The organism is Nicoliella sp. ESL1106 (assembly GCF_058509965.1).
Window position 1 is genome coordinate 1,038,086 of record NZ_CP196340.1, and the last position, 115,343, is coordinate 1,153,428.

Consider the following 115,343-nt stretch of genomic DNA (forward strand, 5'->3'; position numbering starts at 1 on the left):
GCAACGTTTGTGGGTCTTCATTTAAGATCATTGTATTTTGCGCCCCAAAACGCTCTAAATTTTCCACTAAAATCTTAGCTCGTTTATAATTAATTTCGTTGGAAACCAATAAACCAGTGTTGTCCAAAAAACTAGCTAAATGCGTTGATTTCCCACCAGGAGCAGCACAAAGATCCAATACCTTCATCCCATGCTTTGGGGCGGCCACTTCCCCTACATACATTGCACTGGGTTCTTGACTATAAACAGCTCCACTTTGATGATCAACCGATTTTCCATTGACCTTCCCATAATAGCCCCATTTACAATACGGAACTGGATCAACTAATTCCTCTTCTTTAGGCCGATGTTGTTTAAGCGGATTGATTCGAAATGCGTGGTGGACAGGTTGTTCAAAGCTTTGAAAAAAAGCCTTGGCCTGATTCCCTAATAATTGTTCATATTTTAATTTAAATTGTTCAGGCAATTGCAAAACAATAACGCCTCCTTGCTTAATAATTGACAAACTAATGAATAATAAGTGATAATTTGTTTAAAAAATAATTGTATAGGATGAAAAAGATGAACCGAAAACTAATTGCCCTTGATTTAGATGGCACCACATTAAATAATAATTCAGAAGTTACTGATTCCACCGTTCAGGCCGTTCAAAAAGTAATTAAAATGGGCCACATTGTAAGTATTGTCACTGGCCGCTCAACAAGATTAGCCTTGCCCGCATATCGCAAATTAAACCTTAAGACCCCTATGATTAACTTTAACGGGAGTTTAGGCATCGTTCCTGATTATGCCTGGAGTGGTGAATACGAATTCTCCGTTGATCGTCATATCGTTTTAGATCTATTAGCCCATAAAGAAGAACTTGGCATCAATATTATCGTTGCAGAAGATCAAAATTCGATGTTAGCTAGTCGTCCCGCAAGCGATGAACTCTTTAAGGTCTCATGTGGATTCTTTCCAAATCATGTTGAGGCTGATCAGATCTTGAATAAAAATAATCTCACTGTTAATCCCGTTGACATGGCAATTGATTATGATGTTACAAAGTTACCTCAATTAGAAGCATTCATTGCCGATCACTACGGCAACCAAGTTGAAATCGCTCACTGGGGCGGACCACTTTCCATCTTTGAAATCAAACGCAGTGGCGTTGATAAGGGATATGGCATCAACCACCTTGCTAAATGCTTTAACATTGATAGCCGTGATATTATCGCAATTGGCGATCAAGTAAACGACTTACCACTACTCAGGGCTGCTGGTACTAAGGTCGCCATGAAAAACGCGGTGGATTCCGTCAAGTCGATTTCTGACGTTATCACAGAATACAGTAACGAACAAAATGGTGTCGCTAGATACCTTTCCTCAACATTTAATTAGTCCTTGGTGTGTCCCCGAATAACTGGGCAGCTTGAACAGCACGTTGCCAGCCTTGATAGCATTTATCACGAGTTATCTGATCCATTTTCGGCTGAAAAGCAGTGAACTTTCCAACAGTCATCTTAATTTCATCAATATCATGCCAGTAATTAACGCATAATCCAGCTAAATATGCCACCCCGAGTGCTGTGGTTTCAGAAATTGAGGACCGTTGAATCGGAATATCTAAAATGTCAGCTTGAAATTGCATGAGGTAATCATTATTGGCAGCCCCACCATCGACCCGCAACGCCTTTAGCTTCAGCTGGGTATCAGCAGCCATCGTATTAATGACATCCTTAGTTTGATATGCTAATGAATCAAGCGTGGCCCGTACAAACTGCTCACGACTTGTCCCCCGCGTTAGTCCAAACACTGCGCCACGGGTATTTTGGTTCCAGTATGGAGCACCTAGCCCCGTAAAGGCTGGGACCACGTACACTCCATTATCCGCTGCTGATTCAGCCATTTGCTCGGTTTCAGAAGCATGCTGAATGATGCGCATCCCATCTCGCAACCACTGAATCGCAGAACCTGCCACAAAAATACTTCCCTCCAGGGCGTAATTGACCTTACCGTCAACTCCATAGGCGATCGTGGTTAGCAACCCCTTATCAGAAATGGTGGGCTTAAGCCCCGTATTCATAACAATGAACGCTCCCGTCCCGTATGTATTCTTAACCATTCCTGGTTCTAACGCTAATTGGCCAAATAATGCGGCTTGCTGGTCACCAGCAATTCCAGTAATCGGTACTTGAACCCCCGAAAAAGTGAAATTAGAGGTGTATCCAAAATTGTGTGAAGATGGTTGCACCGTTGGAAGCAATGACGATGGGATGTCAAGTAACCGTAAAATTTCGGAATCCCATTTTAAATCATGGATATTGAATAGCATCGTCCGACTGGCATTGGAGTAATCAGTTGCATGAACATGCCCACTGGTCAATTTCCAAAGCAACCAAGTATCAATGGTTCCAAAGTATAAATCCCCATTTTCAGCCCGTTTTCGAACTCCTGCAACGTTATCCAAGATCCACTTAATTTTCGTAGCTGAGAAGTAGGAATCGATCACTAATCCCGTTTTCTGGTGAATTAAGTCCGTATAACCCGCCTTTTTTAATTCATCCGCAATTTGACTGGTTTGTTTTGATTGCCAAACGATTGCATTATAAACTGGTTTGCCAGTCCGCCGATCCCAAATCACAGTTGTTTCGCGTTGGTTCGTAATGCCAATCCCTTGAATTTTATAGGGCGGAATTTCCGCTGAAATCAAGGCCTCTGAGATAACGGTCTGAACAGCACTCCAGATTTCATTGGCATTGTGTTCGACCCATCCCGGCTTTGGAAAATACTGTTTAAATTCTCGCTGGGCCTTTTGTAAAATATGACCATGGTGATCAAAAATGATTGCCCGTACGCTAGTGGTCCCAGCATCAATCGACATGATATATTGTTGATTCTTCAATCCAATTACTCCATTCGTAAAATCTTTAATATGTCATATTATACCATGATTTCATTACGGTTCTTTGATATTGAGCAATCATTAAAATTTATAAAAAATGAGAATCAATTTAAATGTGCTATAATTATTAACCAAATGAAATTGACAAATAGAAAGGATCTTGTAGCATGAATTCAATTCCATATTATTCAGCATGTACCAGTATTTTAATCGGTAAAAAAGCTAGTATTGATGGTTCGATCATGATTGGTCGCAATGAAGATGCCAAATCATCTTGGCCTAAACATTTAAAAATTTTTGAACGGAAGCATTTCTCTACCCCTCAACAATTTGAATCCGGTGATAATGGTTTTAAGATGCCACTCCCAACCACCCGTTACCAATATGAATCCACTCCCGAATGGACGGATAAGTACGGACTGTTTGAAGAAGACGGTTTCAATGAATATGGCGTTGCGATGAGTGCGACCGAAAGTACCTACGCCAACGCTACCGTCCTTGGCTATGACCCGCTTGAAAAAGATGGTATCAGTGAAGAGGCAATGATTACCGTGGTTTTACCATATGTGAAGACTGCACGCCAAGGGGTTAATCGATTAGGAACGATCGTTGAAAAGTATGGGACTAGTGAAAGCAATGGAATCTTATTTGCAGATAGTGATGAAGCATGGTATATGGAAACAGGCTCTGGGCATCACTGGGTCGCAATTAAAATTCCAGATGATTGTTACGCAGTGATCTCAAATCAAATGGCTATTCAGACGATTAACTTTGCTGATTCTGAAAACTTCATGTGGTCAAAGGGCATTCAACAATTTGTTGATAATAACCACCTCAATCCAGATATAAATGGCCAATTCAATTTTAGAAACATCTTCGGTACCCATAGTCAATCCGATGCCCACTACAATACCCCACGTGTTTGGTATGGCCAAAAGATGTTTAATCCAGAAATTGAACAATCTCCAGAAAGCCAAACAATGCCATTGTTACGCAAACCTGCCAAAAAGTTATCGGTTGACGATGCTAAAGCCTATTTAAGTTCGCATTTCCAAGAAACCCCATTCGATCCAATTGGGAGTGGCTCTAAAGAGGATAAAACCCGTTACCGCCCAATCAGTTTAGCTAAGACGCAAGAGTCTCACATCCTTCAATTACGACCTAACCTCCCAAAGGCGATTGGTAACATTCACTGGTTAGCAATGGGGGTTGCTGCCCAAAGTACGTACGTCCCATTTATGAGTGGGATTACGAAGGTCCCCGATGAATACCTAGTGGGGGCGCAAGATTATGATGCTAAATCAGCATACTGGATATTTAAATTGGCGGGCGTATTAGTCGATCCACATTACCTAGAATTAAACGATCTATTACAAGCCACCCAAGAATCGCTCTCAATTAAATATCGCCAATTAATTAATCAAGCGGATAGCCAAGCTGTGAACCTTTCTGATTTAGAAGCGAGAACAGTGGCTACCGATATTAGTAACCAGGCTGCTAACCTCGCTTTAGATGCTTATCGCGAATTGAACAACCGCTTAATCTCAGCATCTACTGATTTTTCACCGTTAAATTATAAACAAGATTTAAATCTATAATACAAAAATAACCACCAACTAAAATGAGTTGGTGGTTATCTTGTTTAATTTTTAAATTAACGTTTGCGACGAGTTGCTGGGATTCTAGCAGACTTACCACTAAGTTCACGTAAGTAGTAAAGCTTAGCACGACGAACCCGACCTAATCTAAGCACTTCGATCTTTTCAACTCGTGGTGAGTGAAGTGGGAAAATTCTTTCCACACCCACACCACTTGAAGTCTTACGAACGGTGTAAGTAGCTTGGATACCTGCTCCACGGCGTTTGATTACAACACCAGTGAATAATTGGATTCTTTCACGGTCTCCTTCAACAACCTTAACGTGAACACGAACAGTGTCCCCTGCACGAAAATCTGGTACATCAGATTTTAATTGATCAGCATTGATCTTTTCGATTAAACTATTTTGACGCATAAATATATCTTCCTTTCAACTAGCATTCATGTCAAAGATTCTAACAGCGGAATACCGTTTTAATTGGTGTTAAATACAACAAAAATAATATTATCACAGACCGTAATGATTGTAAAGGCGATTAATCATAATCTGGGTCTGGATGTTCTTCTATTTTGACCTCAGCTAATAACCTTTTTTGTTCAGCGGTTAACTTGGCATAATCAATTAAATCTGGCCGTCTTAATAACGTCTTTCTTAACGCCTCTTTTTGCTTCCATTCAGCAATCTTTTGATGATTTCCACTAATCAATACGTCTGGAACTTTCATCCCCCTAAAATCAGCTGGTCTGGTGTATTGGGGATATTCCAATAACCCCGTTGAGAAAGAATCGCCAGGAGCAGACTCTTGATTCCCTAAAACATCTGGCAATAAGCGGGATGTGGCATCGATAATCGTCATTGCTGGCAGCTCGCCACCAGTCAGGATAAAATCACCCATTGAATATTCATCAGTAACTACGGTCTTAATGCGTTCATCGTATCCTTCATAATGGCCACAAATGAAAGTAAGATGGTCTTCTTTGGAGAGGTCTTCAGCCACTGCTTGATCAAATTGTTTGCCAGCAGGATCCATTAAAATCACTCGCCCAGTAGAATGAGCATCTTTTTTAGCAGCTGCTTGGGTCGCCGCAAATGCATCTAATACAGGTTGGGCCTGTAATAACATTCCAGCACCACCACCAAATGGATAGTCATCAACATTATGGTGTTTATTGGTGGAATAATCACGAAAATCAGTCACATGCACGTCTAAAATACCCTTTTCAATGGCTTTACCCACGATCGATTCCTTCATTGGACCATCGAACATGTGTGGAAAAATGCTAAGCACGTCAATTCTCATTATTCTAAGCCCTCCAATAAATCAATGGTTACTCGTTGTTGGTCTAAATCAACTTTTTTAATTACGTCGTTTATTTTTGGTAAAAGTAACTCTTTACCATTTTCGCGGGTAACGATCCAAACATCATTTGCTGCGGTATCCATAATATCAGTGATTTTGCCCAAATAATTATCAGCTAAGTCATACACGGCTAACCCTAAAATCTGGTGATAATAATACTCACCCTCTGCTAGGTCATCTGCTGATAATTGAGCATCAGTAATTTTAAGTGTGGATGGTTTTAAAAATTCGATATCATTGATCGAATCCAACCCCTTAAAATGCAGGATGACAAAGTTCTTTTGTGTCCGAACCTTATCGATCGTTAATTCCACTTGCTTCCCGTTTGCCAAAAATGCGGTCACTTGATTGCCGACAACAAAGCGATTTTCTGGAAAGTCGGTCGTTGAAATGACCCGTACTTCGCCACGAATTCCTTGGGTATTTACGATTTTACCAATGTTATAGTATGAAATGATAATTACCTGCCTTCTATAATTGAACTAAAAAAACTCTTAAATAAAACCAGTGGTTTTATTTAAGAGCCTTATTTTTGACCATCTTCAATAATCAATCTAACCCGTTTATTACCATTAACACGGACACTGTAGACAATGGTCCGAATCGTCTGGGCAATGTGGCCCTTTTTACCGATGATTCTTCCCACGTCCTTAGGGTTGGTTTGTAAATGATATTCATAAAACCGGTCAGTCTCATTATGCTGAATAGTAATATCATCTGGATGTTCCACCAGAGGTTTAACGATTGTTTTAATTAACTTGTCAAAATTAGTCGTCATTACTAATCACTTATTTCTTAGTGGATTTTGATTCGTGGTATTTCTTCATGATACCTGCGTTTGATAATAAGTTCCGAACAGTATCTGAAGGTTGTGCTCCTTTACCTAACCAACTCAAGATATCGTCTTCTTCAAGCTTAACTTGTGATGGTTGAGTAAGTGGGTTATAAGTACCAACGATTTGGATGAAACGACCATCACGAGGACTTCTTGAGTCTGCGACAACGACACGGTAGAAAGGACGCTTCTTTGAACCCATTCTTCTTAAACGGATTTTAACTGACATTCAAACACCTCCTATATTTCTTTTAACAAATAATAATATATCAGTAATTCAACAAGATGTAAAGGCTTTTTTCTTTACACCACTGATTTTTTTCAACTCATCATTCGAAACGACCCAAAAGGCTTGCCTTAGCCGCTGAATCGATATAGCTATTATTACGCATAATAAAGGCTTGGACCGATTGATAATCGTTAAAGTCAACCTTAGCATCGATCAACTCTGTCGATAACAACTGCTTGGCAAGCCCAACGATCTCTGGTGTGATCTGATTAGGCATAAACGGGTTATCATCATCAACTAATTGCCATTGGTCGGTTAGCAAATAAAATGCACGTTTAATCTTTTGATCACCATTAAATAATGATTTTAATGTTGTTGGATCTAATAATTGCATTGAAACCCCTCCTCAACTATCGTTTTGAATCAATTGAAATCATTCGTCCTGGAAATGAATTTCGGAGCGAAAACTCATTTACTGGCGTGGTTAAAATCCACACGATATTGTTAAAGTCATGGACGTTGATCGACTTCTCCCCATTACCGTCTGTCATGATGATGGTTAAAGTATCATTAAACTTATTACGTTGTGAATTCATAAAATCAAATATCGCTTGAAAGCTCGTTCCACCGCCGCCATTTCGTTGATATTTAATCTGATGACCATTATTAGCATGGTAACTGGCTTTAAAATGAACTACCGAATCAAAACTATAAATGGTCACTAGGGCCGCTGTTTGGTTCAAAAATCGGCTAATTTCATTTAACAACCGACTAATTTCTTGGTCGCCCATCGAACCAGAATTATCGACAAAGATATTAATCCTTCTGATCGTATTGCTAATTTGACCAGCTAGTTCCATTCGGTATCCCTGGCGCCGATTAAAGCGGGCCCTTGAATCCTGCTTTTCAAATGGTAGCATCCCTAACCCCACTTGTAATAAATGGCGCCAATCTTTTATCTTAGGGGCCTTAGCGTCATGATCGATCGCTGCAACTACGTTTCCAGGCATGGTGCCACGTTGCTTAGTCGGTGTCTGTCGCCAAGCACGGTTGACCATTTGTTGCAACTGGCCTCGTTGTAAAGCCCGTTCTTGCTCATTGAATGCTTGCCAACCAGAATGGGCATCATATTTTTGGCGACGCTTTTGCATTAGCGCAGCTACTTGCCTTTGCGATGACTGCTGATTGCTAGGTTTAATTCGTGCTAATTGGGTCAAATAGTAATGCGAACCCATTTGATCGGGTAGATTCAATCCGAATTGAAAATTTACCTGTGCTAACAATCGATCATTAAGGTATTGATCAACGACGAGGTCGCACGCTAATTGATTCAACTGGTTCACCCGTGGATACATCAGGGGGTGGGCAAAGGTTAGGTGCAAAGCAATTTGCTTTAATACCAAGTCTAATTGATCAGCCGTGAAGTTGGCCTTGCAAAACCGATTGGGGTTGATCATAATAACAATTCGATCGACGGACCAAGTAATGCCGATGGCCCCCTGAAAAGCACCATCGAACCTCCTGGGGAGCTGTAATAATAATTCACCATAGTACCGCGTGGTTTTAAGGATTTGAATCAACTGCCCACTAATAATGAGATCGATCTGATTTTCTGCATCGTCTGCATTGTTTTGTAAGGCAGCTAAGCGATTGGCTACTTGCATTGCACTCACCCCCACTAAAGGTTATCAAAACCGACTTGCTCAATTTGTCGATACAATGCTTGATAACCGATTCGATCGGCCTTAGCCCCCTGATACAACTGCTCAATTTGCTCTGAATTATCGACCAATGCTAAGCAACAAGCATATTGACCATCTGGATTAACGTCTTCCATTAATCTAAGGAGCCGCTTCACAAAATCACTAGTTAGCTCTAAATGCCTTTGAATTGCTACCTTAAGGACATTCACCCGCGCTACTTGATCTAAATTAATAAACTGCTGAAGCGCGGCTGGCAATTCAATTTCAAACAACTGATCAGCGATAACGCTTCGATCGCTTTGGCTTAAAAATTCATGAAGTGCTACGGCAGCCTGATTACCAATATCACCAGCAAAAATATCTAGTTGAATTAACTGCCTTTGTTCAACGGGCAGTTTCAATAGCTCAAAGTAATTATTAGACAGACGCTCCCATGCTCTGGGCGTTGGAAAAAGATCATCCCCACTGATTTTAGTACTGAGCATCGTCGGATGTTGTTTTAAATAACTAATAATCAGTGGGTGGATGTGCGCATCTGATTGCGCCCAATTTAGCCAATCGTTAATATCGGTTTTCATTACCAGGCGAACGGTCCGATCCTTGATGGCATCGTCACCACCGAATACTTGATATTCACTATCTGAAAAACCACTCATGGTTGCATCTGGATTTTCAGCAATGATAATGTGGACTTGATCAGGCAGGCGTAAACTATTGATCGAGCGTTGCAACACCAAGTTCATCAATTCACTTTGAACGCCTTGGCTACCCCGATTGAATTCATCTAAGAACCAATAGATGGGCTGTGTGGGGTGCTTTTCCGCAAATTGGATGATCTCGATCAACTGGTGAGCATAACCGAATTGAACGTCAGCTAATTTTCCGTAAGCTTGCGTCTCAATAAATGAATCACTGGTCAGCGGTGGGACTGGGATCGCTAGGTCACCCTTTTCAGATAAACTGACAACGGTCGTAAATAATCGAGCACCATTTTGGCTTGCTAAATCAGCCACCAATGCTGATTTACCAATTCCAGCTTCACCGACAATGTTCGGGACGTTCCCCGCCTTGATCACTACATTAGCAGCCATTAATACTTGTTGGTAGTTTAAAGCCATTTTAAGTCCCTCCCAAATTAAAAAGCCATTCCACAGGTAAGCGGTAATGACTTTTTAAATTACTTTTTCCGCTTCTTATTGCGGCGTTTCTTGTTCTTTTTAATTTTACGTGCCATTCGTTTCATAGCAAGGTTAGACAGTTTGCCACCGATGCCGCCACCCATCCCGGGCGTATTGCCACCAAGGCCTTGCATCATGTTTTCCATCCCGGACATGTTGCCGTTCGACATCTTATTCATCATTTTCTTCATCGAATTGAACTGCTTGATCATGCGGTTAACCTCTTGAATCGGTCTCCCTGACCCCCTTGCAATTCTTCTACGTCTGGATGGATTCAACAAATCTGGATCTTCACGTTCCTTAGCAGTCATTGAATAAATCACCGCTTCAATGTGTGCAATATCCTTTGGATCCATATTAACGTTCTTTAAAGCTGGGTTATTCGCCATCCCTGGAATCATCTTCATGATGTCTTCTAGGGGCCCCATCTTTTGAATCTGCTTCATCTGATCCAAGAAGTCGTTAAAGTCAAAGGTGTTCTCACGCATCTTTTCAGCCATCTCTTCGGCTTGCTTTTGATCATAATCCTTTTGGGTCTTTTCGATCAACGAAAGGATATCACCCATCCCAAGAATCCGTGAAGCCATTCGATCAGGGTGGAAAACATCTAGATCGGTTAGCTTTTCACCCTGTCCAACGAATTTAATCGGTTTGTCGGTCACGGCCCGAATGGACAATGCAGCTCCACCACGGGTATCACCATCTAACTTCGTCAATACGACCCCGGTCACGTCTAATGCATCATTAAAACCTTCGGCAGTTTCAACAGCGTTTTGACCAGTCATCGCATCTACCACTAATAGAATTTCATCGGGATGCACCATTTCCTTGATGTCCTTTAACTCATCCATTAGTTTTTCATCGATCTGCAAGCGACCAGCGGTATCAATAATCACATAGTCATTATGATTTTCCTTGGCCTGTGCCATTCCCTTTTCAACAATTTCACGCGGATCAACATCGGTCCCCATTGCAAAGACTGGCACGTCAACTTGTTGACCGACCTGTTGTAATTGATCAATGGCAGCTGGTCGATATATATCAGCTGCAATCATTAACGGACGGGCTTTTTGTTCATCCTTTAATTTAAGGGCCAACTTACCGGCTGTCGTCGTTTTCCCGGCCCCTTGCAAACCAGCCATCATGATCACGGTCGGTATTTTATCAGATTTATTAAGGGGAACTGCCGTCTCACCCATCATCTTCGTTAATTCTTCATCAACGATTTTAACGATCTGTTGAGCGGGGTTCAATCCCTTTAAAACATCCGCACCCTTAGCACGTGCTTGGACTTTTTTAACGAATGACCGAACCACGCCAAAATTAACATCGGCTTCTAATAGCGCCAATCTAATTTCACGCATGGTTGCTCTTAAGTCAGATTCGCTAACTTTACCCTTGCCCCGTAAATTTCGCATGGCTTTTTGGAGTCGTTCAGTTAAACCTTCAAATGCCATTATTTCACCACTTTCATTCTTCTTCTATTTTTTCTAAATCAGCTACTAATCCCACTAACTTTGCATCGGCAGCATAATTAACCTTAACGTAATCCCTAATGCGATCAGTCTTCTGGTTGCGCGACACAAAATCACGATAAAGGTGGAGTTGAGATTCATACTTTTCAAGAATCAATTCAGTCCGCCTGATGTTATCGTAAACTGCTTGGCGGCTAATTGAAAACTCTTCTGAAATCTCTCCCAATGAATAGTCATCAACATAGTAGCGTTGCATATAGCTATTCTGCTTATTCGTCAGTAATGGTTCATAAAACGATAATAACGAATTAATTCGGTAATTCTTCGATAATTCCAAAGCGATGCCCCCAGTTAAGATTCCTTTAGCTTATAGAATACATAATCTAACGACGTTCCGTCAATTATTTTAATAACCCCTTGAACAATCCATAAACAAAGTCACTAGCGTTGAATGGTTGCAAGTCACCAACTTGTTCACCTAATCCGACGTACTTGACTGGAATATGCAACTCGTTTCTAATTGCTAACACAATTCCACCCTTAGCGGTTCCATCTAGTTTCGTCAACGTGATTCCGGTTACATCGGTCACCTGCTTAAACAACTTGGCCTGATTCAATGCATTTTGACCGGTCGTAGAATCCAATACTAACATTACTTCATGGGGCGCCATTGGGATTTCACGGGTCAAGATCTTCTTCATCTTGGAAAGCTCATTCATCAAATTAACTTTATTTTGTAACCGTCCAGCTGTATCAACGAATAAAACATCGTATTGCCCCTTCTTGGCTTTTTGGACCGCATCGAAGACGACTGAGGCGGGATCACTTTTTTCAGGTTTCTTAACAATGTCAACTTCATCACGCTTGGCCCAAACGTCTAGTTGCTGAATCGCACCGGCTCTAAATGTATCAGCAGCAGCCAACAAGACCTTCTTGCCTTGGTCATGATACAGCTTTGCCATCTTACCAATGGTGGTGGTTTTACCCACTCCGTTGACCCCCACGAATAAAATCACGGTCGGTCCCTCTTTAGCAAAGTTGATCTGATTGGTCTCACCATTGCCATTTTGGTCGTATAGTTCGATCAACTTTTGAATTACGACGTTTTGAACTTCATTTCTGGACTTAACGTTTTTTAACTTCACTTCATCCCTAAGTTCATCAGTCAAATTGACCGCCATATCAAAACCAACATCGGATTCAATCAAAGTATCTTCCAGGTCTTCAAAAAATTCTTCATCCACGGACCTAAAGTTAGCGAAGAGCTTATTCAAGCGTTGCCCAAATGATGAACGCGACTTGGCAAGCCCATGTTCATACTTAGTGGCTTCTTCTTGCGGTTCAGTTTCTGGTTCTTGTGATTCTTCTGGTTCTTCTGGTTCTTCTGGTTCTTCTGGTTCTTCTGGTTCAACATGTTCTTCATCAGCCGCAGTTGCTGATTGCGCCGAATCTTCACTTGATTGTGAAGAAGATTCAAGGTCTTGAAGTGAAGAATTTGATTCAACAGATTCATTTTCAGAACTAGTTGAACTTGCTTTAGCACTTGGCTCAATTGATTGCGTTGATTCGACAGATTTAACTTCTCCGCTAGCAGAAGAATCTACCGCTTCTTCACTGCTAGTAACGGGTTCGGTACTTGTTGAAGACTCAGATTCACTAACTGCATCTGAACTGGTTGCGATTGCTTGTGAGGAGTCACTACTCTGCTCACTACTGGTCTGACTGGCTGAACTAGCGCTACTAGATTCAACACTAACCGAAGATTGAGCATTTTTGAATTCCCCTTGATCTGCTTCAGATTGTTGATCTTTCTTTTTATTGCGACGTTTAAAAATATCAAATAATCCCATTTATATCATCCCTTCGTTGCTTGCGCGTTTTTTAAATCGACCGTCAAGACCTTAGAAATGCCAGAGTCTTGCATCGTGACCCCATATAAATTATCAGCATAAACCATCGTTTCCTTCCGATGCGTAATCACGATAAATTGAGTCTGATCCCTTAGCCTTTGGATGTAGCGTGCAAACCGATCCACGTTAGCAGGATCTAGTGCTGATTCAGCTTCGTCCAAAATTACAAATGGCACTGGTTGCAGCTTTAAAATCGAAAACAACAGTGCGATTGCGGTTAATGAACGTTCACCACCCGAAAGCAATAACATGCTTCTAAAGCGCTTTCCAGGTGGTTGGACCATAATCTCAATCCCAGTAGTTAAAAGATGGTGCGGATCAGTCAGTTTCAGCTTAGCATCCCCGCCACCAAAAATTTCCTTAAAGGTGGTGCGAAATGCTGATTGTAATTGATCAAAAGTCGTTTTGAACCGTTGCTTAACGGTGGCATCCATCTGGTTCATCGTCGATTCTAATTGGCGTTTCGATTGAATCAAATCATCAGCCTGTTGTTTTAAAAATTGATAGCGTTCATTCACCTCATCAAATTGCGTGATTGAATTTATATTGACTGGCCCTAAGGCTTCGATTTGTGTTTGAAGCTTCGTCATGCGTTGGTTAATTGCTTTTAAATCCTCATTAACGGTGCAATCAACTAACTGTTGCAAAGTCAGTCCATATTTTTGGCTGGCGAGCGTCCGCACTGATTTTAACTGAGCGGTCGTTGTCTGGATCCGTTGTTTTAAATGCTCAACGGTAGATTGGGTCTGCAACAATGCATCTTGTTTTTGAGTAATTTGCTCATCAATCGGTGCAAGTACTTGCTTTAGTTTGGTTATTGACTGCTTTGTATCTGCAATCTGCTGTTTTAAATCAGCTTGATTTTGCTTAACAACGCCAATCTTATTATTTAAAGCAGCACTAGTCAATTGACCATTAATTTGTTCATTTAAATGCTCGATCGTTTGGTTCAACTTAATCTGTTGGCTTTGGTTAGTTGCTAATTGGGCATTCAAATCGGTGATCTTTTGTTCAACGTGCCGTGCCTCTGACTGAGCCAATAGTAGTTGTTCTCTTTTGGTTTGCTCATCTTTTAGCGCTGATTGGTGTTGTTGTTCTAAGTCCTGCTTTGCTTGATTTGCCCGTTTTACAGCGGATTGGTTTTCTGAAATGCGTTTGTTAACCGCTGCTAGTTCATCTTTAAAATCCACATCGGCAGCTTGCGCAAAATTAGCGCTTAACGTTTGTAAATTAACGCGTTGACTAGCAGCCTCGCGTTGCTTATTTTCAATTGTCGTTTGCAGCTGTTGCACCTGTCCGCTCAACATTTGAACATCCTGTTTAAGCGCTAGTTGATTTTGTTGATCTAAATCATTTTGCTGTTGAGCTTGTTTTAAATCAGCTTGACTGGTTTTAACTGATTGCTCTAAAGAAGTTAGCTTTTGTTTCGATTCCTGAACAGCTTGATTTAATTGATGCAACTTTTCCTTTTGAACTAACATCCCAGTGAACCGTTTTTGGTTCGCCCCACCGGTGATTGATCCTCCTGCATTAACAACCTGGCCATCTAAGCTAACCACCCGAAACCGATGATTGACCGCAGTCCCGATTTTTATCGCTGCCGCTAGGTCTACTGCCACCAAAACATTTCCTAACAAATAATCACGCACTAATTGATACTGATTAGGCATTTGGACCAACTGATTTCCAACGGCAACAAAGCCTTCGATCCGTTTCGCTTGCTTTAAAATGGCTGGCGGGACGGAATGATTAGTCAAGCTGTTAATTGGCAATAACGTGATGCGCCCCAGTTTATGAACCGTCATGAACTGAATCGCTTCTCGACCACTTTGATTATCCGTTACCATTATTTGTTGCAGCCGACTGCCCAATGCAGTTTCAATTGCATTCACGTAGTCACTTTCAACATCTAAAAAGTCAGCAACGGAGCCAATAATGCCGTCCAACTCATCGCGATGGTTCAACAAATTACGGCTGCCCTGAAGATAGCCGCCATGTTGATTTTGAAACTCAACCAATCCATCCCGATTAGCCTTGAGTTCTTGACTTTTTTGCAACGCTCGATACCAATCACTTTGGTTATGATCAGCCGATTGACGCAACCTTTGCACTTGTGAGTTATTACTAGCAATTCGATCATTAATCTTATGCAAGGCAGATTGTTTGGTGTCCAAGGCATCTTTTAGCTGTTGGAGCTGTCCTTTGAGCTTCTCGACTGCAGCTTGATTATCAGTAATCCTTGCGTTGATCGCTGTTTGCTGGCGATGAAATTGTTCGCTATCCTTGCTGGCATAGTTCAAACGGTTCTTAAGATCACTTGACCGTTGCAATAATTCTAAATATTGATCTCTAAACGATGTCAATTGCTCGTTAACGGTCGTTAGCTTGGCGGCTAGTTGTTTTACCCGTGAAGCCTTTAATTGAGCTTGATGTTGTTCAATGATGTTTTGTTGGGTCGTTTGAGTCTCGTTCGCTGTGATGACTTGATTTTCAATTTCTGAATACTGTGATACGAGGTGTTCTAAGTCAGCCTTAGCATTGGTTAACTGCTCCGTTTTAAAGGTTGATTGCTGGGAAGCTAACTTAATTTGACTGTTATATTGCTCCATTTGACTAGTCGCTTTGAGCAGCTTTGATTGTGATTTTTCTTGAGCAATCGTCAGTTCGTCTAGTTGGTCTTGGGTGCCTTGCTTTTGTTGTCTCAAACTGTCAATTGCTTGATTTAAAGCCTTTACCCGCTCGTCTGCTTCTTGGTACGCTTTTTCATTTGCCGTGTAATCAGCCACGAATCGTTGTGCATTGCCAGCTAATTGCTTTTGGTGCCACTGACCAAGCGATGCTTGTAATCGTTGGTACTCACTTGCCGCTTTACTCTGGGTCCGTAACGTTTGGACCTGTGATTCTAACTCTAAAATAATATCATTGACCCGACTCAAATTATCATTGGTCTCGCCCAATCGATGATCGGCTAACTGTTTGCGCTGGCGATACTTATAAATCCCAGCGGTCGTTTCAATGAGATTACGCCGCTCTTCTGGCTTACTATTGAAGATGGCCTCGACGTTTCCCTGTGAAATGATCGAAAAAGAACCAATCCCGACCCCAGTGTCCATCAATAAATTATTAATGTCCCTTAGCCGACACTCCTTTTGATTTAAATAATAAATGCTATCACCATTACGAAATAATTTTCTAGTTACTGTTACTTCAGTATAATTCGTATTTAAATAGTGATCGGAGTTATCAAAAGTTAGGGTTACTTCAGCACGGTTCAACGCCCGATGACTCTTAGAACCAGAAAAGATCACGTCTGTCATTTTAGTACTACGTAAATGTTTAGCAGATTGTTCACCTAAGACCCACCGAATTGCTTCGATCACGTTACTTTTACCGCTCCCGTTCGGTCCAACGATTGCTGTTAAACCGCTTTGAAAGTCAATCGTTGTCTTTTCAGCAAATGATTTAAAACCAACTAATTGCATTGATTTTAGTTTCAAAATAATACCCCATTCTATAAAGATTAATTAAAGTGCTTGAGCGCCTGCTTAGCAGCTCCTTGTTCCGCATTCTTTTTGGAATGGCCACTACCGATTCCATATTCCTTCCCATCAATGGTAACGGAAACCTTAAAACGACGGTGATTTTCGGGACCATTTTCATCTAATAAGTGGTATTCGATCGCCACTGGCCCGTTGACCTGTGCTTTTTCTTGTAGTTCGGTCTTATGATCAAAAAATTCATCAAACCAACCTGCGTCCAGTTTTGGGAAAATGACCTTATGACAGAACCGAACTACCGGTTCCATCCCCTGATCTAAGTACACTGCCCCAATAAATGATTCAAAAATATCACAAAGTAATGAGTCGCGGTTCCGCGCGTTCGCCTTTTCTTCACCGTGCCCCAATCGAATGTACTTATCAAAATGACATTCACGAGCAAAGCTACTAAAACTTTGTTCATTTACCATCGCTGCTCTTAAACGGGTTAATTGGCCTTGAGGTAAATTGGGATACCGTTTAAAAATATATTCAGAAACCACTAGTTCATAAACAGCATCCCCAAGAAACTCAATTCGTTCGTAAAATTTTAAATGATGGCCAGGGTGTTCATTTACATATGAAGCTTGTGTAAATGCTTCATCCAGCAGCGTTTCGTTATTAAATTTAATTCCATAGTTATCCGCTAATTCTTTATCAAAGACTGCATCCATTTTTAATTTCACTCCTAATATTAATTCAAGAAAAAGCGATTACCAAAAGTAATCGCCCCCTTTAAATGTATTCTAATGTTTTAAGAATGACTAACGATATAATCAACGGCTTCATCGACCGTATTTAATTTTTCAGCATCGTCATCATCGATACTAGCGCCAAATTCACTCTCTAAGTTCAAAACAAATTCAACAAAATCAATCGAATCAGCATCCAAATCATTTTTAAAGTTCAAAGAACCAGTAACCTTACTGCGATCAAATTCAAATTGATCAGCAATCATATCAGCTACTTTATTAAAAACTTCATCTTTTGTCATTGTTATCCCTCACCAATTTAGTTATTCTTTGCTTCTTGCTTAATTGCCTTCATTGCATCAGCATGGGCGCTAAAGTAATCAACAATCTGACCGACCGTATTGGATTCGACCATGGTATGAATTTGTCCTAAAGTATTCCGTACGGTAGTCGCCTTACTACTGCCGTGCATTTTTACGACTGGCGCCTTGACCCCGATCAAAACCGCACCGCCATACTTAGAATAATCCAACTTCGTATTGATTTGCTTAAAAGTATCCTTAAGGAAATAAGCACCCAGCTTATCCTTTAAACCACCATTCATTATACTACTTTTGATCAAATTTAGCATCGTCAATGCAGTTCCTTCGGTACTCTTCAAAGCAGCGTTCCCAGTAAAACCATCCGTGACAACAACGTCAGCAGCCCCGTTCAATAATTCACGGGATTCAACGTTACCAATAAAATTAAGATCGTGGTTGGCAGCCAGGAGTTCGTGGACGGCCTTGTGCAACTTGTCACCCTTATCGGCTTCGGTCCCGTTGTTCAAAAGCCCCACCCGTGGGTTTTTAATTCCTAAGACGGCATCAGCATAGTAACTTCCCATAAATGCGTATTGGTATAGATGGAATGCCCGTGAATCAGCATTCGCCCCCACGTCCAGCATTACAAACTTATCATTTGGCCCCTCGACCATCGGTAACGTTGTAGTCAATGCGGGCCGTTCGATTCCCTTGATTCGACCAACGATGAACAAACCAGCAGCTAGTAATGCACCAGTGTTACCACCCGACAAAAATGCATCAGCTTGCCCATTATGAACGGCTTGTGCGGCTTGGACCATACTCGAATCCTTTTTATTCTTGATCGCTTTAACGGGTTCTTCACCCATTTCAATCACCTGGTCAGTATGGATTAGTGTAATCCGTTCATTATTTGCTACTAATGGCTCGACCTGGTCTTTAGGACCGTATAATTGGAATTCCATATCTGGATAAAGGTCACGAGCCATTTCAACCCCCTTTACAACTTCAGTAGGTGCATAATCGCCACCCATTGCATCAACAGCAATTTTCATCATATCTCTCCTAATCTAACGAATCATTCAGCGATTCATCATTTAAATATTTAACTAACGGTAAATTATCAGTCTGAACGGTCCATTCGGGATCGCTGACGATATTTTTAGCTTCCATTTGTGCATATGAAAGCATTACTAAGTCGGCTACTGGATCTCCGACCTTAAATTGCACCTGTCCCGATTGCTGGCGACCCATGACATCTCCTGAACCACGCAACTCTAAGTCCTTTTGAGCAACGATAAAACCATTCGTGGTGTCGACCATGACTGCCATTCGTTTTTTACCAACTTCATTTTTAGGATCGGCAACCAAAATACAATAGGATTGTTTGTCGCCACGACCGACACGCCCCCTTAATTGATGCAATTGGGCTAACCCAAAGTGATCGGCATTAAAAATAAGCATCAATGAAGCATTTGGAACGTCAACCCCGACTTCGATCACGGTCGTTGAAACCAGGATTTGTAATGCTTGTTTTTTAAAGGCATCCATAATGGCGTTTTTCTCTTCATCCTTCATCCGACCGTGCAACAAGCCGATCTTAAATCCTGGTAAGTAATTTTCCAGCATTTCAAAAATCGACTCAGTACTTTGCATGTCAGACTTTTCAGATTCTTCAATTAACGGTGCGATTACGTACATTTGCGCATGTTGATTTAAGCGTTCCAAGATGAAAGGCAGTGCATTGGTGAACTGGTTACTAGTGATCCAATAGGTAATAATCGGCTTTCTGCCAGCCGGCAGCTCGTCGATTACTGAAACATCCATTTCTCCATAAGCAGTCAGGGTCATCGTTCGGGGAATCGGGGTCGCAGTCATTGTCAAAACGTTAGGCGCATCCCCCTTTTTCCGAAGTGCTCCTCTTTGATTAACCCCAAAGCGGTGCTGCTCATCAATGATCGCTAACCCCAGGTTTTTAAATTCAACGTCAGATTGAATTAAAGCGTGCGTCCCGATCACAAGATCCACTTCCCCACTCTTTATGCGGGGAAGGATTTCCCTTCTAACCGCTGGTTTAGTATCACCTGTCAACAATACAATCGAAAGGGGGAAATCAGCAAAAATGCGGGATAGACCATTAGCATGTTGTTCCGCTAAGATTTCAGTTGGGACCATCAAAGCACTTTGGTACCCTGCAGTAGCCGCAGCATAGATCGCAATCGCTGCAACGATCGTTTTACCACTACCCACATCCCCCTGTAGCAATCGATTCATTTGGGAATGATTGTTCAAGTTCGCAAGAATTTCATTAACCACCCTTGACTGCGCTCCCGTTAATTCAAATGGCAGGTGCTCAATGAACGCATCAACGGCTTTCCGATCGTAATTAATGTTAACCCCTGTAAAATCATTATCACGCAATCGTAATAACTGCATCCGCATTTGAAAAATAAAAAATTCTTCAAACTTAGCGGTGCGCAACGCTAGCTTAGAGTCTTCTAGCGTCGCTGGAAAATGCATATCATGGATTACCTGGCGATGTGATTCTAGTTGGTAGCGTTCACGCAAAGATGATGGCAGTATTTCTTCTATTTGATCTTGATATTGATCGTAGGTCTCTTGAATTAAACTTTTTAGGGTCGATTGCTTGATCGTTTTATTTACAGAGTAAATTGGCTCCATCTTATTGGTCGTGGTACTAATAATTCGCATTCCCACCATCGATAATTTTTGCAGGTCTAAACGCCCGAAAATAACAATCGGCTGATTGGTGGTGATTTGCTTTTTCAACCATGGTTGATTGAAAAAATGGACCCGAATCGCATTATTTTCAACTTGCATTAAAAAGGTCAACCGCGTCCGCCTATAACCATATCTGAATATCTGCGGTTGATCTAAGACCAGCCCCCGCAGTGTAACTTGTGATTGTGGCGGAATTTCAGATAATGATTGAACATTGAAATTATCATAACGAAACGGAAAATAATTCAAAACATCATTGATCGTTTTAATGCCTAAACTATTCAATACCTGTTGTTTTTTAGGACCAACTCCGTCCAAATTGATAACTGCGTCATTCAAATTAGTAATTTCAACCACCTCCGAATAAAAAAATCGGAAATAATTCCGATTAATTACCTTTATTCAACAGAAACTAAAAATGGATAGATCGGTTGATCACCCTCATGGATTTCAACTTCTAGGTCTTCATCCATTTTCATAATCTTATCCTTTAACTTTTGAGCTTCACGTTCATTCGCACCATTTCCGTAAATAATGGTGATTGCTTCACTATCTTCATCTAACATTGCTTTTACCATTTGGGTCGCAGCATCGATCATATTCGAACTAGTAACGGTAATTTTACCGTCTACAATGCCCATGTATTGATTCTTTTTAATATGGACCTGATCCAATTCGGTGTCTCGAACTGCTTGGGTAACTTCACCACTTTTGACAAACTCTAAATTAGCTTCCATGGCTGATTTTACCTTTTCTAAATCGGCTGATGGATCATATTCCAACATCGCAGTCATCCCCTGCGGAACCGTCTTCGTATGAACGATAACGGTCGGCACGTTAGCAACCTTAGCTGCCTGTTCGGCTGCCAAAAAGATATTGCTGTTATTAGGTAGAATCACCGCACGCTGTGCATGTGAATTATTGATCGCATCAACGATATCTTGAGTACTAGGGTTCATTGTTTGCCCCCCGTTGATCAAGTCGGTAACGCCCAAACTATTAAAGAGCGTGCCAATCCCCTGCCCACTGGAAACGGCAATGACCGCCGTATCATTTGGACGGTCGATTTCATCCTTAGTGGGTTCATCGTCAGCATCATTATTGATGATATCTTCTTGTTGAAGGCGCATGTTATCAACCTTCACCGTTGCTAAATCACCAAATTGTTGCCCCCAAGCTAGGACTTTTCCAGGGTGTTCGGTATGAACATGGACCTTAACGATCTCATCATCGTTAATTACTAATAAGGAATCGCCCAGCTTAGCCAGGTAATCATGGAATGGTTGGTATTCAAATTTTTGATCAACTTGCTTACCATGCCCAATTCTGACCATTATCTGGGTACAATAACCATATTTAATATCAGCAGGATCGATTTCACCCTGCACACTCTTGTGATGCTTAGCATCAATCATTTCAGCCACATCTGCATCAGTAGGATCGTTTTTGGCAACGGATACTTCCCGACCGTTCAATGAATCAGCGAACGCCCTAAGTACAAATGCTAGTCCCTGGCCACCAGAATCGACCACGCCGACCTGCTTTAGGACTGGTAATAAATCGGTAGTCGTCTTCAATGCAGCATCGGCTGCATCACTAACCACATCCATGAGTTCAGCAACATCCATGGAGGAATAGACTTCCCGACTTTTTTCGGCTGCCCCATGAATGACCGTTAAAATGGTCCCCTCGGTTGGTTTCATTACAGAACGATACGCAGTTTTAGTAGCTTCGACTAGCGCATCGTTCAAATCCTTAGCATCCAAGGTTGGCTTTTTGTTAACCGATTTAGCAAATCCGCGGAAAATTTGTGATAAGATCACTCCAGAATTCCCCCGTGCACCCATTAAGAGTCCCTTTGCTAATGATTCGGCTAGCTCACCAACGGAATTACTATTCGAATTGGCAACGTATTGCGCACCACTAGCTAATGATAAATTCATATTCGTTCCAGTATCGCCATCTGGCACTGGAAACACATTTAAAGAGTTAATAAAATCAGCATTGTTTTTAAGCGTTGCTGCGGCCGCTTGAATCATCTTTCTGAATTGATGACTGTCAATTTCCGTTACTATCAATTGATATCCCCCTAGACAAGAGGTAAGTTTAGATTTAATCGTTTAAAACTTGAACCCCTTGGACTATCACATTAACTGCGTTGGCAGTAATGCCAAGCATGGTTTCCAAATTATATTTTACTTTTGATTGAACATTACGACATACTTCAGAGATCTTAGTCCCATAGCTAACAATGATGTTTACTTCAATCGCAATCCCATTCACTTCTTGTTTAACGACTACTCCCTTTGAGTAGTTTTCATTTCTTAAAATACTATTGACATTATCACGGAGTTGCTTTTTGCTAGCCATTCCTACGACTCCATAATTATCAGTAGTTGCACTACCAACCACTGAAGCAATTACTTCACTGCTGATATCAACAATTCCATACTTTGTCTTAATTTTAACGGCCAATCCAATAGCCTCCTTAAAAGATTCGAAATACACTATAAACAATTACTAATATTACCACAAGAACTGCACAATCAAAAGAGTTGAACCCGAATTTGACTTATGAAGCTGTCAAGTAAAAATACTTGAAAGAAAAGTATTGCAAAAAGACTGATAATATGCTAAATTATTGTAGTGTATTAAAACAAAGAATAAAAAATAAATGTAAGGAGGCATTATCATGGCTAAAGACTTTATCAGCGGTAAGAGAACCCATTTCGGTAACAAGCGTTCTCACGCCTTAAATTCTTCACGTCGTAGCTGGAAGCCAAATTTGCAAAAAGTTCGGATTTTAGTTGATGGCAAACCTAAAAAAGTTTGGGTTAGTGCCCGTACCTTAAAATCAGGTAAGGTTACTCGTGTCTAATGACTTTAAATAAAAAAGTATTATTCTAACCCTAATAGGTTGGAATAATACTTTTTACTAGGATATCAATCCCAAATATTAATTTGGTGATTGGTATCCTAGTTTTTTTAATAATATATTATTATTGTAATCCTTAATCCATGTTTTCATCGCATTGATTAAGGATTTTTGGTATCATAATGCGTGTTCATCATTTCAATTTTCATGATATGAAAAAATGATTCCATTTGAGTATCAATTAAATATGTTCCCTTAAGGGACATGGAATGAATAGCTTCCAACTATCATTCCGATATTGAATTCCTTGATCAATATGCACAATTGAATGCTTAACAATGTTCTGGATGCTTTTTAATGCCTGGTTCAACGGATTGATAATTTACAAATGCTTTGGCGTAAATGTAATCGAGAAAAATCAAATAAATAAAGTAACGATACAAAAAGTTACAAATGTATCGTTACTTTACATAAGATTTATTATCTGAAGCATGGAAAAGAAAAAACTTAATCCAATATTTGGTTTTCGTAGCATTCTTCCATATAATCACCAACGGCAAAACCTAAGTCATGTAATTTACTCGTTATTTCAATAGGACTTCCGACTGGAATTAAAATATCTTTTTTATTTCCAAACTCAATAGATGTAGATTCGCTGTATTCGTGTATTCCATCTACTATACGGCCAGCATAAAAATCAAAGTCCATACCAGAAACAGATGAATCATTTAGTGCTTCAAAAATATAACCACCATCTGTTAAAATTGGTGCAAGTAAGCCCTTTGAATTTAAATTTTCTGTGTCAATTGGTATCAATGATATTTCGGGATTTAAACCAAGTCCTTTAAATTCAGTTGACACATTTATTTTAAATGAGTATTCATGTTCGTTGACTTGGTTATATTCTATTAAATCTGAATAATTTATATCAGTGCTTATTTGATCGTTTTCGTGATTTGTTTCGTTATATATCGTTAAATCTTCTATGGCTAATTTCTTTAAAAATTCTGGATCAAAATAATTTAAATTGAAACCTTTCATTATAGAGACATTGTGTCTCTTGATAATATTTTTAACGGTTGAAGCATCGAAATTTAATAACATTTTATTTTACAACCCCTCTTTATTAATTTAGCACCACACTAACGAACTTAATAATATCATGTTTTCATTAGTGCATAAACGATTAAGTGTTTCACATTAAAAGAACAGGAGGAGAATAATGGCAAAGAAATCAAACCTTAACGTCAGAATTGATGAGAACTTAAAAAATCAAGCTAAAGAAGTTCTGGAAAGTATTGGATTAACACAAAGCAAAGCTATTGATTTATTTTTTAGGCAACTCGTAATAGATAGAGAACTCCCCTTTAATGTTAAGCGGAGATCTAAAACTCAAAGAAGTAGTCAATGCTAAAGTGTCAAGAACAACAAATAGTTGTTATTATATATTGAAAATGTCAGATGATCGTATCTATCAAATGGCTTTTAGCGATCATATGTCAGTAGAATATTACTTTTTAGATGAAGCATTACAGGCTGAATATCATATTAATTTAGCTCAAGTAATCAAAGAATTTTGATATGATCCCAATAGGTTGGACTAATACTTTTTACTAGGATATCAATCCCAAATATTGATTTTGTGATTAATATCCTAGTTTTTAATCTATTATTATTGTAATCCTTAATCCATGTTTTCATCGCATTGATTAAAGATTTTTTGGTATTATAATCCTTGTTCATCATTTCAATTTTCATAATATGGAAAATTGATTTCATTGAGCATTATCTAAACATTTCCCCTTATAGTTGTCACTGTAAATTGTATTTTTACATGATTCTTTGGGCTCTTTTATGGTTAACATGACATCCATTATTATTGAATAGTGCTGTTTTACCAAACTTTTTATCCGTCTTTAACCATGAGTAGATTGTTGCAACACCCTCAATGCTATATTTATGGTTAAACGTAGTTGATCCAACTCCAAAAAGATATTCTAAAACAACTTTTAATCTAAATTCATAACTATATTTTGCCAAAATAAAGACCCCCATATGCTGAACATTTTCTGTCCAACATATAGAGGGCTCTTCACAGTTTATAACTGGTCTTTTTTTATTTGTCACGGCTTTGAATTACTGCCATGACCCCTTGATCAAATTCAAAGTGGCCAGTCTCGCCAATAAATTCATTACTGGCCAAAGAAACTGGATTTTGAATTGGATATTGATCTAGTTGATATCTTTCATCATTAAGCGTTAAAGTCATTTTGTTCAACGGCACGAACGCCAGGTACTTTTTATCGGGTTCTTTTGTAATGGTGTGCTTGCCCGGTAAAAAATAACTAATCGTATTCTGCTTATCGATCAAGCGAATCTTGGGCGCGTATGCTCTAAACCGTAATTCTAAAACCATCAAAAAGTTCGCCAAAAAGTGATCGATTCGTCCGCCAGTTGCACCATAAATGTCAATTGCATCGGCATGAAAGCGTTCAATTGCAACCTTTAAGCCTAACTGAGTATCGGTATCGTCTTTTTCTGGATTAGATTGATGATTGCCATGAACGTGGGCTTGGACTAACTTCAATTCAGCTGAGCTCATTGAGTCAAAATCACCAATTGCATAAATGGGATCGTAGCCTAATTTAATCAACCGTAGTGTCCCTCGATCAACGCCAATCCAATCACCATCAACTTGGCGTTCTTCAATCGCTGCAGGCCAGTTTTCGACCGGACCGCCACTTAACAAGTTAATCCGCTTTACCATTACTTAGTCGCATCCTTAATTGCTTGAACCTTACTTGCAGGATCATCAGCACCAAATACATATGAACCAGCAACGGCTACCGTTGCACCAGCATCATAGGCTTCTTTGACGGTTTGGTCATTAATCCCTCCGTCAATTTCAATATCAAAGTCATAGCCATTTTCCTTCTTAATGGCGTTTAGTTCAGCGATCTTCTTAACGGTTTCTGGAATAAACTTTTGGCCCCCAAAACCAGGGTTAACGGTCATTACTAACACTTGATCGACCAAATATAAAACGGGCTTGATTGCTTCCACAGGAGTCCCTGGGTTAATCACTACTTCAGCCTTCACGTTTTGATTCTTGATCATTTGAAGGGCCCGATGAATATGGGGAGTCGATTCAACGTGGACTCCGATCAAGTCAGCACCAGCATCGGCAAAGGTATCGATGTAGCGTTCTGGGTTTTGTACCATCATGTGAACATCTAAGATCATCTTTGAGATCGGTCTGATGGCTTTGACCCAGTTAGGTCCATATGAAATGGCTGGAACGAACATCCCATCCATGATATCAATATGGAGGTATTCAGCACCACCCTTTTCAACCTTTTCAATATCCCTTTGTAAATTAACGTAATCTGCACTTAAAATTGATGGAGCTACTTTAATCATTTTCATTTTCCTCATTTCTTTTTATTATAAATGGGCTTACGGTTCTTGAGCATATTAAATAGCTGCAAATAATCATCATAACGACTCTTTAATATTTCACCATCAGCAACCATTGCTTTAATTTTACAACCAGGTTCATTCACATGTAAACACCCTCTGAACTTACAATCAGGAGCGTTGCGAACAAATTCTGGAAAGTAATCCCTTAGTTCTCGATAATCAATGTCAAAAGTATCATAAGATGAAAAACCAGGAGTATCAGCAACTAATCCACCTGCAATCGGAATCAAGGTGACTTTACGTGTCGTATGCCGTCCTCGGTTCAATGCTTGAGAAATTTCACCCGTTGCCAGGTGTAAAGAAGGGAGAATCTTATTCAATAACGTTGATTTACCAGCCCCCGTTTGCCCCATAAAAACAGTTAAACAGTTCGCAAAATGTGCTTTTAGATTTTGTAATGAATCATCATCAGATTGCTGATGCGCACAAATTGTCGTGTACCCAATTTTTTGGTAATCATCAGCTAACGATTGAATGGTAGAAAAGCGTTTCGGCGTTAATAAATCTAACTTAGTAAAATAAATGATCGGCTTGATATGGCTGATACCAAGCGCAATCAACTGCCGATTTAATAAATTAATACTAAACTCAGCCTCAGTCGTAGCGGTGACCACCACCGCTTGATCAATATTTGCTAACGGCGGGCGCACTAGCGCATTTTTGCGTTCAGCAACGCTTAAAATATAGTCATTTTCAAACTCTACGATATCACCTACGACCGGCTTAATCCCGTGTTTTCGAAAGTTACCACGCGCCCGTGTACGGTAGGTCTTGCCATCAGAATGAACGTCAAAAAAACCGCTCAATGATTGATAAATTCTTCCCTTTGCCAATTAAACACCCCTTTTGTCTTATTATACTAAATTTTATCTAGATAAAAAATCCTAATTAATATTTTTCACATAGCTGATGGTTTTACCATCTCTAATAATTTTATATTCACCGGGGGTCTTTCCGTCCAACTTAAATGGAATGATGAACTTAGTATCTTGATAAATCGTAATTCGGCGATAAAGATGATCGATCGAATTATCCTCATCTTTAACGTAAATATCAATATTGTTTGAATTATTGTTATTACTCTTATATGGTAAATTAACATTAACGTTTAAAGTATGGGAACCATTTTCCTTTCCATTGGCCTTTTCACCCTTGGAAACTGAAATAATAATGTTATCACCATTATAAACGGTCAATCCATCCCCTGGATTTTGATTGAACACGATTCCAGCTGGATATTCATCATTATATTGATAATCGAAGGTTGGATTTAACCCCATCATCTGAACATAACTAGCAGCTTCATCCCTACTTAGCCCGATCAATCGTTTCATCATGAACTGCTTAATCCCGTCAGACACCTCAAATTTAATCGTTTTATTCCGAGGACTATATGAATTGCCCGGAATAAAATTCTGTTTTAAAATTTTACCACTGCCGAACGTATCAGAACTAGAGTACGTTTTTTCAACCGTAAAGCCCTGATTTTCCAACTCCTTAGCGGTAACATCGAAATCCTGGCCAATATAATTACTCAAATCAATTTTACTGACCCCATTGCTAAGTACTAACGTGACCTTATCATTGCGAAATAGCCAGCGCTTGGCTGCTGGATCAGTATTGAACGCTTGATTGATCGGCACGTTATCAGCATATTGATACTTAATACGGTCGACCTGTAGGCCAGTTGATTGTAATCGTTTAATCGCTTGCTCCTTGGAGAGCCCATTTAAAGATGGGACCTGGACAAAAAAGAAGTGGACCGTCAATCCGAAGACGACCAAAATGCCAACGACGACTCCGACCCAAGTCCCCCAAAAAACCTTTCCAGGATTTTTAACCGATTTATTGGGATTCGATGAACCATCTGCCGTATTATCCAATAAATTTAAATCATCAAAATTCATGACTTTAGTTTCATCTTCAACATCAAATGAATTTTGCGGGGTAAACCGTAGCACCCGTTTTAAATGGGGGGCGATGTTTAAGGCCTTTTGCATTTCAGAAATCGATTCAAACCGATCCTTAGGATTTTTAGCAGTCGCTTGTAAGACGACATTTTCGACTGCGAGCGGAATCTTATTTTTGCCGTTGTTAATCGGTGGCAATGGAGCCTTAGAATGCTTTAAAGCAATCGATACTGGATTATCACCATCGAATGGTACCTGTCCTGTAAGGAGTTCATACATAATGATTCCGAGTGAATAAATGTCAGAGCGCTTCGTTGCGACCTCACCTCGGACCTGCTCAGGAGATAGATAGTGAATCGAACCTACGATTGAATTAGTTTGCGTCAACGTATTTTCAGTTGCAAAAATTGCGATTCCAAAATCGGTGATTTTCACATTTTCTGAACCATCGATCAAAACGTTCTCAGGCTTTAAATCACGATGAACGATATTATTTTGATGGGCAACACTGACTGCATCTAAGATCTGATTCATAATCTTAATCACGTTCGGGACCGAAATGGGAGCATGTTCCTTAATATAATTTTTGAGGTTCGTCCCCTTAACGTACTCCATGATTGAATATTGAATCCCATCATCTTCTTCGAATCCATATATTTTGACGATGTGTTCGCTATTCAAATGGCTAATTGCCAGTGCTTCTCTTTTAAATTGCGCCTTAGTATGCGGATTATCGCGAAAGTCGACCCGTAAGAACTTTACAGCCACAAATCGATTGGTTTGAACATCCTTTGCAATGTATACATCAGACATCCCCCCCTGACCAATTTGATCAATAACTCGGTAACGACCGTTTAATAAACGTCCCTTAATCATGATCATCAACTCCTTGATCAGATTGAGTTTCAATAATTAAAACCGTGATGTTATCAGTGCCACCGTTCTGATTCGCCACTTCCACTAATTTGCGGCATTTATCGTCAGTGGAACGACTAGATGCCAATATTAACTTAATTACGGACTCTGAAACTAAGTCGGTCAACCCATCACTACAAAGTAAAAATTGATCTCCTAATTGAACAGCTCCATCTGAAATCGTCGGTTCAGCATGATTAGAAATTCCGAGACTCCTTACGATTACGTTCTTGTAAGGATAGGAAAGCGCATCTTTTTTACTAATTTTACCAGCCTTGATCAATTCATTTACATAGGAATGATCTTCCGTCAACTGGGTTAACTTAGCGTTTCGAAATACGTACCCACGGCTGTCACCAATATTACAAATAATGTATTTTTGATCTAAGCCAATCACCCCTACAAAAGTGGTTCCCATTCCCCTTAGTTGTTGATCATGCATCGAAATTGCCAAAATTTCTTGGTTCTCAAAATTAATTTGTTGATCGAACCAATCGGCAGCATGCTCGATCGATTGTAAGCGTTCCTTTTCAAAGCGTTTACCAATGCCATCGACTGCCATCTTGGAAGCAACTTCGCCAGCACGATTACCGCCAATGCCGTCAGCAACAATTGCTAGCAAATTATGATTTTGATCATAAAAAAATGAGGCATCGTCTTCATTTTTGGGGCGCACCATTCCGATATCAGTCTGATAAGCAATTTTTAATCTCATTAATCTAATCACCTGTTTTTACTAAATTTGCAACAAAGAATCCATCTGAATCAAAGTCATCCGGATAAATTCTTAACTCACCACTCTTAGATTGAATACTATCTAGCTCAATGGGCAGCATTTTAAATTCAGGATGTTGGTCCAAGAACTGCACCAATACATCATGATTTTCCTGATCGATAATGGTACAAGTACTATACGTTAATTGACCACCTACTTTAATTTTGGGGGCAATCGCATTTAAAATCGCTAATTGAATCTTAGCAAGGTGTTCTATATCTTGAATCGTTTTTTCATACCTAATTTCAGGTTTACGTCTCATCAAGCCCAACCCTGAACAAGGGGCATCCACGAGCACTTGGTCAAAGGTTTGATCATCATAAACTGAATCCAATTGTCGTGCATCAAGCGCCTTGGTCTTAATATATTCATTTAAGTGCATCCGTTGGGCATTTTTGACCACCTGTTTCAAGCGACTGGCGTGTAAGTCGAGTGCAATTACCTGGCCACTTTTTTGTAGCGCCAGTTGTTCTGCAATCTGCGTCGTTTTCCCACCGGGCGCAGCACAGGCATCTAATATCAGCTGATCTGGCTTGATCATCATGGTCTCGACGGGTAGCATTGCACTTTCGTCTTGAATCGTTAATTCCCCGTTCTTAAATTCAACTGCAGAGTTCGCAGAACGCTCCTTTAATATCAGACCCTCATCAGCAAGACGACTTTTGGTAACCACAAAGCCAGCTGACGATAACTGATGCGTTAATCGTTCTTGATCGATCACAGCGGTATTCGTCCGAACTGATTGCTTAGCGGGATGATTCAGCGAATCTAAAATGTGCGTCGTTTTAGTTGCCCCCACTTGATTGATCAATTGTTGAATGATCCAACTGGGGACACTGAATTGCACCTGCATGCGTTCAATTGGATCTTTGATCGAATCAGGTTTGCGCACGCCATTGCGGTCCATTTGATGCAAGATGCCAGTGACCATCTTGCGAATGCCATCGTGCCCCATCGTTTTAGCAATGTTAATCGATTCATTGAAGATGGCCCGATTGGGAATGCGGTCTAAGTATTCCATTTGGTACAACGCTGTTTTTAAAAGAACTAATACCCATGGTTGGACCTTTTTAGGATTCTTGATGAAGGGGGCAATTTGATATTCTAACGTTAATTTATGTTGAAGGACCCCGTACACAATATTTGTTAAAAGGTTTACATCCCGTTCTTCAATATTGCTATTTTGAATAATTTGATTCAATTGGAGGCTTGAATACGCCCCCTGTTCAATTTTAGTCAATGTAATCACTGCTAATTGACGTGGATTATCTTGTTTAGTCATTGGTAATAATTTGCTCCCCAACTTGGATGGCTTGCCCCGCACCATTCAAGTAATCACTGATCTTTTGTTTTGGCTTACCAGCTGGTTGAATTACATCCAATTGTAACGTTGTTGAATCCCCCGCTGCGATCACCAATTGTTTTTTAGTCTTTGCTACTACCACCCCTGGTCTTTCGGTAGTCGAATCCGTGAGCGGCGTTGTCTGCCATACCTTAGTCCGCTTGCCATTTAAAGTCGTAAAGGCAGTTGGATCAGGTCGTAGCGCGCGTACCTTCGCATCCACCAATCGAGCAGGTTGATTAAAATCGAGCCGTTCTTCACTCCGTTTAATAGTTGGTGAAAACACCACTTCAGCATCTGCTTGTGGCGTCCGATCAGCCGTTCCATTTAATAACTGCGGAATCACATCCAATAACATCGTGCGGCCTAAATCACTCAACTTAATGAACATTGAAGCAGTATCATCATTTGATTCAATCGGAATTGCCCGTTGAGCAATTACATCCCCAGCATCCATGGCCTTAACCATGTACATAATTGAAATGCCAGTTTCAGAATCACCATTCATAATGGCATATTGAACTGGCGCACCACCACGATACTTGGGTAGTAATGAACCATGAACATTAATCGCAGCCACTTTAGCTGCCGATAATAACTTATCTGGCAAAAATTGGCCAAAAGCAGCTGTAACGATAATGTCGGGCTGTAATGAAATTATTTTATCCATTTCAGGACTACCACTGATCTTTGCTGGTTGCAATACTGGTAAATTAAATTCAATGGCGGCTTGTTTGACTGGTGAAGCGGTCAAAACCCGTTTTCTGCCGACTGGTCGATCGGGTTGGGTGACGACTGCTTGAACATCGTAGCCGTTTTCAACTAGTCCCTTTAAGATGGGAACGCTAAAGGACGGGGTCCCCATAAATACAATTGATGTCATTTGCAAATTCTCCTTACATAAAGCTAACGGGTTCAGAATCGATTGAAATATAGATTCCGTGCCGCGTCGCTGTTTGATAATGATTTAAAATATATTCCAATAGCTGCGGGAGCTTTGGTTCGTGTTTATATTTAACCAGTACTTGATAATAATACTTTTTATTAATCCGTGAAATCGCAGATGGTGTTGGTCCCAAAATAATGTTGCGATTCCCTAAATGCTGTCTTAAAAAGCGGTTAACTTCATAAATGGTCTTGGCAGCTTGATTTTCATAGTTTGCACTGGCGGTCACTCGAATCGTAAAGAAATATGGCGGATAGTTAGCCATAAAGCGCAACCGCATTTCCCAACGATAAAAAGCTTCATAGTCTTGATCCTTAGCGAATTGGATCGCCTCATTATCAGGATTAAAAGTCTGAATGTAAACCTCCCCCTTCTTTTCAGCCCGACCAGCTCTTCCGCTGACTTGCGTCAATAGTTGAAAGGTTTTTTCATTCGCCCGAAAATCAGGGAGCTCTAGTGAAGTATCGGCATTTAAGACCCCGACTAAGGTCACGTTTGGAAAATCAAGCCCCTTTGCGATCATTTGGGTCCCCAATAAAATATCAGCTTGCCCACTACCAAATTGAGCCAGTAGTTTTTCATGGGCGCCCTTCCGCTTCGTAGTATCGACATCCATTCTAATTACCCTGGCGTTCGGGAATAGCCGATTCAGCTCTTGTTCCACTTTTTCGGTCCCGGTTCCAAATGAACGGAGCTGATGCCCATGACAAATCGGACACACATTGGGGATCGGTTGCTCAAATCCACAATAATGACACTGCATCCGATGCCCATTTAAATGCAAAGTTAATGAAATATCACAATTAGGACATTTCAAAACAAAGCCGCAATCCCGACACATTAGAAACGAAGAATAGCCCCGTCGATTAAGCATTAAAACGGATTGCTCGTGTTTGTCCAACCGATCTTGAATCGCTGCTAAAAGGGGCCTGGAAAAATCAGTTTCACCGTCATCCTTCACCACATTACGCATATCGACAACGTTGACGACTGGTAAAGATTGATGGTTGATCCGATGGGGTAACATTAATAACTGATAGACCCCCTTCCCAGCACGAGCGCGTGATTCTAAGGAAGGTGTCGCACTACCCAACACAACTGGACAATGGTTATATTGACCACGCCATTTGGCAACGTCACGGGTATTATAGCGGGGTGGATCTTCTTGCTTATAGCTACTATCGTGTTCTTCATCCATGATGATGACCCCGATATTGGTTAGTGGAGCAAACACAGCTGATCTAGCCCCCACCACTATTTTAGCATCGCCTGAATTCACCCGCCGCCATTCATCGTATTTTTCACCCATTGAAAGGCCACTATGCAACATGGCAACTAAATTGCCGAACCGCCCCTTGACCCGATTGACCATCTGGGGCGTTAATGCAATTTCTGGAACTAACATTAGGGCTGTTTTACCAGCTACCAATGCCTTTTGAATCGCTTGAAGGTACACCTCGGTTTTACCAGAACCAGTCACCCCTTCTAAAAGGTAGACATCGTCTGATTCGCTTTTAATCGAAGCTGCGATCTTTTCAACCGCCACTCGTTGATCATCATTCAAGGCCAGTGGATAGTTCTTGTCAATATGATGATTAGCGGGATCACGTAAAACGGTCACCATTTCTTTTCGCGCCCAGCCATTTTTAACAGCGGTATTAATCGTTGAAACATTAATCCCCAGTTCATTTGATAAGGATGATTGAACAATTTGACGGTCAGGATTATCAATTAACCACTTTAGGATCTTTTGCTGAGCCGTAGCTCGTTTACTAACGTTTGCAAGGGCTGCTTGTAATTCATTAACATCTTGATTAGCGCTAATCTTTACGACTTGCTTAGGGCGCGCTTGGTTTTTGACCACATAATCGACTGATAATTGATCTGATTGCACCGCATCAATTATCGCCTTCATTTGGGCTGGCGTAAAATCTGCTTCATTGTATTTAAGCTCGCTACGATCACCAAATAAAGCCATTAATTCTTTACTTAATGGCTTTTCGGTTGTTCTTAATACCTTGGTCGATTTGGCACGCATAACACTTGGTAACATCGTTAACACACAGCTAATTCGAAACGCAAATGTCGTTTTCGCCAACCAGGCAGAAAGTTGCAACATCTCAGAATTAACAGCAGGGGTTAAATCCATGATCGAATCAATGGGCTTGATTTCCCCGTCATAATCAACATGGTCAGTAAAACCAACAATGAAGCCCTGGACTTTTCGCTTTCCACGACCGAATGAAACGATCACTCGAATCCCTAACTTTAAGTCATCCGCTAGTGCATCTGGAATTTTGTAAGTGTATGGTTTGTCAGTTTGCATTGTCGGAACGTCTACTAACACTTGTGCAAATTTCACCGCAAATCGAATCCTTTCTTATTTTAAATCAGTGGCAATCAGCCGAACTAATTGATCTGCAATCTGTTGTTTAGGTAATACTGCAGTTTGAATTGGTTCGTGATCGTCCAAAAAGAACGTCACTTGGTTATCATCACTACTAAAGCCAATTTTTTGATTAGCAACATCATTTGCTACTAACATGTTCAACCCCTTGTCACGAAGCTTCTTTAACGCGTTTTGCTTTAGGTTATTAGTTTCAGCCGCAAAACCAACCGTATACTGATCAGGCCGTTTCACCTTGGCAACCGCCTTTAAAATATCGGCAGCTTCCCTAAATTGGAGGGTGAACGTTTCCGATTGGGCATTCTTTTTAATTTTTTGGTTTTGAACGTGCAGCGATTCAAAATCAGCAACAGCAGCAGTCATTACTAATACATCGTTTTCATTCATTAATTGTAGCACAGCGGTCTTCAATTCCGCACTAGTTACCACCCGAACTATTTTCATCCCGTCTGGAATCGCCACTCTAACGTCAGCACAGATTAAAGTAACATCAGCCCCTAGCTTAGCAGCTGCTTTGGCAACGGAAATCCCCATTTTACCTGAAGAAGCATTCGTAATAAATCTGACTGGATCGATTGGCTGGCGAGTGGCTCCCGCTGTTACTAGCACCCGTTTATGCTTTAAGGGCAATTCAGTCGGAGCATTCAATGCCATTAGTTGCTCAAGGACAAATTCAGGTTCAGCCATTCGGCCTTTAGCTTCATAGCCCTCTGCTAAAAAGCCAACCGTGGGGTCAATTATTATGCCCCCGTCAGCACGAACGGTCGCTAAATTACGCTGGGTCGCAGGATTTGCCAACATCTGATCGTTCATGGCAGGGACGAGTACCTTCTTTGCACTAGTAGCTAGTAAAGTCGTCAGCACCTCGTTATCAGCAATCCCGTTGGCCATCTTCGCAATCGTGTTCGCATCAGCAGGCATTACCAATGCTAAATCAGTCCACTGGGCTAATTCAATATGGGTAATTTGGTCATCATGCATCCCAGCAGATTGATTGGTTACGACTGGAAAATGAGAAAGGGCTTGAAAACTCAATGGCTGAATAAATTTACATGCACCATCGGTCATTAAGACCCGTACATGGGCCCCCGCTTTTACTAATAATCTAGTCATCAATAAACTCTTATAAGCAGCAATACTACCAGTGACATAAAGGGCAACGTTTAAATTTTGAATCATTTTAACCTCCGAATATTAAAAAAGCCCTTGTGAATTTCACAAAGGTTTCTAGAGTAAAACAATCAGTCTAACGGTCAATCTGAACAACGCCCGCAGCAATTTCTTCGAACGCCTTTCCGATTGATTTTTGTGACTTGTATTCTGATAATAATGGCTTAGCACCATCATCTAGTTCATGGGCACGCTTACTGGCCAACATGATTAAAGAATAACGAGAGTTAACTTGCGTTAGTAATTTATCAACAGATGGGTATAATAACATTAATTTTCATCTCCTAACATGGAAAGGTAATCGGGCATTACTCGAGTTACCTTTAGTCGTTCGCTTCTAACGATGTTTTTGATGTTAGCAACAGCATTTGCCACTTCATCGTTCAAAACCGCATAATCATAATTACGCATCATCTTAATTTCACCAACTGCAGTATGAATCCGCTTATTAATGACTTCCATTTCATCAGTCCCCCGGCCGATCAAACGGTTCTTTAATTCCAATAAATCAGGGGGAGTCAAAAATACGAATACCCCCTCAGGTGAATTAGCACGAACCTGCATCGCACCATTTACTTCAATCTCTAAAAAGACATCCTTGCCCGATTCAAGGGTTTGGTTAACGTATTCGAGTGGGGTGCCATAGTAGTTATCAACATACTTAGCATACTCTAGCATCTCACCATTTTTGATTTTTTCTTCGAATTCTTCTTTCGAAACAAAGAAGTAATCAACCCCGTTTTTTTCGCCATCCCGTGGTTTTCTAGTCGTCATAGAAATTGAATACTGAAAATCAACGTCTGGTTCATTAAAAAGCGCTTTTCTAACGGTTCCCTTCCCAACCCCAGAAGGCCCCGATAAAACAATTAACATTCCTCTTTTGACCATTTTTAGATATCCCCTCAAAATAAACTATTATTTATATTATCACTTTTTTTGACTAATTTATCAACCCATTATTAAGATTAAAGCTGTTTCTTTTCAGAGGCCATCTTTAACATTTCACCTGCGTGTTCGAGGGTCAACTTAGTTACCTTCTTACCTGCTAGCATTCTAGACAGTTCAGAGACCTGTTGATCATGGTCTAACTTTTTAATGGTCGTTTTGGTGCGGTCTTTTATGACCTGTTTGCCAATAAAGTAATGATGATCACCCATTGCAGCGACTTGGGGCAGGTGGGTAATACACAAGACTTGCTCGGTCTCAGCAATTGCACTGATTTTTTCGGCCATCGCTTGAGCGACCCGACCACTGACTCCAGTATCAACCTCATCAAAGATAATTGAAGTAATGCCCTGGGCACTAACGAAAATGGTCTTCAATGCCAACATGATTCTAGATAGTTCCCCACCAGATGCAATTTTAGATAATTCATGGAATCCTTCCCCCGGATTCGTTTGAATATAAAATGAGACGTTCTCAATCCCGCTACTGGTATAGTGATGGGCAGCCAATGGTTCAAAATGAACTTCAAAACGTGTTTGCGCCATGTATAAATCTGCTAACTGCTTATGAATCGATTGGGCCAGCTTAATCGCATACTGATGCCTAATGGTGCTCATTTGCTCACCTTGTTTTTGTAATTGCGTTTCAACTTTTAAAAGCTGCGCATCCAAATCACTGCTATCGCTTTGATCAGCTTCCGTTTGGGCGAGCTCGTCACTAATCCGCTCATAATAAGCTAAGATCTTATGAATTGAGTCTCCGTACTTCCGCTTGAGCTGATAGATCAAATCTAATCTGGATTCAATTTCAGAAAGGCGATTCGCATCAAATTCCTGTAAATCAGATTCATGTGAAATTTGATTAGAAGCATCTTGGAGGGCGTAATAAGCATTTTGTAAATCGGCACTAATCGCTTGATAATTTTCACCATATTGTTCGATCGACTGCATTGAATTCATCGCATCCCCGATCATATCCAACGGACTGAGCGTATCATCACCATTGATGTGCACAAAACTCCCCTTCAAGGCATCGCTAATGTTTTGATGGTTCAATAATTGGTCGCGCTCACTCACTAGTTCAGCCTCTTCGTTTTCCAAAAGGTTCGCTGAACTAATTTCATTGACTTGGAATTGAAGCATGTCAATGTGTTGAGCCCATTGTTGTTGGTTATTATTCTTATCTGCGACCAGTTGTTTTAACTTACGGAACCGTTGGTAACTTTCTTGGTATTGTTCCCGAATTTTTTTAATCGGCGTTCCAATGAATTCATCCAATAAATGTAGGTGTCGTTCGGGACGCAATAGTTCTTGGTGATCGTGTTGCCCTTCGATATCAACGATCGTTTGCCCAACACGCTTTAACGTATTCGTATTCACCAACATCCCATTAATCCGACAAACGTTCCGCCCATTTCGGGTAATCTCACGTTGTAAAATCACGTTATCATCATCATGATCGATCCCGAGCTCATCCAATAGTCGATAGGTTAATCCCGCCTTAGGAAAGACGAATTGCCCCTGAAGAACTAATTTGTCTGAACCAGTCCGAATCAAAGACTTAGAACCGCGACCACCAGCTAATAATCCGATCGCATCCATTACAATTGATTTTCCGGCTCCGGTTTCTCCGGTCAAAACGGTCATATGGTCTTCAAAATTAACATCAATATGATCAATAATCGCTAAATTTTTAATATTTAATTCCTGTAGCAATGGAGAAATCCCCCTATACTAAAAAAAGACTTGTTATCTAAGTCTTTTTATTTTACCACTAGTTGATTCAATTTGTCTCGTAATTGATTAGCGGCATCATCAGAAGTACAAATAATTAAGATCGTGCTATCATCAGAAAGCGTCCCAAAAATTTCATCATAGTTCATTTTACCTACTAATGAACTAATCACGGGCCCACTTCCGGGCGAGACCTTAATCATCACGTTTTTATCTTGCACCGCAATTGAGATCAAAGAATCCTCAACTGCTTGTTGGAGCTTCTTTTCAATATTGATTTTTTTCTCCTGTGGCAAACTATACTTATAGCCACCAGAGCGGGAGGGTACTTTTACTAACCGCATTTCTTTAATGTCACGAGAGACCGTCGCTTGGGTTACTTTAACGCCCACCGCATCCAGCATTTTAACAAATTCAGCCTGATTGCGAATTGCTTCCTTACTAATTAACTGTTTTATCATGTGTTGTCGATCTCTTTTTTTCAATTCAGAACCCCCCTTTGATCCTATTTTTTTACGTTCAACGTTTCATCAGCTCGTTGTAATACTTGATCAACGGAAACATCGGGTGAAATCATGGGCTGGTCAACTGACTTTAAATGAATCAAAAATTCAATATTGCCCTCGCCACCCTTAATCGGTGAGTAGTCTAGGCCTAATACAGAATAGCCACTCGCCACTGCAAATTGCACGATATCATTTAAGACGGCTACATGCACATTATGGTCACGAACGATCCCATGTTTCCCAACGTTTTCTCGACCAGCTTCGAATTGAGGCTTGACTAATGCCACGACCTCGCCATTCGGCTTAATGATCTGTTTTAATGGCGGTAAGATTAAGTGCAATGAAATAAATGAAACATCAATCGACGCAAATTCTGGTTGTCCATCAGTAAAGTCAGCTAGCTTACTATACCGAAAATTGGTGTGCTCCATTACGATTACTCGTGGGTCATTGCGCAGTTTCCAAACCAACTGGTTACTACCAACATCAAGGGCGTAACTTTGTTTAGCACCAGATTGGAGCATTACATCTGTAAAACCACCGGTCGAAGAACCAATGTCTAGAACGATTAGTCCACTAACATCAATTTTGAACACCCGTAGCGCTTTTTCAAGCTTTAAACCACCGCGACTAACGTATGGCAGAGCACGGCCCTTTAAGTGTAATTTGGTATCAATGGGGATCCGTTCACCGGGCTTGTCCAATCGTTCCTCATTTTTACCCAAGACTTCTCCGGCCATGACCGCCCGTTTAGCCTTTTCACGCGAGTCAAAAAGCCCCTGCGCAACTAACAAAATATCTACTCTTTGCTTTTCCATTTATGCTTCCGCTCCATTAAACTTGAAAATACGAAAAAAACGATGCCAATAGTGACGTATCAATATTTTTTTCGATTTGAATCTTCTGTAAGGCTGCCCGCCCAGTATCAATCGTCTTCGATAACTCTTGATAAGAACGGTCGAGCCCAAATAAATTCGGGTAGGTGTTCTTGATCGCATCCTGGTGAACCGGCTTGCCCAATTGCTTGGCAGTACTAGTCACATCTAAAATATCATCATAAATTTGAAATGCTAACCCGAACGCCTCTGCAAATTGATTCAATTCATCATTGCAGTCTTGATGATCAGCTAGTATGAACCCAGCTCTCACTGAATATATGATTAAGTCACCAGTCTTATGGCGATGCAGCTTCTTTAGATCACTAAATGCCAACTGCTGGTTTTCATAATAAATATCATCAGCTTGGCCTGCAACCATCCCAGATGGCCCGGCTAACTTGCTGAGTTCAGATACCAACGCCACCTTCGTTTCAGGGGATAAATCATTATCGACCAGCCACTGAAAAGCAAGCGTCAATAATCCATCACCCGCCAGCGTGGCCATTCCAGCCCCAAATCGGACGTGATTCGTGGGTTGGCCCCGCCTTAAATCATCGTTATCCATTGCGGGTAAATCATCGTGGATCAATGAATAGGTATGCAGTAATTCAACCGCACAGGCACCCTTTAATCGAGAATGATCAATTGGGACCCCAAACGTCTTTAGGACCGCTAGGGTCAATAGTGGCCGAAGCCGTTTTCCACCCGCTGCAACTGAATAAAGCATCGATTCTGATAGTCTTGGTTGATCAACATCCACTGGCAGGTTTTCAACTAAAAAGGAATTAATTTCAGCTCGATACCGAGCTTCAAAATCCCTTAACCGTTCATCAATGGGCATTTTAATTTCCCTGGTCCCTGTTAAAGTTACTTTGGGTCCCATCATCATTCATTACTTGGGTCAACTTATTCTCAGCATTAGCTAAGGTCATTTTTAATTCTCGGCTAATTTCGACCCCCCGTTGAAATTGATTCAACGCTTCTTCTAATGGCACGTCTCCTTGTCCCAATCGTTGAACGATTTGTTGTAATGCTTGCATATTGGCTTCAAAAGATGGTTTTTCTGGCATAATTAATCGAGCTCCCTATTTATAATTTGTTTAATTTCAGCTTTAGCAACCCCGTCGATAAACGTCAAATCAATTTGATCATTAACGTTCAAATCGGTGATTTTTTTAACTGCATAATCATTCTTTGATACAAAGGTGTAGCCCCGACTCATTGTTTGGAGCGGGCTTAAATGATTCAAATTACCAACGATTCTTCTAAAGGTATAGTCCTTATTATTGATAATGTTATTAATTTTAGATTGTAACTGCTGTTCAATCAGGTTCAATTGATTGCGTTCATTTTGAATCAAACTATTTGGTGATTGGTAGTTCAATTGATAAATTAAATTTTGTAACTGTTTTTGCTTATACTCTATCTGACCATACAAAGAACTATTTAATTGATCAACTAAAGTGTCTAATTGTTGAACGTATATCTCATATAAGCGTTGCGGTTGTTTAAAAATATATGAATTCATAATTTCATTTAATAAATTCTTTTGGCTACTAATGTAATTAGAAAAATTATTTATTAAAAATTCACTATTATTATTAATAAGTTTAGAGATACTTGCGAAATCGGGAACCGCTAATTCTGCAGCCGCAGTCGGTGTAGCTGCACGTCTATCAGCAACCAGATCAGCAATCGTATTGTCGGTCTCATGGCCTACCGATGATATTATCGGGATATTAGAGTTATAAATAGCGTCAATCACCGGTTGTTCATTGAAGGGCCAAAGGTCTTCAATAGACCCCCCACCACGACCAACGATCATTGTATCAAAATTACCTATTGAATTTACGCGTTTGATTTGGTTAGCGATGCTGTTAGCAGCTGCTTTTCCCTGCACTACGGCTGGAAACAACACTATTTGAGCAATTTTAAACCGTCTTCTCACGGTGGTAATAATATCCTTAATTACTGAACCACTTTCAGAGGTAACAACCGCAATTCGATTCGGATATTGTGGAAGTGGTTTCTTATGGGCTTCATTAAAATACCCTGCACTGTTCAGCTTATTTTTTAGCTGTTCGAAAGCTAGAAATAATGAACCAACGCCTTCTGGCTCAATTTTGGTAACATACAGTTGGTAGTTACCACCCACAGTGTAGGTAGAAACACGTCCAACAATATTAACTTTCATCCCATCTTTAGGTTCAAACATAACGTTCCTAAAATCGGATGCCCAAATCACGGCACTGATTTTACTTTTGTCATCCTTTATTGAAAAGTATTTATGGCCTTTGCGGTCCTTATAATTTGAAATTTCACCAGTAACATAAACCACTTTCAAGTAAGGATCTTTTTCAAACTTTAGATTAATATAATGGTTCAATGCAGTGACTGATAAATACTGTTGACTATCTACCATTCTTATTCTTCGCCCCCCATGATGCCAGTTCAACGGTTTGACGCATCAAGGTCGCAATTGTCATTGGGCCAACTCCACCTGGAACTGGTGTAATGTAGCCAGCAACTGGTTCAGCAGAGTCATAATCCACGTCCCCGACTAACTTGCCATCCTCATTTAAGTTTTGGCCAACATCAATTACAGTTGCCCCTGCTTTCAAGTCATCACCTGATACCATGTGCAACTTACCGGTCGCAGCAACGACTACATCGGCTTCCTTAATAAAGTGCTTAGCATCTTCTGAATAGTGATTGAGCACCGTAACCGTCGCATTCGCATTAATCAGCAATGCTGCCATTGGTCGCCCAACGATAGCACTTCTACCGATCACAACTGCTTTTTTACCAGTCAGATCAATGTCATATTCTTTAAACATTGCCATTATTCCCTTAGGGGTACAGGCAACGGGATAGTTCTTCGGTTCATTTAAAAATAGGTTCCCAACGTTAACGGGATGAAAACCATCAACATCTTTTTCAGGTTTGATCGTTCTGGTAATCAATTGTTCATCAATTTGTTTTGGTAGTGGGGATTGAACTAAGATCCCATCGATTGATGCATCGTCATTATATTCATTCACAACTTTTAATAATTCAGATTGTGTTGTTTCGGCAGGCAGGTGGTTCACGATGGATTCGATCCCTAATTGTTCTGCCTTTTTATGCTTATTTCTAACATAACGGGCACTAGCTTGATCGTCCCCAACTAAAATGACTGCTAAGCAGGGCTTAATCCCTAAAGTATGTAATTCATTAACCATTTGCTTAGTTTCGTCATTAGTTTTCTTTGCTAATGCTCTTCCATCAATAATTTGTGCCATGATTCCATTCAACCCCTTGATTTTTTATGAACTTAATTGTTTCGTACCCATCTTTATTTTAGCATAACCAAGATTAATTTAAAAAAGGATTCGCACAATGTACGAATCCTTTATAATAAAATTAAATTATTATTAATTTTCGAATTTGATTAGTCTTCGACCAAGTGGGAAAGCACGCCGCTAACAAAACGACGGGAACGATCGTCACTATACTTTTTAGCCAGTTCGATTGCTTCATTAATCGCAACTTTATCTGGAATATCATCAACATAATCGTGTTCGTAAAATGCAATTCGTAAGATGATCAGATCGACCTTGGCAATTCTGCTGATCGACCAGCGTTGCCCTAAGTATTGGCTAATCTGTGAATCTAATTCAGATTCATGATCTAACACACCGTCAACTAATTGACGTAAATAATCAGGGTAATTAGCTTCATCATCTTTTACAATTACATGGAAAAAACTTTCCTTATCAGTTTCCTTATTTGTATTAATTGCAAACAAGGTCTGAAAAGCAAGCTCTCTAATTTGGTGCCGATTTAAACTCACTTTTTACTCACCCTTACTCTTATCGTTATCCGCAAATAAATCATCAGGATCAATTTTGCTTTCAGAATGAGCATGCACAATCCCATCAACATGAACATTAACATCCAAGACATCCAATTCAGTCATGAACAATAACTGTTGTTTGACCTTATCTTGAATCTCTAATGCTACCTTAGGAACTGAGACACCATAATCAACATAGACATAGATGTCAACGCTAACTTGGTCTTGATCATTGAAGGAAAGCTTGATCCCCTTTCCAAAATCTTTATGACCAAATAATTCATTCACTCCCGTAGCAAATGAACCACGCATTCTTTCCACTCCGGGAACTTTAACGGCAGCAATGCTTGCAATAATTTCAAGCACCCGCGGGGCAATATTGATCGAACCGCCGTTTTCCTTGCTACCCTTTAATAAAGTGTTACTCTCTGCCATAAATATCACCCTTTCATTAAATGCCGGTATTGATATTGTAATTAAGCTCTGGAGATATAAGTCCCATCCGTAGTATTGATGGTCAACTTGTCACCAGAGTTAACGAAGAATGGGACTTGGACTACTAACCCAGTCGTCATGGTTGCGGGCTTAGAACCACCTGAAGCGGTATTTCCCTTGATACTTGGTTCAGTTTCAGCAACTTCCAAAACAACCGTATTTGGTAAGTCGACCCCAAGGGTTTCACTACCGTATTGAATCACGTTTACTTCCATGTTTTCTTGAAGGTAGTTCATTTCTTCTTCAATTTGGTTTTCTGGAATCGTGATTTGTTCGTAAGTATCCATATCCATGAAGACACAACCAGTTGGATCACCGTAAAGGTATTGCATCTTTCTAGTCGTAATTGGAGCTTGTTCCATCTTAGCCCCGGCACGGAAAGTCTTATCTTGAACGGCACCCGTTCTTAGGTTCTTTAACTTAGAACGAACAAAAGCGCCACCCTTTCCTGGCTTAACGTGTTGGAAACTGATGATCTTCCAAATTGCGTTATCCACTTCGATTGTTAAACCATTCTTAAATTGTGCAGTTGAAATTGTAGCCATTGTTATTCCTCCTATAGTAGAAACAATGATATTCATATCTTAATTATCTTGAATATTATAACATACTTGGCAACTATGTGATTATCGGTCACAAAATAAAAAGGAGCCCCTTAAGGCTCCTTAGTTATCTTTTATCCGTATTATTTAGCGACAGCTTCAGATACTGGGTATACTGAAACTTGACGACGGTTACGGCCTAAACGTTCAAACTTAACGATCCCGTCAGCAAGAGCAAATAAAGTGTCATCGCCACCACGCTTAACATTTTTACCTGGGTAAATATGAGTACCACGTTGACGGTAGATGATTGCACCCTTTGTAGCCATACCACCATCAGGAATCTTAGTTCCTAGACGACGACCAGCTGAGTCACGACCATTAGCAGTTGAACCTCCCCCTTTATGGTGAGAGAAGAATTGTAAGTTCATTTCTAACATTTGATTACACCTCCACGGATGGAAATTATCGATTTATTTTTAAATTAACGTATTGTGAATAACTATTCGCAATCTCAGTCATGCCTAATTCAAACGCTGCAAGCAACGTCTGGACTTTCAATGACTGCTCGTGATTACTAATGACTGGCACCTTGACGATCAATAATCCACCGTTAACGGCATCACTTTGAACATCAGGGGTAACTCCAGCAACCGTCCGTAAAGCATTCGTCGTAGTAATCGACAATGCCGAGACCGCTGAACAAACAATGTCTTGACCATATTCACCAGAATCAGCATGGCCTGTTAATTCGAATGAAGTGATCAAATCACCTTGATAATCAATAATTGTTTGTATCATTAATAACTCCTTAATTAAGCCTTGATTGAGTCAATCTTAACCTTAGTGTAAGGTTGTCTGTGACCCTTCTTGGATTGAGAACCCTTCTTAGGCTTGTATCTGAAAATGGTAATCTTCTTTTCACGACCTTGCTTTTCAACAGTTCCTGAAACAGAAGCACCATCAACTAGTGGAGCACCAACCTTAGCTGAGTCACCACCAACGAATACAACCTTGTCAAAGGTAACCTTATCACCTTCGTTAGCATTGAGCTTTTCAACGAAGATTGATTCACCTTCAGCAACCTTGTATTGCTTACCACCTGTAATAATAATAGCGTACATTTATGTGCACCTCCTTAAATAATTTGCTTAGACTCGCCGAAATTAAGCGTCGTAAAACGCGAACTTAATACTTAAATCGTGCGGTTGTAGCTGTGGAAGTCCACAAATACAACAATGACTAGTATAGCCTACCTAATCATCAAAAGTCAAGCCACAAAAAAACATTAGTCCAAAAAGACTAATGTTTTTTTAATGCCATCTTTAATGTCGCAGGAGAGACTCGAACTCTCGACCTACGGTTTAGAAGACCGTTGCTCTATCCAACTGGGCTACTGCGACATTCAAACAACATTAATGATTATACGAGATGAAACGAAATGTGTCAATCCATAATTTTAAATTATTTGGGATCAATCGCGGTCCAAATTAACCTGGTGGTTGAATTCAGTATTGATATCATCAACGCTGAACCCTAAATCAGCTAACCCTAGTTTCAAAAATAATTTCCACGCATGGTTAAAATCAGCTTGACTGTGTTTAAAGTAAGCAGCAAATAACATATTTTTAGTTGCTAGGTAAATCTTGCTTAGATCTGTTTTTGTAAATTGATGACTTAATTTAGTCAACTCTGCATCATCGATCAAAACATTACGATTCCAATTTCTCAGGTTGGCAACTAGTAAAAATGCCCGCATTACCTTTGCATATTGAGCCAATAATTCAGCAGAACTTTCGGTCGGACGCTCTGCTTTAGCAATAAACCAACCCATCATATCTGCAAGCTTAGCAAAAGAAACGTCCAATTCAACAAATGCATTCTTGAACCTGGTATCTGGTAAATATTGGAGTTGATTTTTTTGTTCATATTGACGGTAATAGTTTACCGCATTGATTAACAGCGTTTTAAAATCCAAATGAGCCCCTCCCTGTAATTATTTTGCGTCGATTTCTAAATCGGCAAGGTTATCTAAGTACCAATTCTTTAGAAAGTCGTACTTTAATAATAACTGGAACCAAGAAACGTTCTCGTGCTCATCCACTACCTGCAGACCCCAATCTGGTTGTTCATCATCACCGTTATTAAAGATGTTTAACTTCACACCATCTAAGTCCAATTGGGCTCCCGTAAATTGATATGACATTAGGGAATAGCCGCTTTGCGAAGCACTTATAAATAGCTCATCAATGATTCGAACCGGAATTTGAGGGTTTTTAAAGGCGTGAAAATGATTGTTGTTGACTGCTAAAATACTATAATCCACATCATACCCAAAATCATTTTGCATATACTTAGCAAACTCAATTAGGGTGTTCACTGCAATGATGATTGGAGTCGAGCCCACTTCTGGATTCAAGTTCACCACAAATAAGTTCACGAGTGAATCACTGTTAAATTGAGTTTGCTTCGTAGCAAAGTCTTGGTAGAAGATATGCTCACCATGCTTCACGTCAGTATATGCAACCGCACTTTCATTGACGATAAACTTAAATGCATCGCCATCATCCAATTGGGTTAGCCGTTGAACGACATCCCCTGCAGTCCCGTTCATATCCATTTGAATCATTGATGAAATATTATGCTCTTCTAATAACCGTGCCATAAAGATTAGGTACAGGTCAGCCTTAGAATATTTAACTGGATAAGTAACAAAATCCCCATCAAGCTTAAAGTCGATCAACTGGTTGATTGAATCTAATAATTCATTTTTATCATCAGTATAGATCATATTATCGAATATCTTAGTGTAGTCAGCCCCATTGCTCAGGCCCTTTTTTAGATTTTGATTATATTCAAATAGCGCAATGCTCATTTTCCGATCACTATCTTTCATTACTGTCCACCCCTTCGTGCTTAGCCAAACTGCTCATGTAGTCATGGTAAAGGTGTGATTGATTTTCCATGAAATCACTAAAAGTTTGAAAAGCATCCCGAATACTTTGCTTTTCATAACTAATGATCGTATCTTCCTTATTTAAATCGAGGATCTTAGATTCATTTTCCTTGATTTGTTTAGCCCCCGCTGAAGCCAATTCGTCTTCATGCACTAGTTTTTTATACTGCTTAGTCAATTGATGATGCTCTTCTTTAACCTTAGCTGCATCCCAAGGCATCGTGAACTTGGACTCGTTTTCACGGATTGCGACCTTCAATTCACTCTTCTTTTCATCACGATCATTTTTAGAATCAATCATGGTTTGTAATTCCTGGTTGTTATCAGTGATTTCCATGATTTGATCAGAGTAAAACGTTTTGTTTTCAGCTTCTAATTCAAATGAACGCTTTAATTGATCCAATTCAGCTTCTTTAAATTTGAAATTAACGTCTAAGACATCTAATTCACCGAATAACTTATGGTCCCACCAATTACCGAAGTAAATCAAAAAATGGCCGAATTTATATTCATTGTAATAAAAAAATGGATATGTTTGTGCTAAGTATTTAATTAACCGACGGCTTAAGTAGTGGCTTAGTTCAGTTCTTAAATCACTCACTAATAGTGAAACATCATATTTATCATCCAATGGTTCCGCTGGTTCCATAATGGAATTGAAACGTTCAGCGTTAATTAATTGATAGATAGTTAAATCGTCGTTTTGGTGCAAAGCATTCCGCAATGCATTTAGATGTTCGATTTTGGCATCTAAACTAGCACTGAGTTCATCAGCACTAGTGTCTAAATTATCATTATTCATTGTTTACCCTCGCTCTATTTCATGTTTTAAGACCACATTCGCTTTAAAACAAAAATGTAGCCAACTGGATATAGTTAACTACATTATATGATATCATAATTTAAAAATTTGGATAAATATTTTTGATTTTAAATTGTTTTAAGTTTGCCACGGAAATCGGCTAATGACTTATAGCCCTTATCAGCCATGATCCGTTCTAATTCTGCGGTGAGTCGTTGGTAGACACCCATGCCCTCCATTTGGAGTTGGGTCCCAACTGAAACCAATTCAGCACCACAAAGGATGTGGGCGAAAACATCTGCTCCCGTCTTGACACCCCCGGTCCCAATGATCTTGATCGAATCATTTAACCGTTGCCGTAAGGCCCGCACGTTAGCCAAGGCCGTTGGTAATACCATTTGGCCCCCTAAGCCACCAAAGCCACCCTTAGGCTTGATCACAACTGATTCACTGGCTACATCGACCCAAAGACCGTTACCAACTGAATTGATCGAATTGACATGCGTCAACGGGAATTGGTTCAAGACTTCAGCAATTTGATCGAAGTGCACTAGATCAAAGTATGGTGGTAATTTGACCCCGAGTGGCTTTTTGTAAAATGAAAAGATCTCATTCAATAAAGCTGCGGTCCCCTCAACATCATAAGCCATTTGGGGTTTGCCGATCACGTTCGGGCAGGAAAGATTTAATTCGGTCAAACCTTGATAGTCAGAATCTTGAATTTGGTGTAACAACTTCACATCATCAGCTGCTGATAGACCAGCCACTGATAAGATCGTTGGCTTTTGATGTTCACCTAATACATATTTAATGTAGTAGTCAAAGCCATAATTGGGTAGCCCCATTGAATTAATCGATCCCTGTTCGAATTCATAGTAGCGTGGCGCTGGATTTCCATCCCGCTTTTCAAGGGTGGCACTCTTGGTCACAATCCCCCCCATGTATTCATTGTTCAATAAATCATCTAGTTCTTCAGTGCTTTGGCAGTGCACCCCAGATGCGTTCAAGAACAATTGATCGAAAGTAACCCCGTTAATGTGGCCTGTTAAATCTAACTTAGTCATCGTGTTCCTCCTAATTATAATGGCTTGATCTCAAATGAACGTGCTTCTAACACATCCAAGAAGACTGAGACCGTGTCCAATGCAGTGAATAATGGCACTTCATTTTCGATTGCGGTCGCTCTGATCTGACTTTCGTCGTTTGCGGCCCGCTTCGTATTGTCAACGGTGTTCACTAATACTTGGAGCTGATCATCTTGTAGTTCGGTGATCGCATTGTTCTCAGACTCTTCTAATTTGTCAATCTTGTTGGCAGTCAAACCGTTTTGTTCAAAGAACTTAGCAGTTTGTTCGGTCCCTTGAATTTGGAAACCAAGCGCCTTGAACCGTTTAGCTAGTTCCAATGATTCCTGCTTGTCAGCATCAGCAACTGTAAAGAGAACGTTCCCGTGGTCTGGGACCTTTACTCCAGAAGCCACGAATGCCTTATACAGCGCCTTTGGGAAGGTGGTGTCTGAACCCATTACTTCCCCGGTCGACTTCATTTCAGGTCCTAAGGTACTGTTGACGGCTGGTAACTTGCTAAAGCTAAATACGGGGGCTTTAACATGGACGGTCTGTGGTTCTGGGACCAAGCCCTCTTCAAGCCCTAATTCTGGCAAGGTCTTGCCAAGCATTACTTGAGTCGCCACTTGCGCCATTGAAATGTGGGTGACCTTAGATAGGAATGGAACGGTTCTAGAGGCCCGTGGGTTAACTTCGATCACGTAGGCCTTGTTGTCATGGATTACAAATTGAATGTTCATTAAGCCGACCGTATTCAAGTCCTTTGCCAACTTGATCGAGTCTTCAATAATTTGTTCCTTGATGTTTGGTTGCATGTTCTGTGGTGGATAAACCCCCATTGAATCACCAGAATGGATTCCGGCCCGTTCAATGTGTTCCAAGATTCCCGGAATGACAACGTTCTTCCCATCAGAAATGACGTCGACTTCTGCTTCTGAACCCACGAGGTATGAATCGATCAAGACGGGATGTTCATTTGACACCTTTACGGCTCGGTTCATGTATTCGCGCAATGCGTCGTCTGAGGTAATGATTTCCATTGCCCGCCCACCGAGCACGTATGAAGGCCGAATCAAGATTGGGTAGCCAATTTCGTTGGCAACCTTCACGGCTCCATCAACGGTGGTGGCAGTCGCACCCTTTGGTTGTGGTAATTGCAATCGGTCGATTACTTCACCGAATAATTCCCGATCCTCACCACGGTTAATGTCTTCAACGGTGGTCCCTAGGATCTTGATGCCCCGTTCATGCAGTGGGGCTGCTAAATTAATGGCGGTCTGACCCCCAAATTGAACCACTACCCCTAGTGGCTTTTCGTGGTCAATAACGTTCAAGACGTCTTCAAGCGTCAATGGTTCAAAATATAGTTTATCTGAGATCGAGAAGTCAGTCGAAACCGTTTCTGGATTCGAATTCATAATAATGGCTTCGTAGCCCGCCTTTTGAATTGCTCTAACGCTGTGGACGGTGGCGTAGTCAAATTCCACACCTTGTCCAATTCTGATTGGACCAGAACCAATTACTAGAATCGATGGTTTATCAGTCACGACTGATTCATCTGAATCTTCGTAGGTGCCGTAGTAGTAAGGCGTCTTGGATTCAAATTCACCAGCGACCGTATCAACCATCTTGTAAACTGGTAACATAGCGGTTTGTTTTCTGAGCGCTCTGACTTCATCGCCAGTCTTGCCCCAGATTTTACCGATCACGTCGTCAGTAAACCCGTTTTGCTTGGCAAGCCGCAATGTCTCTTCATCTTGGTTGTTTTTCAACTGCGCTTCAATTTCAATAATGTGTAAGAACTTGTCCAAGAAGAATTCATTGATCTTAGTAATATCATGAATTTTTTCAAGTGCAACGCCCCTTCTTAACAGTTCGCAAATCACGAATAGCCGGTCATCTTGGGCTGGCACTAATTGATCCAATAAGTCCTGGGTATCAACCTTAGCCAAGCGTTGATCAAAGACGTACTTGTCATCGATTTCAAGTGAACGAACGGCCTTTAGGATCGATTCTTCAAAGTTTCGCCCAATCGCCATTACTTCACCGGTCGCCTTCATTTGCGTCCCTAATTTCCGACTGGCAGCGGGGAACTTATCGAATGGCCAACGAGGAATTTTTGTGACTACGTAGTCCAAAGCGGGTTCAAATTCAGCTAACGTGGTTCCAGTGATCGGATTCGTGATTTCATCCAAGTGAAGACCAACGGCAATCTTAGCGGCCATCTTGGCAATTGGATAACCAGTTGCCTTAGAAGCCAATGCCGATGAACGTGAAACCCGTGGGTTCACTTCAATAATGTAGTACTTGAAGCTATTCGGGTCTAGCGCCATTTGGATGTTGACCCCACCTTCGATCTCAAGGGCGCGAATGATCTTTAAGGCCACATCCCGCATCATTTGGTAATCACGGTCTGAAAGTGTCTGGGTTGGTGAGACCACCACTGAATCCCCAGTATGGATCCCGACTGGATCGACGTTTTCCATTGAAGCCACGATCAATGCATTATCAGAGGCATCCCGCATCACTTCAAATTCAATTTCCTTAAAACCAGCGATTGATCTTTCAACCAAGACCTGCGTCACTGGTGATAATTCCAACCCGTTGGTAGTGATTTCATTTAATTCGGCATCGTTATAGGCAAAACCACCACCGGTCCCACCAAGCGTGTAGGCCGGTCTGATCACAACTGGATAGCCCACTTCAGCCACAAACGCTTGGGCTTCCTCTAAGGTCGTTGCGATCCGTGATTCTGGGACTGGTTCGTGCAAGCGTTCCATTAAGTCCTTGAACAATTCACGGTCTTCGGCCTCTTCGATCGCATGCAGCTTAGTCCCCAATAATTCAATGTGGAGTTCCTTTAAGATTCCTGAATCAGCCAGTTGTTTGGCCATGTTCAAACCAGTTTGCCCTCCTAAGGTAGGTAAAATGGCGTCTGGCAACTCTTGTCTGATGATCTTGGAAACAAATTCTAACGTGATCGGTTCAACAAAGACCTTATCAGCAATTTCCTTATCGGTCATGATGGTGGCTGGATTGGAGTTGATCAAGATCACCTCATAGCCTTCTTCGCGTAGTGAAAGGCAGGCTTGTGAACCAGAATAATCGAACTCAGCAGCTTGACCGATCACAATGGGACCGGATCCGATGACCAGAATTTTATGAATATCAGTTCGCTTTGGCATTAGTTTTGACCTCCGTTGTTTTCCTTGATTAGTTGAATGAATTTATCAAACATGTATTCAGAATCATGTGGTCCAGGGCAGGCATCAGGATGAAATTGAACTGAGAATGCCTTGTGGCCCTTTAGTTTGACCCCTTCGACCGTGCCATCATTAATTTCTTCATGGGTAATGATCAAATCGGTATCTTTTAGTGATTCGCGATCAACGGCATACCCGTGGTTTTGGGAAGTAAAGTTCCGTCGGGTACACTCAATGTCGCTAACGGCATGGTTGAACCCACGGTGACCAAACTTCATCTTGTAAGTCTTCGCCCCGTTGGCAAGTGAGAATAATTGATGCCCTAAACAGATTCCCATCAATGGGTAGTGTTCTTGCAGCTCGCGAATCGTTTCGAGAGCATATGGGTATTGAGTAGGATCACCAGGCCCATTCGATAATAAGATCCCAGCTGGATGCGATTCCATAATTTCTTTAACGGGGGTGCTACCTGGGAACACGATCACGTTGGCATTCCGCTTCGTTAATGCTTTAACGATCGATTCCTTCAACCCAAAGTCGAGCAATGCGATCCGCACGCCATCACTGGGCGCTTGGTAAATGTTCTTAGTAGCGACTTGCCGTGCCTTGGCGATCAATTCAGATTGGTAATCACGTTGAAACATTTGATCGATCTTCTTTTGGTCTAATTCGCTAACGATCACCGCTGGCATCGAACCTTCGTTTCTGATTTCTTTCGCTAATTTCCGCGTATCAACACCTGTCAAGCCAGGTAAATCTTCTTGTTCAGCATATTGTGCTAGACTCATTACCGAACGGAAATTGCTAGGCCGTCGTGCTAATTCGTGGACGATGATCGCATCGACTGCGGGTTGGAAACTTTCAAAATCATCGCTGTTAATTCCATAGTTACCGATCAATGGGTATGTAAATACCATTGCTTGACCGTAGTAACTGGGATCAGTAATCGTTTCTTGGTAACCAGTCATCCCCGTACTAAAGACAACTTCAGTGAATACATCCTTATTAGATCCGAACCCTTCTCCAGAATATACAGATCCATTTTTCAATACTAAGTAACGCTTCATTGTGATCCTCCTCAAATGTGTGATTAATAAACTTGCTTGCCAGCTACGAATGTTGCAATCGTCTTCCCGTAAACTTGTTCACCAATGAATGGTGAATTTTTGCCCTTCGATAAAAAGTCAGCGGCATCGATTTGGAATGGGTGGTCTAGATCCATGATCGCCAAATCTGCAGCATCCCCAACTCGTAATTGACCCGCATCGGTCAAGTGAAATGCATTGATTGGGTTTTGAACCATCCACTTTAATGCGGTCTGCAAATCAACTAGGCCACTCTTTACAAAGTGAGTGTAAATCAAACCGAATGCAGTTTCAATCCCAACGATCCCAAATGAAGCCGTCTTCATTGAGCCACTTTTTTCTTCAACGCTGTGGGGCGCATGGTCAGTCGCTACCATGTCGATGGTGCCATCCAATAACCCAGCGATCAATGCGGCCCGATCTTTCGGACTACGCAATGGTGGGTTCATCTTCATCATTGGATTATCCATTTCAATCATTGAATCATCCAACAATAAGTGGTGTGGCGACACTTCTGCGGTCACGTGTAAGCCCTTGGCCTTGGCGATACGTAACAGTTCAACGGACTCTTTCGTTGAAATATGGGCAACGTGATAATGAACACCAGTCGCCTTGGCAAGCACTAAGTCACGGGCTAATTGAGCAGATTCACTCAAACTACTCATCCCTGGGAGCCCAAGCTTATCCGCTGCTGGCCCCGCATTCATCACTCCACCATGAATCAAGCTATCATCTTCAACATGGGCTACGATTGGCCGTTCAACTGACTTGGCTAATCGCATTGCTTGATACATCGTATCAGCAGTTTGCACCCCATGTCCATCATTGGTAAAGGCGATGGCGCCTTGGTCTGCCATATCACGCATATCAGTTACTTGATCTGCGGTTAAGTCCCCTGAGATCGCAGCGTATTGCTTGATTTTGATCACGCCATCCCGTTGGTTCTTAGTAACCATCTTCGCAAAATCAGCAGGGTTATCAACAACGGGCTTAACGTTCGGCATTGCAAAGACCGTCGTAAACCCACCATGCGCAGAGGCCTTACTACCAGTTTCGATCGTTTCTTTATAGGTCAAACCGGGGTCTCTGAAGTGCACGTGCACATCGACTAAGCCTGGGATGACCTGGTTGTTTTGTGCATCAAAGGTTTTATCGACTGCAACATCGATATTAGAATCGATCGCAGCAATCTGACCATCTTCGATCAAAATTGAAACGATTTGGTCATTCAAACGGGCATTCTTAATTAAGGTTTTCATCAATTAATCCTCCAATAATCCACGTTGGTCCAAAATAGTAGCTAAAATTGCCATGCGTGCGAACACCCCGTTATGCATCTGGGTAAAGATTCGCGACTGGGGAGCTTCTACTAATGAAGAAGCAATTTCGACCCCTCGATTAACGGGAGCGGGATGCATAATGATGGCACTATCCTTCATCAAATGCGCCCGTTCCTCGGACAGGCCATAGGTGTGATAGTAATCACTAGGGGTGAATGATGCGACTGCATTTTCATTCAAGCGTTCCAATTGCACCCGTAATAACATGACCACGTCTAAATTAGGTAGCATCTCATCCACATCACCACAGTAAGTTCCAAACTGATCAAAGTCTGCTGGATACCATTCCTTAGGCCCACTGAAGAAGACGTTGACGCCCAATCGATTTAAAATTTCGGCATCTGATCTGGCCACTCGTGAATGGGCAAGATCACCGATAATGCCAATGTTCAACCCTGCCAATGAACCGAATTCATCATGAATCGTCATCAAGTCTAGCAACGTTTGCGATGGATGTTGGCCACTGCCATCCCCTGCATTCACCAATGATAGTCTGATGTTTTCATCATCAACTAATTGTTGATACCAACCGGTTTTTGCATGGCGAACAACGGCGATGTCAATGCCGATTGCTTGTAGGGTCTTAATTGTATCACCCAGCGACTCACCCTTTTTAACCGAACTAGTGGCTGGATTGATACTAATTAATTCGATGCCTAGTTTTTTTTCAGCCATTTGAAACGAACTATGGGTGCGCGTACTATTTTCAAAAAATAAATTAGCAGCATAGACCGGCCTAGTTAGCTGGACCGTTTTTTTACCAGTTTTAAATTGTTCACCCAATTTAATCAAATCATTAATTTGTAAGTTTGATAAATCATTAATGTTTAAGAAATGGTGATCACTTGATACTTGAATCATTATATTTCCTCCTCAAAAAACAAATCAATTCGAAAGCGGTTAGGTAAGTTCAACTACCCTCGCTGGGGTTGCTTAGATGAGTTTGATATCGGTAAAAAATAAAAGGGCTTCCCGATTATGATAATCAGAAAAGCCCTTTGGTTTGGTCTTAAAGTATGTATCCAGTGCTATAGTCCACACCCATACCATCTCAAACCTTGGCGACTCTCTGGTCAACTCTTAAAGGATATCAACTTCATATGTTGTTTGTATTATAGCATTGAATCCAGCATAAGACAATCACAAAATTAAAAAGGGGGCCGATCAAATCGGCACCCCTTTTTAAAATGTTTTAATCAATAACTAGATGAACTTAACGAACTTCTTGTTACTGGTTAGGTACTTACCCTTTCCAATGTAGAAACGAGTAATTCCCTTGTACTTAACAACCTTGTTTACCTTGACCTTAGAACCAACCTTGTAGAATTTCTTGCTGGTCTTAAAGCCCTTTTCACCATGAACAATTGCACCCTTAGGATTGATAACCTTAACGGTATTGCTTCCATTCAGGTCTGATTGTTGATAGTAAACATTGGCTACATAAGCATGGTTCGCAGTGATGTAAGCACCCTTTGAACCAGAGATTACGTTCTTGATGTAGTAACGAACGAGGCCACTAGCAGAAACCGCAATCTTCTTGATCTTGAATCCATCGATGTTCTTACCGGACATCTTGCTAGACTTAGCTAACCGTTGATCAACTGCAAACGTTGCCTTGTCGTAAAGGTAAATCTTCTTCTTGTTGTAGACATATGATGAATGCTTAGCCAACTTAGCGTTGAATTCATTAACGTATCCATCAACATATCCCTTTGCCTTACCACGTAGCGACGATGTAGCAATCGTATCAGCCTTAGCAGCAGCTTTACCACGTGCGTATTCACTAGCATAATCACTTTGTCCGACTTCATAAGCTCTCGCAAAGTCACTAGCATAAACTGATGAAGCTCCAGAAGCAACAACCGATGAAGCATTGTTAGATCCAGCAACGTATCCATCATAAGCACCTTGGTAGGTCGCTTCACTAGCATATGAAGCATTCTTAGCAATGCCACTTTCGGCATCGTTCAATCCAGCACTGTAGTAATCAGCGGCAGAACTAGCATTAGATGAAGCGGAGCTAGTAGCTGATGAACTGGATGATGCGCTGCTAGCTGATGAACTAGCGGCACTAGATGCACTCGACTTAGCAGCACTAACTGATGCGCTGTAGCTAAGCGCAGCACTCGCAGCGGAGGAAACAACGCTGCTTCCACTGGATGCAAGAGCACTGTTCATACTGATCGTTCCAGCAAGCGATACTGCAATTGAATTAGCAACACTCGCAGCTGCAGCGGCACTGTTAGCAATGCTGTTCTTAACGACTGCATCACTAGCAGCAGCATCTGCAACTGAACGAGAGTAACTAGCAACGCTATTGTTACCAACGTTAGCAGCAGCACTGGCAGCTGAAGCAGCACTAGAAGCAGCAGCATTATCACTGTTTACATCAGTCCGCGCACTTTGTGCAACGCTGTTTGCTGAACTAGTGGTGCTGTTAGCGGAACTAACCGTAACCGCAACCGAAGCAGCAAAGATTGCAGCTGCATTCGTAACTGAAGCAGCGCTACTTGCTAATGAAGCAAGTGATGCAAGAGAAGCATCGCCTGAGTTAGCACTAGCAATTGAAGCCAAGAGGCTTGCTCCAGCAGCAGCTGAACTATTGTTAGCACTAATTACTGGCGTAGCAACGATTGCATTGGAGTTAATTACTGAGTCAACGCTAGATGCGTAGCTCGTAAATGCAGCAGCGCTATTAGTAGTGCTGTTTGCAGAACTAGTTACTACGGAATCACTAACGGCAACGCTAGCATTCGAAGCAGCTAGGTAAGCATCGTTTGCAAGACTCAATGCTGATGATGTCGTTGCATTCAACGAATCGGCTGCAACTTGATCAGCAAGTGCCTTAGCAGCAGCAGAACTAGCAACTTGTTGGTTAGAAGCAACTAACGAAGCAGCTGAGTTAACCAATGTGCTGTTAGTCATTGCATCCCTCATTGCTGAAGTAGCAAGACTGTTGTAAATATCACCAGCACTCCGGTTACCATTTACATAGTAAGAAGTAGCTTGAGCAGCGGTAGAACTAGCGAAAGTAGCATCCTTTTGAATGTCATTGTTAGCCGAACTTACAGCTGCACTAGCTGAATGAGCAACAGACTTAGCAGCACTTGCAATGCTGTTTTGAGTAGCGACATCACTATTCAAGCTATTTACAGCACTAGTAGCAGAGCTAGCAACGCTGGCTTGAGTAGCAAGAACACTATTCGTTGGGAATTGAGCAGTCATGCTTGCAATTGCATTATTTGCACTGGCAACCGAACCGTTATCAGTAGCGGTAGCCGTTGATGCTGAATTAGCAACGCTTGCATAACTATCAATTGCACTGGTGTTGATGTTAGCACCACTAGCCACACTCGCAGCAACTGAAGCAATAGAATTAGCAGAGCTATTCACTTGCGATGCAGTGTTAGTACCAGCATTCGCAGCAGCAATTTCATTGTTGATTGCGGAGTTTGCAGCACTCGCAACTGAACTAGCACTTTGCGCAACGTTGTTATCAGAAGTGGCAGTCGATTCAGCAGCTGAACCAACGGAAGCTAATGAAGCAGCTTCGCTAGCAGCGCTATCGGCTTGGTTTCTGTAAATTACAATCGTTGCAACAGCAGATTCAGCAACTGACCGTGCAGAACTGGCGGTCATGCTGTCACCACTTTGTGCAGCAACACTAGCTACTGAATCAGCACTTTGGGCTGAAGCATTGGCACTATTAGCAGCGCTCAATGCGGAATTAGCAGTTTGACTAGCACTCTTAGCTAATGCAGAAGCAGAACTAGCAACGCTGGCAGCCGATGAAGCTTGACTAGCAGCACTATTGGCAACTGAAGCAGCGGAGGAAGCAAGTTGAACGTTTGATTGAACAACTTGATCCTTAGGATAAGCAGTCGCAGCTGATGAAGCAGCGGCTGCATCCTTAGCAGCACCTTGAGCAGCGTTCATTGCACTTTGGGCTTGTTGTGAAGCAACCAAGCTATTCGATGCAGTTTGAACACTTACCGAACTAGTTACTTGTGAATCCTTAACAACTGCATCAACGTCTGATTGACCGTTTGCAGCAGCCGATGAGGCCCGTGCAGCATCACTAGCAGCCGAACTAGCTTGTTCAGCAGATTGCGTAGCAGCATTAACCACTGCTGACAATGAGTTAGCAGCACTTTCATCATTGACAGCTGCAATGGCTGCGGATGAAGCAACCGCGGAGTTAGCCTCAGCAACGCTGAATGCGCTTGATGCAATTGAGACCATTGCGCTTGCAGTCGCAGCATTAGTAGCAGCAGATGAATTGTACTTGCTTGCGTTTTGGTAATCGTGAACACCAGTAGCACTAGCAGCTAATGATGAGTAAATGTTAGCAACCCGTGCAGCTTCACTAGCAGTAGCATTGGCACTGTTAGCAACTACGGCAACTGAACTAACTTGAGCAGTCGCAGCATATGCCAAACTCTTTTGTGCAGAAGCATCGGCATTCAAGCTAGCCATTTGTGGTGCGACCGAGTTGATAACTTGAGCCGCAGCACTAATGGTAGCATTGCTGGAATTAGCAGCAACGATCGAGTTAACCAAGCTAGCAGAATTCAATGCTTGAGCAGAATCACTAGCAACGGCAACGGAAGCAGAAGCCGCAATTGAGGCATTGTTACTAGTGGCGTTAAAGTCATTAGCAACGTTAGATGCATAGTTCGAAGTCCCACTAGCAGCATTTGATGCGTTGGTGTTGTTGTTACCAGCATCGCTTTGGGCTGCAGAAGTAGCAGCGGAGTTAGCGGAACTAGCAACCGCAGCAGCGCTGGAAGCGACACTTTGATCACTGATTGCAGCTGAAGCAGCGGAACTAGCGATGGACTTAGCAGCACTGGCGATTGAAGCCTGAGCACTGGCATCGCTTTGAAGGCTATTCATTCCACTAGCAGTAGCGGAAGCTTGACTGTTGTAGATACTTCCGGCAGAAGTATCACCACCAGCAAAGGCGGAACTAGCAGCAGAACTTAAGCTGTTGACCGTGCTTGCGGCATCGCTGGCTGCCTTGGAATCGGCAGTCGCCTTCGAAGCAGCGGCACTGGCAGCACTAGCAGCACTATTAGCAGCACTGGATTGCTTATCAGCATCTGATTGAGCACTATTAGCGGTGTTTGCAGCATCCGAGGCAATTGAAGCTTGCGAGTGGATGAAGCTATCAGATGGATTTGCACTAGCAGCAGCACTGGCTTGTGAAGCATCGCTTTGGGCACTACTACTGATGCTGTTAGTAGCAGAAGCAGCGGAGTCAGCTTGACTAGCGTAACTAGATGCAGCAGATGCATCGTTGTTAGCGTTATTAGCAGCGCTACTTACGGCAGCCGATTGGCTACTTGCCACGCTGGAAGCGGCGGAGCCACTGTCGGCACCGGCACTTTGAGCAGCGGAAGCAGATGAAGCAACTGAGTTAGCGGAGCTAGCAACTGAAGCGGCACTGGTTGCAGTGCTATTTGCACTATCAGCCTTGGAAGCAGCAGAGCTAGCGGCACTAGCGGCACTAGCGGCAGCGGATGCAGCACTGTCGGCTCTGGACTTAGCAGCATTCGCAGAATTAGCGGCACTCGATGCAACTGAAGCAGCACTGGATGCGGTAGAACTGTCACCACTTTGGGCGGCAGAGCTAGCGGCAGCAGCGGCGCTGGATGCAATTGCTGAAGCCGTTGAAGCATCGTTTGAATCGGAACTGGCAGCAGAGTTAGCGCTCGTTGCAGTTGAGTTAGCACTCGATGCGATCGATGCAGCACTCGATGCTTCAGAAGAAGCTGAGTTAGCAGCACTGGCGGCACTGGTTGCGGTGCTTGCGGCAGAACTGATCAAACTGTTACCAGAGTGTGCGGAAGCCTGACTGTTAGCGGCAGAAGCAGCATTGTTGGCAGCGTTAGCAGCAGATGAAGTAGCCGAGCTATCAGAAGTAGCTTGACTGGCAGCGGAACTAGCGGCAGAAGCAGCGCTTGAAGTTACGCTGGTATCTGAGTTAGTAGCACTACTATCACCAGCAGCTTGGCTGGCAGCAGAGCTAGCAGCACTGGCATCACTAGCAGCGGCACTGGCGGTAGAAGCAGCGGCAACGGCCGAGTTAACAACACTGTTTTGAGCTGCGGCAGCGGCTGCAGTAGATGCAGCAGAATTAGCAGCAGCTTGTCCAGCTGCAGTAGCTAAGGCTGCAGTTTGACTTGCGGTCTTAGCATTATCAGCATTCGTAGCGGCAGCGGATGCGAAACTAGCGGCAGTCGAGTTGTAAGCACTGGCTTGTGAGTAGTTACCAGCGCTATTAGCTGAAATGGCTTGAATAGCGTTGGTGCTTGCAAGACTAGCGTTGGTCTTGGCATTGTTAGCTTCACTATCAGCAGTTGATGCAGCCGTGCTTGCAGCAATGTAAGCAGAGCTTGCAGCACTGGAGTAACCATCAGTGGCACTCTTATCGCTGTTAAGGGCTGAACTAGCACTTTGATATGCTGAGTTAGCACTGCTAATTGCAGCGTTGCTTGGGTTGTTAGAAACGTAGTTGCTCATTGCTGAAGATTGTTGAGTAGCATTGTTAGAGTAACTAGTTACCACACTATCAGCAGATGATGCGGTTTGACTAGCAATCTTAGCAGCGGAAGCATTCGCATCAGCACCACTTGCGTATGAAATAGCAGCAGAACTAGCGATTGCAGCCGTACTACTTGCACTATTAGCTGAATTGTTTCCGTTGCTTCCTTCGCTAGCAGCACTACTTGCAGCAGTAGATGCACTGGATGCAATTGAGTTAGCGGCAGATGCAGCCTTGCTATCGTTATCAGCTTGGGTAGAAGCTGAACTAGCGATCGCAGCGTGGGAACTAGCAGCACTAGCGGCACTGGCAGCAGCATCACTGGCAGACTTGGCAGCAGAAGCAGCAGAACTGGCAATTGATGCAGCTGATGATGCGGCACTACTATCACCAGTTGAGGCAGCCGTACTTGCTGCGGAAGCAGCACTACTTGCGGCACTGTTAGCATTGGATGCGGCACTATTAGCAGCATTCGCAGCGCTTGAATCATCAGCGGCAGCAGATGCGGCACTCGAAGCAGTTGATGCTTGATTACTTGCATCGCTAGCAGCTGAGTTGGCAGCGGAAGCAGCAGAGTTAGCTGCGGAAGCTGCGGAATTAATGACCGCATTGCTTGGGTTAGCAGAGGCAGCGGCATTTGCCGAAGCAGCAGCAGCACTTGCTGACTTAGCATCTGAACCAGCAGAAGTAGCAGAATTACTTGCAGCACTGGCATCTGATTTAGCACCACTCGCAGCACTAGCGGCCTTAGAGTTATCTCCGGAAGTTCCTGCAGAAGCGATTGCAGCAGCTTCTGAATCAGCACCGGCCTTAGCAGCAACCAATGAAAGCATTACGCCTGAAGCAGCACTTTCATCGTTAACGGCTTGACTAGCGGCACTTTGGGCAACCTTCGTCAAGCTAGTCGTTGCATCAGCAGCACTAGCGGCAGATGAAGCTTGTTGACTTGCAAAGGCAGCGGCAGATACGGCAATGGATGCGTAGCTTGATCCATTGACGTTATTACCAGTTGAGAATGCAAAGCCAGCTTGTACATTTGCACTAGAGATTGTATTGATAGCACTGGCAATTGCGGAACTAGCAGTCGTGATCACAGCAATTTGTGAAGTAACGGCACTCGATGCACTTCCAGCGATGTATCTTTGGGTTGCAGCATCGGAGTTGTAACTGTTAATTGCATTAACGGCGATGGATGCGTATGCAGCAGCACTACTGAAGACTGCATCACTAGAATTAGTGTTGAAGTAGGAGTTGATCGAACTAGCAATGACGCTAGCTGATTGAACGTAACCACTTACCGTGGTAGCAGCTGAACTAGCGATACTGTAAGCAGAACTTGCAGCGGCACTATTAGCATTGGCAGTCGAAGCGTCAGTTGAAGTAGCAGCAGATGCTGAACTAGCTTCAGATGAAGCCCCACTTCCGGCGGCGTTACCACTCGTTGCAGCACTGGCGGCACTATTAGCGGCACTAGCAGCACTGTTGAAGTTACTGATTTGAACGCCGATTTGAACAACATCATTAGCAGCCTTAGAAGCGGCATCACTAGCGATGTTAGTGTAACTAAAGATTGCACTGGAGTTGTTGATCATCGTTTGGGCAGTGACGCTAGCAGTAGAAGCAGCTTCACTAGCCGTCTTAGCATAGCTATCACCAGAAGTGGTGTTACCAGCCAAGTATGCGGAGTTAGCAGAAGCGACGTTCGTAGCAACTGCAACCGAAGCACTTGAAATCGTAGTTGAAAGTGAACCATCTGAACCATGAATGCTAGTAGCTGAAGCAGCAGCATTCGAAGCAATAGATGCTTGTGAACTTGCATCCACAGAGTATGAATTGATCATCGAGTTAGCCGTACTTGCAGAAGTCGCAGCACTCGCAATTGATTGGTTCAAGGAGTTGTTCTTGGCAAGCGTAGCGATACTATCGTTTACAGAATTGATGCTAGTTGCATTAGAACTAGCTAACTTAGCTGATGATGATGCATCAGAAGCGTATGAGTTAGCAGAAGCAACGTTGGTAGCATCACCTGAGTTGACACTTCCAGCAACCACATTAGCGGAACTAGCAGTACTGTTGTTAGCACTACCAGCACTAGCACCGTTGTTTGCAGCACTCGCAGCAGAACTAGCAGCACTTTCGGCAGCTGAGCCAGCACTGAGAGCAATCGAAGCACTACTTTCGTCAGCCTTAGCCTTAGCAGCGGCAGAAGATGCAACAACAGTTGCACTCGATGCAAGGGCAGCAGCTGATGCAACCGCAGAAGCTTGTGAACTCAATCCAGGAATGGCAGCAGATGCTTGGGCCGCGTAAACGGAACCGGTATTGGCATCACCCTTAGTGTAGGCACTATTAGCAGCGGAAACTAAGCTGTTAACGGTACTTACTGTCACACTAGCAGCATTCGAAATGGCAACGGCACTCGCAGCGGCGCTAGATGCAACTGCGTAAGCACTATTGGCAGTTGAAGATTGAACAGCTGCATCAGCACTGTAACTAGCAATCGCAGCAGAAGCTGAGTTAACCAATGATAATTGTGATTGAACATACGTGTTGCTTTGGTTAGCTGAAGCTAATGAGTTAGCGGAAGAAGCAAGCCCTTGGGCGTTACTACTAAAGCCACTCACAACTACGGCAGCGGAACTAGCTTCTGATGCAAAGATCGAAGCTTGGCTGGCATCGGTAGTCGCATTCGAAGTGTTAGTACCAATTACAGTTCCATAGCTATTGGCTGAAGATGAGGTGCCGGAGTTATTGCCAGCAGCAGCACTCGCAGCACTAGCGGTTGAACTAGCAGCATTGGAAGCACTCGTGGCAGCAGATTTGGCACTATCAGCATTACTACTGTCAGCTGAAGCTTGACTTGCAGCGGAATTAGCTTCTGAAGCGTGGTTCTTCGCAGCACTGGCAGCAGAGGAAGCAGCGGCGCTGGCACTATTAGCAGCACTGGCAGCAGAACTAGCAATGGATGATTGCTTAGATGCGGCACTACTATCACCACTTGCGGCAGCAGTACTTGCAGCACTGGCAGCAGTAGAAGCAGCAGCACTGGCACTATTAGCAGCATTATTAGCTGAGCTAGCAGCAGATGAATCAGCCGAAGCTTGACTTGCGGCAGAACTAGCAATTGAAGCATGTGAACTAGCAGCACTCGCAGCGGAACTAGCCGTTGACGCAGCGGAACTAGCTGTGGATGCATCCGAACTAATTGTAGAATTGCTTGGGTTAGCTGATGCAGTAGATGCAGCACTGGCAGCAGCTTTGCTTGCGTCTGCAGCAGAGTTAGATGCGGAACTAGCATCTGAATTAGCAGAAGTAGCGGCAGAACCAGCAGCGGCAGCAGCGCTGGATGCAGCACTACTATCACTATTAGCCCCTGCAGAAGCAATCTTAGCAGCTTCTGAATCTGCACCGGCCTTAGCAGCAGCCAAGGAAAGCATTACGCCTGAAGCGGCACTTTCATCGTTAACGGCTTGACTAGCAGCAGTACTTGCAACCTTAGTTAAGCTAGTCGTTGCATCAGCAGCACTAGCGGCAGATGAAGCTTGTTGACTTGCAGTGGAAGCGGCAGCTAAGGCAATTGCCGTGTAGCTGGAACCAGTGACATTATCACCAGTCTTGAAGGCAAAATCAGCTTGCGTATTAGCATTTGAAACAGCAATCACTGCACTTGCAATTGCAGAACTTGCATTCGTGATCACAGCAATTTGTGAAGTAACCGCAGACGATGCACTTCCAGCGATACTCTTTTGCGTAGCAGCATCGGAGTTGTAACTGCTAATTGCAGTTACGGCAATGGATGCGTATGAAGCAGCACTACTGAAGATGGCGTCACTAGAATTACTGTTGAAGTAGGAATTGATCGAACCAGCGATGACGCTAGCTGATTGAACGTAACCACTGACTAAGCTGGATGCGGAACTAGCGGTACTGTAAGCAGAACTTACAGCGGCACTATTAGCATTAGCAGTCGATGCGGCAGTAGATGTCGAAGCAGATGCGGAACTAGCTTCTGATGATGCCCCACTTCCGGCAGCGTTTCCACTCGTTGCAGCACTAGCGGCACTATTAGCAGCACTGGCAGCACTATTGAAGTTGCTGATTTGAACACCCATTTGTTGAACGTCATTAGCAGCGTTAGAAGCAGCCACACTGGCAACCGAAGTCAATGATGCAATTGCACTTGAGTTATTGATCATCGTTTGGGCAGTGGCACTAGCGGTGCTTGCAGCCGTACTTGCAACAGCAGCGTAGCTATCACCAGCACTGGTACTACCAGCAAGGTAAGCTGAGTTAGCGGAAGCTACGTTGTCAGAAACTGCAGTTGAAGCACTGGAAATTGTACCACTAAGTGCTGAATTAGAAGCATGAATAGCATTGGCAACGCTAGCAGCACTGGATGCCGTGATCTTTTGTGATTGAGCATCAGTATTGAGCGATGCAATTGCAGCATTTGCAGAAGCGGCAGCACTAGCAGCACTAGAGACGGATTGGTTAAGAGAATTACTCTTGAATAAACTAGCGATACTACTATTAACAACCGCAATACTATCAGCATTCGATGAAGCTAAACTAGCTGATGATGATGCATCGGAAGCATACGAGTTCGCTAGGCTAACGTTCTCAGCTTCACCACTGTAGACACTTCCGGCAACTGAATTAGCGGAACTAGCGGTACTGTTTTCGCTATTACCATTGGAGTTGGCCCCAGATGCTTGACTAGCGGCTGAATTAGCAGCACTAGTGGCACTTGCTAATGAAATTTCAACAATCGAAGCAGAGTTTTCAGCATTTACCGCATCGATAGCAGCTTTAGATGCTACTGCAGAAGCAGAGCTAGCAATTACAACTTGATTAGATGCATCACTTTGGTAATTAACTAGACTAACAGCGGCACTAGCGGCTTGAGAATTAAAGATTGCTCCAGCCGTTGGATTTCCATCGTTGTAGGCACTATTAGCTTGACTAGCAAACGCATTAACTGTAACTACCCCATTAGAAACGGCAACACTATCAGCGCTAGCTTGATTAGCAGCAGCCCTGGCGGCACTCGCAGCATTTGAAGCAACTGCATTAGCACTAGCAGCCGTATTGTTGTAACTAGCAACTTGACTAGCAAGCGAAGCAGCAACACTATTGGCACTAGATACTAAAGAGTTTCTTGGGTTAGCAGAAGCTAAACTAGCAACTGCAGCAGCTTGCGATGAAGCCGTACTGTTGTAACTACCGGTTACGGTCGCAGCGGAACTAGCGATCTTAGCAGATGATTCTGCCCCACTGGCATCAGTGTTAGCAGCACTAGCAGAAATGGCAACCGCACTCGCAATACTTGCAGCAGAACTATTAGCCTTTGCGGCACTGCTTTCCCCAGAACCAGATCCAGCAGCAGCGGAACTAGCAGCAGTCGAAGCACTGGCTGCAGTTGAGCTAGCACTAGCTGCAGTACTGCTGTCATTAGCAGCTTGGTTAGAAGCTGAACTAGCGATCGCAGCGTGGGAACTAGCAGCATTAGCGGCACTGGATGCAGCATCACTGGCAGCCTTGGCAGCAGCAGCAGCAGAACTGGCAATTGATGCTTGCGTGGATGCGGCACTACTATTCCCACTTTGGGCAGCAGTACTTGCAGCAGCAGCAGCAGAACTGGCAGCATTATTAGCATTAGATGCAGCATTATTAGCAGAACTGGCAGTGCTTGCATCACTAGAAGCAGCATTCGCAGCACTCGATGCGATTGATGCTTGGGAACTTGCATCGTTTGCAGCTGAGTTTGCAGCGGAAGCAGCGGAATTAGCGGCTGATGCAGCGGATCTAATTACAGCGTTACTTGGGTTAGCAGAGGCAGCTGAGTTGACAATAGCAGCACTAGCACTAGCAGCAGCTGCTGATGACTTAGCAGAATCAGCTGAGTTAGAAGCTGAACTAGCATCTGAACTAGCAGAACCAGCAGCAGCACTGGCCTTCGCATTATCCGATGAAGCCCCACTGGTAGCAGATGAAGCAACGCTAGAATCACTGCTTGCTTGGCTCGCATAACTAGCAGCGGCACTGGCGGTTGAAGCAGCGGCAACAGCAGAGTTAACGGTACTGTTCAAGCTAGAAGCAACCGATTCTTCGGAAGTTGCAGAACTAGCAGCAGCTTGTGCCGACTTAGTAGCAGTAGCTGCAGTGTCACTCGCATTATTAGCAGTAACCGCATTATTAGAAGCATCGGCAGCATTATTAGCAGCAGCAGAATTGTACTTGCTTGCTAATGAGTAGTTACCAGCACTATTAGCAGCAATGGCATTGCTTGCGTTAGAGTTAGCAAGACTAGCGTTGATACTTGCGGCTACACTAGCACTATTGGCAACGGAGGCTGCGGAGCTTGCGGTACTGTAAGCAGAACTTGCAGTATTTGAGTAACCATCAGTAGCACTCTTAGCACTTGATAATCCAGCACTAGCACTTTGATATGCTGAGTTAGCAGTACTAATAGCAGCGTTACTTGGGTTGTTTGAAACGTAATTGCTCATTGATGATGATTGTTGCGTAGCATTGTTGGAGTAGCTAGTAACAACACTATCAGCAGATGATGCAGTTGAATTAGCGATCGATGCAACGCTAGCGTTTGCATTGGCCCCATTAGCAGCGGTCGATGCAGCACTATTAGCTGAACTAGCTTCAGAACTGGCACTCGAGGCAGCCGAATTACCAGCACTTCCAGCATCGGCAGCAGCGGAACTAGTAGCTGAAGCAACGCTATTCAATGAACCAAGGGCAACGTTAGCATTACTTTCATCATCAACGGCTTGGCTAGCAGCAGTACTTGCAACCGTCGTTAAGCTAGTTGAAAGTGAAGCATAACCACTAGTTGCAACCGCAGTGGAACTAGCAAAGGCAGCGTATGATGCAGCACTGACCATCGCAGCACTACCACCTGAAGTATTGCCAGCTTCATAAGCTGAAACAGCAAGACTGTTGGCAACACTAGCAGCAAGAGAGGCATTGGATACCGCAGCGGAAGCGTTACTGATCAATGTGTAGTATGAGTTAACAGCAGAGTCAGCACTGGATGCGGTACTCTTTTGAGTTTGGGCATCAGTATTGAGGCTATTAATCGTAGCAGTAATGCTATTAGCAGATGAAGCGTAACTCTTGAATGCGGAGTTAGTTGGATCGTTGTTCAAGTAACTGTTAACGATACTATCTAAGCCGTTAGCTGAACTATTTACCCCACTAACCACACTAGCAGCACTCGATGCAACCGCGCTGTATGAGTTTGCAGATGTTACATCCGTTCCAGCAGTGCTAAAGTTGGCGTTAATTTGAGAAGTAGCTGAATTGTAGGCAGATGATGCTGAACTAGCAGCACTGTTTCCACCATTAGCGGCACTAGCTGCAGATGCTGCAGCTGATGATGCTGAGTTAAAGCTACTGATTTGAACCCCAATTTGAACCACGTCATTAGCAGCCTTAGAAGCGGCAAGGCTAGCGATGTTGGTCAACGAAAGAATTGCACTGGAGTTGTTGATCATCGTTTGGGCAGTGGTGCTAGCAGTTGCAGCAGCTTCACTAGCCGTCTTGGCATAACTATCACCCTCACTGGTGTTACCAGCTAGGTAAGCGGAGTTGGCAGATGCAACGTTGTTAGAAACCGCAACGGAGGCACTGGAGATCGCAGCACTAGCAGTACTATCACCATCACTGTGGATGCTAGTAGCAACGCTGGCAGCACTGGCAGCCGTACTCTTTTGAGATTGAGCATCGGTACTAAGTGATGCGATGGTGCTATTAGCTAAGCTAGCAGCAGTAGCGGCACTAGCAACGGATGCGTTTCCGGAGTTTGCGGATGAAAGACTCGCAACGTTACTGTTTACAGAATTGATGCTAGTAGCATTGGAACTAGCTAAGCTAGCTGATGATGAAGCATCGGCAGCGTATGAGTTAGCAGAAGCAACGTTGGTAGCATCGCCTGAGTTGACGCTTCCGGCAACCACGCTAGCTGAACCAGCAGCACTATTGTTAGAACTACCAGCATTTGCTCCATTATTTGCAGCACTCGCAGCAGAACTAGCAGCACTTTCGGCAGCTGAGCCAGCATTGAAGGCAGCTGAAGCATTACTTTCGTCAGCCTTAGCCTTAGCGGCAGCATTAGATGCAACAACAGTTGCACTCGATGCAATTGAAGCAGCTGCGGAAACCGCAGTAGCTTGGGAACTCAAGCCAGGAATGGCAGCAGAGGCTTGGGCTGCGTAAACGGAACCAGTATTAGCATCACCCTTAGTGTAGGCAATATTAGCAGCGGAAACTAAGCTGTTAACGGTACTTACGGTTACGCTGGCAGCATTCGAAATGGCAACGGCACTCGCAGCGGCGCTAGAAGCAACTGCGTAAGCACTATTTGCAGTTGAAGATTGAACAGCTGCATCGGCACTGTAACTAGCAATCGCAGCGGCAGCTGAGTTGACTAATGACACTTGTGATTGAACGTACGTGTTGCTTTGGTTAGCAGAAGCTAATGAGTTAGCGGAAGAAGCAAGCCCTTGGGCATTACTACTAAAGCCACTCACAACTACGGCAGCGGAACTAGCTTCTGATGCATAGGTGGAAGCTTGACTGGCATCAGTTGTTGCGTTCGAAGTGTTGGTACCAATTGCAGATCCATAGCTATTGGCTGCAGATGATGTGCCGGAGTTATTGCCAGCAGCATCGCTCGCAGCACTAGCGGTTGAGTTAGCAGCAGAGTTAGCATTTGAAGCAGCAGAGTTAGCACTATCAGCAGCATTGCTGTCATTAGCAGCTTGGTTAGAAGCGGAACTAGCAATTGCAGCGTGGGAACTAGCGGCATTAGCGGCACTAGCAGCAGCATCACTGGCAGACTTAGCGGCACTAGCAGCGGCACTAGCAATTGATGATTGCGCGGATGCAGTAGAACTATCGCCCTTTGCGGCAGCACTACTTGCAGTGGAAGCAGCATTACTTGCAGCACTATTAGCACTGGCAGCCGTGCTATTGGCAGCACTAGCATTGCTTGCATCACTAGAAGCATCAGATGCAGCACTAGATGCAATTGCAGCATGCGAACTAGCAGCGCTGGCAGCGGAACTAGCAATTACAGCAGCAGATGCAGCGGTTGATGCATCAGAGCTAATTGCAGCATTACTTGGGTTAGCAGAGGCGATTGAGCTTGCGGCAGAAGCAGCTGTACTAGCTGACTTAGCGGCTGAACCAGCAGCAGCAGCAGAATTACTTGCAGCACTGGCATCTGATTTAGCACCATTCGCAGCACCACTAGCGTTGGCATTATTACCTGAAGCACCAGATGCAGCAATCGAAGCAGCTTCTGAATCAGCACCGGCCTTAGCAGCAACCATTGAAAGGATAGCACCAGAAGCGGCACTTTCATCGGTAACGGCTTGACTAGCAGCAGTACTTGCAACCTTAGTTAAGCTAGTCGTTGCAGCAGCAGCACTAGCTGCACTATCGGCTTGTTGACTTGCAACAGTAGCAATAGATACTGCAATTGATGTGTAACTGGATCCATCCGAGTACTTACCAGTTGAAAATGCAAAGCTAGCTTGCGTATTAGCATTGGAAATGGCAGTGATGGCACTGGCAATTGCGGAACTAGCATTACTAATTACAGAAATTTGTGAAGTAACTGCAGTCGATGCGCTTCCAGCGATGCTCTTTTGCGTAGCAGCATCGGAGTTGTAACTGTTAATTGCGCTAACGGCACTGGATGCGACAGAAGATGCGCTTTGGAAGACGGAGTCACTAGAATTACTGTTGAAGTAGGAGTTGATCGAACCAGCGATGACACTAGCTGATTGAACGTAACCACTGACGACGTTGGAAGCAGAACTAGCGGTACTGTAAGCAGAACTTACAGCTGAGCTATTATTATTGGCAGTTGTAGCATCAGTTGACGTAGCAGATGCTGCGGAACCGGCTTCAGATGCAGCACTACTTCCGGCACTGTTTCCACTCGTTGCAGCATTAGCGGCACTGTTAGCAGCACTGGTAGCACTGTTGAATGAACTAACTTGAATTGCAATGCTTTGAACATCATCAGCAGCCTTAGAAGCAGCCACACTGGCTACAGAAGTGTAACTAGCGATGGCAGCGGAATTAGCAACCATTGATTGTGCATACGTGGAAGCATTGGATGCCTCAACACCAGCTTTTTTAGCATAACTGTCCCCAGCGGTATTGCTACCAGCAAGGTAAGCTGAATTAGCAGAAGCGATGTTGTTAGCAACGGCACTAGATGCAGATGCAATCGATGCACTAAGACTTTCATCAGTTGCTTTAACACTCGTAGCAGAAGCAGCGGCATTAGATGCAATTGACTTTTGACTTTGCGCATCAGCATTGTAACTAGCAATGGCAGTATTAGCCGAGTTAGCAGCACTGGCGGCACTGATAATCACTGGGTTAGTAGAGTTGCTTTGCACCAAACTAGCGAGACTGTTGTTAACACTATTAACACTAGAAGCACTGTCATTAGCAGTAGTTGCATAACTAGATGCAAGGGCTGCATATGAGTTAGCAGCGGAGACATTGGCGCTGTCACCTGCAGTTACACTAGCGGCAACTGAACTAGCTGAAGTAGCGGTACTAGAACCATTGTTGGCAGCGCTAGCAGCATTAGATGCGGTGCTATCAGCACTGGATAATGATACTTCGACACTTGATGCAGACTTTTCAGCATCAACCGCAATGGAAGCAGCTGTAGATGCAGCTGTAGATGCTGAAACAGCAATGCTAGATTGAGATTGCGCATCAGTTTGGTAAGCAACTAGACTAGCAGCAGCACTTGATGCTTGAGAATTAAAGATTGATCCACCAGTGGCATTTCCCTCTTTGTAGGCACTGTTAGCTTGACTAGCCAATGCACTAACGGTAGTTACCCCATTAGAAACGGCAACACTATCATTAGCAGCTTGAGATGCTGCAACAACAGCAGCACTAGCAGCATTAGAAGCAACTACATTGGCACTGGCAGCGGTGCTGTTGAAGCCGGAAATTTGCGTAGCAAGTGAAGCAGCAACGGTATTGGCACTGCTTACTACGGCATTGTTTGGGTTAGCAGAAGCTAAACTAGCAACCGCGGCAGCTTGTGATGAAGCAGTACTGTTGTAACCACTGGTTACGGTCGCAGCGGAACTAGCGAGCTTAGCAGATGCTTCTGCCCCACTAGCATCAGCACTCGCAGCACTAGCATCAGTGGAAACTACACTAGCGATACTTGCAGCGGAACTGTTAGCTTGTGATGCACTGCTTGATCCAGCAGTGGAACCTGATGCGGCTGTACTAGCAGCATTGGAAGCACTCGTGGCAGCAGAGTTAGCACTAGCAGCAGCACTACTGTCATTAGCAGCTTGGTTAGAAGCTGAACTTGCAATTGCAGCGTGGGAACTAGCGGCACTAGCGGCAGCTGATGCAGCATCACTGGCAGCCTTGGCAGCAGAAGCAGCTGAACTGGCAATCGAGGCTTGCTTGGATGCGGCACTACTATCACCAGTTGAGGCAGCAGTACTTGCAGCGGAAGCAGCAGTACTTGCAGCATTATTAGCATTAGATGCAGCATTATTAGCAGAACTGGCAGTGCTTGCATCACCAGAAGCAGCAGTCGCAGCACTCGATGCGATCGATGCTTGTGAACTTGCATCGTTTGCAGCTGAGTTGGCAGCGGAAGCAGCTGAATTAGCGGCAGCAGCTGCTGAACTAATTACCGTATTGCTTGGGTTTGCAGAGGCAGCGGCATTTGCCGAAGCAGCAGCAGCACTTGCTGACTTAGCAGCTGAATTTGCAGAAGTAGCAGAATTACCTGCAGCACTGGCATCGGAAGCAGCACCACTCGCAGCACCACTGGCCTTAGAGTTGTCTCCTGAAGCCCCTGAAGAAGCAATGGCGGCAGCTTCTGAATCAGCACCGGCCTTAGCAGCAACCATTGAAAGGATAGCACCAGAAGCGGCACTTTCATCCTTAACGGCTTGATCAGCAGCAGTTTGGGCAATTGTCGTTAAGCTAGTCGTTGCAGAAGCAGCACTAGCTGCAGATGAAGCTTGTTGACTTGCAACGGCAGCGGCAGATAAGGCTGTTGCGGTGTAGCTAGATCCATCAGCATAACTACCACCCTTATATGCAAAACTAGCATTCGAATTAGCATTTGCAATGACACTGATGGCACTGGCAATTGCGGAACTAGCATTACTAATTACAGCAATTTGTGAAGTAACCGCAGTCGATGCACTTCCAGCAATACTCTTTTGCGTAGCAGCATCGTAGTTGTAGCCGTTAATTGCGCTAACGGCACTGGATGCGACAGCAGATGCACTTTGGAAGACGGAGTCACTAGAATTACTGTTGAAGTAGGAGTTGATTGAACCAGCAATGACACTAGCTGATTGAACGTCGCCACTGACAACGCTAGAAGCGGAACTAGCGGTACTGTAAGCAGTACTTACAGCTGAGCTATTATTATTGGCAGTTGTAGCATCAGTTGAAGTAGCAGAGGCTGCGGAACTAGCTTCTGATGAAGCTCCACTTCCGGCACTGTTTCCACTCGTTGCAGCACTGGCAGCACTGTTAGCAGCACTGGCAGCACTGTTGAATGAACCGACTTGAACTGCAATGCTTTGAACATCATCAGCAGCCTTAGAAGCAGCCACACTGGCTACTGAAGTGTAACTAGCGATGGCAGAGGAATTAGCAACCATTGATTGTGCATACGTTGAAGCATTGGATGCTTCAACACCAGCTTGTTTAGCATAACTGTCCCCAGCGGTATTGCTACCAGCAAGGTAAGCTGAATTAGCAGCAGCGATGTTGTTAGCAACGGCACTAGATGCAGCTGCAATGGATGCACTAAGACTTTCATCAGTTGCTTTAACACTCGTTGCAGCAGAGGCGGCGCCAGATGCAATTGCCTTTTGACTTTGCGCATCAGCATTGTAACTAGCAATGGCAGTATTAGCCGAGTTAGCAGCACTAGCAGCACTAGTGATCAATGGGTTAACATTATTGCTTTGCGCCAAACTAGCGAGACTGTTGTTAACACTATTAACACTAGAAGCACTGTCATTAGCAGTAGTTGCATAACTAGATGCAAGGGCTGCATATGAGTTAGCAGCTGAAACATTGGCACTGTCACCTGCAGTTACACTAGCGGCAACTGAACTAGCTGAAGTAGCGGTACTAGAACCATTGTTGGCAGCGCTAGCAGCATTAGATGCAGTACTATCAGCACTGGATAATGATACTTCCACACTTGATGCAGAACTTTCAGCAGCAACCGCAATGGCTGCAGCAATAGATGCAGCTGTAGATGCTGAAGAAGCAATGCTAGATTGAGATTGCGCATCGGTTTGGTAAGCAACTAGACTGGCTGCGGCACTGGATGCTTGAACATTAAAGATCGATCCAGCAACTGTGTTTCCTTCACCATAAGCAGCGTTAGCTTGACTAGCCAATGCACTAACGGTAGTTACACCATTAGAAACGGCAACACTATCAGAACTGGCTTGGTTAGCAGCAGCTCTGGCGGCACTTGCAGCATTGGAAGCAACTGCATTAGCACTGGCAGCGGTGCTGTTGAAGCCGGAAATTTGCGTAGCAAGTGAAGCAGCAACACTATTGGCACTGCTTACTACGGAATTGTTTGGGTTAGCAGAAGCTAAACTAGCAATCGCAGCAGATTGTGATACAGCCGTACTATTGTAACCACTGGTTACGGTCGCAGCGGAACTAGCGAGCTTAGCAGATGCTTCTGCCCCACTAGCATCGGCATTAGCAACACTGGCAGCCGTATAAACTACACTAGCAATACTTGCAGCGGCACTGTTAGCTTGTGATGCACTGTTTGATCCAGATGCGGAACCAGATGCGGCTGAACTAGCAGCACTATTCGCACTGGATGCGGTGCTAGATGCAGAAGATGCAGTACTGTTAGCACTGGATGCGGTACTGTTAGCAGAACTAGCATCACTTGCGTATGAATCAGCAGCCTTCTTCGCAGCAGCGGCAGCGCTAGCGGCAGCTGATGCAGCATTCGCAGCAGAACTAGCAATCGATGCCTCTGTTGATGCAGTACTACTATCACCCTTTTGAGCAGCAGATGAAGCAGCGGAACTAGCACCAGCAGCCGTTGAATTAGCAGTTGATCCAGCAGCAGCAGCAGAACTAGCAATTGAGCTTTGCACGATTGCATTCGAGGAATCAGAAGCAGCCTGCGTATTAGCAGAACTAGCAACCGAAGCAGCGGCAGCAGCACTCGATGCAGCGGCAGCAGCACTCGATGCTAACGATTGAATTACAGGGTTGTCCTTGTTGGAACTGGCGGTTGCTGAAGCAGCACTGGCACTATCAGCAGCCGTTTTGGCAGTTGCTGATGCACTCGCTGCATTGTTAGATGCTGAAGTAGCGTTATTACTTGCGACAATAGCATCGCTTTGTACCGCAGCACTGTCGCTTTGGGCGTTGCTGTTGTAAATGGATGCTTGGCTAGAAGAAATTGCCGCAGCGCTTGCGTAACTTACAGCAGCACTAGCGTTTTCAGCACTTTGGTAAGCAGCAGCAGCGTCGCTGTTCAAGCCAGAAGCAACAACGGCTTCGGAACTAGCAGAACTAGCAGCACTGACCGCAGCAGGCGTAATTGAAGCAGCAACTGAACTAGCAGCATTCGCATCAGCAGCATTTTGCGCAGCTGCGGAGGCCGCAGCAGCTGCATTGGAGTTCAATGAATTAGCTTGGGCGTAGTTTCCAGCTGATGTTGCAGATGAAGCAGCAGCGGCGTTGGCACTCGCAATACTTGCGTTGATGCTGGCCATCGTGCTGGCACTATTAGCAACAGAAGCAGCGGAACTAACTGCACTGTAAGCGGAACTAGCGGTTGCAGAGTAACTATCAGCAGCGGTCTTGGCACTGGTCAAACCAGAACTAGCACTGTTGAAGACTGAATTAGCAGCACTAATTGCAGAATTGCTTGCGTTAGCGGAATTATTTACGATTGCACTCATGGCAGAGCTCATACCATTCGTGTTGTTGGAGTAACTAGTAACGGCAGCATCAGCGGATGAAGCAACTGAATTAGCACTCGATGCAACCTTGGCGTTCGCATTCGCACCGGATGCGGCACTAGATGCAGTGCTACTTGCGGATGAAGCTGTACTACTTGCACTGGAAGTAGCAGAAGATGTGCCTGATCCAGCATTGGATGCAGCAGATGAAGCGCCAGATGAAGCTGAAGTCATTGAAACAATAACGTTAGATGCACTAGCTAAATCTTTTCTAGCGTTGTCAGCAGCAATCGATGCCGTGGAAGCCCAACTAGTAACGTTGTTTGCCGCACTGGTAGCAATTGCTGCGATGGAACTAGCGTTATTAGCATAGCTAACTGCATTGCTGGTATAAATGGATCCACTAATCGTATCCCCGGTAGCGTATGCATTAAGGGCTTGACCATAGTAACTGTTAGCACTATTTACAGCCCCACTAACACTTGCACTTGCGGAAGCGATTAATGCCACCTGTGAAGTTCCGGCGGAAGAAGCCGTAGATGCAATACTATTTTGTAATGAAGCATCGGCATTAAAGCTATTAACCGCGGTAACAGCACTAGTAGCAACTGATGCTGCACTCTTAAAGATCGAGTTCGTTGGATCATTGTTAAGGTATGCATTGATCGAGTTTGCAATTGAGTTGGCGGAAGTAACATTGCTCGTCATTGTTCCAGCAACTGAACTTGTGACACTGTAAGCGGAGTTGATAACACTATCATTTATAGCGGCAATCGATCCGGAAGCTGAAGTTGCGGAACTAGCGGATGAAGCCTGACTACTTGCACTTGAACCGGTACTACCACCACTTTGGGCAGCGGAGTTTGCGGCACTGGCAGCACTAGCGGCACTATTAAATGAACTGATCTGAACGCCCATTTGTTGGACATCTTGAGCAGCCTTAGAAGCAGCCGTGCTGGCGATATTAGTGTAACTGAGGATGGCACTGGAATTATTGAGCATTGATTGAGCGGCAGTGCTTGCAGTTGCAGCAGCAGAACTTGCGGCAGCAGCAAAACTATCACCCGCACTGGTACTTCCAGCAAGGTAAGCTGAGTTAGCGGAAGCTACGTTATCGGAAACAGCGGTTGAAGCCGTTGAAATTGCGGCACTCAATGAACCATCAGAATTACTGTGAATTGAGTTGGCAACGCTCGCAGCACTGGAAGCCAAGCTCTTTTGTGTTTGCGCATCAGAATTAAATCCTGAAATGGCAACACTAGCCGAACTAGCTACAACAGCGTAACTAGCAAGTGATGCATTCGATGCATTAGCACTCACTAAGGAAGCAATACTATTGTTAACCGTGGTAACACTATCTGCATTTGAAGAAGCTAAGCTAGCGGATGATGATGCATTCGATGCATATGAGTTCGCCAAACTAGCGTTAGTTCCGTTCGCAGAGGCCACACTTCCGGCAACGGAATTAGCGTTGCTAGCAGTACTATTGTTGCTACTACCGTTCGAGTTAGCACCAGATGCTTGACTAGCGGCTGAACTAGCAGCACTAGTGGCACTGGCAACAACGCTGGCAGCGGATGAAGCAACGGCTTGATCAGAGATGGCAGCCAATGCAGCACTGGAAGCCAAAACAGTCGCGCTGGAAGCAGCAATCACGGCATTGGAAGCTGCAGTTGATAATGCAGCCATTCCAGAAGCAGTTGCAGATGCTTGGGAAGCAAAGATGGAACCGTTGGTAACGTCACCATTCGTGTAGTAGCTATTGGCAACACTAACTAAACTGTTAACGTTACTTACGGCCACACTGGCAGCGGTCGAAGCAGCGATCGCACTGGCAGCGGCGCTGGATGCATTCGCGTAGGCGCTGTTAGCAGCAGCGGATTGGTTGTTAGCATCAGAAAGAGCGCCAGCTGCGGCAGCAGAAGCAGAGTTAACCAACTTAGCTTGTGCTTGCACGATCTGGTTTTGCCCGTTAGCAGAAGCTAAGCTATTGGCAGCAGTCGCGTTGCTAGTAACTTGCGTATTGAAGTTACTTGTAGCTACGGCAGCAGAACTAGCTTCTGAAGCGTAGAACGATGCCGAGTTAGCGTATGATTTCGCGGTACTAGTGCTAATGCTAGTAGCGGAGTTCATGTTGCTTGCTTGACTAGAAGTTCCAGAGGTAGCACTTGAAGCCCCACTTCCGGCAGAAGCATTCGAACTAGCGGCACTATTTGCACTGGATGCGGTACTGGATGCAGAAGATGCAGTACTGTTGGCACTAGATGCGGTACTGTTGGCAGCACTAGCGTCACTTGCGTATGAGTCAGCAGACTTCTTCGCAGCAGCGGCAGCACTAGCGGCATTTGAGGCGTCGTTAGCAGCCGAACTGGCGATCGAACGCTCCGTACTTGCGGCCGAAGAATTACCAGATTGGGCAGCCGTTGATGCAGCACTAGCGGCGCTACTTGCAATACTGTTAGCCGTTGAGCCAGCATTGGCAGCTGAAGTAGCACTATTGCTTTGGACAATCGCATTCGATGAATCAGCAGCAGCCTGCTTATTAGCAGAACTAGCAACCGCAGCAGCTGAAGCAGCCGTTGAGGCAGCAGCGGAAGCACTCGATGCTAACGATTGAATTGCAGCGTTACTCTTGTTGGCATTCGCAGTTGATTGGGCAGCACTGGCACTCGCAGCAGCCGTACTTGCAGTCGTTGATGCGATCGCAGCATTGTTAGATGCCGAAGTAGCATTATTACTTGCCGCACTGGCATCGCTTTGGACCGCAGCACTATCGTTTTGCGCATTATTATTGTAACTGGATGCTTGATTTGCGTAACTAGATGCAGCACTGGCATCACTAGTGGCGGAAGCAGCCGCTTGGGCATTGGAAATCGCCACGCTAACGGAAGTATTGTATCCAGCTGCATCACTTTGGGCGGATTCTGCAGATGCAGCCGCAACCGAAGCCGCTTGCGTTGCAGTAGCAGCGTTTGAACTATCAGTTTGCGCAGCAGCAGCGGCAGACGAAGCAGCAGCCGCATAACTAGACGCATTCTCAACCAAGGAGGTTGCCTGCGTATAATTCTGGGCAGTATTAGCATCAATGGCCTGCGAAGCAGCTTGGTTCGCCAAACTAGCGTTAACACTGGCGGCCACACTGTCGTTGTTCGTCAAACTAGCCGCACTGCTGGCAATAATGTATTGCGAACTAGCGGTAGCAGCGTAAGAATCCGCACTGGTCTTAATACTGCCTAAGGCTGAACTAGCGGAACTGTATTGCAAACTAGCGCTGCTTAACGCCGCATTACTGGATCCGCTGAACTGACTAACGATGTTACTCATTACTGTTCCCTGTTGGGTCGCGTTATTGGAGTAGCTAGTAACGACTGAATCAGCAGATGAAGCGTCCTTGTTGTATTGAGAGGCCTTCGATGCATCAGCATTGGCTCCATTCACAGCAGTTGAAGCAACAGAGCTAGCGATACTAGCAGTACTTGAAGCTGAGTTTGCCGATGAAGTCCCACCACTAGTAGCGGCAGAGGCAGCGTTAGAAACCATTCCATATGCAGAGCTAATTGCAACTGAACCAGTCGAAGCAGTGGTGGAATCATCGTAAGCAGATACTACTGGCACGTAGGCAAAACTAGTTAATCTAGGCATTGTATAAGTAGCAATTTGCAAACTATTTGTCACTGAACTAGCAGCATTAACTAGGCTATTAACAAGAGTAATGTATCCATTAGCTGATGAAATATTACCAGCTGAATAGGCTTGACTAGCAGCTGTTGAAAATTGACTAATTCCAGATGCATAATCACTAATAGCACTACTTAATTGACTCAATTGAGATTCGAGAGAGAAAACGTTAACTGCTAAACTATCGACAACAACCCCCTGAGTAACCATATCCTTCTTTGCACCAGTTACATCAGAAAATCCACTATTAGCAATTGTATTAGCAGAACTAAACGTTGAATTGTTAGGATCCTTAACATAATAGGAATTAACATATGAAGTTTGACTACTTTCGGTTGGGTAAGCACTTGAAATTGAACTAGCAACGCTACTTACGATAGACTGATACTGCTTAACCTTATCTACATATGCAGCAGTGGTACTATCAATTGCATCACTAACTAAAGTAGCCATGCTTAAAATTGCAGTAGAAGCTGAATTAGCTGAACTAGCACCTCCACTCATCGCAGCACTAGCGCTAGAGAAAGCTGAGGAAGCACTATTAAATGAACCAATTTGAGTGGCAATCCCACTAGCATCAGCAGCAGCCTTAGAAGCAGCTGAACTAGCTGAGTTAGTCAAATCTTGAATTGAGCTGGAATTGTTCAGCATCGTTTGCGCAACATCACTAGCATTGCTTACCGCAGTCTTAGCATTCGAAGCCTCCGAATCACCACCGGAGACGTTCCCAGCTAGATAATAAGAATTGGCAGCTGAGTCGTATGAACTCACGGCCGCAGAATAGCTATTGACATTAGACAATAGAGACGCATCGGAGGCATGTAACGAACCGGCTGCACTCGCAGCACTGATAGCGATACTAGATTGAAGCCCAGCGTCACTATTGTAGCTACTGATAGCCACTTGAGCAGAATTAGCAGCGGAAGCGTAGGTAGATAGTGTTGAGTTTGCAGAATTGGAAGCAAAAACGCTTGCGATCGTAGCATTCGCAGCAGAAACACTGGCGAAGTTACTGCTTGCTTGACTAGCATATGAAATCGCGATGCTGGCGTATAAACTAGCAAGACTGGCATTCGTCGAGTTAGCACTGTTAACACTGTTAGCAACTGAGCTAGCACTGTTGGCAGATGAAGTGTTCGTAGATGCATTGCTAGAAGCAGATGAAGCCGTCGAATCGGCAGCAGAAGCCGAATTAAAGGCAACTGAAATTACAGACAATGCTTGGTTGGCATTGCTTTTATCAATGATGGCTTGATTAGCCGCAGAAGAAGCGGTATTTTGAGCCACTGAAGCTACTGATGACTGGTAACTAATGTCATTGGCTTGATCAGACATCGCAGCCGCAGCGTTCGAAGCGTTAGTAGCGAAGGAATCCCCGAGGCTAACGTTTCCGGCAGCATAGGCACTGTTAGCGGAAACGACCGCATTCGAAACCTTAACGTAGTTAGAAGAAGCAGCGGCAATGTCACGGTTAACTTGGTTGGAAGCCGCAACGGCGTCCCCAGCAGCAGAATTAGCAGTTGATGATTGGTTCACAGCATCAGCATACGCAATTGAAGCAACCCCACTTTGGACAACTGCAACTGAATTGGCGCTAGAAATAACCGTATTGTAGGAGTTCGCAGATGCTAAGGATGCAATCTGCGTTGCAATGCTCCCGACTGAACTATTGAGTCCACTGGTGGCAACGGCAGCCGAGCGAGCGGCGGAAGCGTAACTATTGGCGGCACTAACGTATCCGCTGAGTGCGCTAGCGTCATTTGCAATGGAATTATTATAAGAGGAAGCAGAACTATTGATCGAATTTGCGCTGGCGGATCCGCTCGTAGCAGCACTACTGTTCCCAGCAGCCGCACTGGCGGTACTCTTGGCAGCACTATCAGCTGAACTAGCGATAGCTGAAGCATTCGAAGCATCATTAGAAGCGTTGCTAGCATCAGCGGCAGCACTCGATGCGGTCGATGCCGCTACACTAGCGATGCTGGCCTGAGTACTTGCAGCAGAAGCAGCAGAACTAGCGGCACTCCGCGCAGAACTAGCTGTGGAACTATCCCCACTATTTGCAGCTGAAGAAGCCGCACTCGCAGCTGAAGAAGCCGCAGCTGAAGCCGAACTGGCACCAGCTGAAGCACTGGATGCAATCGCACTTTGCGAACTGGCCACTGAACTGGCACTATTAGCCCGACTAGCAGCAGAAGATGCTGTATTAGCGGCGCTGTTGGCAGCACTTGCTTCCGAACTTGCCTGGGAAGCATACGAACTATACGCTGCGTTACTAGATTGAGCAGAGGCCGCACTCGCCATTGAACTAGCGATTGAACTAGCATCAGCAGCATTACTTTTAGCAGTTGATGCCGAATTATTAGCACCACTAGCCGCACTCGATGCCGCAGTCGAGGCAGAGTTGGCCATCGAACTGGAGCTCTGTGCATTTCCAGAGTAGCTTCCGGCAGTACTAGAGTAGCTCCCCGCAGCACTGGCATCACTGTCAGCCGCACTGGCGGAGGCGGCGCTGTTGGTAAGAGCGGTGATCGAGGTATTTAAGCCTGCTGCGGCATTGGCATCTGAAACGGCTTGACTGGCATAGGATTGGGTTGAAGATGTATACCCTGCTACTTGATTAGCAAAACTTTGAGCAACACTCGCGTAAGCAGCAGTAATCCCAGCTGCGCTTGCGGTTAATGAGTTATAACTATTAACCGCTGAATTATTCCCTAAAGATGCTGCAGATTGAGCTAAGGCATAGTATGAAGATGCTGAAGCAGAATAAGACAAAATTCTACCATTATAAGAGTTTAACCTGTCATAAGCAGAAGAAGCATTAGTAGCTGCAATAGCTGCACTAGATACTTGAGCTGATGCATCGGCACTCAATAAACTGAGTTGGCTATTAATTGAAGTGATTGAATTCTGCGCACTAATAATTACTGGATTTCCAGAATTAACGGCATCGCTAGCGTAACTATTTACAATCGCAGCACTATTAATACCAGCATTTGAATAGCTAGTTACCACTATGGAAGCCGATTGAGCTTGATCATAAGCAGACTGGGCAATACTATTTTGGGCACTAGCCCCACTAGTGATAACCCCGACTTGAGCTGCAGCGTTACTAATTCCAGCACTTGCGGAGCTAGCAGCACTAGATCCACTAGTATTCGCATTATTAACCGCACTCGATGCAGTGTTGAAGGCGATATTAGCAGCATTGGCAGCTGAACTTGCGATTGAAGCATCAATTGATGCTCTAACCGATGCACTGGATGCTAGTGAAGCATAGGTTTGGGCACTAATCTTAGCAGCCGAGGCTGAATTGTCAGCAGCCTGAGCCGCACTCGCACTACTTGCAACCTGGGCACTATATGCTAAAGCAGAAGCACTATCACCAGTTGAGTATGCAGTACTTGCTAGGATTGCATTCGAAGAGGCTGCACTATACGCATTGCTTGCAGCACTTGCGTAGCTAGCAGCAGCAGTTGATGCAGCATTAGCTGATGAATTAGCACTCGATGCGTCCGTAGTAGCACTCGTTGCATCATTACTTGCGGAGCTTGCGACAGAAGAAGCACTCGCAATGGTCACAGCGGCACTCGAAACGACCGCAGCCACGCTCGAAGTCGTAGAATCACTCGACGCATTGACTGGGTACAAACTAGCCATTGAGCTGACAGCAGTACTTTGGGAGCTGATCGAGTTAACATAGGTTGTAGCCATGCTTGAAGAAGCACTTGCCGAAACCGAATAACCCGCCGCTTGCGCACTGTAACTAGATGCACTAGATGCTTGAACAGAATTAGCATCACTAGCGTAAATTTGGGCTGATGAAACGTTTTTATACATATTGCTGACATCGGCAGCAACGGAGGAAGCACTAGCAGCGGCGTTAGAAATGTTAGCTGATTCGGTGGCCATTTCATTTTTGATACTACTCAATTGGATGTTGAGTGTTGATAGGACGCTACCAGCTCCAGATAATGTATTATAGGCCCCTTGAGCAGCACCAGCAGATGCTTGCGCTGGCAGTAACTCAGCATATCCGACAGAATAATATGATTTAGTAGCGGAACTTAATTTAGCAGAAGCGGCACTGTAAGCAGCGCTCCCGTTACTATAAGCATTGCTAGCGTTGGCCAATGGAGTTGGACTACTGGAATTTATGGTTGCCAGAGATACATTGGCCAGAGACGCAACTGAACTTTGGTCAACAATTGCTTTACTAACTGAATCAGCTAGGGAGGCATATGATGCTAAATTAGATTCAGCAGTTGATCCTTGGCTAACGTAATTACTAATAAGGGCATTGTTCGGAGTAGAAGATTGTGCAATGGACAGCGTATTGGCAGGAGCACTCGCAGCATTTTTAACTGCACTAACGCTCGTAACTGTACTTTGTGCATTAACAGCCTGTGCAGACGCATTTTGCGAGACAAGCGGCATTGCATTGGAATAGCTTGTATAAGTACTCCCGGCAGCAGAGGCAAGAGCCATTAGATTGCTTGCATTGGATTCATCGCTGGTTGGATCATAATTGAATTGGTCTAAACTACCAGCAAGCCCAGCTAGTGAATTTGCTGCATTAGCTGCTGCAGCAGCGGCTTGTGAAGCTATTACTGCTTCTCCTTGTGCTGAAGTAACTGCCGCATTAACACTGTCAATAGCAGCTTGGATTGAGGACTGTTGATCCTGTGCAGCCTTTGCATATGACTCAGCACTACTTAGAGCAGATGCCGCAGCCGAAACATCAGCACCACTTAATGATGAAACGCTTTCGTAGTATGACTTAGCAATCGATGCAGTTGATACGGCAGAAGAAGCATTTGAAAAGATTCCAACTGCTGCAGAAGAAAGTGCGTCAGAAGCTGACGATGCAGAATTTGATTGAGCCGTAGCTGTTGATGAGGCCGAAGAAGCAAGTGAAGTTTGTTGTGATACTACCAAAGTGGCAGAACTAATTCCACTAGTAATTAAACTTAGGGTCGCCTGATTACTAGTATTACCATTTGCACTTGCAACACTCTCTGCACTGCTTGCCTTAGCATTAGCAGAAGAAGCAATGACTATGGCATTATTATAGGCGCTAGAAGCAGCACTATTGGCCGCTGATGCACTGCTAGTTTGATCAGCAGCGTTAGATTTAGCGTCGGTAGCAGCTTGTGATTTTGCTGAAGCAAACGTAGCTGCCCCAGAAGCCAAAGCAGCTGCGCTGTTAGCATTAGAAACCCCTGCAGCTGCTTGAGAAATCAGTTGATCAACAACGGCTGAATTTGAACTAGCAGTTGATGCAGCAACAGAAGCAGCAGAAACGGCTGTGGACAATGCTATATAACCAACTTGAGCAGCAGCCAGTGCGGATGAAGTAACTGAAGAATCCGAAGTGGTAACATTAGCAGTCCCTGATAAAATAGTTGCATATGAACTTGCTAATGTGATGTATGCCGAAGCGTTAATTGCAGTGGCAGCAGAAGCTGCTAAGGATCTGGCTTGGCTCATGTAAGAGAACGCATAGCTGGAATTGGTAGTAGCCGAAGCACTCGCAATTGCACCACTCGTAGCTGGGTTTGAAGCTGCATTCCCAAAGAATTGTAGATTCCCATCTGAATAAGCACTGGCAGCAACGCTTAAGTTATAAATTGCAGAAGAATAATTAGCGGCAATCGTCTTTTGTGCAGAAGCAATGGTACTAGCTTGAGTGGACTGAAGGCTATTGTAGTATGAAAGAAATGTAAAGTAGGAATATTGAGAGGCAGCACTAACGGCTTTAGACCAGGCTAATGACGTTGATGAGTAAGCCGAACTAGCAAATGAGGCGGCATTGTTAGCTACTGCTGCTTGGCTACTTCCAGCCGGCACAAATAAACTTTGGTTAGCAGTAACCGCACTTTTAGCGGTAGCATAGTAGCTACCAGCAAGTGTATCTGGCTTTGATGCGTACCCGTTTTCATACCCTAATTGATAATCAATTGTATTGTTGTAAATGGCATTGTTAAAGTTAATATCATTTTGACCTTGGTTATAACCCTTAGCATAGTTCGCACCAGCAGTATAATCATTATAAAGTGATCCACTACTGCTACTTTCATTGCTGTTAGCAGTCTGGCCATCCTTACCATCATCATATGCCATTACATTCACGGTAGCTTCCTTGGTTGCTTTAATGGTGTTCAAATGGGCAGTAACATAGAGCAGATAATTTTGATAAGCAGTATTAACAAGGTTCAATTGATTGCTAGGAATCGTATAGTTCCAATTTCCGTTGGCATCTGCTTTAGTAACATAAGCAAATCCACTACTGTCACTAATATCATCAGATTTTTCAAGATTAGATCCCGCATAGAAAGAGGTCCCTGCTTTTAAATCATCTTGAGAATTATAATATGGAATCTTAATGTAAGAACCTGGGGTAGCCCATCCAGAAATGTATCCAGTAGCAGAATTATAATTAACTCCCCCGATTTGAACATCTTGAACGTGGTCCATTTCGATATAACTGCTAAGTCCCTGACTAGCTCCTGTAAGAGGTGATAGTGATTGATTAAAGGTAGTTCCGTTCAAAATGTAACCAGTGGGGGTAGTAGATGTCTTTCCAGTCGTAGGATCAAAGTATTGAGCCGTGACCCCGGTACTACTACTAGCTTCGTTTAGAATAACCCCTGTATATGGTCCATATTTGTTACCATTAGCATCAACAAATGTAACCGCTTGTCCTTTAATGGTAACTGATCCAGACATCATTACAGAACCAGAAGCATTATTAGACTTCATCTTAACTGTTTGAGGGTCATTGATAACAACATTTCCTTGGGCGTTAATTAAAGTAATTGCACCTGTACCATCAACATTTACAGTAAAGACTGACTTACTAGATAAGTTCATGCTACTACTTCCAGAAATCAGAATTGCAGAAGTAGAGACACCCTGTAGATTCTTCCCAGTAATATTCAATTGTCCCTGGTTAGAAACGTTAATACTAGAAGCTCCATTTAGGTAGATAAATCCAGAACTATTTTGAGCCCCGGCATTTGTGACCGAAAGTTTAGCGCCGCTAGGAACGCTACCGTCCGAATTCACGTTTAACTGGGCCCCATTAACAACGTTAATGTTCCCACCACCAGCTGAATAAATTGCAACTGGTAGATAATAATTACTTCCCTGATTAAATGTCGCATTCGTGTTAACTCTGGGGTTGACGTTTAAAACTGCCCCGGCATTCACGTTCACGTTCCCAGTTCCCATTAAATAGATTCCAGCATTCGCAGCATTTGCTACTGGATCTTCACCATTTTGCCCAGCAGGCGATAGGGTAACGTTAGCCCCATGATCAATAGTGGCATTCCCACCAGCGGAAATTTCCAAAACGTTTCCATCGTAGGTAGATCCACTAAATGTAACCCCTGGTAAAAATTCCACGGAAGCCACTTGGAAGTTTTGTTGGTTCGAACCACCGTTAACAGACGAACCACCCATGGCATACCCTTCTGCTTGGGCAATTCCGTTGGTTAAATTTCCTACGTTATTATTCGTAGGCATCGTTCCGGTATTATATTGCGCATTTACAGCATAGGCATCGTAGTTTTGTCCACCGTTAATAATAACGGTACTCTTGACCGGATTATCATTAACATTGATGGATCCGCCGTTTTTAGTAGCGGTAGTATCAGCAATATTATTAGGGTTCCCTAAGTATAGGTTCGTAGTCGTTGCGTATGCTAGTTGGCTCCCAGTGTAGGTAAGATTATCATAATACAGATTCTGCCCACCAGTAGTCCGAGCGGTAATCGGTCCGTAGTAATCAGTCCCGAAAGCAGTTAGATTCTGCATTACCACCGTACTAGCTTTCTGAACATCATATGAAGCACCAGCAAAATCAATGGTGGATGTAGTCCCGTCATTTCTTAGCCCATTTACAACAAAAGAGTTACCATTATGGGAAGAAGCGATTTGATCAGTCCAGGAAGGATATTGACTCCATAAGTTAAAGTTACTATCGACATTAATGTGGGTTATACTGGCATTCCTCATTGCCGCATCAAATTGCGATGCCGTTGTAACGTTAATGAACCCACTGGCCGTCGCTGCACTATTGGCATTCACAGATGCCTGTGATGCTGTCGCACTGGTGGCACTGGAAACTATCGTAGCATAGCTGCTAACGGTTACCGTCCCAGCACTAAGGCTTGATAACGCATTACTATTGGCGGTGTAATAACCGTTAGTTGCTGATACAGCGGATGCGGCTGAACTATATAGACTCGTCATCGAAGAGGCGTCTAAAGTGGCCCCATTTGCCGAAGCACTTGAAGCAGCCGATAGTGCCGCCGATAACGAATTTAAAGTGGTTAGTACATTGGTTGCAAACACACTTTGTAGCGTCATTGTCGTAACGTAGGCAGATAAGCTACTGTAGGCTGAACTAGCGGACAATGCCCCATAACTAGCCGCTTGACTACTGGTATTGGTCGATGAATCGGCGTAACGAATCGACAAGATGTTCGCAGAATTTGCAACCGCAGAAGCTGAAGTTACTTGGCTACTTCCCTGTGAATATTGAGTCGCTACGTAATTAGCAGAAGCAATCGCTGCACTAACACTAGCGATGGCTGAAGTTAGGCTATTGGTATCAGTATCACCTAATCCATCATCAGCATCCCGATACAACAACTCCACGTTCGCCGCATCCGAAGCAGATAGCTTGTTAACGTCTAACGTTGAAACAACGTTATTGGAATTAGCTACTACCGTTTGTAAATCGGATATTTGAGAAGATGTAACATAAGCACTATCACTTACGTTAGCAGCACTAACTGAGATCACGCTAGATTGAACTGCATTGTCTGAAGCAGTACTAGATTGATCAGTAGTCGAACTGCTATCTTGTGAAGAGCTATTCGAAGTCGATGAACTATCAGTACTCTTAGTTGTACTACTAGATACAGTCGCCTTAGCAGCTAATGAAAGCGCAGCACTAGATAGACTAGCATCTTTACTGATACTGTCACTAGAAGTAGAGTTAGAACTGAGTGAACTAACACTGAGTGAACTAGCGTTATCGCCACTGGCACTACTTGCACTTTGCTCATTTGAAGAACTGCTGTTATTAGCAGAACTAGAAGCATTATTATCGCTTGATGAACTAGCAGAAGTCGTACTGCTGGAATCCTTAGCAGCACTCGTATCAGTCGCGCTACTTGTTGAATTACTGTTTTGATTAGAAGCATTAGTTAGGCTTGAACTAACGTTATTTCCACTATTATTAGCAGTACTAGAGTCAGCACTACTTGAACTACTAGTCGTGCTAGAACTTGCATTGGTGCTTGAGTCCGCATTATATTCATCACGATCCGCATTCGAACCGTCAGAAGTATAGTTAGCATCCCCAGTCGTGTCGGCATGAACCGTCTCGTTGGCGATGGCAGTTCCTCCACCAAGTACTGTTAACATTGATAAGGAAACAACAACCCATTGCTTCTTAACTTTTCTAAGTACTTTTTTATCATTTACTTTATTAAATTGATATTTGTTATAAAGCAAAGTAATTCCCCCTTATGTTTGGATATTACTATTGATACAATAATTAATCAATTGTCTCATTATACTGATCGATACATAATTCCTATTTAAATTTATCGTTAATTTTGCCCCTAAAAGGCGATAAAAATTATAACAGACAATAGATATTCAACTGTCATTATACCACCAGTTGACCTTATAACAATAGTAAATAGAATTATTATAATATTTCTGTGTAACAATTAGATACAACAGTATATTATTTGAATATCAAAAATCTTCATTAAAATAAAAAATAAGCAACTAACTTGTAAAGAAGCCAATTGCTTATTTATATTATTCGATTTTTTAATATTTTATTTATAGAGATATTTGTTTAATAAGTCTGTAACAGTGAAACAAATTTAATCACCCAACATTCCCCAAAATTTGGAATTACTTATTAAAAATGCACTTATTGTACGCTTTTTAATTTTTACTAATAAAGTGCATTGCCGACCAAAATGAATCGATCGCCGTCAACCCACTGCAATTTTTTAAACCCATGCCACTTAATTTTGCGGACATAGTATAACATTACAGTGCGGCGGTAGAGTCCCAAACGTTTCAAGCGGGCATCATAAAAACTGATTCTGGATTTATGACTAGCTTTTTTGCGTTGGCCATAACGAAAAATCGTTTTCCGATTATAAGAATCGTTCGGATGGATGATGAGCTTATTATTGAACGCTTCCACATACCCTTCCAGATAGGAACGGGATTTATTCGCTAGCTCCTTAGAGACAATGTGATCATCCCTAGCCTGGGCCTTCCCTGCTTGATATTCATTTTCAAAATTAGCATGGGCGTTTTGATACTCTTCGGCAAAATTGGCCTTGCCATCAGAAAAATCACCTAATTCAGCAGCCATCTGCAGTAATTGACTAATATCAGCCGCTGAATTAGCACTAGCAACGGCCTGCCCTAGCCTAGCAGTCTCACGACGCAATTCACTAATTGCACTATTCCCACTCGCAATCGTATCGACGTTCGCGGATACCATTTGGTTCGCATAGTGAATCCTTGATGCGTTCGAACTCATTTTATTTAATCCACTGTCAATGATACTCCCCGCCGTTGAGACCTTACTAGCCAGCTGATTCGTTGCAACGTAATTTCGATTCGTATAGGCCTTGCTAATTGAAACGTTGAACGAATTAATATTGGCAACCGCAAGGGACGTAATTTGATCAACATTTTGATTATCACTATTGAGTGAGTGAATCACCGCAACTAACGACTGGGTCTGTTCAAAAGCGGCTTGTGCACTATCTTGAAAGGATTGAGCTATAACTTGATGGCTCATCGCCTGTGAAGCTGCACTTGCAGCCATATTATCATGAGCTAACGAAGCAAAGTGCGTAAGCTTTTGTTGACTGTCGATCAGCATGTTAATATTTCTCATCGCAGTAGCAACCAATGATTTCGTCGTCAGCTGCTCATTATCGACCGCAGCGTTAATCGAGCTAGCCTCATGAATCGGAGCTGCGACTCGACTTAACACCCCTGCCAGCGAATTACTGAACGACTTAGCCGCTGAATTTGCGGACTGTGCACTTTGCATCAATTCACGTTCTTGGGCGAGACTATCGACCCTGTCAACGACTTGGTTGTAAGTCGAAAGCATGGTCGAACTATTTAATTTGATCGTGGCTAAGTCATCATAAAAATTGGTCCGTAGCTGGGATAGCTGGTGGCCAATCGATTGAATATCGATCAATAACGACTGCAATGAATCGTCATATGTGACCTTTCCAGATAGGGCTGCTGCAGAACTAGCTAAGCTCTTATAAACGTCGGCAATGCCAAAATTAAGCGCATCAGCATAGCTATTTGCCAATGCCATGTATGAATCCATCGTATGGTTCATTTGATCAGCGGATGCGGTTAGCGAGCGGGCCATTTGGTTATTACTATCGACCTGTTCTAAGTATTGATTAGTCAATCCTAAATTAGACTGTGCGATTTGGTTCAAGCTGTTCGCCTGGCTACCAGTCAAGCTTGCTTGCCAAATTTGATTTTTTAATTCGAGGTCATTGGAAAAATCACTAGTTAATTTATCGATCATATTAATCGTTCCAATAACGCCGTCATTAATATGGGAGGTATCTTGGGCGTAGGAACTAATTTCATTTCCAATACGACTAGCTTGACTAGCCGCATTATTAATTTCGTTTGCTAAACTATTCATTAAATCAACTTCCATACTATGCTTATTATGTTTTTATAATTGGATTCACTTTATTAATGATACATTAAGTTATTTCGGTTGTAAATTATTTTGCGAAGATATTAAGCACCCGTTAATCGCTAGCTGAAGCGCTTTAGAAGCAATTTTACAAAATGAAATAAAAAAACAGCCGTTATTAAACGACTGTTTTTTTAAACTGAGAATTCGTACACTAAATAAACTTAACGAATTTCTTATTACTTGTAATATAACGGTGGTTACCTAGGTAGAATCTAGTTAATCCCTTGTACTTAACGACCCGTTGAATCTTGATCTTAGAGCCGGTCTTAAAGTGACGGTTGTTCGTCTCGAACGTCTTATCACTGTGCGTCCAAGCCCCCTTCGGATTAATGACCCGAACCGTTTTACGACTGTGATTAGCAACATCACTTGATTGATAGTAAGCGTTCTTCACGAAACTAGGTTTGACGGTAATATAACCGCTAACGTTTTGTGATGAAAGGTGACTCTTAACGTAGTAACGAACTAACCCATTCTTTGAAAGCTTAATCTTCTTAATGGCAAATTCGTAGACCTTGTTTTGGGCAAGTTTAGCCCGTTTAACGATCCGACCATTATTCGTGAACGTTGCATCGTTATAAACGTAAAGCGTCTTAGTATTGTAAACGTACTTCGCATGTTGCTTGAACTTATTGTTGAAGGCGGCAACGTACCCGTTTTGATAGCCGAGGGCCTTGCCACTGACTGAACTAACTGGCATGCTTTGCGTCTTTGCTTTAGCTACTCCCGCTTTGTAGTCTCTAAGCCCTACTCGGTAAGCCTTTGCATAGTTAGCAGCATAAGTTGCATCGTCATTATCAATCCTTTGGGCCTGCTTCTTCGCACCGGCCATGTAACCATCATAAGCTCCCTTGTAACTTAAGTCATCAGCCAATGTGGAACGAACGTGCTTATTCAGCTTAGCATCTTTCATCCCAGTTGCATAGTAATCAGTAGTAGTGCTGGATGAATCACTAGTGCTACTACTTGAAGCACTAGCTGAACTAGTATTGGAACTGCTGGATTGCGCAGCACTAGCAGAACTAGCAGAACTACTGGTAACGAACGATGATTGAAGAGCCGTTGCTTGAGCCACTAAACTAGCAACTGCACTGGCATCGCTAACCGCCCGACTAGCCGCACTGGAAGCGATCGAGTTGACTGAATTCATAGCAACGGAATTGCTATTCATTCTCGCAATGCCGCTATCAGCAATGCTCAACGCTAGCTGAGCCGTATTGGCAAGACTATTTGCAGTACTTGAATCACCCTGAGCGTATGCCGAGCTAGCAGCGCTATTGATCGAGTTGGCCTGAGCGACTGCGGTCGTAACCACTTGGTTCGCACTACTGTTATCAGCGCTGATCGAAGCCGCATAGCTTGATGCCAAACTGGTTTGACTATTAGCACTAGCGGTATCGGAATTAAGCGCATTAACAACGGTGGCAATACTACTTACGCTACTGGTCATGCTTGCAATGCTATTGATCTGACGCGCCCCACTCGTTGTTTGGCTATTAGCGGAACTGGCCACACTAGCGTAGTAGCTAGTCTGATTGACCTGGGTGTTGACCCCTGAATAAGCGGATGAAGCAAGCATCGTGAACACTGAAGCTGAGTTCGCAAACGTACTAGTACGAACGGCAGTTGAACTAGCCGCCACTGCAGAACTAGCTGCTGATTGGGCGGTCACTAGGGCTGCATTGATGGTGGCACTAGCAGAACTGGCAGTCGAGCTGGCAGTTAAAGCTAATGAACGTGCCGTAGTGGCAAACGAATTAGCCGAGCTAGCGACCGATGCCATCTGACTAGCCGCATTCAAAGAAGTAGCAACGGTACTATAAGCGGACTGTGCTAAGCCTGCATAGACGCTACCCATTGCAGAACTGCCCTGGGCATAGTATTGACTAGCTTGACTAGCGTAGCTTTGCCCCACTGAAGCAACACTTTGAGCATTGCTATTGATCGTTGTAGCAACACTAGCAGCCCGATCAGCATTTGAAGCAGCTTGACTTGCGAGCAATGATTGTTGATTAGCAACACTGTTGGCACTGGCGAGTTGACTGGCGGCACTGTTGGCCACACTAGCTTGTTGAACCACTTGGCTAACGGCGGAATTGGCGGTTGCTACGCTATTAATAGCACTGAGCACCCCGCTGGCAGCGGTACTAATTTGATTAATCCCACTAGCGGTACTGCTTACGGTATTGCGACTTTGCTCAGCACTCACAGCCTGGCTATTCGCAAAGCTGGTAAGACTGGCCACTGACTGTGCAATTTGCCGTGCTTGATTGAGTTGATCAGCACTAACGGCCGATTGAGCAGCCACGACGGCGACACTGGCTGCACTAGCGGCTGAATCTGCAATGCTACGGGCATTACTATTTGCAGCATAGGCACTGGCAACGGCTTGGTTAGCTGAACTGAGCGCTGGACTGAGTTGGGTAGTAGCCTGAGCCGCAGAATTAACTAGCCCTAACGCAGCGTTGGCCAAACTATCATAAATGCTGGCAGCATGCTCATCACCAGTAGCAACTGCTGAACTGGCCTGAACAGCGTAGGAACGACCAACACTAGCGGATTGGGCAGCATTACTGCTCAACGATTGAAGCTGCAGGCTGATTCCTTGCGCCGTACTAGTGGCTTGACTAGCAACACTAGCGTTTGATTGCGCCACGGAATTAACTGAGCTGACAATGATCGCTACGGAACTTACGATCTGAGCTTGAGAATTGACCAAACTATTGTTAGCGTTACTTGCAACTAAGCTGTTCGCAATTGAACGTTGCCCATCAACAAACCCACTAGATTGGGCGGTCGCAGCAGCTAAACTAGCAATTGCACTGTTTTGGTCATTAACAGAACTATCGACACTGTTGAAGGTATTTTGTGCACTGTTTACCGCGCCTGCGTAACTAGTAGCAAAGCTAGTCTGACTAGCGATTCTCATCGCAGCAGTCACGGTAGCACTGGCGGAATTGATCACTTGCTGTGCAGTGGATACAACACTTTGGGCTGAACGTGCCGTTTCATTAGCTGTTTCAGCAACCCCTGATAGTTGATCAGCATTTGCTTGGGCGGAAGCAACGGCCGTTGAAGCAGCCTGCGCTAGGCTATGCAAAGTAACTGCTGCATTCGAATCACCACGACTATCGGCAACCGACGCAGCGGAAGCATAAGCTTTTCCGGCACTGGCCGATTGAACGGCAGCATCCCTAAGCCCGTTGGCCACGCTGGTTGCACTATTGGCAGTTGAGGCAGCCGCACTGGCAATTTGGGATTGTTGTTGAACAACTTGATCAGCAGAATTAGCTTGACTAGCAGCAACGCTGGCAATCGAAGCCTGAGCACTAATGGCACTGTTGCTAGAAACGGAAGCGTTCAAGCTTGCGATTGCATCCGCAGCATTGTTAACGAAACTAGTAGTTTGACTAGCAGCGCTGGCCATTTGATCAGTTGCTGATTGTGCGTACCCAGTAGCACTGGCTGTCGTGTTAACAACACGGGCAACTGAACTAACGTGGGCTTGGCCACTATCGATCGAACGATCGTATGCACTCACCGCACTCGATTCCTTACGGGCGGCTTGTTCTGCAGCCTGTGCAGATGCAAACGCACTAAGGGCAGCTTGATGTGCGGTCGTGGCTACCGTAGAAGCAGAGTTAAAGGCGCTAGCGGCTGAATTAACCAAGCCATTGGCTGATGAAGCAACCGCCGTGAACGAATTGGCAGCCTGTGATGCAGCACTAGCGGCTGAATTAAAGACCGCAGCTTGACTAGCAGCTGCTGAAGCTGAATCGTTCGCCCCTCTGGCAGCCGCATTGATGGCAGCACTGGCGGCAGAACTAGCGGAACTGGCATTTAAACTAGCAATATTGGCATTAAAGGCTGCGCTTTGCTTAGCATTATTAACTACGTCATTTTCACTTGCAACGACCGTAGCAGCAGATGTGGCGGTCACTACTGCGGAATTTGCAACTACCCCAGCAGATTGAGCCACTTGATTAGCACTATTCACGACGCTATTCCCAACATTAGCGAAAGCAATCGATTGCGTAGCACTAGCCAAATCATTAGTAGCATTAGCAGTGGATTGCACTAAGCTTGAGTCGGCCTGCTTATTTTCACTGGCAGCACTCATACTCATTTGGGCTGCACTTTGGGCAACGCCAGATGCAAGATCGGCAGTCGTTGCAGCAGCTCTAGCAGCGGAAGTGGCAGCACTGACGTAATCAGCTGCCATGGCCGCAGCATCAGCTTTACCTACCGCAGCTGAAATATTAGCTGCGATCGAATCAGCAGTTGAGCGGGCAACATTGGCGGCACTGTAGGCATTTGCAGCACTGGTATTCGCAGCACTTGCACTGGCCATTAAGCCGGTCGCACTTTGCGCAGCGGATTGGACGTTGGTCAATGCAGAATTAGCTAAACTGGTGTAGGTTTGGGCGTTACGTGCATCGTTTTGGGCAGCCGCAGAACTAGCGAGGGCGGCAAATGCGCGTCCTGCCGAAGCATTCGAACTAGCTGCACTACTGAGCGATTGCACTTGACTAGTGATCGCACTAGCTGTAGATGCAGCAACACTAGCAACCTGAACTTGTGATTGAACAGCCCCGTTTGCACTCGCAACTTGTCCAGCTGCAGAACTAATGAATGTTGATTGAGCGTTCAACACGGCGTTGTCAGGATGAGCAGCACTCAAACTAGCAACGTGAGTGCCAGCTTGGTTAGCTGAGGCAACGACTTGATTAGTCGATTGGTTCGCTGATTGGACCTGGGCACTGGAATTAGCAGCATTGTTAGAAGCAGCATTCGCAAAGTTGCTTGCGCTCCCAATAATATTTTCAGCGCTGTTCATCGAATCGTCATAACCACTGATTGCGCTTTGGAGACTATTAGCAACGCTAACTGCTGAAGCAACTACCGAAGCATTTGAGCTAGCATTACTATGTGCACTAGCAATGGTACTGTTGGCAACACTGGATACGCTAGCAGCAGAGCTAACGAGCGAACTAGCGACACTAGCAACGTTGGTAGCGGAACTAACGACTGAAGCATTGTTGCTGGCAGCGACTTGATAAGCGCTGGCTTGGCTAGCGGCAACACTAGCGGTCGAAACATCACCATTTTGGACTGCTGTCGAAGCAACGTGTGCAGCAGAACTAGCCGCAACCGCATTTGAGTTTGCAGCAATGGTAGCACTTTGGGCCACCGAGTTAGCAACACTGGTCTGGACATTTGCAGATGCAGCCACGCTAGCAGCTGAATTGAACGTACTTGCTGCCTCACTGGCGACTGATGCAGCTGAATTAGCTGCGCTTGCAGCACTTTGCGCCGTCCCGTTAGCTGGGTTGGCAGATGCAATCGCATTGGCAACGCTAGCGGCACTCGTGGTCGCAGTAGCCATGCTTTGGGCTGCAGCACTGTTTGCTGATACAGATGCATTATTCGCACTCGCATTAATAGCAGCTTCGCTGGCTGTCTGTGCATTGGCGATCGCAGCACTAGCGTTAACACTAGCTGAATTAGCCGCATTGCTAGCGGCACTAGCATAACTGGTTTGTTGAGCGACAGTATTAGCAGTTGATTGGGCGTTTGCGATCGTCGTTGCAGCAGCACTAGCTACTGATTGAGCGGAATTAGCGACACTATTAGCAGCACCTTCTGCCGCGCGTGCTGCAGAAGCAGTCGCTGCTAATTGACTTGCAGCACTGGCAAGGGAAGTTACCTTGTTCAAGGCGGAATTAGCAAGACTCGTGTAAACGCTTTGGACGTTGTTATCACCACGGTTACCAGCTTCAATCGCAGCGGAGGCGTATTGTTGCCCATCACTTGTAGCTGCACTGGCAGTATCACTCAAGTATTGAACCGCATTGCTAGCACTATTGGCAACTTGATTGGCCGAACTAGCAACCGATGACTGCCGTTGCAATTCATCATTGGCACTAGCCAATTGGGTCGCTGCAGAATTAGCAACTGAAGCCTGCGTACTGATGGCACTGTTATTAGCAAATGCCCCACTCAGACTGTTGAGTTGGTCAGTAACACTGTGGGCAATAACATTGGCCTGAGCGGTCGATGAAGCAACTACACTGAACTGGGCATTAGCACTCGTTGTTGCACTAGCTGCCTGGCTGGCAACACTACTTGCGCTATTAATTACGGATTGAGCACTATTGGTCGTTTGAACATAACTACTAAATGCAACTGCATTGTTGCTGGCAGCATTGGTTGCAGAACTAGCGACACTAGCGTACGATCCAGCATCATTGTGGGCACTGATGGCCGTATTGTTGGCTGAAGTAGCGGCACTAGCGGCTTGGCTGGCAACTGAGTTCGCAGCCTGAGCTGTGTCCTTAGCGCTGCTTGCAACCATTGAATTGGCGCTGGCTACAGAATTAAAGGCACTGGCTTGACTAGCATATGAACTAGCAGCACTGGAATTCCCGTTATTCGCAGCTGAAGCCGCCTGACTGGCAGCAAAACTAGCCGCACTTGCATTTGAGTTAACGACGCTGGTTGCACTCGAAGCGATCGCACTAGCAGAGTTCGCCTGACTAGCGGCTGATGATGCAACACTACTTGCCGTTTGGGCGTTCGCATTCGCACTATTAGCAATTGCTGCAGCCGAACTAGCAGCACTGGCGGCGCTCTTCACAACGGCGGTCGCAGAATTGTTGTTAGCAACCGAACTAGCTAAGCTGGCCGCAGAATTGGCTGAAGCTGCTTGTGATTGCGCATTGGCAGCCGCAGAACTGGCGGTTGTACTTGCTGCATTCGCACTATTAGCAGCACTCGCAGCGGCACTGTTATCAGCATTTGCCGTGTTGGCAGCGCCAGAAGCATTCGATTGGTTACTATTTGCACTGATGGCAAAGTTAGCAGTCGATTGAGCTGCTGAGACCACCGCACTCGCAGAAAATGCGGTTGATTGGGCAGCGCTGGCAGCTGCATTGGCGCTACTTGCAGTGCTATTAGCACCACTGGCCACTACAGCTAGTTGACTAGCCGATTGCACGGAGTCATTCACATCACTGAGTGCGGAGCTAGCTAAGCTGTTATAGATGCTTGCAGCGTTCGAATCATTCTTGCTGGCAGCATCACTAGCAGCTGCCGCATATGATTTACCAACACTAGCGGTCTTAGCAGTAGCACTAGTAACTGATCCAACCGCACTATTGGCACTGGCGGCGATGGCAGCAGCAGAGCTGGCGGTAGCAACATCGCTTTGCGCATTTTGATTAGCAGCTGCAGCTTGATTGGCAGCTGAACTAGCAAGTGCTGCTTGAGTACTTACCACACTATTATTAGGATATTGTGAACTCAAACTGTTCAATTGACCAGTTGCACTGCCGACCGATTGGTTGGTAACACTAGTTAAACTAGCGTTGTTGACAGTATTGGTAGAATTATTACCAGCAACACTAGCGGCAACGGAAATGGCATTACTGATCCCACTTAGTTGACCTTGCGCATTACTCATTGAACCGTTATAGCTATCAACGGCACTGGAGTTAACGGCGGCTTGACTAGCGGAACTAGCTGCGGAATGGGCCGCTTGGTTGGCACTGGTAACGATTCCGTTGGCTGAACTGACCACACTGGCGGCCGAACTGGCAACGTTGCTTGCCGATGATGCCGTTACAGCAGCGGAACTGGCAGCCTTTGCCCCATCACTGGCGATGGAGTTATAGGCACTAGCTTGACTAGCAGCAACACTAGCCGTTGAAGCATCACCGTTATTAGCGGCAGAAGATGCGACAATGGCAGCCGAACTTGCGGCAGCCGCATTCGATTGGGCAACACTGTTGGCGGATGAAGCAATTACACTGGCTTGGCTAGCGGATTGTTGAGCAGCATTCGCAACGGAAGCAGTGGAACTAGCAACACTGGCGGCACTCGTAGCGTTGGCAGCGTTAGAACTGATCGTACTGTTGGTTGGGTTAGCTGATGCAATCGCATTCGCATCGTTGGCAGCCGATTGGGCAGCGGAAGCACTGGCAGCAGCGGATTGGGCAACGGTACTGGTTGCGGCACTCGCATTGCTTGTGGCCTGGTTATTTGAACCAGCGGCACTGGCGTTCGCATTAGCAGCATTCGCATTCGATGCAGCGGAACTAGCGTCGTTAGTAGCACTGGCGGCAGCACTAGCATTCGCACTGGCACTGGTAGCGATTGCACTGGCGGCGTTCACCACTGATTGAGCTGCACTAGCAGTCCCACTAGCAGCACTAGTAACGCTGTTCGCAGAATTAACCACTCCAGCTAATGAACTAGCAGCGCTTACAGCACTGCTGAGGCTGTTGATTGCCGAACTGGCCAAACTGTTAAAGACGCTCGCGACATTCGAGTTGCCTGCAGTGACAGCTGAACTAGCGGCAGCGGCGTATGACTTCCCGTCGGTAGCCGTTTGAGCAGCGGCACTGCTGAGCGAGTTGAGCGCACTGTTGGCACTATTAGCAACTGAATTAGCGGAGCTGGCAGTTTGGGATTGTTGTTGAACCACGCTGTTGGCACTGGCAGCTTGACTAGCAGCACTATTGGCTAGTGAGGCCTGTTGACTGACCGCACTGTTATCCTTGAACGCAGAACTGAGTGCATTCACCTGACTGGCGGTGCTGGAAACGGCACCGTTCGCCTGTGAAGTGGCGCTGGCATTACTACTTACCGCGCTATTGGTGTTATTGGCCGCAGTCGCAGATTGATCAGCGGAACTACTTGCTGCATTGATCTTTGATTGGGCCTGGTCGATAGCGGCGTTGTCATTATTGGTAACACTGGAGTTGACCACGGCATTGGAGATCACTTGGCTAGCGGAACTAGCGGTCTGACTAGCACTGGCAACGACACTGTTAGCAGAGCTGGCCAAACTTGCTTGGGCGCTCGCGGTAGCACTGGCGGATTGGGCATCGTTATTGGCAGCACTGGCAACGTCAGCCTGCTTACTTGCGGTGACACTGTTGGCACTGGCAACGCTAGCAGCGGAGCTAGCCGTACTTGAATCACCAGCCTGGGCCGCCGAAGAAGCAACGATAGCGGCGGAACTAGCGGCATTCGCTGCGGATTGAGCGACACTGTTAGCACTGGAAGCACTGGCGTGGGCGGAACTAGCATGAGCAGCGGCGGAACTAGCAGAATTGGCGGCATCATTGGCAACAATTGCGGCGCTGCTTGCTTGTGATGATGCTGAATTAGCAGCACTAGCGACACTTTGCGCCACACTGTTATCTGGATGGGCACTTGCAATCGAGTTGGCTTCGCTAGCTGCCGATTGCGCAGCACTAGCATTCGTATTCGCAGCTCCTGCACTGGCTTGAGCAGCACTGTTAGTAGCACTGGCACCATTAGCAGCAGTATTGGCAGCGGCGTTATTAGAATTTGCGGAGGCTGCATTGGAAGCGGCGGCACTCGCATTCGCTTCAGCACTAGCTGCGGAGTTAGCGGCACTAACGGCGGCGTTGGCACTGGCATGGGCCTGTGAAACGGCCTGACTAGCGACAGTCGCATTGGATTGAGCCGCAATAACAGCAGCCTTAGCATCATCTGCACTGTGGCGCGCAGCAGTGGCTTGATCAGCTAAGCTGCTTGCCGAACTAGCGGCATTGGCCATCTCACTTTGGGCAGAACTAGCCAAACTGTTGTAGATGCTGGCGGCATTCGAGTTACCACTTTGGGTCGCCACACTCGCAGCGGCGGCATAGGAAGCCCCATCTGAACTGGTCTTATTAGCAGCACTGCTGAGTGAACTAACGGCACTGGCCGCGCTACTAGCAACTGAAGCAGCGGAACTGGCGACCGTTGATTGACTTTGGGCCACTTGGTTGGCACTGTTGACCTGGCTAGCAGCAGAATTAGCGTTGGCGATCTGGGCACTGACCGCACCGTTACTTGAATATGCAGAACTCAAGCTGTTAACCTGGGCGTTTTCACTATTGGCAGCACTGGTCGTTTGTGCAGTGGCACTGGTAATCCCATCGGCATCCGAATGATCAGCAGAAGCACCACTCGCAGCCCCACTGGCGGTAGCGCTGGCACTGGTGAGCTTGGCTTGGTTATCGCTCATCGCACTATTGTAGCTATTGACCGAATTGGTGTTGGCACTCGCAGCAGAAGCCGCACTGTTAATGGCGCTGCTGTAAGAACCAGCGGCGGAACTGGCACTGTTGGCAGCGGAATTGGCCGAACTGACCACGCTGACTGCGGAACTAACGACCGCACTGGCCGATTGGGCAACACTAGCTGCTGAGCTGGCAGCCTTAGAATTATCGCTGGCGGCGGAATTAAATGAACTGGCCTGACTTGCATACGAACTAGCGGTGCTGGCATCACCATTGGAAGCCGCACTGGCCGCCTGACTGGCAGCAGAATTAGCGGCACTGGCGTTGGCACTAGCTGCAGAAACAGCATTGGAAGCACTGCTCTTAGCGGCGTTGGCTTGATCAGCTGCTGAAGAAGCGACCACGGAAGCGGCATTCGCCGAACTAGCGAGGCTGTTCGCCTGGGCAGCAGCAGAATTAGCAGCACTGGCAGCACTTTGCACCGCACTGTTATCTGGGTGGGCGGAAGCAGCAGCGTTCGCATTTTCGGCACTCGATTGTGCAGCACTGGCGGCGGCATTCGCACTTTGGGCCGTTGAACTAGTGGCTGCATTCGAATTAGTGGCACTGTTGGCAGCGCTGGCAGCGGCATCGCTACTGGATTTAGCAGCATTGGCGGTGGCGGAAGCAGAGCTGGCATTCGCATTCGCCTCACTCGCCGTTTGCCCTGCGGAAGCGGCAGCAGTTACAGCAGAATTAGCTGCAGCAATGACACTAGCAGCAGCACTGGCGGTGCTACTTGCCGAGTTAGCGGTGTTTTGAGCGCTATTAGCTATATTACCAGCATTGGTGGCCACGACTGCTTGCGAACTAGCAGCATTGTTATAACTACTTACGTCACTAGCAGCGGAGTTCGCCAAACTATTGTAGAAGCTTTCATCAGTCGTTTTACCGGCAGCAGAGGCTTGACTAGCTTGAGCGGCATACGACTTCCCGATTGCAGCGGAGCTTATGGCAGCGGAACTAAGTGCATCAACGGCACTGCGAGCACTATTGGCAACGACCGCAGCAGAACTGGCCGTTGAAGATTGTGCTTGGGCAACGCTGTTGGCACTGCTGAGTTGATCAGCGGCAGAACTAGCGGCCGCAGATTGCGAATTGATGACCGCATTACTAGGCACTGCCGAATTCAGGCTCGTGATGGCGCTGATCGTCCCTGCGGTACTGCTGGTCAGTTGACCAGTCGCACTGGCGATCGAACTAGTAACGGAACTGGCGTTATTAGCGGTGTTGGCCCCAGCAGTGGCGGTGTTGCTGGCACTCCCGATCTGAGTGGCGGCACTATTGAGCGAGCCGATGTAGCTATTGACGGATTGGGCATTGTTAGTAGCTGCGGAGGCTGCACTGGAAGCGACGCTATTGTATGAGCTGGTCGTACTATTAGCACTGGATGCCGTTTGGTTAGCGGAACTAGCCACACTCGCAGCGGAACTAGCGGTCGAACCTGCAGCTTGGGCGTTGGCGTTCGCGGAACTGACAACGTTAGCGTTCGAACTAGCGGCCGAATTAGCAGCACTGGCTTGGCTGGCGGCTGAATTAGCAGTATTGGAATCGCCATTTTGGGCTGCGGATGAAGCAACGCTGGCAGCGGAACTGGCGGCGTTGGCATTCGAGTTCGCAGCGGATGCAGCACTGGAGGCGATGCTAGATGCCGAGTTAGCCTGATCAGCGGCCGATGAAGCAGCATTATTCGCACTGTTTGCAGAACTAGCGGCACTATTAGCCTGTGCAGCCATCGAATTAGCATCACTGGCTGCACTTTGGGCGGCACTGTTGTTAGGTTGAGCAGATGCGATTGAGTTCGCCTCGCTCGCAGCAGCATTAGCAGCACTGGCGCTGGCATTGGCTGAATTAGCAGCCGAGCTAGCCGTACTGTGCGCCGAGTTGGCAGCCGAAGCTGCGGCACTAGCGGACTTACTGTTGTCATTGGCAGCACTGGCTTGTGATTGAGCAGCCGAAGCAGCACTGGCGGCAGAACTAGCAGCAGCGGCAGCATTGGCAGCTGCTGTGGCCTGCGATTGGGCAGTATTGACGGTTGCGCTAGCGGAACTAACGACTGATTGAGCAGATTGGGCACTACTTTGGGCTCCACTGGCAACCACGTTGGCTGAGCTGGCAATCGTTGCCAAGCTGTTGGCGGAGTTAGCGTAGCTATTGGCGTTACTCAAAGCAGAGCTAGCGAGACTATTGTAGATGCTAGCGGTCTTGGAATCGCCATCGTTAGCAGCACTATTGGCTGCTGAAACGTATGAATTCCCAGAAGCCACGTTTTGGTTGGCACTACTGCTAAGGGCGTTGATCCCACTATTGGCGGATTGGGCAACCGAAGCGGCTGAACTAGCAATTGCTGATTGTTGTTGAGCGACGCTGTTGGCACTAGAAACCTGGCCTGCAGCAGAGTTGGCCACACTGGCCTGACCACTAACGATACTATTATTGGAGTATGAAGAGGCCAAGCTATTGATTTGACCAGTCGCACTAGTAGCAGCCGAATTAGCCTGGCTCGTGGATCCAGCAATCTGGCTGGTAACTGAACTAGCGGATTGAGCTGCATTGGCTGCAGAACTAGCAGAGTTAGAAGCTGAATTAAACTGGCTTTGGGCGCTGCCCATCGAACCGTTGAAGGCACTGATCGAATTGGCATTATTGCTGGCACTAGCCGCTGTCGAAGAGGCTACGCTGTTGAATGAACTAGCGGCACTAGTGGCAGAGCTGAGCGCACTATTGGCGGAGCTGAACACATCAGCAGCCGAGCTAACGACCGCACTGGCCGATTGCGCAGATTGAGCAGCTGAGCTAGCAACAATTGCGTTCGAACTAGCGGCGCTGTTCGCATCAGCAGCAGCCGATGCAGCAGCACTGGCGGTCTTGAAATCACCAGCCTGGGCAGCTGAACTAGCCACACTCGCAGCCGAGCTGGCAACGTGGGCGTTGGAGCTGGCGGCACTAGCGGCATTGGATGCCTTTGATTGGGCTTGGCTGGCCTGATTAGCTGCAGATGATACTACACTAGCAGCAGAATTTGCTGAATTAGCCGCACTGCTGGCCTGTGTTGCTGCAGATTGAGCCGCATTGGCAGCACTTTGCGTCGCACTATTTGGATTAGCAGATGCGATTGAAGCTGCACTTTGGGCGGCAGAATTGGCAGCATCAGCAGAAGATTGAGCAGCGCTAGCGATTGATTGAGCTGCACTGTTGGTAGCACTAGCAGCATCGTTGGCACTTTGGGCAGTACTTTCATTAGAACCAGCAGTAGATGCCGTAGCACTAGCGGATTGCGCACTGTTGGTAGCAGCGGAAGCAAAGCTAGCGGCACTGGCAGCATCGTTAGCCTGCGATTGTGCCGTTGAAATGATGGAACTAGCGGAGTTTACCACCGATTGAGCGGAACTAGCAACGCTAGATGCCACATTAGCCACACTATTAGCATTGGTGGCGGTGGAAGCTAAGCTATTCGCATCGCTAGCATACCCACTCACGTCGCTGAGCGCGGAACTGGCCAAGCTATTGTAAATGCTTGCCATCTCTGAATCACCCTTGCTGGCAGCAACACTGGCGGCAGATGCGAATGAGTTCCCAGCACTCGCTGATTTAGTGGCCGTACTGTTGACCACGCTGGTGGCACTGGCGGCACTATTGGCGACTGAAGCTGCGGAACTGGCAATTCCAGATTGTTGTTGGGCAACCTGGTTGGCACTGGAAAGCACACCAGAACCAGAACTAACTGCTGATGATTGCGTGTTGATTGCAGCGTTGCTTGGGTAAGCAGAATTCAGGCTATTGACCTGGCTCGCCACTGAATTAGCGGAACCATTGGCCTGAGTGGTAGCACTAGCCACTTGGCTAGTGGCTACACTTGCGTTATTAGCACCATTCGCAGCGGCAGTGGCGGTGTTGCTAGCACTCCCGATCTGGGTCTGGGCACTTTGGACCGACCCGTTATAACCGTTAACAGAACCAGAGTTATTGTTAGCTGCTGAAGCAGCACTCGAAGCAACATTAATGTAAGAATTAGCGGTGCTATTAGCGTTCGAGGCAACACTATTCGCAGAACTAACTGCGCTGTTAGCGGAACTAACCGTTGATTGGGCACTATTAACATCACTGGTAGCGGAATTAGCGGCATTGGAGTTAACAATCGCATTCGAACTAAAGGCACTGGCTTGACTAGCAGCGGAACTAGCGGTACTTGAATCCCCACTTTGGGCGGCGTTTGAAGCAACGCTGGCAGCGGAACTAGCAGCGGCAGCATTCGAACTAGCAGCACTCGCAGCAGATGAGACCACGTCGGCAGCGGAACTAGCCTTAGCCTTCGCCGATGATGCGTCTGCGCTGGCGGAGCTGGCCTGGTTAGCAGCAGAACTGGCTTGACTAGCAGCTGATTGCGCATCACTGGCAGCACTTTGCGCCGCACTGTTGGATGGATTAGCACTCGCAATTGATTGTGCAGATTGGGCAGCAGAGTTAGCAGCATTGGCGTTCGATTGGGCAGCACTAGCGCTATTGGCAATCGTACTGTCACTGTTGATCGAACTAACCACGGAACTGGCAGCTTGATTACTACTTGCAGCTGAACTAGCGGTAACACCAGCTGATTGGGCCGCGGTAGAGGCACCATTGGCAATGCTTTGGGCAACCGCGGCATTGCTAACGACAATCGCAGCACTTGCGATTGCTGAACTAGCGGAATTAACGACTCCCTGGGCGGAAGTGGCCGCATTTTGTGCACCACTAGCGACAGTATTGGCAGAAGTGGCAACACTGGACAGACTGTTAGCAGAACCGACATAGCTGTTCACATCGCTGAGCGCAGAGCTGGCCAGGTTATTGTAGATACTTGTGGTGGTCGAATCATTGCGGTTAGCGGCATCACTAGCAGCGGCGGCATATGACTTCCCGACACTGGCCGATTTGTTAGCAACGCTGTTAAGAGCATCCATCGCACTGGAAGCACTATTAGCAACCGATGCAGCAGAACTGGCGAATGATGATTGCTGTTGGGCAACTGCATTGGCACTGCTTGCTTGGTCGGCTGCAGAGTTAGCCACTGAAGCTTGTGAGCTAATGGTAGCGTTATTCGGGTAGTTGGAAGTAACGCTGTTGATGGATCCCGTGGCACCAGCGACACTGCTGTTCGTTTGACTAGTGGCATTAGCGACTTCACTAGTATTAGTAGCTTGGCTGTTCGCACTGGTGGTGGCGGAATTAACGACATTGCTAGCGGCGGACAAACTATTTTGCGCCGATTGCATTGATTGATTATAACTATCAACGGCACTTGAGTTTACACTGGCGCTGTTGACAGCATTGTTGGTCACACTGCTGTATGAACCAGCGGCACTGTTGGCACTACCTGCGATCGAGTTAGCAGAACTCAAGTTAGCGTTGGCAGAACTAAGAGCCGCGCTCGCAGAAGTGGCTGAATTAACCGCAGAGTTAGCGGCGGCTGAATCTTGACTAGCTTGACTGGCGTATGAAGCAGCCTTGCTAGCCGCATCACTAGCAGCTGATGAATTCCCCGCTTGGGCGGCACTAGCGGCATCATTAGCAGCAGCACTAGCGGAACTGGCATGAGCATTAGCATTTGAAATTGCATCACTAGCAGTTGCACTAGCACTGTTGAGTTGAGAAGCGGCATTGGATGCAGCACTGGAAGCCGCTTGGGCTGAATCAGCAGCTGATTGGGCAGCGGATGCGACCGAATTAGCAGCACTGGCAGCACTTTGTGCCGTACTATCATTAGGGTGCAAAGAGGCGATCGAATTAGCAACGCTGGCAGCACTCTTCGCAGCATCAGCACTGGATTGGGCGGTGTTGCTAGTAACGGATGCCCCACTGGCAATTGAATCCATCGATGACTTCGTTGAACTAGTGGATTGGGCAGTATTAGCAGCCGAACTAGCGGCGCTGGAAGCTTGACTAGCAGCGTTGAGTGCATTTACGGTCGTATTGATTTGGGCGTTCAACGTGTTCGCACTGTTTTCATCAGATTGGGCTTGGGTCGCAGCACTCTTGGCACTGTTAGTAGCGGTGGTAACTTGACTAGCTAGTGTTGAAGCTGTCGTCGTAGCAGATTGGACCTGGTTCACCAAACCAGCCGCATTGGCGTTGAATTGGTCCCCGTACGATTGATTGCCGTCAGCATAGGCCTGGCTGGCTAGGCTGGTGTAGAAGTTCACCATGTTCGCGTTGGAAATGGTTGCTTGGTTCAAGCTATTAAAGTTGGCAGCAAGCCGTGCCGCATTCGATGCAGCCACACTTGCGTTGCTCCTTTGTGATGCTGCATCAGCATTCAAGCTGCTGATGCTACTGAACGTTGCACTGACACTGGCTACGGCGGCACTCACTGCAGGATTGTTGGAATAAGCTGACACTACCGATGAAGAAACGATATTGGCGTTAACGTAAACGCTATTGACCTGACCAGCAGCCGAACTAGCGGTACTTGATGCAGAAAGAGCTTGATCAGCATTGGTGCTAGCAGCATTAAAGCTGGCTTGAACCGTGGCAGATGCACTGGATGCCAGGTTGTTATTAGCGGATACCTGTGATGACGCCCCTGAATTAGCACTGCTGAGCGAACTAGCATCGCTATTAGCGGAACTGACCTGGGCATTAGCACTGGCAGCAGAACTATTGACGGTTGCTACCGAATTAGCAAGTGAATTCAAAGCACTCGAAGCGCTGTTAGCAGCGCTATCAGCACCAGATGCAATAGCATTGTATGATTCAGCAGATGAGTTAGCCTGACTAGCAATCACTGATTGATCTGATGCAGCAGAAGTATCGCCACGACTAAATGCAGAAGCGGCACTAGCGGCGGCATTGCTGGCAATGGTAGCCTCGGATCTGGCAGAATCCCGTGCAGAATTAGCAGCATTATTGGCAGATGTGATTGCACTACTCAAATCACTGGCGGTACTAGTGGCACCATTAACTGCGGAAGCCTGTTGACTAGCTACAGTTGCGGCACTGTTGGCAACAGAAGCGATTGATTGGGCCTTACTGTTGTTAGGGTTAGCGCTCGCCACCGAATTAGCATAACTAGCGGATTTGCTGGCAGCACTAGCGGTTTGAGCAGCTTGGTACGCATTCATGCTAACGTTGTTCGCACTGTTGGAAGCGTTAGTAACGCTATTAACGATATTGGAAGCATGGGCGCTAGCACTGTTGGCAGCGGTATTAGCTGCACTGGCATCGTTACCAGCGTTGGTGGCGTTCGCACTGGCTTGACTGGCGGCAATTAAGCTGGCCTTGATTTGTTCAGCAGCAGAACTAGCAAGTGAAGCATTCGTTGAGTCGGTCTGGGCCTGAGCTTGTGCACTCGCCCCCGCACTATTGGCGTTGCTAGCAGCGGTGGATTGGGCAGTAATTGTTGAATTAGCATTCGAGAGCTCGTCTAGAGCAGTGTAGGCCATGTTGCTGTAGAAATCACCAGTATCAGACTTCCCGTTCGCATAGGCACTATTGGCCTTGCTAGCGTAGGAGTTGACCTTGGAAACCGCCCCACTAGCAACCATTGAAGCGGATTTGGCAGCAATCGTGGCACTTTGCGCTGCTACGTCGGCACTACTTGCAAGACTCGATTGAATTTGAGCATTCGTATTCGCATTCGCTGCTTGACTCACGGCACTCGTCATGTCACCCGCCAAGCTATTAACAAAGCTATTTGAGGAGTTGGCACTAGTAAATGAGGCAACCGCACTGGCGTTTGATGCCACGCTTGAATTAGCTTGTGAAGTAGCGGCGGCCAGTGAACTAGTGGTAGCAGAGTGAGCTTGGGCACTGATGCCGCTCACGATCGACGCATTCGAACTGTTCAGACTACTTGCCTTGCTATTCGCACTGTTCATTGCAGTGCTTCCGATGGCTGCACTAGCACTAGCAGCACTAACGGCAGCCCCAATGGATGTGACCGAGGCATTGACCGATTGGGCGCTACTATCGTCTAATGCAGCTTTACTGGCAGCGCTGCTGGCGGTGCTGGTAGCAGCAGCAATGCTTGATGCTAGTTTACTAGCGTTTGTAGCCGCTGTTTGAACAGAAGCCGCATTACTATTGGCGGCACTCGTGTAGGAGTCCCCTGAACTTAATGAGCCTGCTTGGTAGGCGGATTGAGCTGAACTGGAGTTGGAATTAAATGATGCGTTAAAGCCATCAACAGCAGTATTAAGACTACCGATGGTCACCTTCATACTATCAACAGCTGAACTAGCCGATTTCGCAATGCTGGATTGTGAACTGGCATCCTTTTGGTATGACGATAGCGTTGAATTAGCGCTGCTTAGTTGAATGGCGTAACTCTGGTAAACAGCGTTACTAGGGTTGCTGCTCAACAATGTCCCTACGAAAGAAGCGTTGGAACTAGCGGTGCTACTATAATTGCTCACATTGTTAGCATGAGAAGACGCAGCGCTAGCGTATACACTAACGCTCGTTGTATAGGTAACCGCACTGCTATCCGCACTGACTACCAACCCCTTCGCTGAACTAACAACGGATTGGTTCGTGGAATTATTAGCTGCTGCTGATTGAGCGTGATTAAGGTTTGCAAGCGCATCTGAATAAGCACTCTTCGCAACACTTTGTAGCGCACTAGCAGAAGAGGCATCCCGAATGGCACTGGTAGCAGCAGTCGTAGCGGTACTCAATGCATCGGCAGTGATCTGGGCGTTACTATTTGCAACGGATTGATAGGAATTCATCGCAGCCACGTTTGAAGCAGCTTGGGATGCTAAGATCTTCCCTAAGTCAGTATTCCCAGTATTAAATGCAGCAGCGGCCTGACTATTGAGTGCGTTCACCTGCGAAGCGGTTTGAGCAGCGTTGTAGTTAGCCTGACTAACGTTCGAGTTTGCAGAGGAAGCTAGTTGACTAGCACTATTGGCGGCGCTGGCCCAGCCATTAGCAGTGCTGCTCAAGTTAGCAGCAGCTGTATTAGCAGATTGGACCACGCTATTTTGAGCAAAAACGACCGCATTAGAGGCGTTGTTAGATGCTAGCGGCGCAAGGCTATTTGCACTACTACTAATGTCGCTAGCGTATGAAGCCGTATTGCTGGCCGCACTGGATGCTAAATAAGCATTGAATGAGGCATTCGAATTATTGACCGATGCTGATTGGGCAACGATTGCGGTAGTCGATGCAATGCTAGAAGCAGACTGGGAGGTTTGGACCCCAGCATTATTACCAGAGATCGTAGTCGTAGCGATACTGTTGGCCAGGCTATTGGCAGCGGAGGCATTCGCAGCGTTTTGACTAGCGTTTTGGGCATCCACGATGCCTTGACTAGCAGCTGAACTAGCCACACTGGTTAACGATGCAATCGAACTGGCGGTGCCACTAGCTGAATTAGCAATGCTATTTGCAGTGGCAACCATCGAATTAGCGGTACTAATGTAGCTGTTTCCATCACTATCTTGCCCAGCATCAAATGCTGAATCAGCACTTGCTGAGAGACTCGCAACGCTGTTAGCAATATCATTAATGGAATTCTTGCCACTTGAGATGGCTGAATTTAAAGCATTGGCAACTGATGATGCTGAGTTAGCGATACTCGATTGTAAACTAGCATCAACTGAGTTTGAATGAGCACTACTTGCCGCCTGTTGAGCTTGGCTGGCCGCACTAACGATGGCTGAATTACTAGCGCTGCTTGTAGCCAGGGCCAAAGCTGATCCAGCAGCATTGGCTGCCGTAGAGTTATAAGCCGACGCCGCAGTGTTGGCGCTGTTTGCAGCACTGGCGTAACTATTAATTGCACTACCGTTCGCAATAGCGGCCCCACTAATCCCGTTAATTGCGGATTGGTTCGCGTTGACTGAACTAGCGTTATTATTACCGCTATTAGCAGCGTTGGCAGCGGCACTGGCCACTGAACTGGCAACGCTAATGGCATTGGCAGCTACCGAAGCGGCACTAGTTGCGCTGTTCATCGCGGCATTAGCGGCATTAAATGCAGAAGCAGCTGCAGTCTTATTAGCCGCAATCGTTTGTGACTGAACATTGATGTCGCTGTTCGACGATCCGATCGCATTAGACAGCGAAGTGATTTGTTGTTGATACAAACTCCCCAACTGATTGTTCCCGGTAGCGTAGGCATTGGCAGCTTGGGAACTCAGTTGATCAAGGGTATTCAACTTATCCTGGGCATTTTCCTGGTCACGACTGGCAATGGAAGCCGCCTTAGAGGCACTGAGGCTAGCTTGGGTGGCGATGCTATTTTGACTGCTTGCCACCGCATTAGCGCTGTTGGCAACGACGTTAGCAGAATTGACTAGGGCAACTTGACTACCAACGAAGCTGTTCTTAGGGTTGGCAGTGGCTAACGAACTGGCGATCGCACTATTACTATTGGCCACGCTGGTCGCACTACTGGTAACTGAAGCAGCGGAACTAGTGGCACTGGCGTACGAGCTCACTGATGATTGATCACTATTAAGAGCGTTCACGCTAGCACTTGCACCACTGTAACTATTGCTAGCTGCAGTAGTGGCGCTGTTAATTGCGTTATTAGCAGTTGCTGAATCGCTGGATAGCGAAGTAGCGGCAGCAGAAGCACTACTGATCAAAGCGTTCGCACTGGCGGCGTTACTAGCGTCGTTGCTAGCCTGACTGGCGGCGTTTTTAGCAATTTCAGTTTGCGTATTTACAACAACCGCTTGACTAGCGGCAACACTGGCCGCTGAAGCAGCGTTACTTGCAATTGAATTTGCATCAGCGGTAAAGCTATCACCCAACGATTGATTACCAGAGATGTAGGCACTAGCGGCCGAACTGGTGGCGGAACTTAAAGCACCAGGGGCTAATGCAATCGCTGAACTAGCACTAGCAATGCTACTTGCAGCCGAGGAAGCCACAGAGTAAGCACTAGATGTAATCCCCGATTGAACCGCAGCGTCTGAATTATAAAAACTAGCGTTATAGGCAGCGTTACTTGCCACGACGGCGTAGCTACTTAAAGCGTAGTTACTAGGGTTTTGACTTGCCAGGGTTTCAACTGCACTCGCACTGTTTGAGGCTGAGCTATTAATATCTTTGGTCGAACTTGCAGCATTTGAAGCAACAACGCTGTAAGAGCTAGCCGCACTAGCATTAACGGAGCCCACCGTCCCAATTTGGGTCGCGGCTGAACTCACCTGGTTGGCATTGCTCTGGTTAGCAGCAGCAATACTTGCGGTGGCCTGGGCGGAATTGAGGGCGGCGATGGCAGCAGCGGCAGCATCTTTAGCTTTGGTCTGTTCGGATTGGGCAGCAGAAGCATTGGAACTCGCTGAAACAGTAGCAATACTAGTTTGAATAGCCGCACTGCTTGCCTGACTAGCTGCTGAACTCGCCACTACATCGGCACTGGCAGCTTGGCTCCTGTAAATAGAAGATGCATCACCATTGCTAGCAGCAGCAGCAGCACTGGAAAGAGCATTATACGCAATAGTGGCACTGGTGTTCACCCCATTATAACTATCCGTTGCGGAAGCCGCGCTTTGCGCATCGTTGTAATTATTAGTTGCACTACTATAGTAACCATTTGCAGCATCCATTGCGGAAGTGGCAACACCTGCAGCTGAACTCGCAATACTACTTTGTAGCGAAAGGAGCGAAGTTAGTGAACCCGCACTCGATCCATTGGCTTGATTATTCAATTCGTTCGCAATACTAGTAGTGGCAGCAGCGGCTGAACTCGCCAGACTCTTATAGTAACTAGCTAAGCTAGAGTTAGCAAAGGCTAATGACGCCAAGATCTTAGCGGCATTGGCCTGACTAGCAGCGTTAGAAGCCCCCGCACTGGCATTTGCACTATTGTACGCGCTAAAGGCAGATGAAACCGCACTACCAATCGCATCATTGGCTGAACTAAGGATTGCATTCGCACTACTTAACACCGAATTAGCTGCAGAAGCAGATTGATTAGCGTTAGAGACATTGATCAAAGCCTGACTTGCGTTTGAATATTGACTAGCGGCGTTAGATGCTGCAGACGATGCCAACACTGAGTTGGATGAAGCGGTACTGTAATCACCATTTTGGGCGGCCGCTGATGCTGATGAGTAAGCCGTTGAAGCCTGGGCACTGGCAGTATCAGCATTACTGGAGGCAATAGACGCAGCCCGACTTTGTTGGGTGGCATAGCTACTAGCCGAGGTAACTACTGAGTAAGCAGAAGATGCTTGTTCAATGGCTGGATTGACAACTGAGGATTGGTAAGAAGTAATCTCGGAATAAGCCGTTGAAATCTGCGAATTACTAGAATAAGCGCTATAGTATTCACTGGCTTGACTGGCAATTTGGGAAGCCAGTGAGGCTGAGAATGAGACTTGCCCAGAAGTATTAGTAGCAACGGAATTAGCAGCATTAATTCCGTTGGAGAAGATACTTACTACAGCACTGGCGGAAGCGGTTTGGCGATCGTATGATGAAGCCTGACTAGATGCACTATTCGCCCCATTGGCATATGAATTAGCCGAACTAGCGTTGAGCACGGCTGAATAAGCACTGCTAATTGCACTAGCGGGGGCACTGGCTGCTGATTGATCTGAGCTAGCGCTGGAATTTGCATTGGCGGCCACGACCGAATTGCTGGCGGCAATTGAAGC

At 44.8% G+C, this 115,343-nt stretch carries 62 protein-coding genes, 1 tRNA gene and 1 other annotated feature (2 of these 64 running past the window's edge); of the genes, 4 read left to right on the forward strand and 59 right to left on the reverse strand.

What is annotated here, in order from left to right; all coding sequences use genetic code 11:
* A protein-coding gene (locus ACSVI6_RS04550; RefSeq protein ID WP_491720542.1) for an RsmB/NOP family class I SAM-dependent RNA methyltransferase crosses the window boundary here: on the reverse strand, positions 1 to 472 show its 5' portion. Its footprint begins 881 nt before the window's first position; the window shows 472 of its 1,353 coding nt (coding positions 1-472); the start codon lies at positions 470 to 472; its stop codon lies beyond the left edge, outside the window.
* An 89-nt stretch (positions 473 to 561) separates the two neighbouring features.
* Between ACSVI6_RS04550 and ACSVI6_RS04555 the strand changes: the two genes are divergently transcribed.
* A complete protein-coding gene (locus tag ACSVI6_RS04555) occupies positions 562 to 1,380 on the forward strand; it encodes a Cof-type HAD-IIB family hydrolase (protein WP_491720543.1) in 819 nt (272 codons plus the stop codon).
* Here ACSVI6_RS04555 and glpK read toward each other — a convergent pair.
* Entirely contained in the window at positions 1,373 to 2,884 is a 1,512-nt protein-coding gene (glpK, locus tag ACSVI6_RS04560; RefSeq protein ID WP_491720544.1) for a glycerol kinase GlpK, read from the reverse strand. The two genes, ACSVI6_RS04555 and glpK, sit on opposite strands and share 8 nt — an antisense overlap.
* 167 nt (positions 2,885 to 3,051) lie before the next feature.
* Between glpK and ACSVI6_RS04565 the strand changes: the two genes are divergently transcribed.
* Complete coding sequence (locus ACSVI6_RS04565; RefSeq protein WP_491720545.1) at positions 3,052 to 4,482, forward strand: C69 family dipeptidase; 1,431 nt, start codon at positions 3,052 to 3,054, stop codon at positions 4,480 to 4,482.
* A 56-nt stretch (positions 4,483 to 4,538) separates the two neighbouring features.
* Here ACSVI6_RS04565 and rplS read toward each other — a convergent pair whose 3' ends face one another.
* From rplS to ACSVI6_RS04655, 18 genes are all read right to left on the reverse strand, one after another.
* Positions 4,539 to 4,898 carry a 50S ribosomal protein L19 gene (gene rplS / locus ACSVI6_RS04570; RefSeq protein ID WP_491716296.1) on the reverse strand — a complete coding sequence of 120 codons (360 nt, stop codon included), beginning with the start codon at positions 4,896 to 4,898 and terminating at the stop codon, positions 4,539 to 4,541.
* Positions 4,899 to 5,019: 121 nt separating this feature from the next.
* Positions 5,020 to 5,784 (reverse strand): tRNA (guanosine(37)-N1)-methyltransferase TrmD, encoded by a 765-nt coding sequence (trmD, locus tag ACSVI6_RS04575; RefSeq protein ID WP_491716297.1) that lies wholly within the window; start codon positions 5,782 to 5,784, stop codon positions 5,020 to 5,022.
* On the reverse strand, positions 5,784 to 6,299 hold the full coding sequence (rimM, locus tag ACSVI6_RS04580; RefSeq protein ID WP_491720130.1) for a ribosome maturation factor RimM: 516 nt from the start codon (positions 6,297 to 6,299) through the stop codon (positions 5,784 to 5,786). Before rimM ends, trmD begins: the two co-directional genes overlap by 1 nt.
* A 71-nt stretch (positions 6,300 to 6,370) precedes the next feature.
* Positions 6,371 to 6,622 carry a KH domain-containing protein gene (locus tag ACSVI6_RS04585; protein ID WP_491716298.1) on the reverse strand — a complete coding sequence of 84 codons (252 nt, stop codon included), beginning with the start codon at positions 6,620 to 6,622 and terminating at the stop codon, positions 6,371 to 6,373.
* 10 nt (positions 6,623 to 6,632) lie between these two features.
* Entirely contained in the window at positions 6,633 to 6,908 is a 276-nt protein-coding gene (rpsP, locus tag ACSVI6_RS04590; protein ID WP_491716299.1) for a 30S ribosomal protein S16, read from the reverse strand.
* Between the two features lie 100 nt (positions 6,909 to 7,008).
* Positions 7,009 to 7,302 (reverse strand): hypothetical protein, encoded by a 294-nt coding sequence (locus tag ACSVI6_RS04595; protein WP_491719534.1) that lies wholly within the window; start codon positions 7,300 to 7,302, stop codon positions 7,009 to 7,011.
* 16 nt (positions 7,303 to 7,318) lie between these two features.
* On the reverse strand, positions 7,319 to 8,572 hold the full coding sequence (locus ACSVI6_RS04600) for a VWA-like domain-containing protein (RefSeq protein WP_491720546.1): 1,254 nt from the start codon (positions 8,570 to 8,572) through the stop codon (positions 7,319 to 7,321).
* A gap of 14 nt (positions 8,573 to 8,586) precedes the next feature.
* Positions 8,587 to 9,729 carry an ATP-binding protein gene (locus ACSVI6_RS04605; RefSeq protein WP_491720547.1) on the reverse strand — a complete coding sequence of 381 codons (1,143 nt, stop codon included), beginning with the start codon at positions 9,727 to 9,729 and terminating at the stop codon, positions 8,587 to 8,589.
* Positions 9,730 to 9,788: 59 nt separating this feature from the next.
* Complete coding sequence (gene ffh / locus ACSVI6_RS04610) at positions 9,789 to 11,246, reverse strand: signal recognition particle protein (protein ID WP_491720548.1); 1,458 nt, start codon at positions 11,244 to 11,246, stop codon at positions 9,789 to 9,791.
* Between the two features lie 13 nt (positions 11,247 to 11,259).
* Positions 11,260 to 11,601 carry a putative DNA-binding protein gene (locus tag ACSVI6_RS04615; protein WP_491716304.1) on the reverse strand — a complete coding sequence of 114 codons (342 nt, stop codon included), beginning with the start codon at positions 11,599 to 11,601 and terminating at the stop codon, positions 11,260 to 11,262.
* A 64-nt stretch (positions 11,602 to 11,665) separates the two neighbouring features.
* Positions 11,666 to 13,114, reverse strand: a complete 1,449-nt coding sequence (gene ftsY, locus ACSVI6_RS04620) for a signal recognition particle-docking protein FtsY (RefSeq protein WP_491720549.1) — start codon at positions 13,112 to 13,114, stop codon at positions 11,666 to 11,668.
* A gap of 5 nt (positions 13,115 to 13,119) precedes the next feature.
* Positions 13,120 to 16,671, reverse strand: a complete 3,552-nt coding sequence (smc, locus tag ACSVI6_RS04625) for a chromosome segregation protein SMC (RefSeq protein ID WP_491720550.1) — start codon at positions 16,669 to 16,671, stop codon at positions 13,120 to 13,122.
* 23 nt (positions 16,672 to 16,694) lie between these two features.
* On the reverse strand, positions 16,695 to 17,384 hold the full coding sequence (gene rnc, locus ACSVI6_RS04630; protein WP_491716306.1) for a ribonuclease III: 690 nt from the start codon (positions 17,382 to 17,384) through the stop codon (positions 16,695 to 16,697).
* Positions 17,385 to 17,464: 80 nt separating this feature from the next.
* Positions 17,465 to 17,704 carry an acyl carrier protein gene (gene acpP / locus ACSVI6_RS04635; RefSeq protein ID WP_491716307.1) on the reverse strand — a complete coding sequence of 80 codons (240 nt, stop codon included), beginning with the start codon at positions 17,702 to 17,704 and terminating at the stop codon, positions 17,465 to 17,467.
* Positions 17,705 to 17,721: 17 nt separating this feature from the next.
* Positions 17,722 to 18,759 carry a phosphate acyltransferase PlsX gene (gene plsX / locus ACSVI6_RS04640; RefSeq protein ID WP_491716308.1) on the reverse strand — a complete coding sequence of 346 codons (1,038 nt, stop codon included), beginning with the start codon at positions 18,757 to 18,759 and terminating at the stop codon, positions 17,722 to 17,724.
* Between the two features lie 10 nt (positions 18,760 to 18,769).
* Positions 18,770 to 20,794 carry an ATP-dependent DNA helicase RecG gene (gene recG, locus ACSVI6_RS04645; protein ID WP_491720949.1) on the reverse strand — a complete coding sequence of 675 codons (2,025 nt, stop codon included), beginning with the start codon at positions 20,792 to 20,794 and terminating at the stop codon, positions 18,770 to 18,772.
* Positions 20,795 to 20,844: 50 nt separating this feature from the next.
* Positions 20,845 to 22,524: a DAK2 domain-containing protein gene (locus ACSVI6_RS04650; RefSeq protein WP_491720551.1), complete on the reverse strand. Its 1,680-nt coding sequence runs from the start codon at positions 22,522 to 22,524 to the stop codon at positions 20,845 to 20,847.
* A 34-nt stretch (positions 22,525 to 22,558) separates the two neighbouring features.
* The gene (locus ACSVI6_RS04655; protein ID WP_491716310.1) at positions 22,559 to 22,921 is read right to left on the reverse strand and encodes an Asp23/Gls24 family envelope stress response protein; all 363 of its coding nucleotides are present in this window, start codon (positions 22,919 to 22,921) and stop codon (positions 22,559 to 22,561) included.
* Positions 22,922 to 23,138: 217 nt separating this feature from the next.
* Between ACSVI6_RS04655 and rpmB the strand changes: the two genes are divergently transcribed.
* Entirely contained in the window at positions 23,139 to 23,324 is a 186-nt protein-coding gene (rpmB, locus tag ACSVI6_RS04660; protein WP_219054488.1) for a 50S ribosomal protein L28, read from the forward strand.
* A 504-nt stretch (positions 23,325 to 23,828) separates the two neighbouring features.
* Here rpmB and ACSVI6_RS04665 read toward each other — a convergent pair.
* Complete coding sequence (locus ACSVI6_RS04665; protein WP_491716311.1) at positions 23,829 to 24,425, reverse strand: hypothetical protein; 597 nt, start codon at positions 24,423 to 24,425, stop codon at positions 23,829 to 23,831.
* A gap of 118 nt (positions 24,426 to 24,543) precedes the next feature.
* Between ACSVI6_RS04665 and ACSVI6_RS04670 the strand changes: the two genes are divergently transcribed.
* The gene (locus ACSVI6_RS04670) at positions 24,544 to 24,735 is read left to right on the forward strand and encodes a type II toxin-antitoxin system RelB/DinJ family antitoxin (RefSeq protein WP_491716312.1); all 192 of its coding nucleotides are present in this window, start codon (positions 24,544 to 24,546) and stop codon (positions 24,733 to 24,735) included.
* Positions 24,736 to 24,887: 152 nt separating this feature from the next.
* Here the strand turns inward: ACSVI6_RS04670 and ACSVI6_RS04675 are convergent, their stop codons facing one another.
* From ACSVI6_RS04675 to ACSVI6_RS04860, 38 genes are all read right to left on the reverse strand, one after another.
* On the reverse strand, positions 24,888 to 25,100 hold the full coding sequence (locus ACSVI6_RS04675; RefSeq protein WP_491716313.1) for an IS3 family transposase: 213 nt from the start codon (positions 25,098 to 25,100) through the stop codon (positions 24,888 to 24,890).
* A gap of 51 nt (positions 25,101 to 25,151) precedes the next feature.
* The gene (locus tag ACSVI6_RS04680; protein WP_491716314.1) at positions 25,152 to 25,361 is read right to left on the reverse strand and encodes a transposase; all 210 of its coding nucleotides are present in this window, start codon (positions 25,359 to 25,361) and stop codon (positions 25,152 to 25,154) included.
* A gap of 76 nt (positions 25,362 to 25,437) precedes the next feature.
* Entirely contained in the window at positions 25,438 to 26,088 is a 651-nt protein-coding gene (locus ACSVI6_RS04685; protein ID WP_491716315.1) for a thiamine diphosphokinase, read from the reverse strand.
* Positions 26,088 to 26,741 (reverse strand): ribulose-phosphate 3-epimerase, encoded by a 654-nt coding sequence (gene rpe / locus ACSVI6_RS04690; protein ID WP_491717298.1) that lies wholly within the window; start codon positions 26,739 to 26,741, stop codon positions 26,088 to 26,090. Before rpe ends, ACSVI6_RS04685 begins: the two co-directional genes overlap by 1 nt.
* Positions 26,742 to 26,752: 11 nt before the next feature.
* Positions 26,753 to 27,634: a ribosome small subunit-dependent GTPase A gene (gene rsgA, locus ACSVI6_RS04695; RefSeq protein ID WP_491719543.1), complete on the reverse strand. Its 882-nt coding sequence runs from the start codon at positions 27,632 to 27,634 to the stop codon at positions 26,753 to 26,755.
* A 51-nt stretch (positions 27,635 to 27,685) separates the two neighbouring features.
* Complete coding sequence (gene pknB / locus ACSVI6_RS04700) at positions 27,686 to 29,587, reverse strand: Stk1 family PASTA domain-containing Ser/Thr kinase (RefSeq protein WP_491716317.1); 1,902 nt, start codon at positions 29,585 to 29,587, stop codon at positions 27,686 to 27,688.
* Positions 29,580 to 30,341 carry a Stp1/IreP family PP2C-type Ser/Thr phosphatase gene (locus ACSVI6_RS04705; protein WP_491720552.1) on the reverse strand — a complete coding sequence of 254 codons (762 nt, stop codon included), beginning with the start codon at positions 30,339 to 30,341 and terminating at the stop codon, positions 29,580 to 29,582. Before ACSVI6_RS04705 ends, pknB begins: the two co-directional genes overlap by 8 nt.
* Before the next feature lie 4 nt (positions 30,342 to 30,345).
* Positions 30,346 to 31,683, reverse strand: a complete 1,338-nt coding sequence (rsmB, locus tag ACSVI6_RS04710) for a 16S rRNA (cytosine(967)-C(5))-methyltransferase RsmB (RefSeq protein ID WP_491720553.1) — start codon at positions 31,681 to 31,683, stop codon at positions 30,346 to 30,348.
* Entirely contained in the window at positions 31,676 to 32,626 is a 951-nt protein-coding gene (gene fmt / locus ACSVI6_RS04715; RefSeq protein WP_491720554.1) for a methionyl-tRNA formyltransferase, read from the reverse strand. Before fmt ends, rsmB begins: the two co-directional genes overlap by 8 nt.
* A 13-nt stretch (positions 32,627 to 32,639) precedes the next feature.
* Entirely contained in the window at positions 32,640 to 35,051 is a 2,412-nt protein-coding gene (priA, locus tag ACSVI6_RS04720) for a primosomal protein N' (RefSeq protein WP_491720555.1), read from the reverse strand.
* Between the two features lie 18 nt (positions 35,052 to 35,069).
* Positions 35,070 to 36,275 (reverse strand): bifunctional phosphopantothenoylcysteine decarboxylase/phosphopantothenate--cysteine ligase CoaBC, encoded by a 1,206-nt coding sequence (gene coaBC / locus ACSVI6_RS04725; RefSeq protein ID WP_491720556.1) that lies wholly within the window; start codon positions 36,273 to 36,275, stop codon positions 35,070 to 35,072.
* 67 nt (positions 36,276 to 36,342) lie between these two features.
* The gene (gene rpoZ, locus ACSVI6_RS04730) at positions 36,343 to 36,537 is read right to left on the reverse strand and encodes a DNA-directed RNA polymerase subunit omega (RefSeq protein ID WP_491716323.1); all 195 of its coding nucleotides are present in this window, start codon (positions 36,535 to 36,537) and stop codon (positions 36,343 to 36,345) included.
* Complete coding sequence (gene gmk, locus ACSVI6_RS04735) at positions 36,537 to 37,154, reverse strand: guanylate kinase (protein WP_491716324.1); 618 nt, start codon at positions 37,152 to 37,154, stop codon at positions 36,537 to 36,539. The genes rpoZ and gmk overlap by 1 nt, the downstream gene beginning before the upstream one ends.
* Before the next feature lie 77 nt (positions 37,155 to 37,231).
* Positions 37,232 to 38,926, reverse strand: a complete 1,695-nt coding sequence (gene recN / locus ACSVI6_RS04740; protein ID WP_491720557.1) for a DNA repair protein RecN — start codon at positions 38,924 to 38,926, stop codon at positions 37,232 to 37,234.
* Between the two features lie 47 nt (positions 38,927 to 38,973).
* Positions 38,974 to 39,429, reverse strand: coding sequence for an arginine repressor (gene argR / locus ACSVI6_RS04745; protein WP_491716326.1), 456 nt, complete (start codon positions 39,427 to 39,429; stop codon positions 38,974 to 38,976).
* 20 nt (positions 39,430 to 39,449) lie between these two features.
* Positions 39,450 to 40,268 (reverse strand): TlyA family RNA methyltransferase, encoded by an 819-nt coding sequence (locus ACSVI6_RS04750; RefSeq protein WP_491716327.1) that lies wholly within the window; start codon positions 40,266 to 40,268, stop codon positions 39,450 to 39,452.
* A gap of 16 nt (positions 40,269 to 40,284) precedes the next feature.
* Entirely contained in the window at positions 40,285 to 41,169 is an 885-nt protein-coding gene (locus ACSVI6_RS04755) for a polyprenyl synthetase family protein (RefSeq protein ID WP_491720558.1), read from the reverse strand.
* A gap of 1 nt (position 41,170) precedes the next feature.
* Positions 41,171 to 41,398 carry an exodeoxyribonuclease VII small subunit gene (locus ACSVI6_RS04760; RefSeq protein WP_491716329.1) on the reverse strand — a complete coding sequence of 76 codons (228 nt, stop codon included), beginning with the start codon at positions 41,396 to 41,398 and terminating at the stop codon, positions 41,171 to 41,173.
* A gap of 2 nt (positions 41,399 to 41,400) precedes the next feature.
* Positions 41,401 to 42,750: an exodeoxyribonuclease VII large subunit gene (gene xseA / locus ACSVI6_RS04765; RefSeq protein WP_491719552.1), complete on the reverse strand. Its 1,350-nt coding sequence runs from the start codon at positions 42,748 to 42,750 to the stop codon at positions 41,401 to 41,403.
* On the reverse strand, positions 42,740 to 43,609 hold the full coding sequence (locus ACSVI6_RS04770) for a bifunctional 5,10-methylenetetrahydrofolate dehydrogenase/5,10-methenyltetrahydrofolate cyclohydrolase (protein WP_491720559.1): 870 nt from the start codon (positions 43,607 to 43,609) through the stop codon (positions 42,740 to 42,742). The genes xseA and ACSVI6_RS04770 overlap by 11 nt, the downstream gene beginning before the upstream one ends.
* Positions 43,610 to 43,758: 149 nt before the next feature.
* Positions 43,759 to 44,160 carry a transcription antitermination factor NusB gene (nusB, locus tag ACSVI6_RS04775; protein ID WP_491716332.1) on the reverse strand — a complete coding sequence of 134 codons (402 nt, stop codon included), beginning with the start codon at positions 44,158 to 44,160 and terminating at the stop codon, positions 43,759 to 43,761.
* A gap of 3 nt (positions 44,161 to 44,163) precedes the next feature.
* Entirely contained in the window at positions 44,164 to 44,598 is a 435-nt protein-coding gene (locus tag ACSVI6_RS04780) for an Asp23/Gls24 family envelope stress response protein (protein WP_491716333.1), read from the reverse strand.
* Between the two features lie 41 nt (positions 44,599 to 44,639).
* Positions 44,640 to 45,203, reverse strand: a complete 564-nt coding sequence (gene efp, locus ACSVI6_RS04785) for an elongation factor P (protein WP_491716334.1) — start codon at positions 45,201 to 45,203, stop codon at positions 44,640 to 44,642.
* A gap of 140 nt (positions 45,204 to 45,343) precedes the next feature.
* A complete protein-coding gene (gene rpmA, locus ACSVI6_RS04790; RefSeq protein WP_491716335.1) occupies positions 45,344 to 45,640 on the reverse strand; it encodes a 50S ribosomal protein L27 in 297 nt (98 codons plus the stop codon).
* 25 nt (positions 45,641 to 45,665) lie between these two features.
* Positions 45,666 to 46,001, reverse strand: coding sequence for a ribosomal-processing cysteine protease Prp (locus tag ACSVI6_RS04795; protein WP_491719554.1), 336 nt, complete (start codon positions 45,999 to 46,001; stop codon positions 45,666 to 45,668).
* A gap of 14 nt (positions 46,002 to 46,015) precedes the next feature.
* Positions 46,016 to 46,324, reverse strand: coding sequence for a 50S ribosomal protein L21 (gene rplU / locus ACSVI6_RS04800; RefSeq protein ID WP_219054511.1), 309 nt, complete (start codon positions 46,322 to 46,324; stop codon positions 46,016 to 46,018).
* A gap of 19 nt (positions 46,325 to 46,343) precedes the next feature.
* Positions 46,344 to 46,420 (reverse strand) — a sequence feature (ribosomal protein L21 leader region).
* Between the two features lie 109 nt (positions 46,421 to 46,529).
* A tRNA-Arg gene (locus tag ACSVI6_RS04805) sits at positions 46,530 to 46,603 on the reverse strand.
* 71 nt (positions 46,604 to 46,674) lie between these two features.
* Positions 46,675 to 47,178 carry a 2-deoxyuridine 5-triphosphate nucleotidohydrolase gene (locus ACSVI6_RS04810; RefSeq protein ID WP_491719555.1) on the reverse strand — a complete coding sequence of 168 codons (504 nt, stop codon included), beginning with the start codon at positions 47,176 to 47,178 and terminating at the stop codon, positions 46,675 to 46,677.
* A gap of 18 nt (positions 47,179 to 47,196) precedes the next feature.
* Positions 47,197 to 48,096 carry a hypothetical protein gene (locus ACSVI6_RS04815; RefSeq protein WP_491716338.1) on the reverse strand — a complete coding sequence of 300 codons (900 nt, stop codon included), beginning with the start codon at positions 48,094 to 48,096 and terminating at the stop codon, positions 47,197 to 47,199.
* Complete coding sequence (locus ACSVI6_RS04820; RefSeq protein ID WP_491720560.1) at positions 48,086 to 48,958, reverse strand: exonuclease SbcC; 873 nt, start codon at positions 48,956 to 48,958, stop codon at positions 48,086 to 48,088. Before ACSVI6_RS04820 ends, ACSVI6_RS04815 begins: the two co-directional genes overlap by 11 nt.
* A gap of 128 nt (positions 48,959 to 49,086) precedes the next feature.
* Positions 49,087 to 50,022 carry a dihydroorotate oxidase gene (locus tag ACSVI6_RS04825; RefSeq protein WP_491716340.1) on the reverse strand — a complete coding sequence of 312 codons (936 nt, stop codon included), beginning with the start codon at positions 50,020 to 50,022 and terminating at the stop codon, positions 49,087 to 49,089.
* Between the two features lie 14 nt (positions 50,023 to 50,036).
* Positions 50,037 to 53,210 carry a carbamoyl-phosphate synthase large subunit gene (gene carB / locus ACSVI6_RS04830; protein WP_491720561.1) on the reverse strand — a complete coding sequence of 1,058 codons (3,174 nt, stop codon included), beginning with the start codon at positions 53,208 to 53,210 and terminating at the stop codon, positions 50,037 to 50,039.
* Positions 53,210 to 54,295 (reverse strand): carbamoyl phosphate synthase small subunit, encoded by a 1,086-nt coding sequence (locus ACSVI6_RS04835; protein ID WP_491720562.1) that lies wholly within the window; start codon positions 54,293 to 54,295, stop codon positions 53,210 to 53,212. Before ACSVI6_RS04835 ends, carB begins: the two co-directional genes overlap by 1 nt.
* Before the next feature lie 23 nt (positions 54,296 to 54,318).
* Complete coding sequence (gene pyrC / locus ACSVI6_RS04840) at positions 54,319 to 55,572, reverse strand: dihydroorotase (protein WP_491720563.1); 1,254 nt, start codon at positions 55,570 to 55,572, stop codon at positions 54,319 to 54,321.
* Between the two features lie 3 nt (positions 55,573 to 55,575).
* Positions 55,576 to 56,514, reverse strand: coding sequence for an aspartate carbamoyltransferase catalytic subunit (locus ACSVI6_RS04845; protein WP_491720564.1), 939 nt, complete (start codon positions 56,512 to 56,514; stop codon positions 55,576 to 55,578).
* Between the two features lie 342 nt (positions 56,515 to 56,856).
* Entirely contained in the window at positions 56,857 to 90,405 is a 33,549-nt protein-coding gene (locus tag ACSVI6_RS04850) for a DUF5776 domain-containing protein (protein WP_491720565.1), read from the reverse strand.
* Positions 90,406 to 90,862: 457 nt separating this feature from the next.
* Positions 90,863 to 92,614 (reverse strand): hypothetical protein, encoded by a 1,752-nt coding sequence (locus ACSVI6_RS04855; protein ID WP_491720566.1) that lies wholly within the window; start codon positions 92,612 to 92,614, stop codon positions 90,863 to 90,865.
* A gap of 211 nt (positions 92,615 to 92,825) precedes the next feature.
* Positions 92,826 to 115,343: the 3' portion of a mucin-binding protein gene (locus ACSVI6_RS04860; protein ID WP_491720567.1), read on the reverse strand. The gene runs 3,540 nt beyond the window's last position; the window shows 22,518 of its 26,058 coding nt (coding positions 3,541-26,058); its start codon lies beyond the right edge, outside the window; the stop codon is at positions 92,826 to 92,828.

Excerpts from the sequence above, each read along its gene's own strand:
- ACSVI6_RS04820 (WP_491720560.1), bottom strand. The coding sequence starts at position 48,958 with ATGAATAATGATAATTTAGACACTAGTGCTGATGAACTCAGTGCTAGT.
- coaBC (WP_491720556.1), bottom strand. The coding sequence starts at position 36,275 with ATGATTCAAAATTTAAACGTTGCCCTTTATGTCACTGGTAGTATTGCT.
- ACSVI6_RS04565 (WP_491720545.1), top strand. The coding sequence starts at position 3,052 with ATGAATTCAATTCCATATTATTCAGCATGTACCAGTATTTTAATCGGT.
- xseA (WP_491719552.1), bottom strand. The coding sequence starts at position 42,750 with ATGGTAGATAGTCAACAGTATTTATCAGTCACTGCATTGAACCATTAT.
- pknB (WP_491716317.1), bottom strand. The coding sequence starts at position 29,587 with ATGATTAAGGGACGTTTATTAAACGGTCGTTACCGAGTTATTGATCAA.
- ACSVI6_RS04600 (WP_491720546.1), bottom strand. The coding sequence starts at position 8,572 with ATGCAAGTAGCCAATCGCTTAGCTGCCTTACAAAACAATGCAGACGAT.
- pyrC (WP_491720563.1), bottom strand. The coding sequence starts at position 55,572 with ATGAAAACCTTAATTAAGAATGCCCGTTTGAATGACCAAATCGTTTCA.
- acpP (WP_491716307.1), bottom strand. The coding sequence starts at position 17,704 with ATGACAAAAGATGAAGTTTTTAATAAAGTAGCTGATATGATTGCTGAT.
- ACSVI6_RS04705 (WP_491720552.1), bottom strand. The coding sequence starts at position 30,341 with ATGAGATTAAAAATTGCTTATCAGACTGATATCGGAATGGTGCGCCCC.
- ACSVI6_RS04585 (WP_491716298.1), bottom strand. The coding sequence starts at position 6,622 with ATGACGACTAATTTTGACAAGTTAATTAAAACAATCGTTAAACCTCTG.
- ACSVI6_RS04825 (WP_491716340.1), bottom strand. The coding sequence starts at position 50,022 with ATGACTAAGTTAGATTTAACAGGCCACATTAACGGGGTTACTTTCGAT.
- rsmB (WP_491720553.1), bottom strand. The coding sequence starts at position 31,683 with ATGACTAAACAAGATAATCCACGTCAATTAGCAGTGATTACATTGACT.
- ACSVI6_RS04595 (WP_491719534.1), bottom strand. The coding sequence starts at position 7,302 with ATGCAATTATTAGATCCAACAACATTAAAATCATTATTTAATGGTGAT.
- ACSVI6_RS04605 (WP_491720547.1), bottom strand. The coding sequence starts at position 9,729 with ATGGCTTTAAACTACCAACAAGTATTAATGGCTGCTAATGTAGTGATC.
- carB (WP_491720561.1), bottom strand. The coding sequence starts at position 53,210 with ATGCCAAAGCGAACTGATATTCATAAAATTCTGGTCATCGGATCCGGT.
- rpsP (WP_491716299.1), bottom strand. The coding sequence starts at position 6,908 with ATGTCAGTTAAAATCCGTTTAAGAAGAATGGGTTCAAAGAAGCGTCCT.
- ACSVI6_RS04795 (WP_491719554.1), bottom strand. The coding sequence starts at position 46,001 with ATGATACAAACAATTATTGATTATCAAGGTGATTTGATCACTTCATTC.
- rpe (WP_491717298.1), bottom strand. The coding sequence starts at position 26,741 with ATGATTAAAGTAGCTCCATCAATTTTAAGTGCAGATTACGTTAATTTA.
- ACSVI6_RS04670 (WP_491716312.1), top strand. The coding sequence starts at position 24,544 with ATGGCAAAGAAATCAAACCTTAACGTCAGAATTGATGAGAACTTAAAA.
- ACSVI6_RS04755 (WP_491720558.1), bottom strand. The coding sequence starts at position 41,169 with ATGCCCATTGATGAACGGTTAAGGGATTTTGAAGCTCGGTATCGAGCT.
- rpmB (WP_219054488.1), top strand. The coding sequence starts at position 23,139 with ATGGCTAAAGACTTTATCAGCGGTAAGAGAACCCATTTCGGTAACAAG.
- ACSVI6_RS04675 (WP_491716313.1), bottom strand. The coding sequence starts at position 25,100 with ATGAAATCAATTTTCCATATTATGAAAATTGAAATGATGAACAAGGAT.
- ACSVI6_RS04770 (WP_491720559.1), bottom strand. The coding sequence starts at position 43,609 with ATGGCACAAATTATTGATGGAAGAGCATTAGCAAAGAAAACTAATGAC.
- rnc (WP_491716306.1), bottom strand. The coding sequence starts at position 17,384 with ATGGATGCAGTCTTTGATAAAGAATTAGCGGATAACTATGGAATTAAA.
- ACSVI6_RS04855 (WP_491720566.1), bottom strand. The coding sequence starts at position 92,614 with ATGAATAGTTTAGCAAACGAAATTAATAATGCGGCTAGTCAAGCTAGT.
- rplU (WP_219054511.1), bottom strand. The coding sequence starts at position 46,324 with ATGTACGCTATTATTATTACAGGTGGTAAGCAATACAAGGTTGCTGAA.
- ACSVI6_RS04685 (WP_491716315.1), bottom strand. The coding sequence starts at position 26,088 with ATGGTAAAGCGGATTAACTTGTTAAGTGGCGGTCCGGTCGAAAACTGG.
- ACSVI6_RS04845 (WP_491720564.1), bottom strand. The coding sequence starts at position 56,514 with ATGATTCAAGTATCAAGTGATCACCATTTCTTAAACATTAATGATTTA.
- rplS (WP_491716296.1), bottom strand. The coding sequence starts at position 4,898 with ATGCGTCAAAATAGTTTAATCGAAAAGATCAATGCTGATCAATTAAAA.
- ACSVI6_RS04780 (WP_491716333.1), bottom strand. The coding sequence starts at position 44,598 with ATGGCAGAGAGTAACACTTTATTAAAGGGTAGCAAGGAAAACGGCGGT.
- ftsY (WP_491720549.1), bottom strand. The coding sequence starts at position 13,114 with ATGGGATTATTTGATATTTTTAAACGTCGCAATAAAAAGAAAGATCAA.
- ffh (WP_491720548.1), bottom strand. The coding sequence starts at position 11,246 with ATGGCATTTGAAGGTTTAACTGAACGACTCCAAAAAGCCATGCGAAAT.
- plsX (WP_491716308.1), bottom strand. The coding sequence starts at position 18,759 with ATGAAAATTGCTGTTGATGCAATGGGTGGCGATTATGCACCTACTGAA.
- ACSVI6_RS04835 (WP_491720562.1), bottom strand. The coding sequence starts at position 54,295 with ATGAAGCGTTACTTAGTATTGAAAAATGGATCTGTATATTCTGGAGAA.
- rpoZ (WP_491716323.1), bottom strand. The coding sequence starts at position 36,537 with ATGTTATTATACCCATCTGTTGATAAATTACTAACGCAAGTTAACTCT.
- trmD (WP_491716297.1), bottom strand. The coding sequence starts at position 5,784 with ATGAGAATTGACGTGCTTAGCATTTTTCCACACATGTTCGATGGTCCA.
- efp (WP_491716334.1), bottom strand. The coding sequence starts at position 45,203 with ATGGCTACAATTTCAACTGCACAATTTAAGAATGGTTTAACAATCGAA.
- ACSVI6_RS04760 (WP_491716329.1), bottom strand. The coding sequence starts at position 41,398 with ATGCCAGAAAAACCATCTTTTGAAGCCAATATGCAAGCATTACAACAA.
- ACSVI6_RS04815 (WP_491716338.1), bottom strand. The coding sequence starts at position 48,096 with ATGAAAGATAGTGATCGGAAAATGAGCATTGCGCTATTTGAATATAAT.
- ACSVI6_RS04665 (WP_491716311.1), bottom strand. The coding sequence starts at position 24,425 with ATGTTATTAAATTTCGATGCTTCAACCGTTAAAAATATTATCAAGAGA.
- ACSVI6_RS04555 (WP_491720543.1), top strand. The coding sequence starts at position 562 with ATGAACCGAAAACTAATTGCCCTTGATTTAGATGGCACCACATTAAAT.
- ACSVI6_RS04750 (WP_491716327.1), bottom strand. The coding sequence starts at position 40,268 with ATGGAAAAGCAAAGAGTAGATATTTTGTTAGTTGCGCAGGGGCTTTTT.
- rpmA (WP_491716335.1), bottom strand. The coding sequence starts at position 45,640 with ATGTTAGAAATGAACTTACAATTCTTCTCTCACCATAAAGGGGGAGGT.
- gmk (WP_491716324.1), bottom strand. The coding sequence starts at position 37,154 with ATGGTCAAAAGAGGAATGTTAATTGTTTTATCGGGGCCTTCTGGGGTT.
- fmt (WP_491720554.1), bottom strand. The coding sequence starts at position 32,626 with ATGACATCAATTGTATTTATGGGGACCCCGTCCTTTAGCGTTCCCATC.